106 protein-coding genes (2 of these 106 cut by a window edge) are annotated in these 115,343 nt (G+C 49.6%); 46 read left to right on the plus strand and 60 right to left on the minus strand.

The features are described from left to right. Positions 1 to 425: the 3' portion of a zinc-binding dehydrogenase gene (locus ACSF8W_RS08775; protein ID WP_500846816.1), read on the plus strand. Its footprint begins 562 nt before the window's first position; only the last 425 of its 987 coding nucleotides appear in the window; its start codon lies off the left edge, out of view; it ends in the stop codon at positions 423 to 425. Between the two features lie 67 nt (positions 426 to 492). Here ACSF8W_RS08775 and ACSF8W_RS08780 read toward each other — a convergent pair whose 3' ends face one another. Next, positions 493 to 792: a hypothetical protein gene (locus tag ACSF8W_RS08780; RefSeq protein WP_500846818.1), complete on the minus strand. Its 300-nt coding sequence runs from the start codon at positions 790 to 792 to the stop codon at positions 493 to 495. A gap of 271 nt (positions 793 to 1,063) precedes the next feature. Further along, positions 1,064 to 3,151, minus strand: coding sequence for a DNA helicase IV (helD, locus tag ACSF8W_RS08785; protein ID WP_500846820.1), 2,088 nt, complete (start codon positions 3,149 to 3,151; stop codon positions 1,064 to 1,066). Positions 3,152 to 3,395: 244 nt separating this feature from the next. Here helD and yccS point away from each other — a divergent pair, with 244 nt between their 5' ends. Further along, the gene (gene yccS / locus ACSF8W_RS08790; RefSeq protein ID WP_500846822.1) at positions 3,396 to 5,588 is read left to right on the plus strand and encodes a YccS family putative transporter; all 2,193 of its coding nucleotides are present in this window, start codon (positions 3,396 to 3,398) and stop codon (positions 5,586 to 5,588) included. A 13-nt stretch (positions 5,589 to 5,601) separates the two neighbouring features. On the opposite strand, the gene ACSF8W_RS08795 is transcribed toward yccS, so the two are convergent. Both ACSF8W_RS08795 and ACSF8W_RS08800 read right to left on the minus strand, forming a co-directional pair. Beyond that, the gene (locus ACSF8W_RS08795; RefSeq protein WP_500846824.1) at positions 5,602 to 6,096 is read right to left on the minus strand and encodes a GNAT family N-acetyltransferase; all 495 of its coding nucleotides are present in this window, start codon (positions 6,094 to 6,096) and stop codon (positions 5,602 to 5,604) included. 229 nt (positions 6,097 to 6,325) lie between these two features. Next, positions 6,326 to 6,676 (minus strand): RidA family protein, encoded by a 351-nt coding sequence (locus ACSF8W_RS08800; protein WP_428476805.1) that lies wholly within the window; start codon positions 6,674 to 6,676, stop codon positions 6,326 to 6,328. 219 nt (positions 6,677 to 6,895) lie between these two features. On the opposite strand from ACSF8W_RS08800, the gene ACSF8W_RS08805 reads away from it, so the two are divergent. From ACSF8W_RS08805 to ACSF8W_RS08820, 4 genes are all read left to right on the plus strand, one after another. Next, positions 6,896 to 7,675, plus strand: a complete 780-nt coding sequence (locus tag ACSF8W_RS08805; RefSeq protein WP_500846826.1) for a methyltransferase domain-containing protein — start codon at positions 6,896 to 6,898, stop codon at positions 7,673 to 7,675. A gap of 304 nt (positions 7,676 to 7,979) precedes the next feature. Beyond that, positions 7,980 to 9,029: an HlyD family secretion protein gene (locus tag ACSF8W_RS08810; protein ID WP_500846828.1), complete on the plus strand. Its 1,050-nt coding sequence runs from the start codon at positions 7,980 to 7,982 to the stop codon at positions 9,027 to 9,029. Between the two features lie 12 nt (positions 9,030 to 9,041). Next, positions 9,042 to 10,100 (plus strand): DUF2955 domain-containing protein, encoded by a 1,059-nt coding sequence (locus tag ACSF8W_RS08815; RefSeq protein ID WP_500846830.1) that lies wholly within the window; start codon positions 9,042 to 9,044, stop codon positions 10,098 to 10,100. Then, on the plus strand, positions 10,100 to 10,558 hold the full coding sequence (locus tag ACSF8W_RS08820) for a MarR family winged helix-turn-helix transcriptional regulator (RefSeq protein WP_500846832.1): 459 nt from the start codon (positions 10,100 to 10,102) through the stop codon (positions 10,556 to 10,558). The genes ACSF8W_RS08815 and ACSF8W_RS08820 overlap by 1 nt, the downstream gene beginning before the upstream one ends. Positions 10,559 to 10,645: 87 nt before the next feature. Here ACSF8W_RS08820 and ACSF8W_RS08825 read toward each other — a convergent pair whose 3' ends face one another. Further along, positions 10,646 to 11,707 (minus strand): succinylglutamate desuccinylase/aspartoacylase family protein, encoded by a 1,062-nt coding sequence (locus ACSF8W_RS08825; RefSeq protein WP_500846834.1) that lies wholly within the window; start codon positions 11,705 to 11,707, stop codon positions 10,646 to 10,648. A gap of 277 nt (positions 11,708 to 11,984) precedes the next feature. Between ACSF8W_RS08825 and mltC the strand changes: the two genes are divergently transcribed. Next, complete coding sequence (mltC, locus tag ACSF8W_RS08830; RefSeq protein ID WP_500846836.1) at positions 11,985 to 13,139, plus strand: membrane-bound lytic murein transglycosylase MltC; 1,155 nt, start codon at positions 11,985 to 11,987, stop codon at positions 13,137 to 13,139. Positions 13,140 to 13,231: 92 nt separating this feature from the next. On the opposite strand, the gene ACSF8W_RS08835 is transcribed toward mltC, so the two are convergent. Then, a complete protein-coding gene (locus ACSF8W_RS08835; protein ID WP_500846838.1) occupies positions 13,232 to 13,684 on the minus strand; it encodes a DUF6559 family protein in 453 nt (150 codons plus the stop codon). A 247-nt stretch (positions 13,685 to 13,931) separates the two neighbouring features. Between ACSF8W_RS08835 and ACSF8W_RS08840 the strand changes: the two genes are divergently transcribed. Together ACSF8W_RS08840 and ACSF8W_RS08845 are read left to right on the plus strand one after the other, a co-directional pair. Further along, positions 13,932 to 14,570: a LysE family translocator gene (locus ACSF8W_RS08840; RefSeq protein WP_500846840.1), complete on the plus strand. Its 639-nt coding sequence runs from the start codon at positions 13,932 to 13,934 to the stop codon at positions 14,568 to 14,570. 287 nt (positions 14,571 to 14,857) lie between these two features. Beyond that, complete coding sequence (locus ACSF8W_RS08845) at positions 14,858 to 16,342, plus strand: HNH endonuclease (protein ID WP_500846842.1); 1,485 nt, start codon at positions 14,858 to 14,860, stop codon at positions 16,340 to 16,342. A 128-nt stretch (positions 16,343 to 16,470) separates the two neighbouring features. Here ACSF8W_RS08845 and ACSF8W_RS08850 read toward each other — a convergent pair whose 3' ends face one another. The 3 genes from ACSF8W_RS08850 to speG form a co-directional block, all read right to left on the minus strand. Next, a complete protein-coding gene (locus ACSF8W_RS08850; RefSeq protein WP_500846843.1) occupies positions 16,471 to 17,502 on the minus strand; it encodes an HNH endonuclease in 1,032 nt (343 codons plus the stop codon). Positions 17,503 to 17,733: 231 nt separating this feature from the next. Beyond that, positions 17,734 to 18,480 carry a hypothetical protein gene (locus ACSF8W_RS08855; RefSeq protein WP_500846845.1) on the minus strand — a complete coding sequence of 249 codons (747 nt, stop codon included), beginning with the start codon at positions 18,478 to 18,480 and terminating at the stop codon, positions 17,734 to 17,736. 311 nt (positions 18,481 to 18,791) lie between these two features. After that, positions 18,792 to 19,322, minus strand: a complete 531-nt coding sequence (gene speG / locus ACSF8W_RS08860; RefSeq protein ID WP_500846846.1) for a spermidine N1-acetyltransferase — start codon at positions 19,320 to 19,322, stop codon at positions 18,792 to 18,794. Between the two features lie 553 nt (positions 19,323 to 19,875). Here speG and ACSF8W_RS08865 point away from each other — a divergent pair. Then, positions 19,876 to 21,066, plus strand: a complete 1,191-nt coding sequence (locus ACSF8W_RS08865) for a Card1-like endonuclease domain-containing protein (protein WP_500846848.1) — start codon at positions 19,876 to 19,878, stop codon at positions 21,064 to 21,066. A 107-nt stretch (positions 21,067 to 21,173) separates the two neighbouring features. Here the strand turns inward: ACSF8W_RS08865 and udp are convergent, their stop codons facing one another. After that, entirely contained in the window at positions 21,174 to 21,935 is a 762-nt protein-coding gene (udp, locus tag ACSF8W_RS08870) for a uridine phosphorylase (protein ID WP_428476791.1), read from the minus strand. A gap of 360 nt (positions 21,936 to 22,295) precedes the next feature. Between udp and ACSF8W_RS08875 the strand changes: the two genes are divergently transcribed. Then, positions 22,296 to 22,916: a LysE family translocator gene (locus ACSF8W_RS08875; protein ID WP_500847293.1), complete on the plus strand. Its 621-nt coding sequence runs from the start codon at positions 22,296 to 22,298 to the stop codon at positions 22,914 to 22,916. A 114-nt stretch (positions 22,917 to 23,030) separates the two neighbouring features. On the opposite strand, the gene ACSF8W_RS08880 is transcribed toward ACSF8W_RS08875, so the two are convergent. From ACSF8W_RS08880 to ACSF8W_RS08895, 4 genes are all read right to left on the minus strand, one after another. Further along, positions 23,031 to 23,369 (minus strand): hypothetical protein, encoded by a 339-nt coding sequence (locus ACSF8W_RS08880; protein WP_500846849.1) that lies wholly within the window; start codon positions 23,367 to 23,369, stop codon positions 23,031 to 23,033. A gap of 114 nt (positions 23,370 to 23,483) precedes the next feature. Beyond that, entirely contained in the window at positions 23,484 to 23,810 is a 327-nt protein-coding gene (locus ACSF8W_RS08885) for a heavy metal-binding domain-containing protein (RefSeq protein WP_500846851.1), read from the minus strand. 272 nt (positions 23,811 to 24,082) lie between these two features. Continuing rightward, positions 24,083 to 26,533 (minus strand): zinc/cadmium/mercury/lead-transporting ATPase, encoded by a 2,451-nt coding sequence (locus ACSF8W_RS08890; RefSeq protein WP_500846853.1) that lies wholly within the window; start codon positions 26,531 to 26,533, stop codon positions 24,083 to 24,085. A 195-nt stretch (positions 26,534 to 26,728) separates the two neighbouring features. Continuing rightward, entirely contained in the window at positions 26,729 to 27,544 is an 816-nt protein-coding gene (locus tag ACSF8W_RS08895; RefSeq protein WP_500846855.1) for a hypothetical protein, read from the minus strand. Between the two features lie 303 nt (positions 27,545 to 27,847). Here ACSF8W_RS08895 and ACSF8W_RS08900 point away from each other — a divergent pair, with 303 nt between their 5' ends. Further along, the gene (locus tag ACSF8W_RS08900; RefSeq protein ID WP_428476778.1) at positions 27,848 to 28,129 is read left to right on the plus strand and encodes a hypothetical protein; all 282 of its coding nucleotides are present in this window, start codon (positions 27,848 to 27,850) and stop codon (positions 28,127 to 28,129) included. Between the two features lie 94 nt (positions 28,130 to 28,223). Here the strand turns inward: ACSF8W_RS08900 and ACSF8W_RS08905 are convergent, their stop codons facing one another. The 5 genes from ACSF8W_RS08905 to ACSF8W_RS08925 all read right to left on the minus strand — a co-directional run bounded on the left by ACSF8W_RS08905 (position 28,224) and on the right by ACSF8W_RS08925 (position 33,810). Next, positions 28,224 to 28,697: a response regulator gene (locus tag ACSF8W_RS08905; protein ID WP_500846857.1), complete on the minus strand. Its 474-nt coding sequence runs from the start codon at positions 28,695 to 28,697 to the stop codon at positions 28,224 to 28,226. Between the two features lie 14 nt (positions 28,698 to 28,711). Beyond that, positions 28,712 to 30,040, minus strand: a complete 1,329-nt coding sequence (locus ACSF8W_RS08910) for an ATP-binding protein (protein ID WP_500846859.1) — start codon at positions 30,038 to 30,040, stop codon at positions 28,712 to 28,714. A 10-nt stretch (positions 30,041 to 30,050) separates the two neighbouring features. Continuing rightward, positions 30,051 to 31,466, minus strand: coding sequence for an SLC13 family permease (locus ACSF8W_RS08915; protein ID WP_500846860.1), 1,416 nt, complete (start codon positions 31,464 to 31,466; stop codon positions 30,051 to 30,053). 275 nt (positions 31,467 to 31,741) lie between these two features. Then, positions 31,742 to 33,166 (minus strand): MATE family efflux transporter, encoded by a 1,425-nt coding sequence (locus tag ACSF8W_RS08920; protein WP_500847294.1) that lies wholly within the window; start codon positions 33,164 to 33,166, stop codon positions 31,742 to 31,744. Positions 33,167 to 33,393: 227 nt separating this feature from the next. Beyond that, a complete protein-coding gene (locus ACSF8W_RS08925) occupies positions 33,394 to 33,810 on the minus strand; it encodes a CBS domain-containing protein (protein WP_500846862.1) in 417 nt (138 codons plus the stop codon). A gap of 360 nt (positions 33,811 to 34,170) precedes the next feature. On the opposite strand from ACSF8W_RS08925, the gene ACSF8W_RS08930 reads away from it, so the two are divergent. Then, positions 34,171 to 34,506 carry a YgiW/YdeI family stress tolerance OB fold protein gene (locus ACSF8W_RS08930; protein WP_500846864.1) on the plus strand — a complete coding sequence of 112 codons (336 nt, stop codon included), beginning with the start codon at positions 34,171 to 34,173 and terminating at the stop codon, positions 34,504 to 34,506. A gap of 94 nt (positions 34,507 to 34,600) precedes the next feature. Here the strand turns inward: ACSF8W_RS08930 and ACSF8W_RS08935 are convergent, their stop codons facing one another. After that, on the minus strand, positions 34,601 to 35,902 hold the full coding sequence (locus ACSF8W_RS08935; RefSeq protein ID WP_500846866.1) for a DUF945 family protein: 1,302 nt from the start codon (positions 35,900 to 35,902) through the stop codon (positions 34,601 to 34,603). 219 nt (positions 35,903 to 36,121) lie between these two features. Between ACSF8W_RS08935 and ACSF8W_RS08940 the strand changes: the two genes are divergently transcribed. The 4 genes from ACSF8W_RS08940 to ACSF8W_RS08955 all read left to right on the plus strand — a co-directional run bounded on the left by ACSF8W_RS08940 (position 36,122) and on the right by ACSF8W_RS08955 (position 40,447). After that, positions 36,122 to 38,062: an ATP-binding protein gene (locus ACSF8W_RS08940; protein WP_500846868.1), complete on the plus strand. Its 1,941-nt coding sequence runs from the start codon at positions 36,122 to 36,124 to the stop codon at positions 38,060 to 38,062. A gap of 10 nt (positions 38,063 to 38,072) precedes the next feature. After that, positions 38,073 to 38,573, plus strand: a complete 501-nt coding sequence (locus ACSF8W_RS08945; RefSeq protein ID WP_500846870.1) for a response regulator — start codon at positions 38,073 to 38,075, stop codon at positions 38,571 to 38,573. A gap of 145 nt (positions 38,574 to 38,718) precedes the next feature. After that, positions 38,719 to 39,711, plus strand: a complete 993-nt coding sequence (locus tag ACSF8W_RS08950) for a 2-hydroxyacid dehydrogenase (protein WP_500846872.1) — start codon at positions 38,719 to 38,721, stop codon at positions 39,709 to 39,711. 190 nt (positions 39,712 to 39,901) lie between these two features. Continuing rightward, positions 39,902 to 40,447: a hypothetical protein gene (locus tag ACSF8W_RS08955; RefSeq protein WP_500846874.1), complete on the plus strand. Its 546-nt coding sequence runs from the start codon at positions 39,902 to 39,904 to the stop codon at positions 40,445 to 40,447. A gap of 117 nt (positions 40,448 to 40,564) precedes the next feature. On the opposite strand, the gene dsdC is transcribed toward ACSF8W_RS08955, so the two are convergent. Further along, a complete protein-coding gene (dsdC, locus tag ACSF8W_RS08960) occupies positions 40,565 to 41,467 on the minus strand; it encodes a DNA-binding transcriptional regulator DsdC (RefSeq protein WP_500846876.1) in 903 nt (300 codons plus the stop codon). Between the two features lie 98 nt (positions 41,468 to 41,565). After that, positions 41,566 to 42,153 carry a TfoX/Sxy family DNA transformation protein gene (locus tag ACSF8W_RS08965; protein WP_500846877.1) on the minus strand — a complete coding sequence of 196 codons (588 nt, stop codon included), beginning with the start codon at positions 42,151 to 42,153 and terminating at the stop codon, positions 41,566 to 41,568. Positions 42,154 to 42,445: 292 nt separating this feature from the next. Between ACSF8W_RS08965 and ACSF8W_RS08970 the strand changes: the two genes are divergently transcribed. The 3 genes from ACSF8W_RS08970 (at position 42,446) to ACSF8W_RS08980 (ending at position 45,090) form a co-directional block, all read left to right on the plus strand. After that, the gene (locus ACSF8W_RS08970) at positions 42,446 to 43,021 is read left to right on the plus strand and encodes an LON peptidase substrate-binding domain-containing protein (RefSeq protein WP_500846880.1); all 576 of its coding nucleotides are present in this window, start codon (positions 42,446 to 42,448) and stop codon (positions 43,019 to 43,021) included. Between the two features lie 105 nt (positions 43,022 to 43,126). After that, on the plus strand, positions 43,127 to 44,050 hold the full coding sequence (locus ACSF8W_RS08975) for an HDOD domain-containing protein (RefSeq protein WP_500846882.1): 924 nt from the start codon (positions 43,127 to 43,129) through the stop codon (positions 44,048 to 44,050). A gap of 140 nt (positions 44,051 to 44,190) precedes the next feature. Next, a complete protein-coding gene (locus ACSF8W_RS08980) occupies positions 44,191 to 45,090 on the plus strand; it encodes a LysO family transporter (RefSeq protein WP_500846884.1) in 900 nt (299 codons plus the stop codon). A gap of 85 nt (positions 45,091 to 45,175) precedes the next feature. Here ACSF8W_RS08980 and ACSF8W_RS08985 read toward each other — a convergent pair whose 3' ends face one another. From ACSF8W_RS08985 to yceD, 16 genes are all read right to left on the minus strand, one after another. After that, positions 45,176 to 45,793, minus strand: a complete 618-nt coding sequence (locus ACSF8W_RS08985; RefSeq protein ID WP_500846886.1) for a LysE family translocator — start codon at positions 45,791 to 45,793, stop codon at positions 45,176 to 45,178. Positions 45,794 to 45,979: 186 nt separating this feature from the next. Beyond that, positions 45,980 to 46,669, minus strand: a complete 690-nt coding sequence (locus tag ACSF8W_RS08990; RefSeq protein ID WP_500846888.1) for a pseudouridine synthase — start codon at positions 46,667 to 46,669, stop codon at positions 45,980 to 45,982. A gap of 243 nt (positions 46,670 to 46,912) precedes the next feature. Continuing rightward, complete coding sequence (ptsG, locus tag ACSF8W_RS08995; protein WP_500846889.1) at positions 46,913 to 48,343, minus strand: PTS glucose transporter subunit IIBC; 1,431 nt, start codon at positions 48,341 to 48,343, stop codon at positions 46,913 to 46,915. Positions 48,344 to 48,795: 452 nt separating this feature from the next. After that, complete coding sequence (locus ACSF8W_RS09000; protein WP_500846891.1) at positions 48,796 to 49,575, minus strand: TatD family hydrolase; 780 nt, start codon at positions 49,573 to 49,575, stop codon at positions 48,796 to 48,798. Positions 49,576 to 49,668: 93 nt separating this feature from the next. Then, complete coding sequence (gene holB, locus ACSF8W_RS09005; RefSeq protein ID WP_500846893.1) at positions 49,669 to 50,637, minus strand: DNA polymerase III subunit delta'; 969 nt, start codon at positions 50,635 to 50,637, stop codon at positions 49,669 to 49,671. A gap of 1 nt (position 50,638) precedes the next feature. Continuing rightward, on the minus strand, positions 50,639 to 51,268 hold the full coding sequence (gene tmk / locus ACSF8W_RS09010) for a dTMP kinase (protein ID WP_500846895.1): 630 nt from the start codon (positions 51,266 to 51,268) through the stop codon (positions 50,639 to 50,641). After that, positions 51,268 to 52,281: an endolytic transglycosylase MltG gene (gene mltG, locus ACSF8W_RS09015; protein ID WP_500846897.1), complete on the minus strand. Its 1,014-nt coding sequence runs from the start codon at positions 52,279 to 52,281 to the stop codon at positions 51,268 to 51,270. The genes tmk and mltG overlap by 1 nt, the downstream gene beginning before the upstream one ends. Beyond that, positions 52,275 to 53,114, minus strand: coding sequence for an aminodeoxychorismate lyase (gene pabC, locus ACSF8W_RS09020; RefSeq protein WP_500846898.1), 840 nt, complete (start codon positions 53,112 to 53,114; stop codon positions 52,275 to 52,277). The genes mltG and pabC overlap by 7 nt, the downstream gene beginning before the upstream one ends. 148 nt (positions 53,115 to 53,262) lie before the next feature. Next, complete coding sequence (gene fabF, locus ACSF8W_RS09025; RefSeq protein WP_500846900.1) at positions 53,263 to 54,501, minus strand: beta-ketoacyl-ACP synthase II; 1,239 nt, start codon at positions 54,499 to 54,501, stop codon at positions 53,263 to 53,265. A 96-nt stretch (positions 54,502 to 54,597) separates the two neighbouring features. Then, on the minus strand, positions 54,598 to 54,834 hold the full coding sequence (gene acpP / locus ACSF8W_RS09030) for an acyl carrier protein (protein WP_016961388.1): 237 nt from the start codon (positions 54,832 to 54,834) through the stop codon (positions 54,598 to 54,600). 157 nt (positions 54,835 to 54,991) lie between these two features. Beyond that, positions 54,992 to 55,726: a 3-oxoacyl-ACP reductase FabG gene (fabG, locus tag ACSF8W_RS09035; protein ID WP_500846902.1), complete on the minus strand. Its 735-nt coding sequence runs from the start codon at positions 55,724 to 55,726 to the stop codon at positions 54,992 to 54,994. Between the two features lie 30 nt (positions 55,727 to 55,756). Further along, positions 55,757 to 56,680 carry an ACP S-malonyltransferase gene (fabD, locus tag ACSF8W_RS09040; RefSeq protein ID WP_500846904.1) on the minus strand — a complete coding sequence of 308 codons (924 nt, stop codon included), beginning with the start codon at positions 56,678 to 56,680 and terminating at the stop codon, positions 55,757 to 55,759. A gap of 150 nt (positions 56,681 to 56,830) precedes the next feature. Then, a complete protein-coding gene (locus tag ACSF8W_RS09045) occupies positions 56,831 to 57,787 on the minus strand; it encodes a beta-ketoacyl-ACP synthase III (protein WP_500846906.1) in 957 nt (318 codons plus the stop codon). Positions 57,788 to 57,792: 5 nt separating this feature from the next. Further along, positions 57,793 to 58,818 carry a phosphate acyltransferase PlsX gene (gene plsX, locus ACSF8W_RS09050; RefSeq protein WP_500846908.1) on the minus strand — a complete coding sequence of 342 codons (1,026 nt, stop codon included), beginning with the start codon at positions 58,816 to 58,818 and terminating at the stop codon, positions 57,793 to 57,795. A 9-nt stretch (positions 58,819 to 58,827) separates the two neighbouring features. Next, complete coding sequence (rpmF, locus tag ACSF8W_RS09055; RefSeq protein WP_428476747.1) at positions 58,828 to 58,998, minus strand: 50S ribosomal protein L32; 171 nt, start codon at positions 58,996 to 58,998, stop codon at positions 58,828 to 58,830. Positions 58,999 to 59,022: 24 nt separating this feature from the next. After that, the gene (yceD, locus tag ACSF8W_RS09060; protein WP_500846910.1) at positions 59,023 to 59,535 is read right to left on the minus strand and encodes a 23S rRNA accumulation protein YceD; all 513 of its coding nucleotides are present in this window, start codon (positions 59,533 to 59,535) and stop codon (positions 59,023 to 59,025) included. Positions 59,536 to 59,859: 324 nt separating this feature from the next. Between yceD and ACSF8W_RS09065 the strand changes: the two genes are divergently transcribed. Next, positions 59,860 to 60,441 (plus strand): Maf family protein, encoded by a 582-nt coding sequence (locus ACSF8W_RS09065; RefSeq protein ID WP_500846912.1) that lies wholly within the window; start codon positions 59,860 to 59,862, stop codon positions 60,439 to 60,441. A gap of 137 nt (positions 60,442 to 60,578) precedes the next feature. Here ACSF8W_RS09065 and rluC read toward each other — a convergent pair whose 3' ends face one another. After that, entirely contained in the window at positions 60,579 to 61,523 is a 945-nt protein-coding gene (rluC, locus tag ACSF8W_RS09070) for a 23S rRNA pseudouridine(955/2504/2580) synthase RluC (protein WP_500846913.1), read from the minus strand. Between the two features lie 446 nt (positions 61,524 to 61,969). Here rluC and rne point away from each other — a divergent pair, with 446 nt between their 5' ends. Continuing rightward, entirely contained in the window at positions 61,970 to 65,239 is a 3,270-nt protein-coding gene (gene rne / locus ACSF8W_RS09075; RefSeq protein WP_500847295.1) for a ribonuclease E, read from the plus strand. Between the two features lie 385 nt (positions 65,240 to 65,624). Then, entirely contained in the window at positions 65,625 to 67,181 is a 1,557-nt protein-coding gene (locus ACSF8W_RS09080; RefSeq protein WP_500846914.1) for a SulP family inorganic anion transporter, read from the plus strand. Positions 67,182 to 67,304: 123 nt separating this feature from the next. On the opposite strand, the gene ACSF8W_RS09085 is transcribed toward ACSF8W_RS09080, so the two are convergent. Next, on the minus strand, positions 67,305 to 67,778 hold the full coding sequence (locus ACSF8W_RS09085; protein WP_500846916.1) for a low molecular weight protein-tyrosine-phosphatase: 474 nt from the start codon (positions 67,776 to 67,778) through the stop codon (positions 67,305 to 67,307). Between the two features lie 136 nt (positions 67,779 to 67,914). On the opposite strand from ACSF8W_RS09085, the gene ACSF8W_RS09090 reads away from it, so the two are divergent. Continuing rightward, entirely contained in the window at positions 67,915 to 68,628 is a 714-nt protein-coding gene (locus ACSF8W_RS09090; protein ID WP_500846918.1) for an SDR family NAD(P)-dependent oxidoreductase, read from the plus strand. Between the two features lie 67 nt (positions 68,629 to 68,695). Here ACSF8W_RS09090 and ACSF8W_RS09095 read toward each other — a convergent pair whose 3' ends face one another. Both ACSF8W_RS09095 and ACSF8W_RS09100 read right to left on the minus strand, forming a co-directional pair. Next, positions 68,696 to 69,169 (minus strand): DUF3313 family protein, encoded by a 474-nt coding sequence (locus ACSF8W_RS09095; protein ID WP_500846920.1) that lies wholly within the window; start codon positions 69,167 to 69,169, stop codon positions 68,696 to 68,698. 4 nt (positions 69,170 to 69,173) lie between these two features. Further along, positions 69,174 to 69,404: a hypothetical protein gene (locus tag ACSF8W_RS09100; RefSeq protein WP_500846922.1), complete on the minus strand. Its 231-nt coding sequence runs from the start codon at positions 69,402 to 69,404 to the stop codon at positions 69,174 to 69,176. 209 nt (positions 69,405 to 69,613) lie between these two features. Between ACSF8W_RS09100 and ACSF8W_RS09105 the strand changes: the two genes are divergently transcribed. From ACSF8W_RS09105 to ACSF8W_RS09115, 3 genes are all read left to right on the plus strand, one after another. Further along, positions 69,614 to 70,381: an adenosylcobinamide-GDP ribazoletransferase gene (locus ACSF8W_RS09105; RefSeq protein WP_500846924.1), complete on the plus strand. Its 768-nt coding sequence runs from the start codon at positions 69,614 to 69,616 to the stop codon at positions 70,379 to 70,381. A gap of 32 nt (positions 70,382 to 70,413) precedes the next feature. Next, complete coding sequence (gene cobO / locus ACSF8W_RS09110) at positions 70,414 to 71,079, plus strand: cob(I)yrinic acid a,c-diamide adenosyltransferase (protein WP_500846926.1); 666 nt, start codon at positions 70,414 to 70,416, stop codon at positions 71,077 to 71,079. A gap of 211 nt (positions 71,080 to 71,290) precedes the next feature. Continuing rightward, entirely contained in the window at positions 71,291 to 71,725 is a 435-nt protein-coding gene (locus tag ACSF8W_RS09115; RefSeq protein ID WP_500846927.1) for a phosphate-starvation-inducible protein PsiE, read from the plus strand. A 457-nt stretch (positions 71,726 to 72,182) separates the two neighbouring features. Here ACSF8W_RS09115 and ACSF8W_RS09120 read toward each other — a convergent pair whose 3' ends face one another. Continuing rightward, positions 72,183 to 73,199: a metal-dependent hydrolase gene (locus tag ACSF8W_RS09120; protein ID WP_500846929.1), complete on the minus strand. Its 1,017-nt coding sequence runs from the start codon at positions 73,197 to 73,199 to the stop codon at positions 72,183 to 72,185. Positions 73,200 to 73,455: 256 nt separating this feature from the next. Here ACSF8W_RS09120 and ACSF8W_RS09125 point away from each other — a divergent pair, with 256 nt between their 5' ends. Beyond that, positions 73,456 to 73,911 carry a CBS domain-containing protein gene (locus tag ACSF8W_RS09125; protein ID WP_500846930.1) on the plus strand — a complete coding sequence of 152 codons (456 nt, stop codon included), beginning with the start codon at positions 73,456 to 73,458 and terminating at the stop codon, positions 73,909 to 73,911. A 150-nt stretch (positions 73,912 to 74,061) separates the two neighbouring features. On the opposite strand, the gene ACSF8W_RS09130 is transcribed toward ACSF8W_RS09125, so the two are convergent. The 3 genes from ACSF8W_RS09130 to apbC form a co-directional block, all read right to left on the minus strand. After that, positions 74,062 to 76,209, minus strand: a complete 2,148-nt coding sequence (locus tag ACSF8W_RS09130; protein WP_500846932.1) for an AsmA family protein — start codon at positions 76,207 to 76,209, stop codon at positions 74,062 to 74,064. Between the two features lie 220 nt (positions 76,210 to 76,429). Beyond that, entirely contained in the window at positions 76,430 to 77,074 is a 645-nt protein-coding gene (gene udk / locus ACSF8W_RS09135; protein ID WP_500846934.1) for a uridine kinase, read from the minus strand. A gap of 205 nt (positions 77,075 to 77,279) precedes the next feature. Further along, a complete protein-coding gene (apbC, locus tag ACSF8W_RS09140; RefSeq protein WP_500846936.1) occupies positions 77,280 to 78,371 on the minus strand; it encodes an iron-sulfur cluster carrier protein ApbC in 1,092 nt (363 codons plus the stop codon). Positions 78,372 to 78,538: 167 nt separating this feature from the next. Here apbC and metG point away from each other — a divergent pair, with 167 nt between their 5' ends. Both metG and ACSF8W_RS09150 read left to right on the plus strand, forming a co-directional pair. Further along, positions 78,539 to 80,590: a methionine--tRNA ligase gene (gene metG, locus ACSF8W_RS09145; RefSeq protein ID WP_500846938.1), complete on the plus strand. Its 2,052-nt coding sequence runs from the start codon at positions 78,539 to 78,541 to the stop codon at positions 80,588 to 80,590. 309 nt (positions 80,591 to 80,899) lie between these two features. Beyond that, complete coding sequence (locus tag ACSF8W_RS09150; protein WP_500846940.1) at positions 80,900 to 81,289, plus strand: hypothetical protein; 390 nt, start codon at positions 80,900 to 80,902, stop codon at positions 81,287 to 81,289. Between the two features lie 111 nt (positions 81,290 to 81,400). Here the strand turns inward: ACSF8W_RS09150 and ACSF8W_RS09155 are convergent, their stop codons facing one another. The 6 genes from ACSF8W_RS09155 to lrp form a co-directional block, all read right to left on the minus strand. Continuing rightward, positions 81,401 to 82,774, minus strand: coding sequence for a YjiH family protein (locus ACSF8W_RS09155; protein WP_500846942.1), 1,374 nt, complete (start codon positions 82,772 to 82,774; stop codon positions 81,401 to 81,403). A gap of 397 nt (positions 82,775 to 83,171) precedes the next feature. Then, positions 83,172 to 84,479, minus strand: coding sequence for a serine--tRNA ligase (serS, locus tag ACSF8W_RS09160; protein WP_500846944.1), 1,308 nt, complete (start codon positions 84,477 to 84,479; stop codon positions 83,172 to 83,174). Positions 84,480 to 84,606: 127 nt separating this feature from the next. Beyond that, positions 84,607 to 85,947, minus strand: a complete 1,341-nt coding sequence (locus tag ACSF8W_RS09165) for a replication-associated recombination protein A (RefSeq protein WP_500846945.1) — start codon at positions 85,945 to 85,947, stop codon at positions 84,607 to 84,609. Positions 85,948 to 86,027: 80 nt separating this feature from the next. Beyond that, on the minus strand, positions 86,028 to 86,642 hold the full coding sequence (gene lolA / locus ACSF8W_RS09170; protein ID WP_500847296.1) for an outer membrane lipoprotein periplasmic chaperone LolA: 615 nt from the start codon (positions 86,640 to 86,642) through the stop codon (positions 86,028 to 86,030). A gap of 103 nt (positions 86,643 to 86,745) precedes the next feature. Further along, positions 86,746 to 90,261, minus strand: coding sequence for a DNA translocase FtsK 4TM domain-containing protein (locus tag ACSF8W_RS09175; RefSeq protein WP_500846946.1), 3,516 nt, complete (start codon positions 90,259 to 90,261; stop codon positions 86,746 to 86,748). Between the two features lie 287 nt (positions 90,262 to 90,548). After that, entirely contained in the window at positions 90,549 to 91,043 is a 495-nt protein-coding gene (lrp, locus tag ACSF8W_RS09180; RefSeq protein WP_036832575.1) for a leucine-responsive transcriptional regulator Lrp, read from the minus strand. A gap of 155 nt (positions 91,044 to 91,198) precedes the next feature. Here lrp and ald point away from each other — a divergent pair, with 155 nt between their 5' ends. From ald to cydC, 4 genes are all read left to right on the plus strand, one after another. Beyond that, positions 91,199 to 92,320, plus strand: a complete 1,122-nt coding sequence (ald, locus tag ACSF8W_RS09185; RefSeq protein WP_500846949.1) for an alanine dehydrogenase — start codon at positions 91,199 to 91,201, stop codon at positions 92,318 to 92,320. Between the two features lie 209 nt (positions 92,321 to 92,529). Then, positions 92,530 to 93,492: a thioredoxin-disulfide reductase gene (trxB, locus tag ACSF8W_RS09190; RefSeq protein ID WP_500846951.1), complete on the plus strand. Its 963-nt coding sequence runs from the start codon at positions 92,530 to 92,532 to the stop codon at positions 93,490 to 93,492. An 81-nt stretch (positions 93,493 to 93,573) separates the two neighbouring features. Further along, entirely contained in the window at positions 93,574 to 95,346 is a 1,773-nt protein-coding gene (cydD, locus tag ACSF8W_RS09195) for a heme ABC transporter permease/ATP-binding protein CydD (RefSeq protein WP_500846953.1), read from the plus strand. Then, positions 95,339 to 97,060, plus strand: a complete 1,722-nt coding sequence (cydC, locus tag ACSF8W_RS09200; RefSeq protein WP_500846955.1) for a heme ABC transporter ATP-binding protein/permease CydC — start codon at positions 95,339 to 95,341, stop codon at positions 97,058 to 97,060. The genes cydD and cydC overlap by 8 nt, the downstream gene beginning before the upstream one ends. Positions 97,061 to 97,242: 182 nt before the next feature. Here the strand turns inward: cydC and rimJ are convergent, their stop codons facing one another. Continuing rightward, the gene (gene rimJ, locus ACSF8W_RS09205) at positions 97,243 to 97,827 is read right to left on the minus strand and encodes a ribosomal protein S5-alanine N-acetyltransferase (protein ID WP_428476824.1); all 585 of its coding nucleotides are present in this window, start codon (positions 97,825 to 97,827) and stop codon (positions 97,243 to 97,245) included. A gap of 160 nt (positions 97,828 to 97,987) precedes the next feature. Here rimJ and ACSF8W_RS09210 point away from each other — a divergent pair, with 160 nt between their 5' ends. Beyond that, the gene (locus ACSF8W_RS09210) at positions 97,988 to 98,464 is read left to right on the plus strand and encodes a methylated-DNA--[protein]-cysteine S-methyltransferase (RefSeq protein WP_500846957.1); all 477 of its coding nucleotides are present in this window, start codon (positions 97,988 to 97,990) and stop codon (positions 98,462 to 98,464) included. A 94-nt stretch (positions 98,465 to 98,558) separates the two neighbouring features. Here ACSF8W_RS09210 and tyrR read toward each other — a convergent pair whose 3' ends face one another. From tyrR to pspA, 6 genes are all read right to left on the minus strand, one after another. Beyond that, positions 98,559 to 100,094 carry a transcriptional regulator TyrR gene (tyrR, locus tag ACSF8W_RS09215; RefSeq protein WP_500846959.1) on the minus strand — a complete coding sequence of 512 codons (1,536 nt, stop codon included), beginning with the start codon at positions 100,092 to 100,094 and terminating at the stop codon, positions 98,559 to 98,561. Positions 100,095 to 100,250: 156 nt separating this feature from the next. Next, the gene (locus ACSF8W_RS09220) at positions 100,251 to 101,285 is read right to left on the minus strand and encodes a YcjF family protein (RefSeq protein ID WP_500846961.1); all 1,035 of its coding nucleotides are present in this window, start codon (positions 101,283 to 101,285) and stop codon (positions 100,251 to 100,253) included. Then, positions 101,282 to 102,679 carry a YcjX family GTP-binding protein gene (locus ACSF8W_RS09225; protein WP_500846962.1) on the minus strand — a complete coding sequence of 466 codons (1,398 nt, stop codon included), beginning with the start codon at positions 102,677 to 102,679 and terminating at the stop codon, positions 101,282 to 101,284. Before ACSF8W_RS09225 ends, ACSF8W_RS09220 begins: the two co-directional genes overlap by 4 nt. Before the next feature lie 201 nt (positions 102,680 to 102,880). Continuing rightward, positions 102,881 to 103,267 carry an envelope stress response membrane protein PspC gene (gene pspC, locus ACSF8W_RS09230; protein ID WP_500846964.1) on the minus strand — a complete coding sequence of 129 codons (387 nt, stop codon included), beginning with the start codon at positions 103,265 to 103,267 and terminating at the stop codon, positions 102,881 to 102,883. Further along, complete coding sequence (gene pspB / locus ACSF8W_RS09235) at positions 103,264 to 103,494, minus strand: envelope stress response membrane protein PspB (RefSeq protein ID WP_428476716.1); 231 nt, start codon at positions 103,492 to 103,494, stop codon at positions 103,264 to 103,266. Before pspB ends, pspC begins: the two co-directional genes overlap by 4 nt. A gap of 77 nt (positions 103,495 to 103,571) precedes the next feature. Continuing rightward, on the minus strand, positions 103,572 to 104,237 hold the full coding sequence (gene pspA, locus ACSF8W_RS09240; protein ID WP_500846966.1) for a phage shock protein PspA: 666 nt from the start codon (positions 104,235 to 104,237) through the stop codon (positions 103,572 to 103,574). Positions 104,238 to 104,432: 195 nt separating this feature from the next. On the opposite strand from pspA, the gene pspF reads away from it, so the two are divergent. From pspF to ACSF8W_RS09270, 6 genes are all read left to right on the plus strand, one after another. Then, entirely contained in the window at positions 104,433 to 105,503 is a 1,071-nt protein-coding gene (gene pspF / locus ACSF8W_RS09245) for a phage shock protein operon transcriptional activator (RefSeq protein WP_500846968.1), read from the plus strand. Positions 105,504 to 105,643: 140 nt separating this feature from the next. Beyond that, positions 105,644 to 107,266: an ABC transporter substrate-binding protein SapA gene (gene sapA, locus ACSF8W_RS09250; RefSeq protein ID WP_500846970.1), complete on the plus strand. Its 1,623-nt coding sequence runs from the start codon at positions 105,644 to 105,646 to the stop codon at positions 107,264 to 107,266. Between the two features lies 1 nt (position 107,267). Next, positions 107,268 to 108,230, plus strand: a complete 963-nt coding sequence (locus ACSF8W_RS09255; protein WP_500846972.1) for an ABC transporter permease — start codon at positions 107,268 to 107,270, stop codon at positions 108,228 to 108,230. Further along, complete coding sequence (sapC, locus tag ACSF8W_RS09260) at positions 108,217 to 109,104, plus strand: putrescine export ABC transporter permease SapC (RefSeq protein ID WP_500846974.1); 888 nt, start codon at positions 108,217 to 108,219, stop codon at positions 109,102 to 109,104. Before ACSF8W_RS09255 ends, sapC begins: the two co-directional genes overlap by 14 nt. Continuing rightward, the gene (locus ACSF8W_RS09265; protein ID WP_500846976.1) at positions 109,104 to 110,105 is read left to right on the plus strand and encodes a peptide ABC transporter ATP-binding protein; all 1,002 of its coding nucleotides are present in this window, start codon (positions 109,104 to 109,106) and stop codon (positions 110,103 to 110,105) included. Before sapC ends, ACSF8W_RS09265 begins: the two co-directional genes overlap by 1 nt. Continuing rightward, positions 110,102 to 110,926: a peptide ABC transporter ATP-binding protein gene (locus ACSF8W_RS09270; protein WP_500846978.1), complete on the plus strand. Its 825-nt coding sequence runs from the start codon at positions 110,102 to 110,104 to the stop codon at positions 110,924 to 110,926. Before ACSF8W_RS09265 ends, ACSF8W_RS09270 begins: the two co-directional genes overlap by 4 nt. Positions 110,927 to 111,002: 76 nt before the next feature. Here ACSF8W_RS09270 and ACSF8W_RS09275 read toward each other — a convergent pair whose 3' ends face one another. Further along, on the minus strand, positions 111,003 to 112,292 hold the full coding sequence (locus ACSF8W_RS09275) for an MgtC/SapB family protein (protein ID WP_500846980.1): 1,290 nt from the start codon (positions 112,290 to 112,292) through the stop codon (positions 111,003 to 111,005). Between the two features lie 475 nt (positions 112,293 to 112,767). Between ACSF8W_RS09275 and ACSF8W_RS09280 the strand changes: the two genes are divergently transcribed. From ACSF8W_RS09280 to ACSF8W_RS09300, 5 genes are all read left to right on the plus strand, one after another. After that, entirely contained in the window at positions 112,768 to 113,274 is a 507-nt protein-coding gene (locus tag ACSF8W_RS09280; RefSeq protein WP_500846982.1) for a peptidoglycan recognition protein family protein, read from the plus strand. Further along, a complete protein-coding gene (locus ACSF8W_RS09285; RefSeq protein ID WP_500847297.1) occupies positions 113,211 to 113,405 on the plus strand; it encodes a hypothetical protein in 195 nt (64 codons plus the stop codon). Before ACSF8W_RS09280 ends, ACSF8W_RS09285 begins: the two co-directional genes overlap by 64 nt. Next, a complete protein-coding gene (locus tag ACSF8W_RS09290; protein ID WP_500846984.1) occupies positions 113,402 to 113,782 on the plus strand; it encodes a hypothetical protein in 381 nt (126 codons plus the stop codon). Before ACSF8W_RS09285 ends, ACSF8W_RS09290 begins: the two co-directional genes overlap by 4 nt. Before the next feature lie 206 nt (positions 113,783 to 113,988). Beyond that, on the plus strand, positions 113,989 to 114,909 hold the full coding sequence (locus ACSF8W_RS09295) for a permease (RefSeq protein ID WP_500846986.1): 921 nt from the start codon (positions 113,989 to 113,991) through the stop codon (positions 114,907 to 114,909). 55 nt (positions 114,910 to 114,964) lie between these two features. After that, positions 114,965 to 115,343 carry the 5' portion of an ArsR/SmtB family transcription factor gene (locus ACSF8W_RS09300; RefSeq protein ID WP_428477063.1) on the plus strand. 17 nt of this gene lie beyond the right edge of the window, so the window shows 379 of its 396 coding nt (coding positions 1–379); the start codon lies at positions 114,965 to 114,967; its stop codon lies beyond the right edge, outside the window.

Raw genomic sequence — 115,343 nt, forward strand, 5'->3', positions numbered from 1 at the left:
CGGTGATTGATCCTGAAACAGAAAACATCGCCATGCGGTTAATTGAACTCACCGAGGACCGATTGGTACATGCCGTTGTTGATTGTGTGTCGGCCAAATCCGGCAGCACCATGAGTGCTTTAATTCGGTATAACGGCCATATTGTGATGATTGCTGACCAGTTCAACCAAGTGCCATTACTGGCGACCACCAAAGCCTTGAGCCTGCATGAAGTCGCGCTGCACGGCACCTATGCCCACGGTCACCGTGAGCACATTCACCATTTGGCTGACATGGGCAACGCGTTAGCGAATTTAGTCGGGGAAGGCAAACTCTCTGCCATGGTGGAGACTATCTATCCTTTTGACAAACTCACCGACGGACTGAAACAGCTTCAATCCCAACAGCACAGCGGCAAACTGGTGGTGAGTCTGCGAGAGGGGTGATGGTTGAGGGGCTAGATCGCGATATCATCGCGACGCTTAATGAACATCCCCCTGAATATTATCAAAATCACACATTTTGATTATTTTTTCTCAGAACAATGCGACGGTTTAAGCAACGAAAGCCTTGTGCTACATACCTCGCTTTTATGGTTCTCAAGTCATCCACATGGCTAACCCGATCAAGAACAACACGAAAGTCACTGGTACTAGCAAGCATCACTAACTCTTTTTTATGATCATCTGGACGTTCCCATGTGGGAATATCCATCTGAATTTCTCTTGTTGTCATGCCATCAAAAGCAACATGTGTCGTGATAAAAAATGTACGCGTTTCTTCAGAAATAAAAACCCAAGTTTTATATGTCATTTGATTTCCTCTTGTTGAAAATACCACTATCACATCGGTTATAACCCATTAGTTGCGAATTGTTGCAAGATGCCAAGATAGGCAACTCTTCCCTGTATCTCACCAAGCAAGGATAACCATATGGTACACAATACTGTAAAATGCAGTACGCATAAAGATGACAACAAGATGATTTTCCCCAGATAAAAAAAGACCCGATCACTTTCGTGCTCGGGTCTTCATTTATTTTCAGCGGTATCAGTGAAATGAATACACCGACACAGTCAAATCACTACTTCGCTTTTTGCTTCATCCGCTTAATTTTATTCACCACCGGGTAGCCATCATCAATCAATTCATTGACAAAAGGCGACGTTTTTTCCGGATCCGCACACACCCATACCTGTGCTTTGGCACGCGTTAACGCGACATAAAACAAACGGCGTTCTTCCGCATCGGTAAAGCTTTCGCCGCGCGCTTGCAAACACGCTGCCAGCCCCGTTTCGCGATCCGGAGCAGGGAAAGCTCCTCGGTTCACATCTAACACAAACACGAAATCCGCCTCGCGCCCTTTACTGGCGTGACAGGTCATAAAGCTCAGCCCAAGCTGTGGCCATTTGTCTTGCCATTGCTTGAGTTTTTCGGGCTTCTGGTTGTTGTTACGCCCTAGCAGCAACGTGGTCACCGGCGTTTTTTGCTGTGCCGCCAACTGGGCCAATTCCTGATCAATCAAGTCCTGGCACAACAGGGTCACGGCTTTACGCTTTTGCTTTTTAAAGCTCGTCAGCTCTTTCTTCAACTGGTTCGGATTTTGCTGAATAAAGGCATTGGCCACTTCACCAATCATGCTGTTAAAACGGTAAGTGGTCGCTAACTCCGTAATATGGCAAGCCCCAAAACGCTGCTCAAACCCGGTCGTCAGATTCACATCTGCCCCGGCAAAACGGTAAATCGCCTGCCAGTCATCGCCCACGGCAAACAGGGTCGGCTTGTCTTTTACGTCAGCAGCGTTGCACAAGGCTTCAATCAAGGCCAAACGGTGCGGTGAGATGTCCTGATATTCATCCACCATAATGAAACGCCACGGCGGGATAAACTTCCCGTCAGCCACGTATTCGCTCGCCAATTGGATCATAGTATTGAAGTCAATTTGCTTATTGGTTTTCAGGTGTTGCTCGTAGGCACGAAAACACGGCCACAACAAGCTGAGCTCACTTTTCATGCGCGGGCGGGCTGACTCTTGCCCATGCTGCTCAATGCTTTCCATCAGTTGTGATTTATTGCCGCCACGCTGACCAAGCAACTCAAGATGACGCCACACCCAGTTCGCTAACGGCTCACTACGTGCCTGCTTCTCCATCGAGTTATCACCTTTGAATCCCGGAATACGCCATTGGGTTAAATGCTTTTGCCAACGCTTTGCGGTGCTGGCATTTTCCCATTGGGCAATCAGCATCTCAGCGATCCAATTGGCGCGCGCTTTATCATCGGTCGTTAAGGGCGACACGCTCGGCATACTGCCTTCTACGGCTTTGATGATCTGGGTGCCTAGGCTGTGGAACGTTGCCACTTTGATGTTACTGTTCACTTTGGTGGCTAAGCGTTCACGCATTTCTTCTGCCGCTTTTTTACCAAACGCCAGCATCAGCATTTGCTCTGGCAGGGCTTGTTGGCTGGCCAATAAATAGCCCGCACGCGCCACCAGCACGCTGGTTTTACCGGTGCCGGCACCGGCCAGCACCAAGTTATGATCTTGGTTGATCAACACCGCTTCACGTTGCGACGGATTCAGCGGGGAAGATTCGCATTTATCAAACCACGAGCCCCACTTTTCGGCTTCACGTTGCAGCCAACCGTCATTGGCGGTGTCGACCCACTCTTCATTGCCTTCAATCCATGGCGCGACTTTCTCAAACGCCATCGGGCGGAACGAGGCCGCCAATTCACGGGTTAAGCCGGTCGACGCTAAGGATTCATCCAAAAAGCGCTGCATGTGCTGATGCGACGAATCACGCAAGTAGCCTTCTTGACGAGTGTAGTGGTCGATGCGCGTGATCATTTCTGGCAATAGACTGTCCAGTTTTTCAACGCGCCCTTGCGCCCAATCACGGTACGCGGTTAATAGCCCGTTAGCGAACGCTTTGCATTGCTGCCACGGCAACCCGTGTACGGTCCAACAGTATTCTTGATCTGCTGACGTCAATTCAAAACTGCCCCATAGCACACCACGGTGTATGGCAATTGCGCCATCCCACTCATCAAACGGGATTTCTTCTGTTTCTGTCTGACTATCAAGAATCAGGCAATTTTCGCCTAAGGCGATACTGCAATAGTCCCCTTGGGCAAGCCACTGGGCCAACCAGCCTGCTGTTAAACGCATCCTGTCACCAACATTTCTCTTGTTTCGCAATCGTGTGTCACCCCACACGGGCACTGTATAGGTGCACAGGGAGTGAAAGTGGCCTTAGAGTATCAAGAACTCCTTTTTGACCATAGCTATCCCCCGCCCTTTTGCGTAAAATTTCTGCTAAAAATTGCCTTAACCTTAATTTAATGCGGGTTTTATACCGATTTTTCACATAAGTTTGCTATCTTTAGTCCCCCATCTAATTATTTGAATGAAAATGCAAACTAGCCGCCTTCAATGGACTTTGCGCCGCTATTGGGCAAATGACCGTATCAACTACAGCATTCGAGTATTTATTGCGCTGGTCGGGGTTGCTCTCCCTTGCTGGTATCTGAATGCCAAACCGGAAATTACGCCTTTAGTGTTGGGCATCATTGCCGCTGCACTGGCGGAAACCGATGACAACTTGACGGGGCGTATCAAAGCACTGATCACGACGTTGATCTGCTTTGTGGTTGCCGCGTTTTCCATCGAAATTCTCTTCCCGTATCCACCGTTGTTTGCGATAGGCCTGTTCTGCTCGACATTTGGCTTTATCATGCTGGGTGCAATGGGACCGCGTTATGCCAGCATTGCATTTGCCTCCTTGTTGCTCGCGGTGTACACCATGTTGGGGGCAGAACACAGCCCGAACCTGTGGTATCAGCCGATGCTGTTGCTCGCGGGTGCCTCATGGTACGGCATGCTGTCGCTGTTTTGGCATATTATGTGGCCGAATCAACCCGTACAGCAAAGCTTGGCGGCAGTGTTTTCTGAATTTGCCTATTACCTTGACAGTAAAGTGAAGCTGTTTGAGCCGATTGCCAACTTGGTGCCACAACCGATCCGTTTAGAAGCGGCCAGTAAGAACGCCCGCGTCGTCACAGCGCTCAATAATGCCAAAATGACGCTACTCCGCCGGGCACGTCGTGGCCAGCCTCATACTACCGGCGACCGATTCCTGAAAATCTATTTTTTGGCGCAAGACATTCACGAGCGCGCCAGTTCATCCCATTATCGCTATCAGGATCTCTCCCGTGAATTCCAGCGCAGTGACGTGCTGTTCCGTTTTCAACGCTTGCTGGCCGGTCAAGCCGAGGCCTGCCGTGAAATTGCCCGCGCACTGGCGATGGGCAAACAATATCACCACGGCGCAGACAGCGTGCGCGCGCTGGATGAACTGCAAGAATCGTTGCTGTATCTAAAAAGCCAGAACAACCCAAAGTGGCGAATTTATCTGAGCCAGTTGGATTACCTGTTTAATAACTTGGCCACGGTGGAGCGTCAGCTCTCAAACGTCAGTAACCCGGATGTCGGCCATACCGAAGGTGATACCGAACTGGATGATACCGAAGCGCGCAGCATGAAAGAGCGTTGGCAGCGTATTGCCAGCCAGTTCAACCCAAGCTCGCTGTTGTTCCGTCACGCGTTGCGTCTGGCCATTGCGCTCACCGTTGGCTACGGCTGCATTTTGGCGTTAGATTTAGAGCGTGGATTTTGGATTTTGCTGACCATTTTGTTTGTGTGTCAGCCGAACTACAGCGCCACCCGTCAACGCTTAAAACAGCGCGTAATGGGCACACTGGCCGGTTTGTTGATCGGCATGCCTTTGCTGTACCTGTTCCCGGGGCTGGAAGGCCAGTTGGTGCTCATGGTGTTAACCGGCGTGTTGTTCTTTACCTTCCGCACCGCCAATTACGGCTTGGCGACCATGTTCATCACTCTGCTGGTGTTGTTCTGTTTTAATCAGTTAGGGGAAGGCTTTGCGGTGATTTTGCCGCGCTTGGGCGATACCCTGCTCGGCTGTCTACTGGCGGTATTGGCGGTGAGTTTCATTCTGCCGGACTGGCAAGCCCATCGCTTGCACAAGGTGATGGCGGCGGCGATTCAAACCAATCGGGATTATCTGGGACAGATCATCGGTCAGTACCGAATCGGCAAGCGTGATAGTCTGAGCTACCGTATTGCGCGCCGCAACGCACACAATACCGATGCCCAGCTCAGTACAGCGATCAGTAACATGTTGCTTGAACCGGGACGCTATCGCATGGCCACCGATGAATGCTTCCGCTTCCTGACGTTAAACCATGCCATGCTGAGCTACATTTCGGCGCTGGGTGCCCATCGCACCCAATTGGAAGACGAGAGTACGCACTATTTGGTGGCGCAAGCCCACCGCCAGATCCACGCGCATTTAGAGTTTCTGGCAGAACAGCTAGATGGCAATTTGTGCAGCGCGGCGCCGGAGTCGGATTGCGAATTGGAACAACGCCTTGGCCAATGGCGCGATGAAGATTGCACCTCTGCCCGCATGGTGTTGCAGCAGCTTCACTTGATCCAGCGTATGCTCCCTGAGCTGCACTCGCTGGCGAACAAGTTAGCCGCGCGCACCAGCAAGCCGAGCCAGAAGCCCGCGACGGATAATACGTAACGCGACAACCTCACTACCGCGATGGCGCTAAGGAGAGCGTCATCGTTTGGTTGAATCCCGCCTGACCCGACGGCAAGGTGATGGTTTGCGGCGCCTCGCTAGATTGAAACCCAAACTGCTGATAAAGCCGTATCGCGCCTGTATTGTGTTGATACACAGTAAGCTCAACCTGCTCAATGCCATAGCGCTGGCAATCCACCAGCACCGTATTAAGCAGCTGTTTGGCGATGCCCCGGCGGCGATAATCAGGATGCACCTGCACACCCAATATGCCTTGTTTTCCTTCTCCGGCCTTGGACGAAGGAAACACTTCGGCTGATGCCACCAATGCCCCGTCCTTGAGATAAATAAAACTCGGCGCTGTTTTTTCGTTGTGTAGCGTCAGCACGCGTTTGACTTTTTCCAGCGAGGGCGGCGGCCCAATCACATCATCCCCCTGCTCACTGACTGCTTGCCAAAGGGCATGAAAACCTTCCGCGTAAGCGGGATGTACCCGTTGTATCGTCATACACATCTCCTTGTGATATTACGTCGCTTTATTGCGTAAAACGCGTGTCACCTTAACGGGTGTAGCACAGAAAAGACAGCCGAGGGCGAAAACAGGGATAACGGTGAGAAGCGCAAGCACGAAGAAAAGAAGAAAAGAAGAAAAGAGTAGAAAAGATGAGCAGGCATGGCAGCAATAAACGATGGCCACGCGAAAGTCTCTCGAAGATATCGCGTGCCACCGTTTGCGCTTATTTGGTTGCCGCGACGAACGCGATTTCAACCAAGTAATCAGGATCGGCCAATTCTGCTTTCACGCAAGCACGGCTTGGTGCGCAACCTTCTGGTAGCCACGCTTCCCATGCTTCATTCAATGCGGCAAAGTTAGCAAAATCCGTCACGTAAATGGTCACAGACAACAGGCGAGATTTGTCGCTGCCCGCACGCTCAAGCGTCGCCTCTGCTTGGCTCAGTACCTGCTGAACCTGGCCAGCCATGTCCGCGGTGGTATCGGTGTCAGCCACTTCGACAAAATGCGCGATACCGTTGAAAATTGTCACGTCAGACCAACGCGCACATGGGTTAATACGTTGAATATCCATTATCAATCCTACTGATTTTCGGTTGTTAGCAAGCGCGTATCATACCGTAATTTTCGCGCTACACGTCGTGTTTTTCAGCTAGATTCATCACGATACGTGCAAAACCTCTCATCCTGGATTATTCCTTTCACGCAAGCGGTTCACTCGCCAGTCAATCCCGCTATGATGATCACAGAAAAGACTTTTCATACAAGACGTTGGCGAGACAAGGCATATTCCATGGATGATTATTACTGCGATAAACGCGGTTTGGCCGCTTACTTTGAGGCCATGTGGCTGGATAAAGTGCGCGAACTGGGCATTGACGACACCCTTACCTCGGCATCTAAAACCGTGCCGGACCGTTATATCGTGTCACCGTTTTACCCCGCGGCCAGCGCGTTTATTCTCGACTGCTGTGAAAAAGCCGGATTAACGCCGCACACCTACCTTGAAGTCGGGCCGGCATTGGGACGCATCAGCTATGAACTGTTCACGCAACTGCCGTCAATTGAATCTGCGTGGATTGTCGAACCCTCATTACGCCTTTTAACCTATTATCAGCACTTACTGGTCAAGCCCGAGTACTGCGCCTTCCCCTACATTGAAAGTGTGAAAACACTGGGCCGACTGGCGTTTAACACCGCCCCTTTTGTGGCGGCCTGCGAACACGTGGACTTTCATTGCATTAACCAGCCCTATACTCCAGAAACGCTGCTGCATCCGGTCGATCTGAGTGTGTGCCTGAATGTGTTGGATCAATGCCCTTCGCCGTTGACCATTGCGCAAAGCCTGAAAAAAGACACCCAACAACACGGCGTCGTGGTGCTCTCTAACAGTTACCAGTGGCAGAAAAAGCATTTGCTGGATCCCAATGAAGCGGTCGATGACATCAATGTGTACTTTGAAGAAGCTGCGTGGGAAAAACTCGGAGAGACCGAATTGAACTATCAGTTCCGCTTTAATGAACGCTATTCCAAGCTGTTTTGCATTCACCTTGTCGCCTACAAAAAACGTTAACGACAGATGCAGAAACCATAGAAGCATCAACAATAAAAAATAAGCGATAGATGAATAAGCGAGGGCATGGCTCTCGCTTCCTCCCCCCCTACCGATAACTCTCCATCAATCCGACCTTGCAAAAACCCGCTCTACGTTAATCACCCAACGGATAGCCACGCGATACAACACACATACCGCATACATTCACCACAAAAAATACCCCTGACACATACTGAGCGTCAGCGTATTCTTGATTTTTTGTTGTATAGACAACAAAAATAGTTATAATCACGCCATTGCTTTTTGTTGTATGGGTAACAAAATGAAAGAAAACATCTATAAATACGCCATTTACACCGTGCTCACTCTCACTTTGGGTTTCTCTTTATTTCTGATCACGGCCGATAACCTTTCTCCGTTCACTACGCAGGCAACCATGCACCGCGCCGTGGCAAACATTGCCCCTGAAGTCAGTGGTGTCGTGACCCGCGTGAACGTGAAAAATGGCGAAACCGTACAAGCTGGCGATGCACTCTTTACCCTTGACCCAAGCAGCTACCAACTGGCTGTACGCCAAGCACAAGCGGAATTGCAGCAAGCCAAAGAGGCCTTTTCGGCGAAACGCGAAGAACTCAATGCTGCCAAGCAAAGCTATGCACAGCGCCAACTGGAAGCCGATAACGCCACCCAAAAACTGACCCGTTACACCGCACTGCGCCGTAAAGGGCTGAGCACACAGCAAGAGTTAGATGACAGTAAACTCAACGCCGGCGTGACCCAACGAGGCGTACAAGCGGCGCAAGCAGAGATGCAACGTTTGCAAGCGGAGTTAGCCGACGAACACAGCAATGCCGCCATTGCGTTGGCCACCGCGAAACTCGACAGCGCCAAGCTGAACCTCGCCCATACCCGCGTGGTAGCGCAAACCGATGGCACCGTCAGCAACCTGCAACTGCAGACCGGCAGCTACCTTAATCAAGGCAGCGTGGTGATGTTTTTGGTGAGTGAAAAAGACAGCTGGCTGAGTGCGGATTTCAATGAAAAAGGGATCGCGTATCTGCAACCGGGTCACGCAGTGCAAATCAGCTTTGATGCCCTGCCAGGACACGTGTTTGACGGCACCATCATTAATCAGGATCGCGCCATTTTTGATGCGGCGAACCCGATCAATCAGCTCTCTACCGTGAGCAATGACAGCCGTTGGATCCGCGAACAGCAAAAAATTCGCACCCGTATTCATGTCGATAATGTGGATCCGGCGCTAATCTCCGGTGCGCGCGCCAGCGTGATCGTCGATAACGGTAACGCCCTGATCGACATGATGGGCCACGCCTGGATCCAGCTCGTTGCGCTTTTCCGTTATATTTATTAATGAGGCTGCCTGATGACCCCAGAACAATCACGCCGCAATGAGATGCTCCGCGTTACCCTTACGGTGACGCTCTGCATGCTGATCGGCAAACTGTTTGATTTCGGTTCACCGGTATACTTTGCCCTTTACCCGACCATTATTATGACCAAAGGGAAGGATTACTCATGGACAGGCCTCGCCCGCACGTTTTTCCCGACCTTATTGGCGGCGTCCTGCGCGGTCGTGGTGTCGGAAGTGTTTGCCGATCACCCGTTTGTGATCTGGACGATCAGCCTGATCTTTTTTGATCAACTACGCCGACGCGCAAATACGCCGCCCAAACAAGGCGCAATGTTGATGCCGACGTTCAACTGGATTTTGATCATTGTGTTCTCGCAGCACACCAGTATGGACATGCCAGTGCGTATTCATGAGATTTTCCTCGCGATGCTGATCACGGCGGTCGTGGCCAAAACCATGGTGACGCTATTCCCCACCCTTAAAACAGGCAAGCCGCCTGTGTTCACGCCGCACACGGTCAGTTATCAGAACCGTTTGGTGTCTTTGGGGTTAATTGGATCAGGGCTGGCCTTTTTGATGATCGTTGATATGATTTCAGCCACCTTTTGCATGGTGCCGGTCGTTGCGGCGGCCACCCAGCAAACACGGGCCCATTTTAGAGTGGTCGTGAAACGCCGCTTACTCACTCAGGTGGGCGGGTGTGCCATCGCGGTGATTTTCACGCTCTGCATGGCGGGTCATCAGCAGGTCATTGGCTTTTACGCACTCGGCTTGGGCGGGTTGATTGCCCTGTTAGCCGGTTGGATGGCCAATGCACAAGGTCCAGAAAAAGACATTCATGCCGATGCCTTACTCGCGACCTTGTTACCGATCCAACTGTACATGACCAGCACTGATATGGGGTTAGAAAGCACCTTTTTGCGGGCGTGGGAACTGACCGTCACCTTGGCAATTTTATTGATATTGTTTGCTTTAACGCAGCCACGCGGCACAATGACCCCGCAAACTGTCAAGACACAACCGACAACCGGAGTGGCGTGCAACCGCACACCCTCTGAGGGGAACGCCTAATGCCATCCATCACCAACATTCCGGAGCTAGACAATAGCCCCTCTTTCATCATGGGATTAGCCTATAAGCAATTTCGTACCCTCGCCAGCCAAGCCCTGCTGAACGAGTTTGATATTTCATTGGAAATGCTCGGTGCAATGCGCACATTGCTTCATTTGGGCGAAGTGCCACAGCAAACCTTGGCCGAAGCCCTGCGCCGTGAACGTTCTGTGACCAAGCGCTTGGTCGATAACTGCATTAAACGTGGCCTGCTGGAAGCGAAGAAGGGCGACAACAACAAAAAAGCCCGCTATTTGGTGATTACTGACAAAGGCCGTCAGGTCAAAGCCGAGGCTGATGCCCGCTTACAACTGATCATCGCGGATTTTTTTGCCCCGCTAACACCGGAAGAATTACGCGTTCTGCACAGCCTTTGTGCCAAGTTGATCCAAAAAGACATGCTGCTGGGTGGGGATTGATTAGAGGTGCTAGGTGCTAGGTGCTAATAGAATAAACAAAACAGGCGACCGAGGTCGCCTGTTTTCGTGATGCTCTCTTAAACGCGATTATGCGCTGGCCATGCCCCATTTCAGATCATCGTCCAGCACTTCCATCGCATCATCCAGGTACGATTCCACCTGCTCTTCTACCAAGCTGTCCGGCTCTTCAAAGAACGCGATATGGAAGATGGCATCACCTTCGTTCACCAATGGCAACGTCTGCTGACCAATCACGATTCCACCTTGTGGCGCCATCACGGTTTCTTCTTTGCTGCCAGAAGGATCACTGATGGTCGCAATCACTTGGTGCTTATCCACTTTGGCACCCAATGCCACGTGGGAACGCAACAGACCGTCAAAATCGGCACGTACCCAACGGGTCGCACGTGGTACCACAGGATCCGGCAATTTCTTACTGTGGCCAGTACGCAACATCTTCAAATGACGCATTACACGTAACACGCCCTTCACACCCGCGCCCACGGCGTGTGGGTCTAAACGCAAGGCTTCGCCCGCTTCCATGGTGATCACTGGAATATCAAATTCTTCGGCGGCGGCGCGCAATGAGCCATCACGCAACGTGGCATCCACCACCACGGGCGAACCAAAGGCCATCGCCATCGCTTTCGCATCTTCATTCGCCAAGTTCGCACGAATTTGCGGCAAGTTAGTGCGGTAAATCGCCGCCGTGTGCAGGTCAACAACGTGGGTACAGCGGCGCACCACCTGATTGAAATAGTGATACGCCATACGGCCGGCAATCGACCCTCGCTCTGAACCCGGGAAGCAGCGGTTCAAGTCTCGACGATCAGGCAGATAGCGGGACTTATGAATAAAGCCGAACACGTTCACCACTGGCACTGCTACCACCGTACCGTGCAGCTTATTCAGGTCGATACGATCAATCACCTGACGGGTAATTTCAACCCCGTTCAATTCATCACCATGAATCGCGGCATTCACCAATAAAACAGGACCCGGAAATTTCCCGTGCAAAATCTCGACCGACACCGATAACGGTGAATGGGTATAAAGACGTGCAATTTCCAGCTCACAGTTACCACGTTGCCCCGGTTGAACGGTCACGCCCCCAAATTCAAACGGAGCTTGTGCTGTTTTCTTGACCATTATCATTAATCCTTTATTTCATTCTGCATTCGGAAATACAGCGGCTTAAATTGTCGACATTCATGGTAACATCGCCGCCAATAATATTGCACAACGCGCCTATTTCCATTAATACGTGTGTTAAGACAATATACCTTGATTGTAAAAATATATGGCACGTTTTACGTGATAAATAATTTTATCGTGTTGATTGAAATTATTTATTTTAGCCTGTTTATGCCATCACTTATGATGCCTTTTCCTGTCAGTCTTCTTGGCAATTCACCTTTCCGGCGCTATGAAAAAATTAACCCTATTATTGTCCACCTTACTGTTATCCGCGTGTGTTCAACAACCCTCGCAACCTACCGCGCCACCGTGTGTTTGTGCAGAACCCCCGGTGTATGAAAAGCCCTATGAACCTACCGTGCCGCCTGAACCCGAGACCAGTAAACCGTCTGTGGATCAACAAGCCATGGAAAAACTGTTCGCCTATTTGGCGCTGCAGGTGAAAAAGCAATGGGGGGATGATGAATACCTCGAAGCCGGTAAACACCGTTATGTGAAATACATTGATGGCTACCGCACTCGCGCGCACATCGATTTTGAAGCAGGGAAAATTTACGTTTCCACCATTTCCCAGCAACAGCCGATGGAAAAACTACAAAAAGCGATTGTTCAAACGTTGCTCATGCCGGCGGATCCGAAACACGCGGAATTGTTTACCGATAAAGACGTCACTTTAACCGGCAAACCGTTCTTGCTTGGGCAGGTGGTCGACCAAGATGGCAAGCCGATTGAATGGCAATGGCGCGCCAGCCGTTTTTCTGACTATTTGCTGGAAAATAAATTGCAGCAAAAAACCATTAAACACGGTAAAGCCTATTACGTTGAAATTGACATGGTGGACGACCACCTCAGTCAGCGTGAATACCAATATGCGCACTTCATTCGTGATGCGGCCAAGCGTTACGGCCTGACGGAAGATCTGATCTATTCCGTGATCAAAACCGAAAGTAGCTTTAACCCGTACGCCGTGAGCCACGCTGGCGCGTATGGCTTGATGCAGGTGATCCCGAAAACCGCGGGCGCTGACGTGTTTAATTTGGTGAAGAAGAAACCGGGCATTCCGACCAAGGAATACCTGTTTGATCCGGCCAATAATATTGATACCGGTGCGGCGTATTTCTATATCCTGAAAACCCGCTATTTGCGTGATGTGAAGAACCCGACCTCTCGCCATTTCAGTATGATTTCGGCGTACAACGGCGGTACCGGTGGCGTACTGGCAACCTTCCACAAAGACCGTAAGGTAGCGATGAACAAGCTCAACAGTTTGCAGCCTAAGCAGGTGTATGACGCGCTCACCACGCAGCACCCGAAAGGCGAAGCCCGCCGCTACGTGCAGAAAGTGTTGTATTTCCAGAAAGACTTCAACGAAGGCAAGCTGTAAACACACCGCTTATCATCGCTAAAAACACAACGCCCCAGCCAATTTGGCTGGGGCGTTTTTCTCTATGTCAGTCAGGATGTAGGCATACGGGATTAATCGCCACCGCCTCCTCCACCCCCGCCATCAGAACCGCCGCCGTCACTGTCACTTCCACCCCAAAAACTCTCACTGCGTCCAAGGGACGACGAGGAAGACGACGATGACGACGGCGAAGCATAATTCGTTAACGTGGCGGTAGTAAAATCTTGCTGACCATCAAGCACACACTCAGCAATATCGACCCGCATGCGATCATAGTTGCAGGCATCACACGTACCCTTGGCATGAATACGATCAAACTCGTTGGGCGAGCAGAACATCACATAAGCGTAGTGATCCCACACCATTGGCGATGCATCGGCTTTCACGAGACGCGTTTTCTTTAACGCCGCATCCACCTGTGCTTGGGTGTAGTATTGGCGATAACCCACGGTATTTCTTAACTCGACTGACAGCAGTTTGGCATAACGACGAAGTTTCCGTTTTTTCAGATACGCACTCAGCATAGAGTCTCCTTTTCGATTCGCCTTGCTGCTGCTCACGTTAGCCTAAGCCCCTCCCTATTGGCGCTATGCCCTTGCACGGCTTTCGAGCCACTTCACACAAACAACACACCGCCACAGATAAGATACATTCACTTAGGTTTATTTACATTACAGGTATATATACCAGCCAAAACCACAAAACAGTTTAATTCAGCCACATCAGCCGCTAGAATCCAGCACCTTATTCATCCACCAGCCAAGTTTTAGCATGATCGATCTCTCCATTTTACCTGTTTACCTGACGGCCGTTTTTGCCCTGTTGTTAATTCCTGGGCCAGATATGTTGCTTATCGCCAGCTCAAGCTTGAGCTACGGCAAAAAAGTGGGCGTGTTTGCCAGCTTGGGCAACGCCACATCAGGCTTGATCTTAACGCTATTGGCAGCAATGGGTGTCTCTGCCCTGATCGCGATGAACCCGATTGCGCTGCAAGTATTGCGCGTACTGGGTGGCGCATACCTGCTAAAAATGGGCTGGGACTGCATGCGCACCAACCCGTCTGACGCGCCAGAACTTGAGCAAAGCAACAGCCTTGCCACGACCTTGTACCGTCGCGCGGTGATCAGCAACTTGCTGAACCCGAAAGCGCTGATTTTCTTCGTGCTGTTCTTGCCACAGTTTGTGTCTACCCAAGTGCCTGCCACTTCTGGCGAGCAAATGCTGGTACTTGGCTTGCTACTGAACGTGCTGGGCCTGCTATTTAACCTGTTCTTGGTCACCATGATCGGCAGCTTGGGCCAACCCCTGCTGAAAAACGAAAAATTCCGTACCAATCAGCACAAGTTCATGGGTTTGATTTTCTTTGTACTGGCGATTTGGCTGTTGGCATCACAAGTGCCAAGCGTCTAATGGCTTAATGCGGAATTTGCGATACGCAGATGAAAGAATACTGATGAAAAAAAGCGCGCCCTGAAGTGATTATCAGGACGCGCTTTTTTGTGTCTGTGATTTGGCAATAGGTTGAGTCACTGAGTAGAACACAGGAAAATTCATGCTCCTCCTCTCCTTTTCGCATTGTACGAATTTCAACCAACCTTCACGAAGTTCAAAATCAATTCGTAAGCTTATGATTTTAAACGTTCATTTCAACACTGATAAAATAGAAAAATAACTTTCTATAATCTATTAAGCAGCGCATGAACTGGCTATTATCTGCAAATTCCAATATGTACAATCATATTGCAGCATTTAAATCACGAGAAACAATCGACTGGAAACAGAAAACGACAAAATTTGAGGTTGGGGACATCGTCTATATTTACGCCTCGAAGCCATTACAAAAAATTACACATCGATGTGTTGTTGAAAAGATAAATATCGAACCAGAGCAAGCTATCAATGATGAACCATTCTGGACGAATAAAGAGTCATATCACGAATCAATGTCAGGAACGTTTGCAAGATTGCGCCTTCTAGATGAGCTAGATATCGACTCTCTCAGCTTGTTGCATTTACAACAACATGGATTAAATGGCAATCCACAAGGCCGACGTAAAATTACCTCAACACTTCTTACCTATATCGAAAGTCAAATCAGTGTACCATCACTAATTCATGAAACATTCAATAACGATGTTCAACGCGCATCAAAACTATCTCAATCAGAAAGAAAAATCTTACTAGCCGAATACACAAAGAAGCCTAAACGAAAGCAGGTAGCTTCGTATGTATATGAACGTAACCCTTACGTTATTGCTGAATGTTTAATACAGGCAGGAGGCATCTGCCAAAAATGTGGTAAATCGGCGCCATTCAAGCGCTTGTCGGATTCAAGCCCTTACCTCGAAGTTCACCACATTATCCCTCTCAGTCACGGTGGTGAAGACACATTAGAGAATGTTGCTGCAATCTGCCCTAACTGTCATAGAGAACTGCATTTTGGCATAACTAAACCTCCAAAGGAAATCAATATGCAACAGCCAAACCGCAACTCAGACACCCGTGCACCACAAACTAACCACACAAAAACGTCAATTATTGAAGAAATTCATCAAGCTTTGCGGATAGAACATAAATTCATGGGAGGATGGCCAAATGATTACGAAACATCGAATCCCTTGCTAAAGCATCTTGAAGGGAATCGTCATCTCAATCACTGCCATGAATTAATTGAAAAATTAGCCAAATTACTCTCTGAACAGTCAGCAAGAAATTGGACAATGATAGGAACGCTATACATGGCATCATATAACGGGGATGGCGACATTTTACTTGTGTTAGCTGCACTGTTTGTTGACTACCTTGAAAGCAACGAACCGTTTCTCATAGAGCGCTATTTAGAGCATGGCTATGAATACAGCCAACTACTATTTTGCTTTGCACACTCTCCGAATAAAGATGATTCCTATAAAGAGTACTTACGTTTTGTCCCTCAAGAAAATAGAATCGCATTGCAATATCAAGAAATTACTTGGCCAAGTCCTTGTACGCCTTCAGGTGATTTAATCACCATAAAATCTTTCCCTCATAATTCATCCTGGCTAGACATAGAGAAAACTGTAAACAAAATTTTCAATACAAAACGATATTTTGGTTACTGTAAAAGTTGTAATTCAAGAAATAACAAAGGGCACATGCACGATGATGATACTTGCCAGTCATGCTCAGGCGTCACATATTGATGTAAAACATAAATAAAACAAACAATCACATATAATAACATTTGTTCTTTGAGTCATTCATAACTCTATATTTATAACAGCACATTTCTATTGTGCTGTTATAACCACATCCAAACTCACTGATAAATTTAATTTTTTCTCACGGTGTTATTATTTAACACTGCTTTTAGCTCATCTACTGATAATGGTGGATTTTTTGTATGTAGCATTGCATGACAATTCGGGCAAACAGGAACAAGATCTTTTGCAGGATTTAATTCATAGTTTTTTGCTATGCCAGCTAATGGCTTAATGTGGTGAACATGAATAAATTTTCTACCAATATCACCATACATTTCTGTAAATGAAAAATCACAGACCTTACACTTATAACCATGTTTTTTGAGACATTCTAATCGTGCTTTAGGATTACGTTCATAGCGGTTAACTGTTACCACTTGCTTGGCGCCTTCACTGAAGGTTTCAGTATTAGAAATCTCACCAAAAAAGTTATCACTAGGAAGCACATCTTTACGCCATGCATAATCTGGAACTGAGGATAATCTATTTTTTGCGATTTCAAACTCTTCCTCAGAAAATAACCCCTGATATTCCGGTTTCAATACTGCATATTCCATCGATAAATCAGGTCGCCCCACATCAATCAATGTTTGAAAACCCTCTTGAGTAGCACCTCCTTTTGACAATGCCTTTTTTGCATAATTTACCGCGCCATGTTCTTTTACTGCTCGAAGATAATAATTTGCCCAATATCCCGTTGACTTACCAACAAGAGAGTACAAAGACTCAAGTTCATTTTGGAAACGAGATTCTTTATATGACAAATTTTCCGATTTACCCCAACTCACCATTCGTAATAATTCAGAAATATCTTTCGTTTTCCATGTGTTCGATTTCTTTTTATTACCTGTTGGTGACGATGGTTCACCGAAAACATATTCAAATTGTTCTACAAAACATTCCTTGATTACCAAGGAATACTTTAATCCTTGTTTAAGTGAGCTGAATGATATGGAAATAATGACTTCACTATCAACCCAAAAGGAAACAAATGGCTTTGCTTCAAAGTATTCCTGGCGAACATCTTTAATTGCAACGCCATGAACAGCACAAAAATCACGCGACTCAGCTATGAACTGCTTTAATATAAGCTCTTTCATTCTTAATTTTACTTATAAATAATGGAAGTCTTTAACGTTTTAGCCTCACAAACAGCATAAACTGTCAACGAGGTTCGTTGAGAACATTTTAATCATCCACACTATACAGAAAGATTAAGTTTGATCGGATTTCATAACCTTACGAAATCCGATGGAAATAGAAGCCCCCATCTTTACACTCTCCTGAATGACAATCAGGAAAACGTAAAATCATGGGTGCCGTCACAGTACTTAAATCGCATTTCCGTTAATGGTGGCAGACACAAGTTCTTCCGATAAAGTAATGGCTTCTCCGGTACTCAATGTGCTCACCACGGTTTCTTTGATGATAAGCGAGTTACCCACGCCAAAGTGTTGTGTGAAAACAGCCTCGGCGGTCGTACCGTCGGCATTAACGACATCCATCGTCAGCGAAAACAGGCACGTGTCAAAGGTACCGGCAGGCACCGTAACGGTTTCATTCTTCAAATAAGTCATCGACGCCTCGATTGTGCCGACATCCACCCCATCTTCTAGCACCGTCACGGGTGAGTACTCACGCGTTTCACCCATATCAAGGTTGTACTCTAGCAATAGCCCACTCGGTTTATATTTGATATCAACGCCTTCAGCGGTCAATGCACCCAGCGTGCGAATTGATTTCGCCGCATCATCAACGACAACAAAGGCACTCCCGCTGCCATCAAGGCTATCGCTGTTTTCGATTTCTAGCACATTGTTATAACCTTCATAACTCAATGTTCTCGCAACAACTTCGCGTGAGGCATACGTCCCGATATCAATACCATTGGTCATCAATGCATATTCTTCGACCACTTCCGTGCCGATTTGGTACACATCCGAATTAAAACACACTGATGAGTTTTCGGCCGTGGTCGGGGTCGTCGTCCCCATTCCATTCGTGCTGCTGTCGCTATCTCCGCCGCCGCATCCGAATAAAAATAACGTCGACACTAATCCTATTGAATAAGCTTTCATTTGTTCTCTTTCATCCTTGTGATTATTTCATCGCGATTGAATTCACTGTTCTCTTTTTTATCAATCCAACCTGGCACCCATGCCATCAAGGAGACTACACAACTCACCGCTCACTATCGAAAACGAAGAATGCAAACATGAATCCGCTCGCAGTTTCAGCCTATAAAATGTGCCACAAGATACAGACTTGCCCTGAACACGGCGTATTTGGCCTCTCGCATGACAAGAATAAAAAAGCGCGCCCTGAGGATAGCCTCAGGGCGCGCTTTTTTGTGTCTGTGCGTTAGCTTAACGAATGGGAACCGTTAATCTCACTGTGCTTTCTTGCGAGACGCTAGATAGTCTTCTTGCAGAATGTACATGCGTTTGATGTCGCAATATTCGCCGTTAACGAAGATCTCTTTCACCAAGTGGCCTTCTTCAATAAAGCCACAGTCTTCATACAGGTGAACGGCTTTTTCATTACTGACCGTCACGTGCAAGTATACCTTGTGCAGGTTCAAGATAGTAAAGGCGTAGTTCAACGCTTTATTGATCAACACGCGCGCATAACCGCAGCCTTGATAGTCAGGGGCGATGATGATTTGGAACTCGGCATTACGGTGGATAGTATTGATTTCCACCAATTCCACCAAACCAATCGGCTGATTATCGAGGTTTTCCGCGATAAAGCGGCGCTCATTGCTGTCGTGAATGTGCTTGCGGAACAACTCTTCCAGTTCATAGAAAGATTCATACGGCTCTTCAAACCAGTAGGCCATGATTGAACGGTTGTTGTTCAGTTGGTGAATAAAACGAAGGTCAGTTTGCTCAAGCGCACGTAGTCGGATTGCATTATCCATGTTACTTTCCATTAACAAATAAAAATAATGTAAACAGCATAAAATTCAGCCCCTTATGCTGTGAGAAAGAAGATATCACCATTGCGCGCAGTGAGAAACATTTATTTTACGTGAACGTCACAAAGATTAGCCATGGTTCGTAAGATTGGTTTCAGACGGGATAACTTGCCACTGAATGCTATCTTGTAGGGTCTAACACTCCGCCCACTTTTTCACCATTCTGACCCACTTCTGCCGCCTATCTGGCTCTCAACGGTGATTTCCACCAAGAAAATTGAACTAAATCACAGTTTGGGTTACTCATTGATATACGGTGCATTTTGTATTGTTCGGTTTGTGTGCAATCAACCTGCAAGCCTGACATCTGGCAGACATTACGCGGATAAAAATCAATTACATTGATGACGTGCTTGAAAACTGGACATGCAATCCATATATATTAATGAAGATGAATAATAGCGAACATTGCCGCCCTACGTGCACGCGCCCCCAACTTTATATACCATCCTATTGAGAGCCGGCACGCGTTGCAATTGAACGCTAAAGGATAATTATGATTACTCACGTTGGCATTATCGATCAGGATCCTGTAAGACTGATCACCCCGCTTCTTGACCATGGCATTCCTGCCGACAAGATGATTTTCATTGGTACCGAATCGCAGCGCGATCAGTATGAGCGCCTCGCGTCTATTCTAACGCCACGTAACATTGCGGCAGAATTTTGCATTATTCCTGATTCCATCAATATTACCGGCATTCGTGCCTGTATTGTTGAACTGGCCGAACAACTGAAACAAGAAGGTGGCGACGTATGGTTTAACGCCAGTTGTGGCCTGCGTCACCGTCTGCTTTCTGCCTATGAAGTATTCCGCACCTACCACTGGCCTATTTATGTAATTGAACCTTTCAGTGATGAGATGTGCTGGTTATACCCTGCCGGTCGCCCACAACAGCAAGTGGAAGATCGCATTCAACTGACAGACTATCTGACCATTTTTGGCGCCCGTAGCGAGCTTCCTGAAAACATGGTGCCAGAAGCCCTCAATGATCAACTGTGGGAACTGGGCCAGCGTTGGGCGGGTTCCGCCTTAGAGCTAGGCCCTGGCCTTGCCACCTTGAACTATCTGGCAACCACCTGCCGTAAAGAGCAACGTTTGGATGTCGAGCTGAGTGAAAAGCAGCAAGGCTATAAAGAGCTGAATACTCTGCTGACGGATTTAGAAGAAACCGGTCTGGCGACCTACCACGATGGCATATTGACCTTTAAGCACGAAGAAGCGCGCCGTTTTGCCAACGGGGAATGGTTAGAGAACTTGGTACATAGCACGGTTCGCGCCATTCAGAACGATTTGCCAACTATTCAGGACCACTCTTTGGGCGTACAGGTTTACCGTAAAATTGGTGAACGTGAAGTGCGTAACGAGCTGGATGTCGCCACCGTAGCCAATAACAAACTGCACATCATTGAATGTAAGACCAAAGGCATGCGTGATGACGGTGATGATACGCTGTACAAGCTGGAATCACTGCGCGATCTATTGGGTGGCCTGCAAGCCCGTGCGATGCTGGTGAGCTTCCGCCCATTGCGTCACCACGATTTGGTACGCGCACAAGATTTGGGCTTAGCGATCATCGGTCCTGAGCAGTTGGGCGATCTGCAAAGCCATCTGTATGACTGGTTTAAAGCTGCTGGCGGCCAAGCACATAAAATCATGGGTGACTGCACCGTGGGCGACTGCTAATACCGCCACCATTAGCAATCATTAGCACCTCAAACACAAAAGCCAGCGCATTTTGCACTGGCTTTTTTATTGTTCACTCACATCACTCGAATGTGCTAAGTGTTCATTTATACGAGGCGACGTGCCGCTTCTACCACAATCTTGATTGAGCGGGTTTCTGCTTGCTTCAATGTCTCGTGGTCAGGCGTTTCTTTTTGCGTACGGTTGATGATCACCCCCGCCACACAACCTGCACGCAGGCCAGAGCTTGCACACATGGTCAGCAATGTCGCAGATTCCATTTCAAAGTTCAGTACGCCCATGTCCTGCCACTCTTTCATCGAGCCTTGGAAGCGGCGAACCACACGGCCAGAGAATGTGTCGTAACGCTCTTGACCTGGGTAGAAGGTGTCGCTTGATGCCGTCACACCCGTATGTACGGTCGCGCCTTCTGCATCACACGCCGCTTTCATTGCGGTCGCTACCGTAAAGTCAGCGACGGCTGGGAATTCCATTGGGGCAAAGTGCAGGCTAGCACCGTCAAGGCGCACAGAACCCGTGGTCACGATCATTTCGCCCACGTTAATGTTTGGCTGAATCGCGCCTGTGGTACCCACACGCAAGAACGTGTGTACACCCAACTGCGCCAATTCTTCTACCGCAATAGACGTTGATGGACCACCGATACCGGTTGAACACACAACCACAGATTTCCCATCCAGCTTGGCACGATAAACCGTGTACTCACGAGAGCTCGAAAGGAACTCAGGGTTATCCATCAGGTTCGCAATTTTTTCTACGCGAGCAGGATCGCCCGGAATAATCGCTAATTCAGCACCATTCAGATCAGCTTTATTTACGCCAAGGTGGAAAACTGCGTTGTCAGACATACTGGTATCCTTTTTCTTATTATTGCCGTCAATAGGGTGAATGAGGTTAACGGCTTCACAAAATCTCCCGATAACGATAGCCCATCACGCGCCCCCTTTGAGTGATTATGATCACAGTTAGTGAAAATCATTGATTTTCATTTTTCACAATTGAGTGATTTAGATCACAGTAAATCGATTGCACTTGCCGTTTATCACAGATTTTCCGCCACTTTGATGTTTTTTTAGTCAGCACCAGGTCGCGTTAAAATGTGCGTTTTTATGCGCCACAATTGTCACATTTTGCTTGACTCCAACGCTATTCTCGCCAATTCTTCCGGCTCTTTTCTTCCTCTTCTTTTGGAGTGTGTACCCAACATGTTGGATTTTGCCTTACTGGCCGTTTTTATTCCGACCTTCTTCTTCGTTTCCGTCACACCAGGGATGTGTATGACCTTGGCGATGACCCTCGGCATGACCATTGGGGTACGACGTAGCTTACCAATGATGTGGGGTGAGTTGATTGGGGTGGGCTTGGTGGCCGTTTCTGCGGTGATCGGTGTCGCGGCTATCATGCTGAACTACCCAGCGATCTTCTTTTTCCTGAAATATGCAGGTGGCGCATACTTGTTCTGGCTGGGCATTCAAATGTGGCGCTCGCGCGGCAAACTGGCGATTCCCGATGACTTGGATGCCGAAGTCGACACCGCGCCAAGTGCGTTAGCACTGCAAGGCTTTGTCACCGCGATTGCCAACCCGAAAGGTTGGGCATTTATGATCTCGCTGCTGCCGCCTTTCATTAATACCCAAAAAGACATGGCGCCTCAGTTAGCCGTCTTGGTATCGATCATTCTGGTGACCGAGTTCCTTTGTCTGATCCTGTACGCTAGCGGCGGTCGCACCCTACGTAAGTTCTTGCAACAACGCGGAAATGTGCAGCTACTGAACCGCATTGCCGGCTCGATGATGATGGGTGTAGGGGTGTGGTTGGCAGCTGGCTAATCACAACCGCTAAGTAACCCTTTCAAGCGCCGAGAGAGCGATCTCTCGGCGCTCTCTTTTATCCCCTACTTTATTGCCAATGCTCTGGATAAAGACGGAACCTGACCCGCTCCGTTATAGTGCCGTTCCACATTTTTTATTAATGATTTGTCTCGCGATGTATGTGATTCCCTCTGGAACCGCTGAGCCGTATTGTCGGTAATACGATTTTACTTCATCACAGTGATCGCCAATCACCAACGCTAGCCTCAAAAAGGCCAGTGAATCACTGGGATCCATCTCCAACTGTTGAAGCGCGGCGGCACGTGCGACTGCATTATCGTCGGTGACATAAGCCTGCTCGAACATCGTCGTCAGCGCATGGTAGTCTTTTGCCGAATCAGCCCAAGACCACGTAGGTAGACCGATTAAACACAGCATGCTGCTGTGCAAAATGAGGGACTTAATACTCATGGGTATGGCTCGCCACCGTAATAAAAACAAAACGTATTAAAAACAAAAAAAGAGGAAAAGTTCAGGCACTCTCGTCCCCTCACTTATTCCTCTCATTTCAACGATAACGATGAATTATCGTTTTTTGAAGCGTACCGCAGTACCACTCACGCTGACCATCATCATGCTGCCACCTTGACCGACGACTTCATAATCGATATCAATGCCAACGATACCCTCTGCACCTAATGCAATCGCATTAGACTCCATCTCAGCGAGCGCGATAGTACGTGCATTGCCCATTTCTTCTTCATAAGCACCAGAACGGCCACCGATGACATCTCGAATTGAGCCCAAAATATCTTTAAAGATATTCGCACCTAAAATCGCTTCACCCACCACGATATCCAGGTACGCTTCAATTTCTCTTCCATCAACCGTTGACGTCGTTGTCTTTAACATAAAATCTCCATGTAGTCTGTTACTCGGAATAAATCATTGTTTACAAAAAATTCGCCCGAGTGATGACCAATACAGATTCGCGATTAACGACCCGAATTTCGCCTTCTGTTGATGCGCTTCATCCTACTAAAGCCACCAATATGCAACAACGGGAAGCTTAATGACGTATACGCATGTTGCGACGCGGTTCACTTCCTCTTGCTTGAGTGTACTTAAATACAACACGCGCCCCCTAAGGTACGCGTGTTGTGACCGATGTTGACCTCAACCCATCACTCTTTGTAGTTGAACTTGAGTAACCGCAAGGCATTCAGGGTGACTAACGCGGTCGCGCCGCTGTCAGCCAACACCGCTACCCACAAACCGGTCATCCCCAGTAAGGTTGTCACCAAAAACAAACCTTTCAAGCCCAGCGCTAACGCCACGTTTTGGCGAATATTGGCCAAGGTTGCTTTCGACAGCGCGATCATCATCGGCAGTTCAGACACACGGTTATGCGTTAACGCGGCATCGGCGGTTTCCAATGCAACATCGGTGCCTCCGCCCATCGCAATACCGATCGAGGCCGTCTTCATGGCTGGCGCATCATTAATGCCATCACCAACCATGGCCACATTGCGGGTCCGGTTGGCCAATTCCACCTGCTGCACTTTGTCTTCCGGTAGCAAACCCGCTTTAAAATCAATACCGATTTCACGAGCAATGGCCGCCGCTGCGCGCGGGTTGTCACCGGTCAGCATCACCGTATGAATCCCCATCGCCTGCAAAGCTTTGATCGCGTTAGCACTGTCTGGGCGCAAATTATCACGCCATGCAATCAAGCCGACTGGCTGCGCATTACGCAGCGCTACGACAAGGGTTTTGCCTTCTCCTTCTAAATCGAACGCTTGCGCCGATTGCGCATCGGTCAATTCAATCCCTTGTGGCAGACGATCAGCAGCCACCAGCATCACAGTGTCACCGTCAATCACCCCTTGGATCCCACGGCCGGCTAAGGCTTGGCGATCCATGGCTTCAGTCACATTCAAGCCACGTTGTTGCGCCGCATTGATCACGGCTTGCGCCAAAGGATGCGCAGAGCCCATTTCTACCGCTGCCGCTTGTTGCAGCAAGCGATCATCATCTCCATCCCAACTCACCAAGTCGGTCATCACGGGTTTGCCTTCGGTCAGGGTGCCGGTTTTATCAAAGGCCACGGTTTGGATATGGCCTAATTGCTCGAGTGCCGCCCCACCTTTAATCAATGCCCCACGACGGGTTGCCGCCGCCAAGCCAGAAGTAATAGCCGCCGGAATGGAAATCACCAACGCACACGGACAGGCAATCAACAACAGGGTTAAGCCTTTGTACAACCACTCATCCCAGGATTGGCCTAATAACAGTGGCGGGATCACCACCACCAGCGCCGCCAGCACAATCATTGCGGGGGTATACCAACGACTGAAGCGATCGACAAAACGTTCTAACGGTGCTTTGCGCGATTCCGCATCTTCAATCAAATGCAAGATACGGTCGATGGCATTCTCCCCTTGCTCAGAGATAATGCGCAGGCGTACCACTTTATCGGCCACCAAGGCCCCAGCCATCACCTGTTCGCCTTTCAGACGCTCTACCGGCACAGACTCACCAGTGAGGGCACTTTCATCAAAGCTTGCGCTACCCTCTAACAGCTCAACATCGGCTGGCAAACGACCACCCGGCGCCACTTCAATCACATCACCCGGTTGCAAGGTATTCGCCGCGACCTGCTTGTAAGTACCGTCCGGCAATACCACCTTGGCTTCTTCCGGCACCAAGGCCATGAGGGCTTTTACTCCGCTGCGGGCTTTGGCTGACGCATAACCTTCCAGCTGCTCACCAATCAAAAACAGCAGCAACACCATCGCCGCTTCTGCGGTTTCCCCGAGATACAAGGCACCGATCGCCGCCACACTCATTAAAGTTTCAATGGAAAATGGCGAGCCGTTTTTTGCCGATGCAATGGCTTTGCGCACAATCGGGAATAATCCAAACAAGGTGGTGGCAGTAAAGGCTATCAGCCCCCACTCAGGGGAATAGCGGTTTAACACCGACGCGATCGCCATCATGGCGGCAATGACAATCACAGGCAGGTTCGCCTGCCAGAATGACGGCGTTGCATCATCGCTATTTTGTTCAGTGGTGATTAAACGAAATCCCGTTTGCTGGGTTTTATCAATAATGGCGTCCGATTGTGTCGCTGACTGACAATGGACAATCAGTTTTTCCGTGGCAAACATCACTTTCGCCGACACAACACCGTCTAGGGTCATGATGGCTTTTTCCAGTTTTCGCGCACAACTTGGGCAATCCATCCCAGCGACTTTCCAGCTTAATGTGGCGTTGTAACTACTGGGCGAGAGCGCTTCTGTGGGGGCATCCGTTGGCGCATCAGTGACTGTCTCATGTGTATGACAGTCACTCGACGGTGAACAGCATGACGAAGAAGAAGGTACATCGGCGGAAGTGATTTTATTAACGTGAAAACCGTGTACCGCAGAGGAAGCCGGATCGTCATCGCCCGTGAGTTCACCGTCTGAGGACCCATTGTGATCGGTCACTGACGCGGTGGCCGTTTGGCAACGGCCAGACGCGCAGCAAGGTTCGGTATTGGCATTGTTTTCAACCACGACTGACGGCGACGCCGCCGTATTGGCCGTGGCCGCATGAACATGAAATTTCTTATTATTGCATTGTGCACACATGGGCACGCTCCTTGTAATGAATGATCGCCAACCTATTGGCGACTCTTCAAACTATAAACCTTGGAGCTATGTCCAAGGTCAAGGAGATTTCGTATTTTAATCCTGAAAATTAAAAAGAGGACCAGTAATACAAAACACAATCAGCCGCACAAGGCGGCTGATGAGAGCAAATAAATAATGGCACGAGAGAAAAACTTAGAACACATCAACCTCATGTTGACGAGGGCTCGATGAGCGAATTAACAACTCACGGGGCGTGTTCTCCGGTGACGTCAACGCATTCGTACTCGTCACATACATCAGCATGCTGCAAGCGGTATAGGTTTGCTGTAACGCATCGATTGACACCCCATAATCATCCACCAATGAAATTTCAAACGGTGAATGGGCCGGATTAATATTTGCTGATGTCAAAGCATCAATATACGTCACCGTACCATCCGCTTTATCACACGCAAGGCTGTACAAATCTACATCAAAGGTGTGATTCATCTCTTCAACCCACTCGACCACCACCGTGTCGGATCCATCATGTTGTCCTGCCGATGCAATAAATACCGGTGTCGCCAAGTGTTCAATCGCCTTGCTTGCAATTAAATCACCGCCACGGTACCACTCTATGTCATACACCGGCGCGCCATAAGGCACGTCCGGAAATACCGTCACGTCTTGGGTCGCATTGAGGATGTCTGCTTCATAGTCTTGCCCGTCAGCTCGAATAATCAGCTTTTCATCATTGCTGGGATATAACGCGCCTGCCACCGAGGCAAATAATGCGCGTGGTTGCAGTTTATAATCCGGTGAAACAGTGAGGTGTACATTCACCGTTATCTCATCGGTTCCATAGGCACAGGTCATTGTCGAGCTGCCTGTACACGTTGCGCCTACACCACCGGTATTGCCACCACCTGTGTTACCGTCAGCAGAATCACCGCCCCCTCCGCCGCCACAAGCAGACAGTAATAGTGCTATAGAGGCCGCTCCCGTCAATTTCAATCCTTGCTTCATCATGGTCATCCTTCTTATTGTTTTTGTTGGTCGTATTTACGCTAAGTGAATTCCATGCTACACAAGTTACAGCTTTGTTAATAACACTCGACCATGACATGCCTCGCAAAAATGGCGCGCAAGTTACTGTTTAATTTATAATTAAATTGCATATCTAAGCCTATTTATAAAAACAAATACGCACTCACCGCGCCGAATATCTCTACCACGAAAAAGCCCGCGCATTACCCATGTATCTCTCGCCGCCTTGCCGTTATAATCGTCGACCCTTTCCACCCAATGCAGATGAATAGTCTGAGACAAGCCATGAGCCGTAAACCTGATCGATCCACAGCGATGATACAAATCATCGAACAAGTGAAAGACGAACTGCCGCTGTATGATGAAGAGACGTTTAAATGCGGACCGGACAATAGCTGTATCGGTTGTCCGAAAAAATTGATGGAGTTGGTTGAAACGGAAGTCTCATATTGGGAGCATGCGATTCATCGCGGTGATGTGCCGACGTTTGATGAAATCAATCGCTTCGGTAAGCTGTGCAAAAACATCCGACGCGGCTTGGTGCGCAACAATATTATTGCGGCCTAACCCTCACGGCGACGTATATGATGCATAAAGAAAAAGCAGGCCATCGCCTGCTTTTTTTATGTGCGGTGTCGGTTACGGCACCAAAGTAAACCAATTAGCTTAGACGGCGTAACACCACGCTATTATCTAGGATGTCCATCCACGGTTGGTAATCCAACCCCATGTCGAACACGTACTCGGTGATCAGGCTACGAGCGGTCATCAACAACGTATCCGCTTTCCAGGGCTTTTCAAAATAGCTTTCAATGCGAGCACGGTTGATGGCTGCAATCGTATCTTGGTGGGTTGCCTGTCCGGTCAGCAGCACCTTTTTGGTGTTCGCAAAACGGGTATCTTGTGAGATCTCAGTCAGCAATTCCACGCCTGTCTTGCCCGGCATCACATGATCAGATATCACCAATGCCACGAATTCACCTTCGGCATCCAGTTCATCCATCAATTCCAACGCTTCGTCTGCGGATTCGCAGTCTTCAACATGGAAAAAATCATTCAGCGGCGACAGATCTTTCAATACGGCGCTCAGTACTTCCCTCTGGTCATCTACACAGATGATATTTAATTTGTCCATCACTTAACCATCCCTTACGCGATTGGCAATTTAATACGAAATTTGGTTTTCTCTGGGTCGCTCTTCAGTGCAATCGTACCGCCATAACTGTGGACGATGCGCTGCACGATAGACAATCCCAAGCCTAAGCCGAACGATAGCCCCCCTTTCTTGGTGGTAAAGTTCGGTTGAAACACTTTGCGGCGCGTGGTCTCATCAATCATGGGCCCGTTATTGCTGATCGTGATCAACAAGCGATTCTTTGAATAACGGGTGATGATTTCAATCTGCGGCTGCTCGGTTTCTTCCATTGCATCGCACGCATTTTTGATGATGTTGACCCACACCTGCACCAACTCGGTCGTACTGGCCGTGATCGGCGGTAACACCGCCGGACGCAATACCACGTTCACCCGGCGCAAATTACTTTGCAGCAGCGACAGTGACTTATGGATAGTGTCGTTCACATCGACATCCGGTTGACGGGCGGTATCCGTGCCCCCCAACTGCTTCACTGAGCGCACGATGCTGGTCGCATGTTTTGCCGCTAAGCGCATGTCGTGCAGATCCCGCCCCATGTCCCAGTATTGCAGGGCATCGTCCACGTTCTCTAGCCAGTAATCCGGCACCTCGCCTTCCGGCAACGCCCGCGCTAACTGCCGCGCCTGATCACGACCCAGACCGAGATCTTGCTGTAACTGTTTGGCACGCTGTCGCACTTCAGCCGACGTGGTGGATTGACCGGCGCAGATCCCGAGATCCAAAAACGGACTCACATGCGGTTTGCTCTCGTCTAAAATTCGACAGATCCCATTTTGCAGCCCTTCGGTTTTACTGCTGATCACCCCGACGGCGTTGTTCAGCTCATGGGCAATGCCCGCCGCTAACTGCCCTAAGGTGGTCATTTGCTCGGCGGCATACAGCTGTTGCAGGGCTTTTTCTTTTTCAATCGCCTGCAAACCTGTCAGCATTTGGCGGCGAGCTAACTCATGCACCATCACGGGCATGAACTGCTCACTGAGCGAACCGTAGTTTTCCGGTTCAACCGCTTGGGTATCCAGATCAATCCATGCCAGCTCACTGTCTTTCTCTGCAATCACGGTGGTGGAAGCCATCAGTGTTTGCGCGAAGAAACTGTGGACACCAAAGAACATTCCCTGCTCAACCCGAAACACTTTGGCGGTCATGTCACTGTCGTCTTCGGTATTAAGATAACCGGACAGCTCACCTTTTTTTACCCAATACAGCTTATCGTTATAGCCGTCTTGCGTAAGAACATGTGTGCCGGCCTTCACCGCCGTGGTGCGGACAGGATCGCGGAAATAAACATCCACAATGCGCTGCATGGCTTTTGGTTGATGCATGCTGGTTCTCTTAGATATGGTCAATCAAGTGAAGTAGCCAGATCATGGCAAAACTCAATGCCACACCAACCACACCCACAATCACACCCACACGGGCCATTTGATTACTTTCCACGTGACCCGTCGCATGTGCAAGGGCATTCGGTGGCGTACTGATCGGCAACGACATACCCAGTGATGCCGCAAACGTCACCACCAAAATCAAGGTGATTTCGCCGCCCAATGGCACTAGCGAGGTCATCGACATGCCCAAAGCAGCCATAATAGGCATCAGCAAGTTCGCGGTTGCGGTGTGTGACATGAAGTTTGCCATCACCAAACACAACAACGCAGCGCCACCCAGCACGACATACGGAGAGAAATCATCAAACGGAATGCTGTGTACCATCAGTTTGGCCAAGCCGGTTTTGTCCAGCGCCAGACCCAACGCAATACCGCCTGACACCAACCACAACACATCCCAAGAAATCTTCTTCAAATCTTCTTTGTTGATGATCCCTGTCAGCGAGAATACCGCGACCGGAATCAGCGCCACCGTGTAGGAGTTCATGCCGTGTGTCGAGCCCATCAACCACAAAATAACGGTCAGGGCGAACGTGACATACACGGTAATGGCCTTCGGTGTTTTCAGGAACTTACCTTTGATTGTGAGTTCGATTTTCTCTTGTTTTGCGGGGTACATGGCATTGATCAAGAACCATGCAAACACCAACATGACCGCCACAAACGGCACACCAAAGAACATCCACTCACCAAAGGTGATCATATTCTCTGCACTCAGGTATTTCAGGGCAATGGCATTGGGCGGGGTACCAATCGGGGTACCGATCCCCCCAATGTTCGCGGCCACAGGAATACACAAGGCAAACGCAATTTTACCGGGATCTTTCTGTCCAAAAAGGGCAATTACAGGGGCAAGAATAGACAGCATCATCGCCGTGGTAGCGGTGTTTGACATGAACATCGAGAAAATCGCGGTGATCAGCATCAAACCAAACATCACGTATTTCGGTTGGTTACCAAACGGGCGTAATAAAACACGCGCTAAGTTGACGTCCAAACGGTATTTGGTCGCCGCCATCGCCAGGAAGAACCCGCCGAGAAACAGCATAATGATCGGACTGGCAAAGGTCGCCATGATGTCGTTATACGCTAAGAGCTCACCAAAGTGAGGTTGACCTTCTTCACTGCGGAATAAGTACAAGCCCTTGTTGGAAAGCAATAACAATTCCAACACAATGATCACCACAGAGGTGGCATAGATCGGAATCGGTTCCATGACCCAACACAGAGCCGCTAGAAGAAAGATGGCGATTACCCGTTGCTGTACGACTGTCAGGCCTTCAACAGGAAACGCGGAAGCCGGTAACAGTAAAACAATGAGTGGAATGAGGATTGGTACGATGTACCGCAGATATTGGCGCATGGTGGCATTATTCCCTTAAAACACAAAAAAAGGTGCCTGACGCTGACTTCGTCCTTTGGTATGCCATCAATAGGGGGAAAAATCAGGGCGGCAAGACGTTCTGCCGTCACCGTTCCAAGGTATCAGCAGAGCAAAATTAGATTGCCATTCTGCGCCGCTTACCGGTGAATTTCTCCGAGTTAGATCAATAAATTAGTAATCTTGCCAAGTTACCGCCAGATGCGAGTATTCATGAGAATGCAGTGCTTTCTCATCCCATGATAATGGGATAAAAATCACGATGCCGATTTATTCGGCGCCACAAAAGGCTCGTCCACCGCGTCTTCCTGCCCCATATACGTGCGCGATGAACAGAACGGCGTCAGCGGTACGCTCGGTGTCAGAATATCTTGCTGCTCACGCTGTTCATGCGCCCGTGCCATGCACAACACTTGGCGACGCACGAGCCAGACGGCTAGGCAACCAAACACCATGCCGCCGACAGCTTGCCCAATCAATACCCCGCTAGCGCCACCCCACAGGCCACCTAGCCATACAAATGGAATGGTACCCAGCGTGGCTTTGCCCATGTTCAAGGCCGTTGACCATGTCGGACGGTTCAAGTTGTTAAACGCGGCATTGGCGACAAACAAGGCACCATTGAAAATGAAGGTGATCGCCACATAACTACAGAACACGGACAGCAACGTCGCGGCATCTCCCTGCAAACTGAAGATCGCAATCAAACTGTCTTGTGCCAACCACAAAAGCCCCGATACCAATACGCAATACAGCGAGACGAAAATCAGCGCATCCGTTAGCGAGCGGACGATCCTATCCCAACGTGCCGCGCCGAAGTTCTGCCCGATGATCGGGCCTATCGCGCCAGACAACGAGAACACCAGCGCAAAGGTGACGGGCATGATGCGACCAATCACCGCATAACCGGCGACAAAGCTTTCCCCAAACTGGGCAATTTGACTGGTCACGATAGCGTTGCCGATAGGTGTGGCGGTATTGGTCAGAATAGCTGGAAAAGCAATGGCTGAAATAGGCGGCAATGCGCGAATAAACGCCCCAAACTGGGGCCGCGCCACCAACCGGTGATGCACGATCACCGCATGCAGGGAATACACCATGACGGCTAAACGGGCAAACACCGAGGCAATCGCCGCCCCTTCCATCCCCATCGACAAGCCGAAGATAAATAACGGATCCAGCACCGCATTGACGCCTCCGCCGATCAGGGTAGCAATCATCGAACGGCGGGCGTCACCAATACCACGCAGCGCCGCACCGGCAGACATGGAAATGGCAATAAACGGCGCACTGGGCAGCAAAATCACCAAATAATCCGTCGCGGCGGCCGCCACGTTGCCGGTCGCACCGATCATGGCGAGCAACTGCGGTAATTGCCACAACATAAGGCTGACCATCACGGTACAAATGATCACGGCAAAGATCATGACGTTGACCGTCAATTGGCGGGCTTTTTCTGCCTCGTTCGCGCCAAGCGCACGCGACACTAAGGCGCCCATCGCAATCGAGGTACCTATCGAAACCGAGGTCGAAAAAAAGATCAGCGTTCCGGCAAAACCGATGGCCGCCGCTAACTCAATTTCCCCCAATAAACTGATGAAGAACATGTCGAGTAAGTCGACCAAGAACAATGCCATCAACCCCACCGCACCCGTGCCGGACATCACCATGATGTGCTTCATGGGTGAACCGGTCACAAACTTCGCCTGATCAGGCGTTGCTGGGGAGGACGATGTCGCTTGTGGCGCATCTGGATGCGATGGCGAATTGGATGATGGCGTTTTCGGTGTGGTCACTCAGCGTCCCTCTTCAGTCTGGTCGCGCACATGCAATAGGTGGAAAAAGACAAACAGAAAAGGCGCTTAACGCGCCTTTTCTCTCGTCATACCACATAGCATAACAGGTGAGGTTACACAGGGTGTTTGAAACACTCCCCAATTTGATTACTGATCGCCGTCAGTACATCGCGGCGTGTGATCACCCCCACCAAACGCTCATTTTCGACCACCGGATAAATTTTCGGCTTCTGACCCGCCATGGTATCAGCCAGTTCAATGATGGAGTCATCCGGTGACACCGTCAGTACATCGACGCGCATGCACTCGCCCACGTTGTGGGTATCCTGACAGTGATAGCCCACTTTCAATAGCTTGTGGATCATATCCTGCTCAGAAATAAAGCCCACGACCCGATGCAAATCATCAATCACAGGGCCACCAATTTGTTTTGATGACAATAGCTTATCCAGTGCTTGCGACAACGACATAGCCGATTCAAATGTCACTGGGCGCACATTCATGTAATCTTTAACCTTCAACGATTCCATGCATCCCCCTCATTCACTCTGCGGCCCGGCAAGTCAAACGCTGTGTGATTCACACTTCAGGCGGGCAACCGTATTGACACGTGGCCACCTTGGTTCTGCGGCCTCCTTTTGATTAAGTGTCGCCTATTTCCTTGAAATTACTAAATTGAATTTGGCAATTTCATCAATAGACAATGACTATCATGTGCCATTTTGTCGGCACCTCTACCGCCGATCTCACTGTTCATGCCCCTTGGGCGGTAACAACGGAGATCTCAAAAAAAAGCAACACATGGCAATTTTTTCACGATCCCTTCACGCGCCATCACACATAATCATCGCCAGACACGTTACTTCAACATAACTAAAAAGAAAAAAATCATGAAAAAAACGCTCATCACACTTCTTCTTGCAACATCTTTCTCTGCCAATGCCGCATTTAATGGCCCGGGCGTTTCCGCCATTCACACCGTGCGCGATGCTCTCGTGGCAAACGATGACAGCGTGGTGGAATTAACCGGCCACATCAGCCAATCACTCGGTGATGAGTTGTACTTGTTCAAAGACAGTACCGGTGATATTCAGATCGAGATCGATCATGAAGATTGGGGCGGACTCATCGTTGAACCGCAACATACCGTGATTATTCGTGGCGAAGTGGACAGCGAATGGGGATCGACGCAGATTGATGTCGACAGCATTCGCATGCCACACTGATCGAAGCGAGATAAATAAAAACGGCGCGCTTTGCCTTTGGCTAAAGCGCGCCGTTGTTTGTTTTCAGCAACCGAAACGCTGACAGAATCAGCCGTTACATGAATAGCATCAGTAACATCGCCATAGGCAGTTGATCACCGTTAGACAGGATCAGCTTATCGCCTTCAATCGCCATTTTCGCCACGTAATGGGTCGCCGTACGTTCGATGATGCCGTTCTCTTCCAGCGAGACTGCGCGCTCACTCAATGCAGGATCCGCATCCACCAGCGTCACCGGCAAGCTCAGGAATAAATCCCCATCAATGCTTTCTGCGATCGTCGCCAAGTTTTGCGAGGCATTGGTTAACCCCGGCTTCACTTGCAGCGTCAAACTGCTTTTCACATCGCCTTGCGGCGTCACCACACTTAAATCGCTAATGGCAAATTTCAGTCCTTTCGCCACCAATTGATCCAGCGCGTTAGACATGGCTTCCACTTGCGCATCCGTCATGGTGGTGTCCATGACCTCCGAAAATTCACCAAGCTGATGAATCGATGGGTAATCCAAATCCGAGAACGCCATTTGGAAGTTGAAGTTGCTAAACTCCTCCCCTTCTAACGAACGCAGCTTGCCCACTTTGATCTGGTTGCTGTTGGTCAACAATGGCGTGGCATTTTTTCCGTCTGGCGTCGACAGTACATTGTTCATGCTCACCGCCAGTTTTTCCATGCTCACATGCTGATCGCTGGATAAATCATTAAAGCTGACGCTTTCTAGCGACAAATGCTGATCCCCAATCCAGAACTGGCCATCCAAGCGACCTTTACCGCCACCGGTCAGGCTTGTCAGGCGCATTTCTTCATTGGCTTCCGTGATCAGGCTGGCTGACGGCCACAGGTACTGAAACTCACCCGCGCCCTTGGCATCGACCCAACCGGTCATATCAAATGCGGAAAATTCTGCACGGGTGCTGGGCGCTTCACCCGCTTTAAGCGGATTCACCTTCAAGGTAAAATCTGTTGTGCGCGTCAGCGCGGTGTCTGTTTCTAACGTGAAAGGTGGCACGCCTTGGCCCCATAATTTTTCAATCGTCGGCTTCAGCGCCGGATCCACCACCAATTCACTGGTGGTGCTCACGCCGAACACACCATGTGTCACATGGTGATGAATACGCCAAACCGTGGGTAGCCCTTCATCTTCAAAAACGGTTTTCAATTCCCCTTTGAATGTCACCTGCGATACCGCATCCGCACTCAAATACCCACGGTCATAGCTGTCATTAGACACCGTCAGGTATGGGTTGGCATATTGACCGATTGTATCTAAGTAGATCCGCTCACCGATCTGCCCCGTGGCAAACGGCCAACAAAGTACCAAGGCAACTGCACCGCCAACCGCACCAATTTTTTTCAACATTGTCCATAAATCCCAGTTTTGAAGATGAACATTCAGTCTATCACAGCTAAGAGAACATGCTATTTATCAATGACTCATCACATCAGTCTCAAAATGACTTTGCTATCTGCCTCTCAGTCTGCATAAACGCTTTCTTATACACTGACAATAATCAGGATGCGACCAGCGAGAACCCTGCATGTCTGTGATAGTACGCTGGCACCACATAAGGATGGATTGGTGAATAATTTTGCAATTGTCTGCTTGGATGATGACCCGGACATCGTCGAGCAACTCAATGATGCCCTTGCCCCGTTTGCTGGGCTGTTTGATATTTGCAATGCTTACAGTATTGACCAAGCCAATGCCGTATTAACCCGCATCGCCCAACAAGGCCAACGGGTGGCAATGGTGATTTGCGACAATGATTTGGGCCGTGACAATGGCGTCGATTTTCTGATCTCGCTGGATCAATACCCTGCCAGTCAGCAAGCGCGATCTATCTTGATCAATGACACCCCACAACTGGACGCCATCATGCAAGCGGTGAATGAAGGCCGCCTGCATTACTGCCTGACCAAACCGTGGGATCAAGACGCACTACAACCGGTACTGGTCAAAGAGCTGACCAGCTTTATCCTGAAACACACGGATGAAGATTGGCTGCGCTACAGCCAAGTGTTGGATCACCGCCGCATTCTCAATGCCCACATCGACTACCAGATGTCGCGGTTTCGATCCGGCTTTATTCAAGACACCCACACCCTTGATGACGCCACACTGGCCAAGCAAGTGACGGATGCGCTGTATGAGTTTTTTGCTGGCAACGATGAAAACCGCGCTTGTCGTAACTACCGCGCCAACCACATTCTGACCCACGAAGGGACGTCGAATAACATTCTGTGGTTCATCACACAGGGCGAAGTGGCGCTGTATAAGAAAGATGAATATGGCCGACGCCATGAAGTGGTACGTGCAGGCCCAGGACATTTGGTGGGCGGCATGTCGTTTATTTCTGGCGAGCCTTCGTTTTCCACCGGTGTCACCCTGTGCAACACCGATGTGATCAAGCTGGACAGAAAACTGTTCAACAAAGTGATGAACTCCCGCACCGAACTGCTCCCGTTGTTCACCAACTTGCTGCTGCGCAACTTCAACCGCCGTTTAAAAGGCAGCATTAAAACCGAGCTGTGTTTACAGCAAACCCTGAAATCGTTGGATGATGCTCACCACCAGTTGGTGGAAAAAGAGAAGATGGCCATGTTAGGCCAATTGGTTGCTGGGGTTGCCCATGAACTGAATAATCCGGTTTCTGCCATTTTACGCGGCAGTGATACGTTAAAACACACCATCGGTAATATCACAGAAACCACGCTCGATCCTGAGAATCAATCTCGCGGTCACACTATCATGCAGCAAGCCATGCAATCGCGACCGCTCTCCACCGCCGAAACACGCCAACGGGCAAAACAGCTCACCAGCGTGATCGGCGATCGGCATTTGGCGAGAAAAATCGTGCAGATGGGGATTGATGATCCCGACCTGTTGCACAACTGGTTACTACCGCAAAAAAACCAGCTACCGACCCTGCTGGCCGAGTGGGAACACTATTACCAAATGGGGAACTTCCTGCGTTCCATTAATGTGTGTGCTCAGCGCATTGCCGATTTGGTCAAAAGCCTGAAAAGCTATGCCCGCCAAGACGATGAAACCACCCATTGCGTCGACCTGCACGAAGGGCTGGAAGATACCTTGGTGATCTTCGAAAACAAACTCAAGCGTCACCGCGTGATCAAAGACTATCACCCGCTTCCGCCACTGCAATGCCAACCTATTGCGCTGCAACAGGTGTGGACCAATTTAATCTCTAATGCGTTGGATGCCGTGGATGAGCCCGGTGAAATTCGCGTGACCACCCGCCTGACCGAACCGGATCCCCATGGCAAACAAGCCATTCAAGTGATAGTGGCTGACAACGGCAAAGGGATCCCCCCGGCTCAGCAGGCTAAAATCTTTGAACTGAATTTTACCACCAAGCGTGAAGGCAACTTCGGGCTTGGGATTGGATTATCTGTCTGTCAGCAGATCATCCACCAACACAATGGTACCATCACGGTAGACTCCGAGCCCGGCCAATTTACCCAGATGATTGTGACGTTACCCTTGGATGATGCCCAATAAAGGAGGCCCCATGAAGAAGTTTCTTATTCTGTGCGTTGATGATGAACGCGAAGTGCTCGACAGTGTAATCAATGATTTGCGTGATCTTGAAAGCCATTTCGTGATTGAAGCGGCAGAGTCCGTGAGTGAGGCCAGAGACGTAGTCGCCGAGGCCATTGCCGATGACACGCCACTAGCGTTGATTTTGTGTGATCACATCATGCCTGGCGAAACGGGCATTGAGTATTTAATCGAGCTGAAACAACACACGGAGACTCAGGCAACCCGCAGAGTCCTCCTGACCGGCCAGGCGGGACTGGAAGAAACGGTGCAAGCCGTCAACAATGCCAGCTTGGATTACTACATTGCCAAACCGTGGAATGGCGATCAACTCAAGCAAATCGTGATTGAACAACTGACCACCTACATGATCGACAACACGTCGGAATTGATGCCGTGGATCCAAGTACTGGATGCTACCCGTATCATGGAAGCACTGAGCGACCGCCGTCTAAGCCTGTCGGATATTTAATCTATCAGCATCAGCAGCATTAATTTGTCATACAAACCTTTTCGGGACGCGACAATAGTGTTATCTTGATCACATAATTAATACCCGATCAATGACACTCATCCACAGCAAGACGCTACGGATAGTCAACCCGAAAAGGTGAACGATGAAAGTTGCAGTTTTCAGTACTAAAAAATACGACCAACACTCTTTTACTGCCGTGAATGCGCAGTATCAGCATCAGCTTGATTTCTTTGATTTTCGACTCACGGAGCAAACCGCAAAAATGGCCCATGGCTATGATGCCGTCTGCGCGTTTGTGAACGATGATCTTAGCCGTCCGGTGCTTGAGTCTTTAGCTGAAAGCGGCGTCAAACTGATCGCCATGCGCTGTGCAGGGTTTGATAAAGTCGATCTTGATGCCGCCAAAGATCTAAATATGCAAGTGGTGCGCGTACCGGCCTACTCCCCTGAAGCGATTGCGGAACACACCCTTGGTCTGATGCTCAGCCTGAACCGCCGTATCCACCGCGCTTACCAACGTACCCGCGATGCCAACTTCTCGCTAGAAGGCCTGACAGGCTTTAACTTCCACGGTAAAACCGTTGGCGTGATCGGCACCGGTAAAATCGGCATTGCGACCATTCGCATTCTGAAAGGCTTAGGCATGAATGTGCTGGCCTATGACCCGTTCGAGAACCCACTGGCGATTGAGCTGGGTGTGCGTTACACCACGCTGGATGAGATTTACGAAAAATCGAACGTGATCACCCTACACTGCCCAATGACAGAAGAAAATTACCACATGCTGAACGCTGACGCGTTTGCCAAAATGCGTGATGGCGTGATGATCATCAACACCAGCCGTGGGGAATTGCTCAACTCTAAAGACGCCATCGAAGCGCTGAAAAACAGTAAGATCGGCTCATTGGGGATTGATGTGTACGAAAATGAAAAAGATTTGTTCTTTGAAGATAAATCTAACGATGTGATCACCGATGATGTGTTCCGCCGTCTCTCTGCGTGTCACAACGTGTTGTTCACCGGTCACCAAGCCTTCTTAACCGATGAAGCCTTGGCCAATATCGCGGACACCACACTCAATAATGCCGCGCTTTTTGAGCAAAATACGCGCTCTGGCAATGAATTAATCGGATAGCCGCCATTTATCCAGCGTTAGTTATCGATAAGATTAATATCTGAAGCAAAGATCACAAATTTTTATGATCTTTGCTTTTTATCCCAGCACAAACGGGATAAAAGACAACAAAGTCCGGTAAAAATCTATGATTCAGCCATTTTGTCCATTAAAATGAGCGCATATTTTTAAGCCTTCCGGACACATTGTCATGCGTAAAACACTTCTTGCTATGGGCTTGATCCTGGCATCAATTCCTGCTGCATATGCTGATCAATCCACCATGAGCAACTTCAGCTACGACTACGCTGAAGCGCGTATCGGTATCAGCCCACTGACCTACGGTGCAGGCTTCAGCAAATCAATTCACCCTAACGCACACATCATCGGTAGCATCGATACTGAATTTGATAGCGATTGGGATGCGTCGATCGGTGTCGGTTTCCACGCACCCGTGAACAACTGGGCCGATATTACCGGTGAACTGAAAGCCCGTAACGTGAAAGACCGTGGCTGCTTTGACAGCTCAGCGGGTAAATTGGGCATGGAAGTGAACCTGGGTATCCGTCAGTGGTTAGGTCCACAATTTGAAGTGGGCGGCCAGATCGGTCACCTGAATATTGACGATCATGAAAAAACCATCGGTAACGTCTACGGCCGTTTCCACGCGACAGAGTTGTTCTCTATCGGTGTTGCGGGTCGCTTCAATGATATCTATGGCGATCAAATGATGATCACCACGCGTTTCAAGTTCTAACATTGCGTTCAAGGCCAAACATGATGGCCTTGCTCTCAGGTTAGTGACTCACGCTAGCGCGATAATGCCCTCACTTGATTGAGGGCATTTTTTTGTCTCGATATTCGGCCATTTTGCTTACTGATTTTCCACCAGCCAATCAATAAAGGCTTTAATGCGTGGCGACGCGGCCATGTCTTTACGGCACACCAAATAATAATGTTGCGGTGACGGTACAGAGAGCGGAAACGGTGTCACCAGCCTCCCTGAGGCAATTTGCTCAGCAATGAACGACGCGCGGCCAATCGCCACACCGATCCCACGCTCTGCGGCTTGCAAGGCCAAATCTGCGCGATCAAACGTACAGCCAGCCTCGGGTAATATCACGCCATTTTGTTGCGCCCAATATTGCCATTCGTCATTACGCCCTGCCCGTGCCCACGGCGCGGCATCATGCAGCAACATACACGACACTAACTTATGGGGGTTCCCGTAGAGATCATGCGCCAAGGCATATTCGTGACTGCACACTGGTACCATGCTTTCGTTCATCAACCTGACCACATGCAGCCCGTTGTATTTGCCGTCCCCAAAGTAAATGGCGCAGTCAAACGATTCGGTCTGAAAATCCACCAGCTCATTACGGGTACGCAAATGAAAACGCAGTGCCGGGTATTTATCAATGAACCCCTTCAACCGTGGCATTAACCACCGTTGGGCAAACGTCGGGGGCACCGAGACATTCAATTCACCGCTCAACTCCAGCGTTTTCAAATCACGCAGTTCATTGGCAATATCGCCAAAATTATGCGCGACCACCTCTTTTAAACGCTTACCTTCATCGGTCAATACCAACTTACGGGGCTGGCGAATGAACAACTTGACCCCTAATGCCGCCTCAAGATTTTTGATCTTATGGCTGACAGCACTTTGGGTTAAGCACAACATCTCAGCGGCGCGGGTAAAACTCATTTGATCGGCTGCAATCAAAAAGCAATGAAGTCCAGACAAAACGGAACCGGTTAAGCGTGGTAGTCGCATACGTCGCACAATGTGGTAAATGATAGGATTATCATACAATAAAAAAGCCACCGCGTAGAGGCGGTGGCTTTTTTGCAGCTAAAAATATGTACTACATTTTAGTCGATAGCTTGTAACAACTGCTGCTTTTGGTCATCTTTCAGCAGTGTCCAGTGACAACCATCAATCGCACCGGCAAACATCCATAGCAATTTAACGTCAAGATCTTTACCCTGACTCTGACGCACCTTACGGTACACTTCAACGGCGCCCAGTGTGACAAAACTGGTCACATCTGGAATGCCTGCTTTCTTGACCATGCGCTCTAGTGTCAGGCGCATGTTCGGTAAGTCGCGGATCCTTTTGCTCTTGTCTGATGATTTATACGCTTTTTCTGTAATCGACAATGCAATAGATTCTTTCACTAATAATGAGCACTGCTCAAGATTATTGTGGTAGATATCTGTGATATCGTAGTAGTTAACCACGGCGGTTGTGCTGCGCTTGATGTGTCTAAATTTCTCACACCCTAGCGTAACCAGTTGCTCGTCCAATACATCCCCACCGCGTAGGTAAAGGGCTTTGTCAGTAATAATGGCGTACATCGCAGAATTAATGAAAATCCCTGTACCGCCAAACATTGAACGTTTTTCAAAACCACCGAAGTCTTGAAGATAATTTAAAAGTTCTTCCTTGAAGTTTCGCACAACATCTCTCCCGTTAAACGTTAATGGTTGTTTTTCTCCAGTAACGCCAAACAAATAAGCGTCAACAAATTGACAATGACACAGCCCTCGTCGAATTTCCACATATGAAACAGTGAACACTTCAAAGTGAGAATCCAGACATATTATGATTCAAAAAATAAGCACTATGTGACAAAAGCGACCTTATTTGGTCAGGGCCAATTTGGGGAGAATCTCCCAAAAAATGCCTCAAGCCACTATCTTTATTCTTATCAATAATCGTTTTTTCCACGTGAGGGAGGCTGACAATAAGATGACAGAGATCGCACTCTTTCCTACCACCTCACACTTATTGCCTGACGGTAATGTCGAGTTACTTATTTGTGAGGAGCGACATCTCAGAATGCTGAAGCAATCCCTTAGTGGAGACAGGGGCTTTGCCGTCTGTATGCTCAATGAAGATGAAGTCAATAGCGAGCTCAAAAAAATTCCCGCAATTGCGACTCAATGCGAAGTGGTGAATTTTGATGCTTTAGAAGGCGGACTCCTCTCCATCAAGGTAAAAGGCCGTCAAAAAGTCCGATTACTGAGTATTTCTGTCGAACACGACGACCTCTTGTGTGCCCAGTTTACGCCTTATACCAATTGGTCCCCTTGCCCGTTAAAAGCCAACGACAAAGAATTGGCGGACAAACTTGTGCTTTATTTTCAGTCCATGCCTGAAATTGGGGCCTTGTACTCACACCACGAACTGGACGATCTCACGTGGGTCTGCCAACGTTGGATTGAACTACTCCCTTTGGAGGTCCACTATAAACAACTACTGATCACCCAAACGGGGCCGAAACTGACCGCACGTTTTCTGCACAAGCTTTTTCTGGCTGATTAAAGAGTGTGCAATCAATAGTCTCGCCTGCGTTTTCGTCCTTTCTTGCTATCGCAGAAGAACAACTCTCGATAAAATATGCCTCTCACATGTAGGTAGTAAGAATCCATGGCTCACGTATCCTTTTTCTGGCTCAAACCTGAAAATGACAAAATCATTAAAGGGTTAGAATCTGAGTTTTACTCACGCGTCAAAACCGCCATTCAAAAAAATCGGTTAGCACTTCCCCCTATTCCGGCAGTGCTGGTCAAGCTACAAGCACTTTGCAATAGCGACAGTACCACCATCAATGATGTGGCTGAGTTGCTTCTGGACGATCCTGGCCTCACAGCGCATATCGTGTCGATCTCGAACACCATGTTGTTCAACCGCCGAAATATTATCTGCCACGATGTGTTTACGGCCGTAAGCCGCTTAGGGATCTATCGGGTACGCGATATTGTGACCGCCAAAGCCATTGAGGATTTGAAGAAGCGCCACCTATTCAGCCAAGAGTGTAATCAGTTATTGACGCACAGCGCCATGCGATCACGTCAGTTGGCGGCAACCATGGCGTTGGTTGCTCACGGTCTGGCAACCCATGAAGAGTTTCCGAAGAAAATCGAGTCTGACAAAGCCCTATTGGCGGGGTTGTTTGCTGACATCGGTTTATTCAGTTTGATCCATGAATACCAAGCCTATTTAGACAGCGGTAACTATTTGGACCTCGACATCGCTAAACACATCTTCGAGCACTGCTGTCAGGAAGTCAGCCTGCTGATCCTCAAACATTGGGGGTTTGATACCGATTATCTGGAAGTGGCCTCTAACAGTCGCTCTCCGTTCCGGAAAGACGCTACGCCGTCTTACTATTTAGACGTGGCACGCATGGCGAACCATTTACTGCTGTTTAAAACCAATGATGATGCCATTGACGAACACCATGTCGAGATGGATTTAGCCGATGCCGAAGTGATGTACGAGTTAACCAACTTGTCGAATGCCGAGTTTGCATTGCGCCTTAAAACCGTCATGAAAAATAGTGGGATGTAACCACGCTACCTCCACTTCCCTACCTGTGAACAACATTGTCTCTCGCCCGCTGAGAAAGGAGATTGACCCTTTCTCAGCCTTGCTGATAAGCTGCCGTTTTCTTACCCACACAGACACAGAGCGACACACTAAGGATTAACATGTTTTCAGGGATGCTGTTTATTTTCCTGCCTTTGGTTATTGGCTACCTCATTCCGGTACACCGAGCCTCGGTACTGACGTTCATTAATACCCAAACCAGTCGTATGGTGCTGGTGATTCTTACCTTAATGGGTTTGAGCTTGGCTGGGCTGGATAACCTCAGTCAGAACCTCAATCAGATCCTCACCTATACCGTGGTCTTTTTCGTGCTGATCAGCGGCTCGAATATGCTGGTGTTACCCCTTATTGACCGTTTGTTTCCTATTCCAACCGAACATGAACACCAACGCGTGCCCTTTCGTGAAATGATGATGGAGTCGGTCAAACTGATTTTTGCTGTGGCGGGCGGCCTGATCGTCGGTTTGGCGGCGGGAATAGACTTGAGCTGGGTGGATCAAGCCAGTGAAATCATTTTGCTGATCCTGTTATTTTTAATTGGCATTCAGCTGCGCAACAGCGGCATGACACTCAAGCAAATCATATTGAACAAAAAAGGCGTGTTGATCGCACTGGCGATTATCTGCACGTCGTTACCGGCAGGGTTACTTGGCGCGTGGATTTTAGATTTGCCGCTAAACCAAGGACTGGCAATGGCGTCTGGCTTCGGCTGGTATTCATTGGCAGGGATCTTAATTGGCGATCACCTCGGCCCCGTCATGGGCGGCGTGGCATTTTTGAATGAACTGTTACGCGAACTGGTAGCACTGACGCTGATCCCACTCATTATTCAGCGCTATCCCAATACCGCCGTAGGCTATGCGGGCGCAACCGCCATGGACTTTACCCTGCCGGTCATCCAAACCTGTGGGGGGATCCGCTGTGTGCCCATCGCGATTGTAAGCGGGTTCATTTTAAGTTTATTGGTACCGGTACTGATTCTATTTTTCTTATCACTGTAAGCCTCGGGGCGCGCGCTCTGTGCCCCTCTCCAGCTTTCGTTTCACGCTCTAGAAACAAGCTACCGCCCTCACGGATGATGGGCGGTTACGACGAGCGGCTGAGCAATAAATTCCCGCCTGACAACGCAAGAAAAAGCGCACACGCTTTATTGAAACGCTTGGCCATGCGTGGCTGTGAAAACCACTGTCTCAGGTACAAGCCGAATGCCGCGTAGAGTGAAATCGCCCCCACCTCTAACACTAAGAACGTACTGCCCAGCAGAAAAAATTGTTCCGCAACATTGCCCTCGACATTCACAAACTGCGGTAAAAATGCGGTGAAAATCAAAATGGCCTTCGGGTTACCTGCCGCCAGCACGCATTCCTGCCTTGCCAATTGAAAACGCGTTTTGCTCGGTTTCACCGCCGATACCGGACTGGCCGCGGAATGCCACAAGGTGTAGGCAATCCAAAGTAGATACCCCGCGCCGACCACTTTTATGATCATGAAAAGGATCTCTGACGTGTATAACACGACGGCTAATCCCGAGGCCGCCAGCGCTATCATCCCCACAAAGGCGAGAATGCGCCCCATCCCCGCGATCAATGCTGTGATAAACCCGTAGCAACGGGCATTATTCATGGCCAACAAGTTATTGGGGCCGGGTGTCATATTTAATGCAAAACAAGCCGGTATAAATAGCAGCCAGGCGAAAAGTGTCATGTTCTTTCCCTTTATTCATTACGATCCATGTTGTGGCCATCCTATCAAACATCTATGCAGCATCATACAGACCGCAACTGGCGTGATGAGGCGGTTCGCATGTAAGACAAACACAGCAAGATAAAAAGACGCCAAAGGGAAATAGGTTGATTACCTGAATAATGCGGCGGTATGGATGTATGGTCGTTAACGCGTGAATGACTGTATTTCATCATGGGTTAAGTAACGCCACTGCCCTACCTCGACATCGAGGCGAATATCGCCAATTTGTTCACGATGAAGCGCAACAACCCGGTTGCCTACCGCCGCAAACATGCGCTTTACCTGATGAAACTTTCCCTCCGTGATCGTTAACAGCACCTCTCTGGCACTGATCACTTCCAAGGTCGCGGGTAAGGTTAGTTGCTGCTCGCCTTGCAGTTGTACGCCTTGTTCAAATTGCGCCGCGACATGATCCGCGATGTCATGGGATAACATGACACGGTACACTTTACCGCAGGCCTTCGTTGGCACTGTAATATTGAATGACCACCGGCCATCATCCGTGATCAATACGAGCCCCGTTGTATCGGCATCCAAACGCCCGGCAATGTGCAACTCTGCGATGTTATCGACATCAAGATAATTGAACAACGAGGGGTACACTTCATCAATGTTTGAGCAAATCGTACCGGCCGGTTTATGCATGAGCATATAGCGAAAGGCACGGGCTTTCAGCCGAGTACCACACAACAGAATAGTATTATTTTCATGCACCTGTACCGCTTCGTTTATCACAACGTCACCATTGACGCTTACCGCGCCTGCATGAATTTTTTCGACCGCTTCACTTTTTGTCAGCTCAGTACTTTTACAAACAAATTTATCAAGGCGCATAGTGGCTACATTCAGAAGAGAACAGAGCCGCACATTATCCCTGCTGACCGAGAATGATCAACGGCTCATAAAGAATAAACGGCACCAGCAAGCAAGAGCGAACCCGATAGAAGAGATAGTTGATAATAGATAGTCGAGAAGAGAGAAGAAAAAGGAAACAGAAACAGAAAGAGAAAGAGAAAACGAAAAGAAAAAGGGAAGCCGAAGCTTCCCTTTTAGATGGATAGAGTGAGGGGGAGGTAATTAGTTATTACGGATCCACTCATCCATGTCAGATTTCAGGTTGTCAGATTTAGTACCGAAGATAGCCTGTACACCACCACCTGCGATAACCACACCAGCAGCGCCTAGTTTCTTCAGTTTATCTTGGTCAACGTTGTCAACGCTTGCAACAGCGACACGTAGACGCGTGATACATGCATCAAGACCAGTAATGTTGTCTTTACCACCAAAGGCTGCAACCAGTTCACCCGCAAGCTCAGAACCCGTTACTGCAGCGCCTTTGCTGTCTTCGTCGTCTTCACGGCCCGGTGTTTTCAGGTCAAACTTCGTGATCATGAAGCGGAATACGGTGTAGTAAATCACTGCGTATACTAGACCCACAGCAATCATCAGACCCATCTTCTGCGCATGGCCAGATAGGACTAGGAAGTCAATCAAACCGTGAGAGAAAGACGTACCGTGTACGAAACCAAGCATGTTAGCAACTACGTACGCAGAGCCCGCTAGTAGCGCGTGGATACCGTACAGAATTGGAGCAACGAACATGAATGAGAATTCGATTGGTTCGGTGATACCTGTTAGGAAAGAAGTCAGTGCAGCTGACGCCATGATACCCATTACTTTCGCACGGTTTTCAGGCTTCGCACAGTGAGCGATAGCAATCGCTGCTGCTGGTAGACCGAACATCTTGAACATGTAACCGCCCGCTAGCTGACCGAAGCCATTACCCGCTGCGCGAGACACTTCGTCTGCCACTAGGTAACAAGTCAGTACGCCGTTTTGCGTTACGCCGTTTGCGTCAACACACGTACCGGCTTCAAAGAAGAAAGGTACGTTCCAAACGTGGTGTAGACCAAATGGGATTAGAGAACGCTCAATAACACCGTAGATACCAAATGCTAGGGTTGGGTTCTGGTGTGCTGCCCAATCAGAGAACGCACCGATAGCCGCACCGATTGGTGGCCATACCACAGACAGGACGATACCCAGTGCAATCGCAGAGAAACCTGTGATGATTGGCACTGCGCGCTTACCCGCGAAGAAACCCAAATATTCAGGAAGCTGAATACGGAAGAAACGGTTGAATGCCCATGCCGCCACACCACCGATAAGGATACCACCTAGTACACCTGTATCGATTTTTTCAACGCCCATTACGGTAGCCATTACGCCAAGCGTCGCCGTCATGATGCCGTAACCAACGATTGCCGCAAGACCTGCAACACCGTCGTTATTGGTAAAGCCAAGTGCAACACCCACTGCGAACAGTAGTGCCATCTGACCAAACACCGAGCCACCTGCTTGTTCCATCAAGTTAGACACGATCTCTGGAAGGAAGCTTAAATTGGCAGCACCGACACCCAGTAGGATACCAGCAACCGGTAACACAGATACTGGAAGCATCAGTGCCTTACCGACTTTTTGCAGGTTTGCAAAAAGGTTCTTAAACATAATCTGCTCCTGAATAGAGTTTTTAATTAGATTTCAATTCCGTATCAGCGACCTACCCCCGTAGCCCTCTTGCTGATACTGTTCTTTATATACAGCATAAGTATAAGATGCGGCGGTAAATATAACTTGATGACTATCAAAATTACTAACCCAGAGTGAAATTTTATTTCAAAACTCAAGCTTGATCACAATAGAAAAACCGTTAACAATCAAAACCAAACAACCTAAACAATTGATTTTAAATCAAAAAACCAGATAAAAATGCACTTCCACCGACATGTTCTTTTCTTTCAATACTGTAAGCAACGTTACTTAACGTTACAAAAATAGAATTAAGTAACATTAGGAAATAAGCGGGCATTTCTGTGGGGCATAACGCGTGGGATGTAAGTAAAATGTTTACAACGTTAACAGCAGGCATAAAAAAAGGAGCTTTCGCTCCTTTTTTCGGCTTATCTTCGCTCGGCTCGCGAAAAAAGTGTGAAGAAGTTTTCCGTCGTTACCGCTTCGACTTCTTCTACTGAAACACCCTTCAATAAGGCAATATGTTCAGCAACTTCGCGCACATACGCGGGCTGATTTTGTTTACCACGATGCGGGATCGGTGCCAGATACGGTGAATCGGTTTCAACCAGCAATCGCTCTAACGGCAACTGGCTCACCACATGTTTCAGTTCGCTGGCTTTATTGAAGGTAACAATACCTGAAATAGAGATATAGAAACCCAGTTCAATCGCCGCTAATGCCATCTCAAGGCTTTCGGTGAAGCAATGCAGTACACCACCACATTTTTCCGCCCCTTCTTCGCGTAAGATCTGAAGGGTATCTTCACGCGCCATACGGGTATGGATGATCAGCGGCTTATTCAACTCAACCGCTAAACGCACGTGCTGACGGAAAATGTCTTTTTGCGCATCGGCCAATTCAGGTTGATAGTGATAGTCTAAGCCCGTTTCACCGATGGCAATCACACGTTCGTGAGAGGCATATTCTTTAAGCTTGTCAAAATCAAAACCGGCTTCAATGTCCAGTGGATGCACCCCACAAGACGCAAACACGTGCTCATGCGGTTCAATCAGCGCCATCATGTTAGGGAAACTGTCTAACGTCACCCCAACAGACAGAAAGTACTCGACCCCGCGGGCTTTGGCTTTCGCCAACACATCATCAATCCCTGTATGAAGCTGCTCGTAATCCAATTTATCCAGGTGACAATGCGAATCAACTAGCACAATGTATTCCTCTTATTACGTTGTTTGTTTCTCAGCCCCATCATAACAAACGCCACTGCGTTGCGCTGATGAGGTGAAATGCGTTGGGCCAACCTAAATCGGTTGAGCCATAAACCCGGTCAGCCAATCGACCATCAACAATTCGGTATTCAGACCCGAATGCTGATCCAATTGCTGGTAAAGCGCATTGGCTTGTTTAATCTGACTGATCAATAGCATCGGACTGATCGTCGCAGCGGCTTGTTGCACCAATGGCAACGATTCACAATGGATCAGGTGTTGCGTCACGCCTTGCTGCACTTTCATGCAATCCACCATGAAATAGCTTAACCATTTCAAACTGTGATGGCCTTCTGCTGCACACTGCGCGGCCACATCGTACAAACCGATAAAGGGCGGCTGTAAGAAAGCGGCAAAAGCCGTCAGCAAGTGACCATAACGAATATCCTGCCCTTGCTCGATAAACTGTAACGTGGCCAATGGCGCACGCCCATTTAATCGCACCGTTTCTCGCTTAATGCTTTGCATTAACTTGTTTTCCACCCATTTCTGGGTCGTCACTTCGTCTGGCATCGGCAAGCGCCATTTATTACAACGGCTATTGATGGTCGGTAACAAGTTATCCAATGATGCTGCCAAGAGAATGAACTGACAACCCGATGGCGGTTCTTCCAGAGTTTTCAGCAAGGCATTTGCCGCCGCTTCGCCCATGGCATCCGCATAATCGATCAAAATGATACGATTACCACCGAGCTGTGAGGTTTCAACGGCCCAACGGTTACATTGGCGCACTGCATCGACCCCAATCGACTTGCCTTCCTGCAAAGGGGCAAGCGCATGAAAATCGGGGTGCGTACCGGCAGCAAACAATCGACAGCTATGGCACATACCACACGGCTCAGTCACACCATTTTGACACAGTACAGTTTGTGCCAGCTGTTTCGCCAGCACATCGCGTCCGCTGCCCAGTGGTGCCACCAGCAAAATAGCATGGTGCAAACGCCCTTGCTCTAGCAGTTGCTGCCAGTTCTGCCATACCCCTTCTTGCCACGGATATAACATGTTACTGCTGCTCCAACCATTGTGTTAACGCGGCAACAATGTCTTGCGTGACCTTTTCCAGCGTCTGGCTGGCATCAATGATCACCACACGCGGATCGTTTTCCGAAAGTTCAAGAAAACGCGCGCGGGCACGGTGGAAGAAATCAACATTCATTTGTTCAATGCGATCCAGTTCGCCACGGCCGCGAGCACGCGCTAACCCCAACACCGGATCGATATCCATGTAAATCGTGAAATCTGGGCGGAAATCCCCCAGCACAGTATCACGCAAGCGCTCCATCACGTCACGGTCAAACCCTCGCCCACCGCCTTGGTAAGCCTGAGAAGACATATCATGGCGATCACCCACCACCCAGTCGCCTTTTGCCAGCGCCGGTTTAATTACGTTTTCAACCAACTGTGAACGCGCCGCATACAGCAGCAAGAGTTCTGCCATATCAGTCAAAGGCTCATCGGGGTGGCCTTCTTTTACCAATGTGCGCATTTGTTCGGCCAATGGCGTACCACCCGGCTCACGGGTTGAGGTAATGTGTTCAACACCGTGATTAGACAGTGCCTGCATCACTTGCTGAATGGCTGTGCTTTTACCCGCGCCTTCCAGCCCTTCGATTACAATAAATTTACCCATCATTATTTATTTCTTAGTGCTCTTAAATATGCGCGTACAGCACGGTTATGTTCTGACAGTGTCTTGGAGAATTTGTGGCCACCTTTACCGTCGGCAACAAAATAATAATAACCGCTTTCATCAGGCTTCATGGCCGCGAGTACAGAGGCTTTACTTGGCATCGCAATCGGCGTCGGCGGTAAACCAAAAATGGTATACGTGTTATACGCGGTTGGCGTGCGAAGATCGCGCTTGCGAATGTTACCGTCGTATTTATCCCCCATCCCGTAAATCACCGTCGGATCGGTCTGCAGGCGCATACCTTTATGCAAACGGTTCATGAACACAGAAGAGACAACACCACGTTCTCCATCGACGGCGGTTTCTTTCTCAATGATCGACGCCATGATCAAGGCTTCGTACGGCGTTTTCAGCGGAATAGTGGCATCACGTGTTTCCCACGCACCGCTCAGTAACGAATTCATGTCACGGTAAGCACGACGTAGCAGATCCAAATCAGACGTGCCCGCGGTGTAGTGGTACGTTTCCGGCAATAAATAGCCTTCCAACTTCGTGACCTTGGCGCCTAATGCTTTGGCGATATCCGCTTCACTCATGCCCTCTGTGGCATGCACGATGTGAGGCGCGGCTTTCAGTTGCGCGAGCCAATCGACAAAGCGATCCCCTTCCACCAACGTAATGGCAAACTGGTGCTCACGGCCAGACGTGATCAAAGCCAGCACGTCGCGCAGGCTGCCACCCGGTGTCACTAAATAGCTACCGGTTTTCACGTTCGCCCATTGCGGCTCTAAACGGGGAATAAAGCGTGTCCACGGCGATGCCGCAATCACGTTCTCTCGCACCAATTGATTTAACAGACCACGGTACGACGTTCCCGCCTTCACTGTGACCAATACGTCCTCTTGATTCAGTACAGATTGATCAAGCGATGATTTAACCTGCTGATAAGACCAACCTAATCCGCCAGCAGCGATCAGGCCGAGCAGGCATACTACTATCACCAACTTCTTTAGCACGTATACAACCTCTTATTCAGTTCACTGACGGTTTGACGTTCAGTAAACATAACTCCATGAATTTCATTAATCGGTACTAACGCCATCAGGGCATTTGTTATAAATACTTCATCGGCTGCCAATACACTGTCAATTGGCTCTTTAACCAACCGCGTATGATACCCCATTGCCCTCAGCAATTCGATAACATGGCGGCGCATTACCCCGGCAACGCCTGACAGTTCAAGATCAGGGGTGTAAACCTGCTCACCCCGACGCCAAAAAAGGTTAGACGCCACGGTTTCCACCACATTGCCGTCAATGTCCAAGGCGATCGCATCGACATCCCCTTGTTGTTCCACCTCTCGCTTCAACATGACTTGCTCAAGTCGGTTCAGGTGTTTCAATCCGGCAAGCATCGGCGCGTGTGCCAACCGCTGCTGACAAATGCCCAACGTAATACCGTCTTGCTGCCACTGGGCGTAATGCGCGGGCCAACCAAACGTTGATATCACCACTTGCGTATCACTGCACCCCGTTGGGTTGTAACCGCGCCCTCCGCTCCCACGGCTAATCAATATTTTAATGCCGGCTTTGTCGGCAGGGGCTGACGCCACGGTTTCCTGCGTACATAACGTGGGAGCAAGAGCATGCACCGTGTCCGTCACGGCTTGCCAATCCGGCGGGGTGATCGCCAGCACGTCTACCGTCTGCTGCAACCGCGCCAAATGGTAAGGCCATAACCGGATCTGCCCACCGTCCACCAACATCGTAGTGAAACACCCGTCACCGTATTGCATTGCCCTGTCCGTCACCGCGACCGATGACGTATTCACACCATTGATTAGGATCATCCACCACCCAATACTGAAATGCCCCGTGACCTTAACCCTAACGTCACGAGTAAATATAGACCGATAAAAAAACGGCCCAACGCAATGCGCTGGGCCGTTCTATCATAACAGGTCACATAATAGATTTATTATGACAACCGGTTATCCATTAGATTTTCTTGAACAGTAGTGAACCGTTCGTGCCGCCGAAACCAAACGAGTTACACAGAGCGTACTCGATGTTTACCTGGCGCGCTTCGCCTGGAACGTAGTCCAAGTCACAGCCTTCATCAGGGTTATCCAAATTGATTGTTGGCGGAACTGCCTGATCAACAAGGGACATGACACTGATGATAGATTCTACAGAACCTGCCGCACCCAATAGGTGGCCAGTCATAGATTTGGTTGAAGAAACCATCACTTTACTTGCTGCTGCACCCATAGCACGCTTAATGCCAAGGGTTTCAGCTACGTCACCCGCAGGGGTCGACGTACCGTGGGCGTTGATGTAACCGATTTGATCGGTGCTGATACCCGCATCACGGATCGCAGCTTCCATCGCCAATGCACCGCCTGAACCGTCAGCAGATGGTGAAGTCATGTGATAAGCATCACCGCTCATACCAAAACCAACAAGCTCTGCGTAGATTTTCGCACCACGTGCTTTCGCGTGTTCGTATTCTTCCAGCATCATCATACCGGCACCGTCACCTAGAACGAAACCGTCACGATCTTTGTCCCATGGACGTGATGCTGCTTGTGGATCATCGTTACGTGTAGACAGGGCTTTCGCTGCTGCAAAGCCACCCATGCCTAGTGGTGTTGATGCTTTTTCAGCACCACCCGCTAGCATAGCGTCTGCATCGCCGTATGCGATCATGCGTGCGGCATGGCCAATGTTATGAAGGCCAGTTGTACACGCGGTAGAGATAGCGATGTTTGGACCACGTAGACCGTGCATGATAGACAGGTGACCGGCAATCATGTTCACGATAGTAGAAGGCACGAAGAATGGACTAATTTTACGCGGACCTTTTGCCAGTAGGGCTTCGTGGTTCGTTTCGATAAGGCCAAGGCCACCGATACCAGAACCAATAGCAACACCTACGCGGCTCGCGTTTTCTTCGGTAATGTCAATGCCAGAGTCTTTTAATGCTTGCACGCCTGCTGCGATACCGTACTGGATAAACAAATCCATTTTACGTGCATCTTTCTTAGACATGTAATCTTCGCAGTTGAAGTCATTGATCAAACCTGCGAAACGGGTAGCAAAAGCGCTAGCATCAAAATGTTCAATAGTGCGGATACCGCTTGTCCCGGCTAAAAGGGCTTTCCAAGATGATTCAACAGAATTACCTACCGGTGATAGCATACCCATGCCAGTAACAACTACGCGACGCTTAGACACGATTAATTTCTCCGGGAATTGAGGAATAAAACAAAAACAAGGGGTGTAAAATAAAATCAGGCGGTCATGGTGACCGCCTGGGGGGAGTTCTTTTAATTACTCAGATGCGCCAACAACGTAGTCGATCGCAGCTTGAACTGTAGTAATTTTTTCAGCTTCTTCGTCAGGAATCTCAGTGTCGAATTCTTCTTCAAGAGCCATTACTAGTTCAACAGTATCTAGAGAGTCAGCGCCTAGATCGTCAACAAAAGAAGCTTCGTTTTTAACTTCAGCTTCGTCTACGCCTAGTTGCTCAATAATGATTTTTTTTACGCGTTCTTCGATGTTGCTCATTAATCTATTTCCTTAAAACAAGAATTCGCTAATGCGATTTGCTGTAGTTTATTCAATACTGCAAAAGTTGCAATACTCAACACGCTGGTCAAACCACGATTTTCAGTGAAAACAAGTTGAGTTTGACTTGCATCATCAAGTTATGCAACATTTTTGATTAAATCATGTACATGCCGCCGTTGACGTGCAATGTTTCACCGGTCACATAACCAGCATCGTCAGAGGCTAAAAATGCAACAGCTGCTGCAATTTCACGCGGATCGCCAAGACGACCAGCAGGGACATTTGCTAATGTCGCTGCGCGCTGATCGTCATTCAGTGCTTTGGTCATGTCCGTTTCAATGAAACCTGGGGCAACCGCATTCACCGTAATACCACGCGATGCCACTTCACGTGCCATCGATTTGGTAAAGCCTAATAGGCCCGCTTTCGCTGCCGCATAGTTCGTTTGACCGGCATTACCCATGGTACCTACCACAGAGCCAATGCTGATAATACGGCCGTGACGTTTCTTCATCATTGCACGCAATACGGCTTTAGACAGACGGAAAATAGACGTCAGGTTCGTGTCCATGATGTCCTGCCACTCTTCGTCTTTCATGCGCATCAATAGATTGTCACGCGTGATACCCGCATTGTTCACTAGGATATCAACGTCACCGAATTCATCTTTGATCTGCTTCAATACGGTTTCAATCGATTCAGGTGATGTCACGTTCAGTGCAAAACCTTTACCCTTGTCGCCCAAATATGCGCTGATCGCCTCTGCGCCGCTTTCAGACGTTGCCGTACCGATAACCGTTGCACCACGCTCAACCAAAATCTCAGCAATTGCACGGCCGATACCACGGCTCGCACCCGTTACTAGGGCAATTTTACCTTCCAGGCTCATTGTTATTCCTCGTTGAATATATATTCAGGCTTACTTCGCCGCTTCAAAGCTAGCGATGTCGTTCACTGCAGAACCACCCAGAGAACGCTCGATACGCTTGGTCAGACCCGTCAGGACTTTACCTGGGCCAAACTCAAGAAGTGATTCAATGCCTTCACTCGCCATACGCTCTACGGACTCCGTCCAACGTACTGGGCTGTATAGTTGCTTAACCAATGCCGCTTTAATTGCCGCAGGATCGGTTTCGGTTGCGACGTCTGCGTTGTTGATCACAGGGATCGCTGGTGCTGCAAACTCAAGTGCGTCCAATGCAACCGCTAGCTTATCCGCAGCCGGCTTCATCAATGCACAGTGTGACGGCACAGAGACAGGTAATGGCAAGGCACGCTTCGCACCCGCTTCTTTACACAATACGTTTGCACGCTCAACCGCTTCTTTATTACCCGCGATCACAACCTGACCTGGCGAGTTAAAGTTTACCGGTGAACACACTTGATCTTCTGCCGCATCCGCACACGCTTTCGCGATCGCGTCATTGTCAAGACCAATAATGGCAGACATTGCACCTACGCCCGCAGGCACGGCTTCTTGCATCAACTGACCACGTAGCTCAACCAATTTCACGGCCGCTTTAAAGTCAATCACACCGGCACATACCAATGCAGAGTACTCGCCCAAGCTGTGGCCCGCTAGCAACGTTGGCTGTGCGCCGCCCTGCTCTTGCCATACACGCCAAATAGCCACAGAAGATGTCAATAGCGCAGGCTGTGTACGGTGTGTCTGGTTAAGATCTTCCACTGGGCCGTTTTGTACCAACGCCCATAGATCGTAACCAAGCGCATCAGACGCTTCAGCGAACGTTTGCTTAACCACATCAAACTGCTCAGCCAATTGAGCCAACATACCAACAGTTTGAGAACCCTGACCTGGGAATACAATCGCGAACTTAGACATTCGAGAATCCTTATTATTGTGACTACGCATGTTACGCAGTGTCATAAAGGCACTGCCCTTACGCTGTGGTCACTGTGTTGACACAATGACGCACAACGTAACCGGGTCAGGCCATAGTAAATTCAATTAAATACGATGATTAACACAGCATTAGAACTTAACGAGTGCAGAGCCCCATGTGAAGCCCCCACCAAATGCTTCTAGCAACAACGTTTGACCACGCTGGATACGGCCATCACGCACGGCTTCATCCAATGCTGTCGGCACGGTTGCTGCTGACGTATTACCGTGGCGATCTAACGTCACGACAACTTGGTCCATCGACATCGACAATTTTTTCGCCGTGGCTTTAATAATGCGCATATTCGCTTGGTGCGGAACCAGCCAGTCAAGTTCTGACTTGTCCATGCTATTGGCACTTAACGTGTCTTTCACCAAGTTAGACAGCTGTGTTACTGCCACTTTGAATACTTCATTACCTGCCATGTACAGCCACTTGTCGGCCTCGAACGCTTTACCGTGCTCTGGCACAGCCAAGCTCAACAAGCCGCCGAAATGGCCATCAGCATGCAAATGCGTTGAAATGATACCCGGCTCTTCGCTGGCACCAATCACAACCGCACCGGCTGCATCACCGAACAGAATGATCGTAGAGCGATCTTCAGGATCACATTTATGCGATAACGCATCGGCACCAATCACCAACACGTTTTTCGCCATGCCGGTTTTAATGTGCTGATCTGCTACGCTAAGTGCGTAAACAAACCCTGAACACGCTGCCGCCAAATCAAATGCCGGGCAACCTTTAATATCCAGCATGCCTTGCACCTGACAGGCCGCCGACGGGAAGCCGTGGCTTGCACTGGTGGTCGCGACGATGATCAGGTCGATGTCTTCTTTTTGAATACCCGCCATGTCGATGGCGTTTAACGCGGCCTGATAGCCCATTACCGCTACCGTTTCATCGGCAGAAGCAATACGACGTTCACGAATACCAGTACGAGCGACAATCCACTCGTCATTGGTTTCAACCATTTGTTCTAAGTCGGCATTAGAACGAACTTGTTCCGGCAGGTAGCTGCCGGTACCTAAAATTTTGCTATACATGAAGACTAATAATGCCTCTCGAGTAAGACTTCTTCCAAACGGTCACTGATTTTGGTCGGTATCTGCCGTTTGACCTCGTGTACCGCCTCACCAATCGCATTGGCAAAGGCAGTCGTATCAGCACTTCCATGGCTTTTCACCACAATACCGCGCAATCCTAACAGACTCGCGCCATTATACTGGTCGGGGTTCAGCTGCTTTAGGCTATCGAATAGGTCACGAAACAGCCATTTAGCCATCAATCGTTTCAATGGGTTCTCAGAAATCGCTTTCTTGATGTTCCCAATGAATAAATTGGCTACACCTTCACTGGTTTTCAAACTGACATTACCGACAAAACCATCACACACAATCACATCCGCTTTACCACTGTATAGCTGATCCCCTTCCAGGTAGCCGATGTAGTGGATGTCTGGTGAGGCCGTCAACATTTCTGCACAGCGCTTAACCAGATCATTGCCTTTAATTTCTTCTTCGCCGATATTCAGCAAGGCCACGCGAGGTGGTGTGTCTGCGGCTTGTTCCGCCAACACCGAGCCCATCACGGCAAATTGAAATAAGGTGTCTGCATCACACGACACGTTCGCGCCAAGATCAAGCAACCAGGTTTTTTTATTGGTTTGCGTAGGCACAGCCGAGACAAGCGCAGGCCTATCTACACCAGGCAATTGCTTAATAATATAGCGGGATAATGCCATTAACGCGCCAGTATTCCCCGCACTGACACAAGCGTCGGCTTGGCCTTGGGCAACGGCTTCGATTGCGGCACGCATTGAGGACCCTTGACTACGACGTAACGCCTGAGAAGGACGGGTATCGTTTGCAATAACATGATCACAATGGACAATGCGGATACGGGAGTGATGCGATTGATTCAGGAGAGATAATTGAGCAGTGATCGCACTTTGATCACCGAAATATATGATTTTGAGCTCAGGGAATTGCAACAGTGCCTGCACGGAGGCAGGCACTGTTACTTGGGGACCGAAATCCCCGCCCATTGCATCAAGTGCAACGGTTAGACCAATCAAGGCTCAACCTTACTTGTTGATAACCTTGCGGCCACGGTAGAAACCGTCAGCTGTCACGTTGTGACGTAGGTGAGTTTCACCACTTGTAGCATCTACAGATACAGCTGCAGTTGTTAGTGCATCGTGTGAACGACGCATACCACGTGCTGAACGTGATTTTTTGCTCTTTTGTACGGCCATTAACCCTACTCCTGTTAAAATTACTTACTTTAGATTTTTCAATACAGCAAACGGGTTCGGACGCTCATCAGCAACGGGGATCTCACCAAAAGTCATGTTTCCGCTGGCTGTACAGTCAGCTTCATCATGCATAGCGACTTGAGGTAGTTCCAAAATCAATTCGTCTTCGACAATTTGAATCAGATTAATCTCACCGTTTTCATCGACTTCAGCCGGCTCATAAGCTTCCGGGAAATCATCCGCTTCCTCAGGTTTGAGGAGAGGACTATAACAAAAATCAACACGGTATTCGTGCTGATAATCTTCCCGGCATCGCTGACAGGTCATAGTCACTTCGACATCAGCGTGTCCACGCATAAATGCGAGGTGACGTTGGTCAAAGTCAAATGATAAAGTGACGTTTGCATCACGTGTTACGCTCTGCGTTGATTCGGCTAAGCGCTCTAAAAGTTCGGCCTTGATGATGCCATCATAATCGAGTCTTTTTTGAGCTGCGCGAACCGGATCAACCGTACGCGGCAATTTTACCTTTTGCATAGGGCGCGAATATTAGCCTTCTAATCTGCTTGAGTCAAAGGAAATGTGCGTGAATTAATACCATTCAATCAATTCACAAACACCGTGTTGGCGACAACGCACGCAACTCGGCCACTTCCACCTTTTTGTCTGTTATCTGCCTGTCTCGTAACAGAATCGAACGTTATAAAACAATGCTCAAATAACACACAAAAGATGATGAAAACCTCGCCGCACAGATGCAGAATGTCGCAATTTATACGCAACCACTCTACTCATTATAACGTAGCGATCTTCTCACCGGGCGCGTAGACTACCATAACCTTGTTCAACCCGGTATATTTCATGACTCAATCGCTTCTCCTTGCATCCACCTCCCCCTTTCGCCAGTCATTACTCGAAAAACTGCAACTGCCTTTTTCTACCGCGAAACCGGAGACTGATGAAACCCCGTTACCCGGCGAGCAAGCCGAACAACTCGTCATGCGATTGGCTGAAAGCAAAGCGCGCGCCTGCGCCAGTGCGTATCCCGAGCATCTGATTATTGGCTCCGATCAAGTCTGTGTGATTAACGGCAATATCGTCGGTAAACCCCATACTGTCGACAACGCCTGTCGACAACTGGAAGCGGCCAGCGGCCAAGTAGTGACCTTTTACACGGGGTTATGCCTCTACAATGCCAAGACTGACACTGCCGATGTCATTTGTGAACCCTTTCATGTTCACTTTCGTACACTCACACCTGAAGCCATCCGCAATTACGTGGAACGTGAGCAACCGCTGGGTTGTGCTGGCAGCTTTATGTGCGAAGGATTGGGTATTGCACTCTTTGACCGCCTTGAAGGCCGCGATCCAAATACGCTGATCGGCCTGCCGCTCATTGCGCTACGAGAAATGCTCGAAAAACAGGGCTGTCACGTTTTGTAACAGATTAAAGCAAAATAAAAACCACTACTTTTTACGCATACAAAAACGGCAGGAATACCAGGGTGACTCGTGCACCCTCGCGTTCCTGCCGTTTTCATCGTTAATGCCTGCTTTTACATGACAAATAGCATCGGCACTTAGCCCTTGCGTAGTTTCGTCACTGCGTTTTGCAGTTTTGACTCCATTGGCGCGCTAATATCCATCGCTTCTTCCGTGCCTGGGTGGGTGAACTTAATGTTCGCCGCATGCAAGAAAAGACGATCAAGGCCGACTTTCTTGGTAAAGGCATCAAAACGTGGATCGCCGTAGCGATCATCCCAAGCGATAGGATGGCCTACGTACTGACAATGAACACGGATCTGGTGCGTACGACCGGTTACCGGGCTCGCTTGAATCAACGTTGCTTGATCTAAACGCTCAAGTACCTTGAAACGGGTATCGGACGGTTTACCGTTCGGGTTCACACGCACAATGCTGTTCACTTCGTTTTTCAACAACGGCGCGGTCACTTGCTTACAGCTCGCTTTCCACTCGCCCATGACCAATGCAAAATAATATTTTTGCACGGTTTTGTTACGGAACTGCTCTTGCAATTTACGCAATGCTGAACGCTTCTTCGCGATCAATAGGATACCAGAGGTATCACGGTCAATGCGGTGCACCAACTCAAGGAAGCGGGCATCAGGACGTAATGCACGCAGCGCTTCAATCGCGCCAAATTTCAGCCCACTGCCACCATGTACCGCCGTACCCGAGGGCTTGTTCAGAATCAGCATGTGATCGTCTTCATAAATAATGCAAGACTCTAATGCCGCCACTTTATCAAGCTTGGTACTGATCGGTGCCTGTTCTTCTTTTTCCGGTACTGTTACCGGAGGAACCCGAACAAGATCACCGTCCTGTAATTTGTATTCTGGTTTAATTCGTTTCTTATTTACACGCACTTCGCCTTTACGCAAAATACGGTAAATCATGCTTTTTGGTACGTTTTTTAGCCTATTGCGAAGAAAGTTATCAATTCGCTGGCCTGCAACGTCATCATTAATTTCGATGAATTGCACTTTTGGTTTATCATCTTTCATGGGTTTCATTCTAACATGCATGCAAAGCAGATTGCCGCAAAAAAGTCACCCTGCTATGATTGGCATGCAAAGGTAGGAAAAAACGCCTACTTTGCTATCAGGGTGAACAGAATAACACCCATTTGACTACTTAATATACCGCTCTGACGAATAACGCAGCATGTGGCGTAAGACGTTAAATTCTTCGGAGTGTTTTTTTAGTGCATTTTAGTGACATTTTTTATTGGTGTGACAGATACCGCCGCGTGAATCGGTGAACCAGCTGTACAGTTTCAGATCTAATCATCTTGGTACAGTTGGATGATACGTGTTGCCATAAGCACCCCTGAATTCCAGCCGTGAGGTTGCATTGACAGATCAGACTTGGGGTCCGGCACCATCAATAACAAACTCGTCTCTTAGTGCACTAGCACATGAAAAAAAACGAGTACAATATAATGAAAAGAATGTTGATTAACGCAACTCAAAAGGAAGAGTTGCGCGTCGCATTAGTTGATGGGCAGAAGCTCTTCGATCTTGATATCGAAAGCCCTGGCCACGAATCTAAAAAATCAAATATCTACAAAGGTCGCATCACCCGTATCGAACCAAGTCTGGAAGCAGCGTTCGTTGACTATGGTGCTGAACGTCACGGTTTCCTTCCTCTTAAAGAAATCGCCCGCGATTATTTCCCAAATGATTATTCTTACCAAGGTCGTCCTAATATCAAGGAAGTCCTAAAAGAAGGTCAGGAAGTGATTGTTCAGGTCGATAAAGAAGAGCGAGGCAACAAAGGCGCCGCCCTAACGACGTTCATTTCTCTTGCTGGTAGCTACCTAGTTCTGATGCCAAATAACCCTCGTGCTGGCGGTATTTCTCGTCGCATCGAAGGTGAAGAACGCACACAACTTAAAGCAGCGCTAAGCACACTTGAACTGCCACAGGGTATGGGCCTTATCGTCCGTACAGCAGGTGTTGGCAAGTCTGGCGAAGATTTAGAATACGATCTTAACTACCTATTGAACCATTGGGAACGCGTTAAAGGTGCGGCTGATTCTGCGTCTGCTCCGTTCTTGATCCACCAAGAAAGTAACGTTATTGCTCGTGCCATCCGTGACTATCTACGTCGTGATATCGGCGAAATCGTTATCGATAGCAAGAAAATCTTTGACCGCGCACGTGATCATATTCAGCAAGTTCGCCCTGATTTCCTCAGCCGCGTAAAACTGTATGAAAACAGCGACACACCGTTGTTCAACCACTACCAGATCGAAAACCAAATTGAATCCGCCTTCCAGCGTGAAGTTCGTTTGCCTTCTGGTGGTTCAATCGTTATTGATCCAACCGAAGCACTAACGTCAATCGATATAAACTCTGCCCGTGCAACAAAGGGTGGCGATATCGAAGAAACCGCATTGCAAACCAACCTTGAAGCGGCCGATGAAATTGCACGTCAATTACGTCTACGTGACTTGGGCGGCTTGGTTGTTATCGACTTTATCGATATGACCCCTGTGCGTCACCAGCGTGAAGTAGAAAACCGTCTACGTGAAGCCGTTCGTATGGACCGTGCCCGCGTACAGATCGGCCGTATTTCTCGCTTTGGTCTGTTGGAAATGTCACGTCAGCGTTTGAGCCCGTCTTTGGCGGAAGCAAGCCACCACGTGTGTCCTCGTTGTACCGGTACCGGTGTGATTCGTGACAGTGAGTCTTTATCGCTTTCTATCCTACGTCTGATCGAAGAAGAAGCCCTTAAAGACAACACATCACAAGTATTGGCTATTGTGCCTGTGGCCATTGCCTCTTACTTGTTGAACGAAAAGCGTCGCTCTGTTCAGTACATTGAAAAATCACACGATGTTCGCGTGATCATCGTACCGAATGCCGATATGGAAACGCCTCACTTTGAAGTGATCCGTGTCCGTTCAGGTGATGAGCACGATGCGCTATCTTACAACTTGCCTCGCACTATCGAAGCCCTGCGTGATGCAGAAGCGTCTGATTCTGCGCCGCAAGAGCGTGTAACGAAGAAACGCGAAGAGCCTGTACTTCAAGGCTTCACTGCACCGCCAGCACAACAGCCAGCGGCAGCAAAAGCAAGCGCGCCTGCGCCGAAGCAACAGCCAGCAGCAAAAGCCGCTGAAGCGAAGCCAGGTTTCTTTAGCCGTATCTTTGCTGCGATTAGTAGCTTCTTTGCCGGTTCTAACAACGAACCACAAAAAGAAGAAAAGAAAGACAACGCAAACCGCAACAACCGTCGCGATCGTAAAGACACGCGCCGCAATCAAGACAATCGTCGTGGCGAACGCCAAGAAGGTCGTCAAGATGGCCGCCGTGGTGATCGTCAACAAGACAACCGTCGCGGTAACAAAGAAACACGTCGTGGCCGTCCTGAACGCCAAGAGCGTCAAGATCGCCAAGAGTCTGACAACAAGCAACAGCAAGTCGCAGAGCAACGTGAACAACGTCAGTCTCGTCGTCGCAATGAAAAAGCGAAAGACAAGCCTGAAGTACAAGCTGACAAAGCCGCTCAACCTCGTAAAGAGAAAGAGCAAAAGCCGCGTCAACCACGTCGTGATGATGCACAAGCGCAGAAGCAACGTCGTCAAGCCACTGAAGAGCAGCAATCAGCGAAAGTTGAAATGCCTGTTGCTGAAGCAGTACCGGCACAAGGTCAAGAGCAAGAGAAAGTAGCGAAAGTGAAACAACGCCGTCAGCGTCGTGAACTGCGCAAAACAATTCGTCTTACTGACACTCTTGAGCAAGCCCCTGTTGCCGCAATCGTAGAGCCTGAAGCTGAATCAGTGCAAAACACTGAACTACAGATGATGGGCACCGCTATGGCGAAAGAAGCGAAAGCGACTGAGCAAGGTGAAACTAACGAGCAGAAAGCAGAGAAAGGCAACGAGCAGGAAAATGGTCAGCGTCGTAACCGTCGTTCACCACGTCACTTGCGCGCAAGTGGCCAGCGCCGTCGCCGCATCCGTGATACACGTGAAAATGACGATGCAGATCACGCGGTAACAGACGCTCACGCGCTAGATAACCAAAACGATGTACTAAACGACATTGAAAATGCGGTAACTATCGTTGAGAAGCCAAAAGCCGCTCGTCCACAAACCGGTGTTGCCTCGCCAGAAATGGCCATGGGCAAAGTCTGGCCTCGTGCGACGAAGCCGTCTGTTGAAGCACTAGAAGCACCAGCGGTTGAAGCTGAAGCGCCTGTTGCTGCTCCAGCTGCGCAGCTAAGCGGTGTTGCAATGCCAGAAGTGGCGATGGGTAAAGTGTTCCCACAACAGCACGCTGAAGCGACTGTCGTGGAAACTGCCGAGGTTGAAGACGAAGTGAGCGCAGAAGACGTGATCATCGTTGACAACGCAGTAGAAGAAGCAGCCGTTGTTGCTGAGCCTACTGCACCGGTTGAGGCTATCGTTGCTGAACCTGTTGTTGAAACAGTGGCAGAGCCCACAACAGAAGCACAACCGGTAGCAGAAGAAGCGGTTGTTGTTGCGGCACCTGTTGTTGCAGCGGTAAACGCGAAGCAAGTGACAGCAACGTCACCGCGCGGCTTCCATGCTGTCGCACCAATGGCAAAAGCACCGGCTCCTGCGAGCGCTGCAGATGCTGTTGTTGTCGCGATTGCCCCACTGCGTGAATCTCGCTTGAGTGCACGTCAGGCTGGTAGCCAAACAGCAACCAGCACAGCAACAGCACCAATGAGCAAACCTGTCATGTAAGGTGTTGCCTTGTTAATCAAAAAGCCATGCGAAAGCATGGCTTTTTTGTTTCCGCTCGTTACTTGCCAGCTCACTATCCTGCTGCTTTCCTCTTTCAATCTCTCTATCTCTCAATCTCTCTATCTCTCAATCTCTCTATCTCTCAATCTCTCTATCTCTCAATCTCTCTATCGCTCTCTCAATCTCTCGCTATAGCCTACTTTTTATCCCATTTGAAACTGCGTTATTTTTTCAACTTTTATGCAATTAACATCAAACTTTCTTACACTCGTTAACGAATAGTGATAAAAATACCGCTTAAACATTGAAGTAAATCACATATTTCTGTACGATCTGCCACCTTATAAGCGTTATAACCCTTTCAAAATCGGAACAAAACTAATCAATGTTTGAATTCCCCCAATTTTCGCGCCAATCCGTCAAAAATGACGTCCTATCAGGGCTCACCGTAGCTCTTGCCCTTGTCCCTGAAGCGGTCGCCTTTGCCTTTGTTGCTGGGGTTGATCCGATGGTGGGCTTGTACGCCGCGTTCATCGTTGGCTTCGTTACCGCTGTTTTGGGCGGTCGCCCAGGCATGATTTCCGGTGCAACCGGTGCCATGGCTGTTGTCATGGTCAGTCTTGTGGCTGAACACGGTATTCAATACTTGTTTGCCGCTGTCATGCTCGCAGGGGTACTACAGATCCTTGCGGGGGTCTTCAAACTCGGCAAATTCATCCGCATTGTGCCTCACCCGGTGATGATCGGTTTCGTGAATGGCTTGGCCATCGTGATATTTTTGGCACAGCTGGGCCAGTTCAAAGTACCGGGTACTGACGGTGCGCTAGAATGGATGCAAGGTCCGCAGCTTTACATCATGCTTGGGTTAGTGGCGTTGACCATGTTCATCATCCATTTTTTGCCAAAACTCACCAAAGCCGTTCCGTCTTCACTGGTTGCCATCATTACCGTTACCGCATTGGTACATGGTCTGGGCCTCGACACACGCACGGTCATCGATTTTGTGCGTACGATGAGTGGCGACGTTAACGCAACCTTAGCGGGCTCTCTGCCTACCTTTGCGCTGCCAGACGTGGGTTTCAACATCGAAACCTTAAAAATTATCCTGCCTTATTCTGTGATCCTTGCTGCCGTAGGCTTGATTGAATCATTGCTTACGTTGACCGTGATCGATGAAATGACCGGCACCCGTGGTCAAGGTAACCGCGAGTGTATGGGTCAAGGCCTTGCGAACGTCACTTGTTCTGTGTTTGGTGCGATGGGTGGTTGTGCCATGATCGGCCAGTCTATGATCAATATTAATTCCGGTGGCCGCGGTCGCTTGTCAGGTATTACCGGTGCGGTCGGTCTGTTGCTGTTTATTCTTTTTGGCTCAGCGCTAATTGAGATGATCCCACTGGCTGCACTTGTCGGTGTGATGTTCATGGTGGTGATCGGTACCTTTGAATGGGCCAGCTTCAAAATGGCACGTAAAGTACCAAAACATGACTTCTTTGCCATCATCTTGGTTACTGCGGTAACCGTTGCGTTTGACCTTGCGCTGGCGGTTATTGTCGGTGTGATTTACTCCGCCTTGGTGTTTGCATGGAACCACGCAAAGCATATTTACGCCTCAAGCTACTTGGATGAGAAAGGCTCTAAAGTCTACAAAGTGAATGGCCCATTGTTCTTTGGTTCAGTGTCGCACTTCCTTGAGCTGTTTGACGCAAAGAACGATCCTGCTGATGTGATCATTGATTTTGCTCAGTCTCGCGTTGCAGACCACTCTGCAGTCGAAGCGATTGATACCATTGCTGAGCGTTACTCGAATCAAGGGAAAACCCTGCATATTCGTCACCTCAGCCCAGAGTGTCGTTCACTACTGAAAAAAGCCGGTAATCTGGTTGAAGTGAACATGATGGAAGATCCAACGTACAAAGTGGTTACCGATACGCTAGGTTAATCCCCCCTCGTATTCTGAGTCCGTTACAACGTAAAACGCCCACGCAATGCAGTGGGCGTTTTTGTTTGTGTCTTTAGTCATGATTGCTCAGCGCTTTCACACCATGCTGCATCAGGATAGCCGTTAGTTATCATACTTGCGTGAAAGGTGTATCAGCAGGCCATCAGCGGCTTGCTCTACCAAATCGAGGACATGGTCAAAACCACGTTGACCGCCATAATACGGATCGGGGATTTCTTCGGCCGGGTTTTCGCCATATTGCAAAAACAACCCCAGTTTGTGTTGGTGTTCAGCCGGACACAGCGCCGTTAACACACGTAAGTTGTCGCGATCCGCGGCTAAAATCAGGTCAAAATGAATAAAATCGTCATCTGTTACCTTTCTCGCCTTCACTCCCTTAAAGCGGTAACCTCTCGCTTCACCCGCCGCCCGTGAGCGTGGATCGGGCCGTTCACCACGGTGATACCCTTGTGTCCCCGCCGAATCAACGATAACCGGAATATTTTGTTCTTTGGCTTTTGTGCGTAGTACCACTTCAGCTGTGGGTGAACGGCAAATGTTGCCCATGCACACCACCAGCACTTTCTTTTCAACCATAACGCTCTATTCCCTTCGCTTGTGCCCACACCCTGTGCACTATTTTCATGATTCCGCCGTATGAAACCGTACGTACCCAGCATTCACATCACCACGACGGCAATAGCGTCGTGTCCAACATGGAGTACACCACACGGTGAATATACTGATCATTGGTGGCTCTGGCGGTATTGGCTTCGCGCTGATCCAACACTTTCGTCAGACATACCCTGAGGCAATGATATATGCAACGTATCACACCACAACGCCACTGAATACTGACATCTCGCAAGGTGTGCACTGGTTTCAGGTAGACATCACGCAAGAAGCCGAGATCGCGCAGCTGGCACAAGCTGTGCCCACCCTGACAATATTGGTCAACGCGGTAGGGCTGTTACACCAGCCGGAACAGTTGCCAGAGAAATCCATTGCAACTTTTGACCCAACATTCTTTGCTGACAATATACAAATCAATGTGCTGTCGACCCTCTTGCTAGCCAAACACTTTTCCCCCCATCTAAAAGCCAGCCCCAACAGCCACTTTGTGGCGCTGTCAGCGCGTATAGGCAGTATTGAAGATAATCGGGCTGGTGGGTGGATCAGCTATCGCTGCGCTAAAGCAGCGCTCAATATGGCACTGAAAACCATCAGTATAGAGTGGCATTACAAACTGCCTCACTGCTGTGTCTTCGCGTTTCATCCAGGAACGACCGATACTAAGCTCTCTCAACCCTTCCAGAAAAACGTACCGGAAGGCAAACTGTTCACGCCAGATTACGTGGCGCAGTGTTTAGCTCAACGGATCGCTGCAACGGGCCCCGATGATTCTGGTCAATTTTTTAGCTATGACGGCAAGGTGATTACGTGGTGATCCCCGTTCAGTGAGACTCACCACGTTACATGCACAACAAGATGGCACGCATGATGAAACATGCGTGTTAGCTCTGTTCGGCTTCGTACACCGTAATCCGAAGAAAATCGACAATATCTTGAGTAAACGTATCAACCGCCGCTTTTATTTGTTCATAACGCAAGGTTTCACGGTCATTCTCTAGAATGTCTTCCGCCAACAACACACTGACCCGTTCAGCCAGTACCTCACCAGAAACACTGTCTACCAATTGGGACTCAACCAATATCCGCACATTCCGATCACGGGTGCCCAGCAAAGCTTTCGCTCCGCCAATTAATGCCCCGTAAGGCAAGACTTCGGTAATCTGCAGCTCTTCCATCTCGGTGCTGGCACGAGTGATATCAATTTTTAGGGTGGCGGTATGGGGGTTAGCCACATCGACAATCGGCACACCCACCGATAGTTGCTGGCTCACACGCTGCGTCAGCCGTTGCGACACTTTTTCAAGTACCGATGTCGGTATTTGGTCTACATTTTGCGCCAAGGGGTGCAGGGCCACGGGTTCAACGATCAACGATCAACGCGGTATATTGGGCCACATCCAGTGATGGAGACACCCATTGCAGGCCGGTTGTTTCCTCAATATAGCGTACTTCGGTTAAGGGTTGATTCGCTTTAAGGGTCACCGCGGCTTGCTCTTCCGACGTCGGTAAGCGGCTGGTACACCCTACCGTACCGGCCCCTGCCGCTATCACCACAACGATCATTCCCCACGCTTTAAAACGACGACGCATACGCTTTCCCCTTTTTTACTTGGCTATTATTCACTCAATACCACGTCATTATACAGAATGATAGACCGTTTAAAACCAGCAGAAGAAAAGCCAGAAAAGAACAGCCCTTCCCACTGTCAACTCACCTTTCGCTGGTATCTCCTACTGGTTTACAGTAACGTATCTGTCTCTTTTATCGCTCTTTTCCTCAACACAGACGACCGTTCATCATGAAGCAGCAATGGCACATTTTTCTGATCGCACTCGCTTTTTTTACCCGTATTCCCATTCCTGCTGATACGCCCTATTCCACGGAGCGCCTCAACCAAGCTAACCGCTATTTTGCTGCCATCGGGATCATCGTGGGATTGATCAGTGCAGGTGCTTTCTGGCTGGCGTATTACCTGTTTCCGAGTACTATTGCGGTATTGATCGCCATGATCGCCAGCTTATTGGTCACTGGGGCTTTCCATGAAGATGGCCTTGCCGATGTGTTTGATGGATTTGGCGGTGGCTGGGAGCCCGAACAAAAACTCAACATCATGAAAGACTCCCGCTTGGGCACCTATGGCGCGGCCGCCTTATTCAGCGCACTCGCATTGAAATGGGCTACCCTGACTGCACTGGCTGATGTTTCCGCCTTGTATGTCGTTATTGCACTGATCAGTATGCACGGGTTGAGCCGGGCTATTTCTGCTAGCCTGATTTTCAGCTATCCCTATGTGCAGCTGGATACACAAAGCAAAGTGAAACCGCTCGCCAATCAACAAAGTCCGCAAGATTTGTGGGTTTTAATTTTCACCAGTTTGATTATATTACTGTTTTTACCGCTTTCTCTGGCTGTTGCCTTGACCCTTGTACTGCTACTGGTGCGTACCTTATGCGGACAATGGTTCCAACGCCAGTTAGGCGGGTACACCGGTGATTGTTTGGGCGCCGCCCAACAGTTAGCTGAAATCAGTGGCTACCTTGTGTTACTTGCCATGGTGGCGGGGTAACCGGCCCCTTCTTCAATAGGATAAGGATAAGAATGACGATGACGACTTCCTCACACCCTGACGCCTCTGACAATGCGCAACATGACCCGTCACAAACAGGCCATGCCGATAAAGACGCGCGCTACAAAGCCCGTCAGCAAAAAGTCAAAGCAGAGATCGATGCCCGTGTGGATGCTGCACAAGAAGAAAAAGGCCTGTTTCTGATCATTACCGGTAACGGTAAAGGCAAATCCACCTCAGGATTTGGCACCATTGCCCGTGCCGTGGGTCACGGACAAACGTGTGGTGTGGGCCAATTCATTAAAGGCACCTGGGATTGCGGCGAACGCGCCTTACTGGAACAGCATGGTGTGAACTTTGCTGTGATGGCAACGGGCTTCACCTGGGACACCCAAAACAAAGACGCCGATACCCAAGCTGCCCAAGAAACATGGGCGGAATGCAAAAAGATGCTAGCCGATGCACGCTACGATGTAGTGCTGCTGGATGAACTGACGTATATGGTCACGTATGGCTATGTAGAACTGGATGAAGTCGTTGCGGCCATCACACAACGTCCCGCCTCACAGTCCGTGATTGTGACTGGCCGTGGTGCACACCGCACCTTGATTGAACTGGCAGATACCGTTTCGGAAGTGCGCAATGTGAAACATGCGTTTGAAAGCGGTGTAAAAGCCCGCAAAGGCGTCGACTGGTAATCCCTCTTTCTCGAGGATGATCACCGGTCATGACATCACGTCGCACTAATGTACTACAGGTATGCATTGGACGTACGGTGGGGATTTCCCCATTGTACGTCTCGCACACTGGCCGTTTTTTCATCACCCATGCGCTTTACGGCAAGTTCCGTTAACATCCCGCTCCTTCATCTCATATACTAAGGCAAAATAATTCTTATAAGGATTTGTCATGCCTTCTCATTTACCAAAAAGCTTTAGTCGTCCCTTTCTGAAGCTATTTCACGTGCTTGAAGCGATTTTGCTTGTTGCGATCACCTTGGCGACCGTCACCGCCATGCTCAATGAATTTGTCCATGTTTATGTCAACCGACAAATTTTGCTGACCGATATACTGTTGATGTTTATCTATTTGGAAGTGCTGGCCATGGTTCAGCAGTTTGTGACCAACGGTAAAATTCCGGTCCGCTATCCAATCTACATTGCCATTATGGCCATTGCCCGTTACATCACGCTGGGGATGAAAGAATTAGATGGGATTTATGTCGTGTGGCTGGCAACGGCCGCGTTTATTCTGGCAGCCGCGACATTGATCATTCGCCTCGGTCACCATTATTGGCCGTATGAAGAAGTGTCTGACCCAACCAAACGTCAATCTGATGATTAATATAAGATGATGGGAGCAAAAGGATTGGCGAAAAGCCGCCAAGACTGACGTATCAGAAATAAAAAAAGGAGCGTGATAAACGCTCCTTTTACACTGAGTTTGCGACTCTTTTACTGAGTACAACTTATCACAAGATCATTAACTCAAGCGTCAATCTTGGTTAAACGTGCTTTTTGATGTTTTTTCTTGTAATAAGCAACGGCTTTGTTCACCGCTTTTTCATGCATCCTTGCCCTAAGCGTATCCAAATCAAGCTTTTTCATCGCTCACCTCTGTTACTGACACTTAAAGGACTTATGACTAATCATACAGCGTTTGTGACTTTTGTGCATAATTTTATACGTCGAAAGAATAACACTATGATTGCACAAACAAACTGAATGAAAAGCAGTCACAATTTGCCAAGAAATTGTCGCCATGATCGTACTGCGTATTTTCCTCACTCTTCTTTCAGCAGTCACGCACACTCTGATGCATGACAAAGGTTGGCATCAATATCCTGATTCCCCAACAATCTTAACCACAGCGCTGGCAAATGCTTGGGTTTTACCGCAGGACTGTCTAACTGTACCGGTGCAATAGGCTGCCATGCCTCTCCTTGCCTGCGGGCTAAAGCAAACTGAAACGGCATATAATCCACCAACCCCAAGCGCAAATCAGTCACCACCAATTGATCATCACGCTGTTCATATTTCACAAAACCGCCGGAAAATGCTTCGAGATCGGTCAAATGGGATGACACCAACTGCGCCGGTTTCTGACCGCGATCTTTACGGATAAACACCACATGACTCTCATTATCAAGCAATGACGTTAACCCTTCCCAATACGTATCCTCATCGTTAATCACCACCCGCCATAACACGGTATTGAGCGGTGTAGGCGCAAAGAAGCGCGGCTTATCCGCCAACGGCGTGCCGGCTAACTGGGCATCAACACGATTTTCCACCATATTCAACGCCAGCCACGACCAGCCTAAATACAGTGATGAAATGACTAACCCAATCCCACACAATTTGGCCATTTTTTCCCGCCACAGCAGACTGGCCAGCAAGGTGATCAATAAGGGGACGGTATAGAAGGGATCAATAATAAAAATACTGGAAACCGCATACGGCGTGGTGATCGGCCACAACAGCTGCGTGCCGTAAGTGGTAAAAGCATCCAGTAATGGGTGGGTGATCAAACTCGCCGCAACCAATAACCACAAACGCGCAAAAGAGAAACGGGTGGGTCGCACACGTTGCCACAGCATCGCCAGTAACCACGAGAACGGCAACAGCACAAACAGCGAATGGCTGAATCCACGGTGCTTAACCATATCGGAGATCGGATCGCCGTAGCTGATCAAGACATCAAGATCCGGTAACGTCCCTAATGCCGCACCGGCTAAGAGTACTTTGGGCGAACACTGACGACCGGCAACCACACCGGCCACCGCCGCCCCAAGCGCAATTTGTGTTACTGAATCCACAAGGACTCCTTCGTTATCTTATTGGTGTTCAACGATATTTATAGTTTTATCACCCCACACACTACCAGAAAGCACGGGGCACTGAATACGAAAATCCTCACTTTTCGCCCCCAATTTACAGCCATTAGTGCAACATAACGAACTAAAAGACCCACAAGCGATCAGGAAAACTCAGGGATAGGTCGCAAAACCGTGGCGTAAAATTCGCTAGGGTAAATCAGGCAACGTCCATTCACTCTGACAAAGGGAATATGCAATGCCAACAAAAGTGTCTGAATACATGACGCAGAAAGTCATCACCATTGAGCCGGATGCAGGGATCAGAGAAGCGTTTTTCTTAATGAAAGATGAAGCCATTCGCCATTTGCCGGTCGTCGATCCTAAGGGCGAATTAGTAGGGATCGTCAGTGACCGAGAACTGCGCCGCCCGGGCTGGGTCGATGAATCCCCCGATATTGGCCACGACTACCATTTAACCGATGATCTCCATATTCAAGACGTGATGTGCAAAGACATCATCCATGTCAGAACCTACGATACCCTCACCAAAGCCATTGGCACCATTCTGGACCACCATGTTGGCGCCGCGCCTGTACTCAACAAAGCCGGTGATTTGGTCGGGATGCTCTCTGCCGTTGATTTACTCAAAGCCTTTCAGAACAGCTTAGAAAGTCAGAAATCAATGAAGAAAAACCGCACTGCCCGCGCGTAACCGCGAGGCCATCCATCGCTAACACCAAACACCTTTCAGGACGAGACACACACATAAAAAAAAGGCTTACCGCAGTAAGCCCTTTTTTCTTATCATCAACACGTTGTCACAAACATATTGTTACAGACACGCTGTCAGTGTAAATCGCCATCAGTTAAACAGCCCTTTCAGCAACTTGTCAGCCGCATTTTTAAGGTCTTCATCTTTGGCTTTATCACCGAAGAGTTTCTCTAAACCGCGTTCCACTTCTTTTTTGGCCTTCTTCTCAAGCTCATTGTTCTGCTTGAGCAGTTGCGCCACATTCAACGAGAAGCGCGGCTGAGTCCAGTCGCCTTTCACATCAATCGGCACGGTCAAATCGGCTACGTGATCAATGTCTTTACCGCCTTGGCCTTTACTGGTCGCGACCACCGAGGTGTTAATGGTGAAATCAATCGCTTCGGACACCAAGTTCGTTTCCCCTTCACCAGCAATACGCAGTAAGGGAGACTCCACCGCCATATCACGGGTGCTCGCGATACCATTACCTAACGTGAAGGTCGCTTTCATTGCAGAGAAGTCTGTTTTCTTCTCTTCTTTCACATATTCGGCCTTCTTGCCTTTCAAGGTGGCACGCGCTTCACGGATCATCTCCGGAATGTTCACGCCATAAATCGCCCCGTCAGCAAAATGAATGGCAATCGTACCAGCAATGTTGCTGCGCAATCGCGCTTCCGACAAGCCTTTACCATGCACATTCACGGTGATGTCACCTTCGCCGGCCAGCACATCGTTATTCGCAACATCCATCAACAGCGGTTGGACTTGCACGCCTTTGATGTTTTTCGTCACTTGATACGTTGGCAAGGTTGGATTCGCATCAATCTTGGCTGTGGCGTGAATAGACCCTTGGTACAATTTCGCATCCAATGCTTTCAGGCGTAATACCCCACGCTTGATATGCACATCCATCGCCACATCACTGAGTTTGGCATTGTTCACTTTAAACTGGCCAATCTTCACTTTACCGGCCAGATCGACCGTTTTCAGCGCAGACAGATCCGGCTCTTTGTTTTTATCTGACGCCTTTTCAGGTGTCGATGCTGACTCTGACGCGTTCGACGCCGCCGAGGCTTTCGCGGCTTTGTCTTGCTTGAGACCTAAGAAGGCATCCAGATCAATCTTGTCTGATGACAAATCAAAACGGATCACGGGAATATCCGCCGCCTTGAAAGACGCATTGCCTTTCACCGCCAGTTCATCCAACGTGACGGCCACCTGAGACAACACGGCTTGTTGCTTATCCATCACATACTGCGCGTCAGCATCCACATTCAGTGTCATCTTCGGGCGCGGTAGCGTACTACCTTCCAGGGCGGTATTCAAAGACAGCCCTTCAACCGCCAGCGTATTCATCGCGCCATCCAGATTCAGACGCGTTTTACCCTTGGCATCAAACGCTAAATCCGGCACTTGCCCTTTCGCCGTAAAATCAATGGTCGCCCACTCGCCTAACTGGAAGTGATCCACGTTCAGTGTGACCGACTCAATCTTGTTCTTCGCATCTTGTGCCGAAGCGTTCAGTGCCAGTGCTTTCACCTGTGCGCTGTCCAACCCTTTGGCGATCAACAGCTCGGTTTCACCGTTTGCACTAAAGCTCAGGCCATTGTTTTTACCGGTTACGTCAAAAGTGGCAGACGTCCACTCACCCGGCGCAAAACGGCTTAACGAGAAATTCAACGCACTGATAGTGGTTTGAGTATTTTTTTGATCGTCACGCACTGTTGCGCTGGCATCCACAATCTCAATGCCTTGCAGTGTCAGTGTCCACGGTTTTTTGTCACCAGACGGTTGTGGTTCAGACGTGGAGGCCGGCTCGGTAGCGGCCTTGGGTTCAGTTGCCTTGGGTTCAGCGGCAGTATCTGCTTGCTTGCCGATACCGTCGAGGTTGCTGATGCCATTTGGTAACGTTTGAATAAACACGTGTCCGCCTTGCAGGCTCACGTTACCGATTTCCAACTGCTGAGAGAGCAGCGGCATCACAGACACAGATAATGCGGCACTGTCGAATTGAACGAGGTTGGGCTCCGCAAACCCTTCTGGGTTTCGGAAGGCAGTTTGGCCGATATCAAAGCCAATGCTCGGGAAAAATCGCCAATGAATATCGCCCTCAATCACCAGTTCACGCCCGGTGTTCTTTTTCACTTGCTCAGCAATCATCGGCTTAAACTGGTTCGGATCCACCAGCGCCAATAACGCAGCAATACCGATCACAATGACCACAAGGATGGCCAGCAACGCAAAGACTATCTTTTTCATTCTATCCCCACTTGTTTCATGCGCCTATGCACCGAGCCAGCATTGCACACCTTCGTGCAACCTTGGTCGGTACCAGGCAACTTTTTGTTCATCTACCCTGATAAGTCACTTGGGTATAACAATATTGTCTACCATTACTTACAAAAAAAATAGGCAGCCTTTCGGCTGCCTGACAAATTTGTGATACAAAAAAGGCTGACACTGTCAGCCTTTTTTAATCTTAACTGCGTAGCAGTTTGGCAATGTGCGCTTTTAGCACATCAATCGCGATACGGTTTTTACCGCCGCGAGGCACGATAATGTCCGCGTACTGCTTAGACGGTTCAATGAACTGCATGAACATTGGACGCACGGTTTTCTGGTACTGTTTCAGTACAGATTCCATGGTACGGCCACGTTCAGCCACATCACGCTGTAGACGACGCAGTAGACAGATGTCTAGCGGCGTATCCATGAACACGCTTGCGTGCATCAAATCACGTAGACGTGGATCCGTTAGCAATAGGATACCTTCCAAAATGATCACTTTTTTCGGTGTCATTGTGGTGGTTTCTGTCATGCGCGTGTGTTCGCTGTAGCTGTACTGCGGTACTTCAACCGCTTTACCCTGCACGAGCATCTCTAGATGGTCACACAACAGATCATGATCCAATGCATTTGGGTGATCGTAGTTGGTCTTTACCCGGTCTTCCATGCTCAGGTGACTTTGATCATTGTAGTAACAATCTTCTGTGATAACACCGATCTGATGATCGCCAACTTTCTCTTTTAATTCTTTATATACAGTACTGGCAATCAAACTTTTACCGGAAGCAGAAGCACCTGCAATACCGATAATTACGCATTGGTGTGAGTTTTCAGACATATCAGAAAGCACCTGTAAAACAACGTGGCTTGGTGGAAATACCGATTAAACCGGTTAACTGTCAGGATGAAGCATCGCGGACAATTATACGAATGGGTATAAATAAACCGCATGATTATAGGCAGATGTATCGGCAGATGCCAGCAAAAATGAGACATCTGCCACGTTTGGTCATAAACTCATCAGTAAGCCCCTAGGCAAAGGTTTACATTGTACGAATTGTGATCTGCTCGGTTATTGGCACGCCCTGCCAGTACAGTCGGCTGGCGACCGATCCCGCTAATTGAATGTAACTTTGCGCCTGTTCCGACTCTGGGGAAGCAGCCACGGTCGGCTTACCGTTATCAATATCTTCGCGGATCTTAATGTGCAGCGGCAACTGCGCGAGCAATGGCACCGCGTACTCTTGTGCCATACGCTCGGCCCCACCGGTACCGAAAATCGGCTCATGGTGGCCACACTGGCTACAGATGTGATAGCTCATGTTCTCCACCACCCCCAACACCGGCACATCCACTTTATTGAACATGCTGACCCCTTTAATGGCATCCGCCAACGCCAAGTCTTGTGGTGTCGTCACCACAACGGCACCCGTGACCGGGATCTGCTGCGCCAAGGTCAATTGAATGTCTCCGGTACCCGGTGGCATGTCGATCACTAAATAATCCAGATCCGGCCACCAGGTTTCGGTAATAATTTGCGATAGCGCTTTCGAGGCCATCGGACCACGCCAAATGGTGGCACTGTCCGCCGGCACTAAGTAGCCCACCGAATTGGTGTACAGCCCGCATGACTCAATCGGCATCATCATTTTGCCGTCTGCCGACAGCGGTTTTTCATCCACGGTACCCAGCATCATCGGCACCGATGGCCCGTAAATGTCGGCATCCAGCAAGCCAACTTTGGCCCCTTGTGCTTGCAAGCCCAACGCCAAATTCACCGACGTGGTCGATTTACCGACGCCGCCTTTGGCCGAGCTCACCACCACAATATTCTTTACCCCACGCAACGGGGATTTATCGCCGGTCGCCAAAGGCGCGACACGGCTGCTGATCACAAGATTCAGATCGCTCGATACATAATGCTGCTGTTTTTGCGCGATCACCCACTGCTCAAGCAGTTCGATCACCGTGCTGGCGGCAAATGGGAAAACGACCGACACGGTACCATCGGCATACACCGACACCACGTTGGGCGTATCGGCCCACTCACTGTGCAGCCAAGGATGCTCAAATTGATTGAGCCAACGAGTAATATCGGCCACGCATTCAAAGCGGGGCATTGAGTCACTACGCATGGTTTTAGCGCTCCATTTTTGTACTTTCTTTTCATCCTATCACCAATGCCACATTATCGCTTTCTAATTGCCATGATTATCCACAGATCCTCCTAGGCAATACGCTGTCCATCAGGTAGTATCTAACGCTACGTTTTTATTACCCATCATGAGCGAAATAAGACATTATGGCTGCAAATCCAAGAAAAATTCTGGTGACCTGCGCCCTACCGTACGCTAACGGTTCTATCCACTTGGGCCACATGCTTGAGCATGTACAAGCGGATATTTGGGTGCGCTACCAGCGCCTTCGTGGTAACGAAGTTCATTTCATCTGTGCAGATGACGCACACGGCACTCCAATCATGCTTAAGGCCCAGCAGATGGGTATGGATCCTGAGCAAATGATTGCGGAAGTGAGCAAAGAGCACCAAGCTGACTTTGCTGGCTTCGACATCAGCTTTGACAACTACCACAGCACGCATTCCGATGAGAACCGTGAGTTGGCTTCGTTTGTCTATACACAGCTAAAAAACAACGGTTACATTACTAACCGTACCATTTCTCAGCTGTTTGACCCTGAAAAAGAAATGTTCCTACCGGACCGTTTCGTAAAAGGTACCTGTCCGAAGTGTAAAGCAGAAGACCAGTACGGCGACAACTGTGATAACTGTGGCGAAACCTATAGCCCAACAGAGCTGATCAACCCAAAATCTGCCGTTTCTGGTGCGACACCAGTAATGAAAGATTCTGAGCACTTCTTCTTCGACCTGCCTCAATTTGAAGAGATGCTAAAAGCATGGACCAAATCTGGCGCGCTGCAAGACGAAACCGCGAACAAGATGCAAGAGTGGTTCGAGTCAGGCCTGCAACAGTGGGATATTTCCCGTGATGCGCCTTACTTCGGCTTTGAAATTCCAGGTGAAACCAACAAATTCTTCTACGTATGGTTGGATGCACCGATCGGCTACATGGGCTCATTCAAGAACCTGTGTGACAAGCGCGATGACCTGAACTTTGACGAGTTCTGGAACAAAGACAGCAGCACTGAGCTTTACCACTTCATCGGTAAAGACATTGTGTACTTCCACAGCCTATTCTGGCCAGCCATGCTGGAAGGTTCTGGCTTCCGTAAGCCAAGCAACGTTTTCGTTCACGGCTACGTGACCGTAAACGGTGCGAAGATGTCAAAATCGAAAGGCACCTTCGTGAAAGCCGGTACGTACCTGCAGCACTTGGATCCTGAGTGCCTGCGTTACTACTACGCTGCAAAGCTAAACAGCCGCATTGACGACCTTGACCTGAACCTTGAAGACTTCACGCAGCGCGTGAACAGCGACATCGTGAACAAGATCGTTAACCTAGCATCGCGTAACGCGGGCTTCATCGCTAAGCGTTTTGATGGCAAGCTGTCTGCACAGTGCGCTGAACCTGAGCTATACGCAGAGTTCGTAGCAGCGGCAGACCGTATCGGTGCACTTTACGAAGCGCGTGAATTTGGTCGTGCAATCCGTGAAATCACCGCACTGGCTGACAAAGCTAACCAGTACGTTGATGAGAAAGCCCCTTGGGTTGTGGCAAAAGAAGAAGGTAAAGACCAAGAGCTGCAAGAAATCTGCTCAATGGGTATTAACCTATTCCGCGTCCTAATGGCTTACCTGAAACCGGTTATGCCTAACCTGACTGAGCGTACAGAAGCGTTCTTGAACGAAACACTAACATGGGAAAGCATTGCACAGCCTTTGACTGACCATAACGTGACCACGTTCAAAGCCCTGTTTAACCGTATTGATCCTAAGCACGTTGAAGCGATGGTAGAAGCGTCTAAAGAAGATGCTGCTGCCGAAGTGGCTGCTAAAGAGCAAGCAGAAGCGGCGAAAAACGTAACTGAGCTAAGCAAAGAGCCAATCGAAGCAGAAATCGAGTTCGACGATTTTGCTAAGGTTGACATGCGTATCGCGAAAATCGTGTCTTGCGAAGCCGTACCAAAAGCTGACAAGCTACTGAAATTCCAGTTGGATATCGGTGGTGAGATGCGTCAGGTATTCTCTGGCATCAAGTCAGCCTACACCCCTGAAGAACTTGTCGGTAAGCACACGGTAATGGTTGCAAACCTGAAGCCGCGTAAGATGAAATTCGGCATGTCTGAAGGCATGATCCTAGCTGCTGGCCCGGGTGGCAAAGAGCTTTGGATCCTTGAACCGCACGAAGGCGCACAGCCTGGTATGCGCGTGATGTAATACCGCTTACGTTGACCCTTTATGGGCGAACATACGCTGACAAAAGGACTCTTCGGAGTCCTTTTTTGTATCGGTGATTTAACGCTGTAATATATCGCTTGTGATTGTGACGAACAGCCAAAGCAGACTCAATCCCATTCCAGCCCCACTCTGTCATTACACCACTGTCCCTCCTTAACCATGTTCGAGAAGCCTGTCGCATCGCCCGCCACAGTCCAATGACATGACCTCATCACCGATAAACAATGCAGGCTCCTTCGTTTACGTTTCTCACCGTGAGCGATCCTCTGTCAACACGAGAACACGACTATGCTCAAATGGATTGGATGCCTCTTTCTTGGTTTACTGCTGGGTTTTATCGCTTTATGTATCACCACTTTTTATGTGTTAGAGCCTGAAATATCGAAGGGCAGCGATCATCCAAGGCCGTCTTCGATACCGACAACAGCGGTGTGGTCTGGCGGTATCGATGGTGGGGTTTATGTAGACATCAACTCCTATGATCCCAAAACTGGCGCACTCACCGCCGATATCTATTATGATTTTACCGGCGATCTCGCATACAGCGGTACCTTGTCCTACAAAGGAAACACACTGCCACTACATATTAATCATGACAACATCGCTGGTTGGGATGGCGATGCATTGTTTGTCATTCATGGCGGTTACTTTGCAACACCCTCATCTGAAATACGCTAACACCAACATAAAGCCAATAAAAAAGGCCACCCTTACGGGTGGCCAGCAGAAAGCCAAATGACATTGTTGTTATTAGAATCGGTATATCAGTGCTGCTATCAGCCAACGGCATCAGAAGATAATATGCGCGACCATCACGATGATTGGCAAAGTGATCAACGTACGTAGTAAGAAAATCGCTACCAGTTCAAAGAAGTTCACCGGTACTTTACTGCTCAAAATCACTGAGCCGGTTTCTGACATGAAAATCAGCTGTGTCACAGACAGTGCTGCCACCACAAATTTTGTCATCTCGGTATCAATGGTCGACGCTGCAATGATAGAAGGCACATACATGTCAGTGAAACCGACCAGAATGGTCTGCGCCGCCGCTTGTGCTTCTGCCACGTGTAGCAACTCAAGCAGTGGAACGAACGGGGCACCGAGCAGTGAGAATAACGGTGTGGTTTCAGCGACCACCAAACCCAGCGTACCAATCGCCATAACTACTGGCAGTACACCCAACACCATATCCAATGAGTTATGGAAGCCTTCTTTCGCCACTGCGCTCAGGCTGTTAACGCCACTCGCACGCTTTAGGGCTAAGTGCATACCAAACTGCATCGCAGTCTGCCCCTCTGGTACCAACTCTTCATCACGGTTTGGCGCGGTACCGTCAATATAGAGATCTTTCTTGTAGCTCAGTGGTGGCAAGTACTGAATAATCACGGCTGCCGCCACACCAGACAGACAAATCGATAAATAGAAAGGCACAAAGTAATTCGCCAAGCCCACCTGCGTCAGTACTACCAGTGAAAACGAGATCCCGACTGGCGAAAACATGGTCGCCACAACGGCCGCTTCACGGGCGGTGTATTTCTTTTGTTCGTACTGTTTGCTGGTCAGGATTACCCCTACCGTACCATCCCCTAGCCATGATGAAATACAGTCAATGGCGGCACGGCCTGGTAGACGAAATACCGGACGCATGAACTTACTCATCAAGGTACCTAAAAGTTCCAGCAAGCCAAAATTAAGCAATAGAGGGAGAAGCAGGCCAGCAAAGAAAAAGGTCACAAACAGCGATGGCAGCAAATCATTCAGAACCAAGCCACCCGTGTTACCGTTCCAGATCACTTCCGGACCGACCTGATAGAGTGCAAGTACTGTAAAGACAGCACCCAAGCCACGAATCACCAACCATGTTGGCGTCAGTACAAACAAACGGGTCAGCAGCGATGAGTCCATCACAAAACGCGGCTTAACGACGCTTGCGGCCAATGACAAAACCGCAGAAAGACAAATCACAGCGGCGACAGTGGGTAGCAAGGCTTCCCCCATCAGGCTTTTGAAGCTTTTCGCCATGAGAGCCAGCGGAAAGGTAAAGTCACCGTTCACGCTCAGCGGGGCAAGGAAAAAGAACAGACCCAGCATCGATGGAATCGCGAACATCAGCATGTTCCGGCTGGTCTTATGGGTTTCTTGGGCAAGTACAGTATCCGTCATCCTACTTCTCTCTGAATGATTAAACCTAGCGTGACTAAAACTTCGGAAAAAGTGCATAATTCCTTATTGAGCTCATTATATCGACAATCCTATCGTGCGCAATACATAACGAAAAAATAATCACAAAAAACGAATATCAATTCACAAAAGATCGAACCAAGCATCACTATTCAATAAGATATGGTAAAAGCATGCCATAACAACCCATTTATTCTGATGCGAAATCACCCATACATTTACTCAGAGAGAGGCAAGTAACACAACCTGACATGAACAACGTGCCATAACCATTCAATACGCACTCCGCATATATCTCTTCATAAACACAGCATGAACAAGAATTGCAGGCATAAAAAAACCCAGCCAAAAGGCTGGGTTTTCAGTGTTAATGCAGCGATTAACCGATGTGTGTCGCGTTACCCATGTACTGACGCAGTACTTCAGGGATACGGATACGGCCATCTGCTTCTTGGTTGTTCTCAAGGATAGCAACCATGGTACGGCCTACAGCCAAACCAGAACCGTTTAGTGTGTGCACCAACTCTGGCTTCTTCTCACCTTTACGGCGGAAACGTGCTTGCATACGGCGCGCCTGGAAGTCCCACATGTTTGAACATGAAGAGATTTCACGGTAAGTCTCTTGTGCAGGAACCCACACTTCAAGGTCGTATGTCTTCGCAGAGCCGAAGCCCATATCGCCAGTACATAGCACAACCTTACGGTATGGCAGTTCTAGCAACTGAAGCACTTTCTCAGCGTGACCAGTTAGCTCTTCTAGCGCAGCCATTGAGTCTTCAGGACGTGTGATCTGAACCAATTCCACTTTGTCGAACTGGTGCATACGGATCAAACCGCGTGTATCACGGCCGTAAGAGCCCGCTTCAGAACGGAAACACGGTGTGTGTGCCGTCATCTTGATTGGCAACTCAGCTTCTTCAGAAATTGTGTCACGCAGCAGGTTTGTCACTGGCACTTCTGCTGTTGGGATAAGAGACAACGTACGTGGCTCTTCATCGTTCACTTTTTCAGTCAGTGGCTGGGTGTGGAACAGATCACCACCAAACTTAGGTAGCTGACCCGTACCGAACAGGCTGTCTGAGTTCACAAGGTACGGTACATACATTTCTGTGTAGCCGTGCTCGTCAGTGTGTAGATCAAGCATGAACTGCGCAATTGCACGGTGTAGACGCGCAAACTGACCTTTCATCACGATGAAACGTGCACCGGTGATTTTTACTGCACTTGCAAAGTCCAGACCGCCAGACAGCTCACCCAGATCAACGTGATCTTTCACGTCAAAGTCGTAGGTTTTTGGCTCGCCCCAACGTACAACTTCTACGTTGTCGTTTTCATCTTTACCCATTGGCACAGAATCATCTGGCAGGTTAGGCACGGTTTGCGTGATGGCATCAAGCTCAGCCTGCAGGGCAGCCAGTGCTTTTTTCGCATCATCAAGTTCAGTACCTAGGTTACCCACCTCAGCAAGGATACGCTCAGCTTCTTCGTGATCGCCCTTCGCTTTTGCTTGACCGATGGACTTCGATCGCGAGTTACGCAGTGCCTGAAGGTCTTCAGTTTTTACTTGAAGGCCCTTACGCTTTTCTTCTAGGGAACGTAGTGACTCTACATCAAGAGTGAAACCACGGCGCGCTAATTTTTCGGCTGTTGCGTCCAGCTCAGTACGAAGTAATTTAGAATCTAGCATGCTAATCCTGTGCTCAAAATGTTCTAAAATGCACACTATTTAACCAAACCGATGGCTAAATAATTTTTAATTCAGAAGGCGTTAGGTAACCCAACGCTTATGGGTCAACAATACCCAAAAAGCCCTATTATTGATAGCGCTTTAAAGCGCTTTTTGCATCTAAAGAAGCAAGATAATCTAACTTTTCGGTAATTTTAGTTTCCAATCCACGGTTTGTCGGCTGGTAGTACCGTGTCCCGGCCAATTCCGGTGGGAAGTAACACTCTCCCGCGGCATACGCCCCCGGCTCGTCATGGGCATAACGGTACCCTTGCCCGTAGCCTAACTCCTTCATCAGTTTAGTCGGCGCATTGCGCAGATGGTGTGGCACCTCATAATCGGGATGATTAGCCGCATCCATTTTTGCCTGACTGAACGCGGTATACACCGCATTACTCTTAGGTGCACTGGCCAAATACACAATGGCCTGAGCAATCGCACGTTCACCTTCATACGCGCCCACACGGGTAAAACAATCCCATGCTGACACGGCCACCTGCATCGCGCGTGGATCCGCATTACCGATGTCTTCAGACGCAATGGCAAGCAAACGGCGTGCGATGTACAAGGGATCACACCCGGCTTGCAGCATACGGGCAAACCAATACAGGGCTCCATCAGGACTGGAACCACGGATCGACTTATGAACGGCAGAAATCATGTCGTACCATAAATCCCCTTTGTTATCGAAACGGCCAATCTTCTCGCCAGCCACTTCCGCCAACAAGGCCAACGTGATCAACTTATTGCCTTGTGCGTCCTCTTCGGCCATGTCGATCAACTGCTCAAGGTAGTTCAGCGACATACGCGCATCACCGTTGACCAGTTCAGCCAACCGGTTTTTTACCTCATCGACGAACAGCAGGTTATGTTCTGTCACGCCACGCACCGGATCCGCCAGAGCTTGGTCGATCACGGCCAACACTTCCTCGTTGTCTAAAGACTTGAGCTTGTACACCCGCGCGCGGGATAACAGTGCGTTATTGAGTTCAAATGACGGGTTCTCCGTCGTTGCGCCAATGAAGGTTACCGTGCCGTCTTCGATGTGCGGCAAAAAGGCATCCTGCTGACTTTTATTGAAGCGATGCACCTCATCCACGAACAAGATAGTACGGCGGCCGGCCATTTTATTATCACGGGCTTTATCAATCGCAGCACGAATGTCTTTCACCCCTGAGGTGACAGCGGATACCCGCTCGACCTCGGCGTTCGCATAATGCGCTGCCACTTCCGCCAGTGTGGTTTTGCCGGTGCCCGGCGGCCCCCACAGAATCATGGAATGTAAGTGACCGGCCTCTAGCGCGCGGCGTAGCGGTTTGCCTTCGGCCAAAATGTGTTGCTGGCCGATGTATTCTTCAATGGTTCGCGGGCGCATACGGGCTGCCAACGGACGAAAATCCGATGAAAAATCGAGGCTGAAGTTATTCAAAATAACCACTCCTTAAACGAAAATAGGTGGCATCATAAGAGGCCACCTAGTAATTCAGGTAAGAGACAAGCAGAGCGCCGTTACTGGCGCTGATCGTCCAATTCCACCCCTTTAGGCGGGACAAAAGAAAACTGGCTGGCGGCCGGGATCTGCTTGGTAAATTTAGTAAACATAAAATTGCTGCGTTGGCCGTCTTGCTCAACCACGCTGAAACCACGCACATCACCACTCTTCGCGACGGTCACGACAAATTTACCCATTGAAGACGCACCGCTTTTTGGCGTTAGGGTAAACGTATCGGCTGTTTGCGCGACATTGTATTGTTGCCAGTCAGTAGCACTGTTGCGGGTCAGCAAAACAAACGGAGTTTGTTCCGTGGCATCTTTCAGCCACATGGCCGTCACTTGCTCAATGAACGGGCTGTAATACCACAAGGTTTTGCCGTCTGAGATCAGCACGTTTTCATCCGGTGTTTCAGTGTTCCAGCGAAACAGATTCGGGCGCTTGATCGACACATCGCCGTCCCCTTCCACCAGTACATCACCGTCAGGGCTGATCACTGTTTGTTTGAAGTCGGCACTGAATGCATTCACTTTGCCTAAACGGGTGCTGAGTTCTTGCTGCGGATTGGCCCACGCTTGGCTCGCCAACAACATTGGCGCTGCCACTAATACGCTCATTACCACTTTTTTCATCATTGCTATAAACCTTCTGATTGAAGGCCAGTGCCTACTCTGCACTGGCGCGTTCCTCTCTTGTCAGCCACATAGTGACCGTTCTCACCCACTTACAGTGCGCTTAATCACGCCCTGCTGGGGGTGGTGCCAATACTTCACGGTTACCGTTATGGCCCGGAGAGCTGACAATGCCATGCGCTTCTAATTGCTCAACAATGCGCGCGGCACGGTTGTAACCAATCTTAAATTTACGCTGCACCCCTGACACAGACCCTCGGCGGGTTTCTGCGACAAAAGCCGCAACTTCATCAAACAGTTGATCGAGGTCATCATCACTCGCCACCGGCGTTTCACCCGGTAACAGGCCGTCTGAACCCTGATCTTCTTCCAAAATGCCTTCAATATATTGTGGCTTACCACGCGCTTTCCAATCGTTAACAACGTTATGCACATCATCATCCGAGGCAAATGCGCCGTGAACACGGATTGGATGGTTCTGACCCGCAGGCAAGTACAACATGTCACCCATGCCTAGCAAGGATTCCGCGCCACCTTGGTCCAAAATGGTGCGTGAGTCGGTCTTGGTTGAGACGGTAAACGCCATACGGCTTGGAATGTTCGCCTTGATCAAACCGGTGATCACATCCACCGATGGACGCTGTGTTGCCAGCACCAAATGAATACCTGCTGCACGGGCTTTCTGTGCCAAACGGGCGATCAATTCTTCAACCTTCTTACCCACCACCATCATCATGTCGGCAAATTCATCGACGATGACCACAATGCTTGGCATTTTTTCCAGCAATGGCGCAAATTCATCCATGCTGTCACCCGGACGCCACAATGGATCGTGGATTGGATACCCCGCAGCGGCCGCTTCTTCCAGCTTGGCGTTAAAGCCCGCCAGATTACGTACCCCCACAGCAGCCATCAGTTTGTAACGGCGTTCCATTTCACCGACACACCAACGCAAGGCATTGCTGGCGTCTTTCATGTCGGTCACAACTTCGGTCAACAGGTGCGGAATGCCTTCATAAATAGACAATTCCAACATTTTCGGGTCAATCATGATGAAGCGACAATCTTCCGGCTTACATTTGTACAGTAAGCTTAGGATCATCACGTTCACCCCCACCGATTTACCCGAACCGGTTGTACCCGCTACCAGCAAGTGTGGCATTTTACTCAAATCGGCCACCACGGCCTCACCGGCAATGTCGTAGCCCAACACAATCGGCAATGCACTGTTTTTGTGCTGGAAGTTATCGCTCGCCACCACCTGAGACATGTAAACCGTCTCACGGTTAACGTTAGGCAATTCCAGACCAATGAACGGCTTGCCCGGGATCACTTCAACGACACGAACAGCAGAAGCCGACAAGGCACGCGCCAAGTCTTTCGCCAACCCAGAAATGCGGCTGACCTTCACCCCTGGTGCCAAATCCAATTCGTAGCGAGTGATCACCGGCCCTGGGTACACACCAACGACTTTGGCTTTAATCTTGTAATCCGCCAGTTTCGACTCCACCAGCATCGCGGTACGCTTTAGCTCTTCCTCACTGGTCGGCTCAACGTTCTGCTTTGCTGGAGCCAACAAATCAATGGTCGGCATTGGGCTAGTCGGCACCGGTAAATCTTCATCTTTACGCATTAAGAACGGGTTATCTAACCCCGCTGCATGCGCTTGTGCTTTCTGCGCATCCCGGATTTTCTTCAGGAACGCTTCTTCATCACTGAGTTCGCTGTCATCACTTGGCAGGCCATACTCCGCACGTTCCAATTCTGACATGCCGTCTTGTACACCAATTTCTATCGCGTGTTCTATTGTATGAGGTTCGCTGTCAGGCGCATTCATCGCGCTGTAAGTCGCGTCATCATCCCCATACGCAGTGTATGGTGTGGTCTGTGCGACTTGTGCGGCTGCAACGTCAGTAAAGGCTGTTGTAACAGGCGCGGTATGAACAGAAGATGAATCTTCATCGTCAGCGTCAAAGACCGGCGCCACCTCTTCCCAATCATCATACTGGGCTGTATTTGGCGCTTGATAAGCCGTAGTGCCTGTTTCTACCGCTACGGTTTCTGCGGGCTCTGTCATTACGGACTCTGTAACTGGCATTTCTGCCACGGCTTCGACGGCTGCACGCTCTGTGCTGCTTTCTACACCATAGTCTGTCGAAGCAGAGACTGTTGTATCAGAGGCTACAACGGGTTGTGCTGCCGCATACGCAGCCGCTTCCTCGTCACGCATCGCATCAACGGTGAAATCTTCATCCAGCTCTAACGCACGCTCTAGCTCTTCAATCGACATGCCCTGCGCTTGACGAGGCAAGGTATCGACCACCATGCGGTTCGCGTCGGCAGTCATCGCGGTGTCAGCAACGTTGGTTACGTCAGTATCCATTGCAACCGAGGCGGCTGCTGAGACTGGCGCGGCCTGTGCTGGTACCGACACTGCCGCAGCCAATGCGGCCGTCGCGGCAACATCATGTGCTGACGGTGTCATTGATGCCGCGGGTTGAACCGGTTGTGACACCGGCGCAACGTGAGGCTGCGGTGCCGACACTGGCGCGGTGGTCTGAGGCGTCGGTTGTGTTTGTACTGGCGTTGCTGTTTGTACTGGTGCGGTGGCTGGTACAGGCTGCGCTATCGGCGCTTGTGGCTGTACCGGTACGTGAGCTTGCACTTGAGGCTGAACGGGCTGTGCCGCCACTTCTGCTTGGCGCTGGCGCTCAGCACGCACAATGATCGGTTCAGCATGGGTTTCGGCTACGGGTTTAGCGACAGCAACTGGCGCCGCTGCAGATACGGACGCTGCTGCGGTTTGGAATTGCGGCTCTTGGCGCGCAAACGCATCACGGCTTTGTGCTGGACGCACGATTTCAATGCGACTGCTGGACGCCAACAACACATCGTCGGCATCAGGCTCCGCTGCCATTTGTTGCTGAACCAATTGCTTACCGAAAGCGGTTTGTTCTTCATCTGGGATATCGGCCGCAAAAGGCGTCAAGGTTTCTGACTTATCAGAACGCACTTTATTCAGTAGCCATGCCGAGCCGCCCAAAAATGACTCGCCCAAAGAATCAACAATGGTCAACCATGAAATACCGGTGAACAAGGTAAACCCGACGGCCCACACAAACATCAGCACCAAGGTGGCACCGAGTAAATTAAACAACGGCAAGGCCATGTTAGCGACCACATCGCCAATCACCCCACCCGATGAGAAATACCAAATATCATCAAAGTTCAGATCGGCCAAGCCACAACTGGTGACGAACAATACCAGCAAGCCTAACAAGCGGGTGCCGTAGATCATGTAATCCAGTTTCAGCGGTTGCGCGCGGCGACGGAATAACACCCACGTTGTCACGACCATCACCATGGGTAACAAGTAGGCCAGTGAACCCAGGGTAAAGAATAATGTATCGGCGACTAAGGCACCCAATGACCCTGCTTTATTTTGTACTGGCCCTTCCCATGCCGTTTGTGACCAAGACGGGTCGGCAGGATCAAAGCTCAACAATGCAACCATGATAAAAATCGCGGCCAGCACACCGAAAATCAAAAAGCTTTCCAGTAAACGCTGCCCGCCAGAAAGGCGTGATTTGGGCTGCTTCTTGCCCTTAACTGTCCTCAAAAAACACTCCGATGTAACTAATAGATGAACGTCTAACGGCGTTTTAGCGCAGCATGATTGTTCGTGATAAAAACCATCAACATTGCCCGTATGCCAGTACGAATAGATAAACTGAACCGATGCCTTATCTTATACTAAATACAGTCAATTTTTGCCATGATGCGGCGACAGGAAGGTAAAGAGTTGGTGAAATTTTAAGAGATTGAGGTGATTTTCTAAGCAGTAAAAACAAATCAAGCGGCTTACTGCTGGCCGCTTGATTTATCGCGTCATGTTGTGATGATGCATTAACGGGTCTTGATAACCAGATTATTCGTCTGTTTCACTTCTTCCATGACAACATACGTACGCGTATCATTCACGCCCGGCAAACGCAGTAAGGTCTCCCCCAATAGCTTACGGTAAGCGGACATATCAGATACACGGGTTTTCAATAGGTAGTCGAAATCACCAGAAACAAGGTGACACTCTTGAATGTCTTCAAGCTCTTGTACCGACTTATTGAATTGTTCAAACACATCTGGCGCGCCACGGTTCAAGGTAATTTCAACAAAAACCAGTAGCGATGCATCCAGATATTGTGGGTTCAATAGCGCGGTATAGCCGCTGATGTAACCCTGACGCTCGAGTCGACGAACACGCTCTAGACACGGTGTTGGCGATAGGCCAACGCGTTTAGACAGCTCAACGTTTGAAATTCGACCATCTTTTTGGAGTTCATTCAGTATGTTGCGGTCAATACGATCCAATTCCTTGGAGGGTTTTTTCTTGGTATCTACCATTTTTTATTCCACCTTCTTACTTCCTTGCAAAAAAATATACTACAACTTTTTAATTTTTAGAATCAAATACTCTTGTAGTCAAACTATACTGCCAGTAGATCTGCATTTACATCCTTGTCAATAGACAATCGTACTCGGTGCCAAGGGGGAGCAGGATGATCATTGGTGTACCCAAAGAAATCAAAGCTCACGAAGACCGAGTCGGATTAACCCCTCACAGTGTCCGCGAGCTCACGCTGCTCGGCCATCAGGTATTGATTGAAACCCAAGCGGGTGAAGCCATTGGGTTAGCTAATGCTGACTATGAAAACGCTGGCGCGGTAATTATTTCTAACGCTAAAGAAGTTTTTACCAGATCAGAGATGATTGTCAAAGTAAAAGAGCCCCAAGCAGAAGAAAGAATTATGCTGACTAACGGGCAGATATTATTCAGCTATCTTCATCTTGCGCCGGATTTTACACAGACGAAAGCCCTCATCGACAGCAAAGCTATCTGTATTGCCTACGAGACCATCACTGATTCCCTAGGCAAATTCCCTCTTTTAGCCCCCATGTCAGTGGTCGCAGGCAGAATGTCTATCCAAGCAGGGGCACAAAGCTTAGAGAATTCTCATGGCGGACGTGGCTTATTAGTTTGCGGTACCCCCGGCGTTGAAGCCGCACAGATTGTGATCTTAGGGGGCGGAGTCGTGGGCGCAAATGCCGCTCGAATGGCCTTGGGATGGCATGCAAATGTGACGCTTTTAGACACTAATATGCAGACTTTACAAGCGCTGGATCAAGAGTTTCAAGGCCGTGTCACACTCCTCTACTCAACCCATGAAACCATTGACAAACTGGTCGCTAGCGCCGATATCATCATCGGTGCCGCGCGGGTCCCCGGCGCTAAACCCCCATGCCTGATCACTGCCGAGCACGTTAAAACCATGAAAACGGGTTCGGTGCTCGTCGATGTGGCTATCGACCAAGGCGGTTGCTTTGAAACCTCCCACCCAACGACCCTGTCGCATCCCACCTACTTGGTGGATGATGTGGTGCATTACTGTGTCACCAACATGCCCAGCGCCGTCGCGCGTACCGCCACCTTTGCTCTGAACAACGCCACCTTGCCTTACGTAAAATCACTTGCCAATAAAGGATATAAACACGCTCTGCATGATGACGAAGGATTCCTAGAGGGCATGAACATTATTCACGGAAAAATCACCAACAAGGCGATTGCGACAACATTTGGCTTGCATTATACCAATCCAACCGTGGCACTTAGCATGTACTAACTGTCGCTCAATATATAACCAAAAATCATTACTTATAATAAATAAAGATAAATAAAGTAAGGATTTATTGTTTTGGATCGCCCTATTCGCCCACCGTATTGGGTCACGTCAGACACAGACACCAGGATCAAATCTCCTTTCAATAGTGACCCAATTTTCCTACAATCACCCCCTACATGATAACAATCTCATTTCAGCCTGGAGAAGTAATGAGTAACGTAAGACACTGTAAACTGCTCATCCTTGGTTCTGGTCCTGCTGGTTACACAGCAGCAGTGTATGCGGCACGCGCTAACCTTCAACCGGTGATGATCACTGGCATGCAGCAAGGCGGCCAGCTGACAACAACAACCGAAGTGGAAAACTGGCCAGGCGACGCCGAAGGCTTGACCGGCCCAGGCTTGATGGAGCGCATGAAAGAACATGCCGAGCGCTTTGAAACTGAAATCATTTTTGATCACATCAGCGAAACTGACTTCACGCAGCGTCCTTTCCGTCTAAAAGGCGACAGCGGCGAGTACACCTGTGATGCATTGATCCTCGCCACCGGCGCATCAGCCAAGTATTTGGGCCTTGAGTCAGAAGAACTGTTTAAAGGCCGTGGCGTTTCTGCCTGTGCGACCTGTGACGGCTTCTTCTACCGTAATCAAAAAGTCGCGGTCGTTGGCGGCGGTAACACCGCCGTTGAAGAAGCGCTGTACCTGTCAAACATCGCCACTGAAGTTCACGTGATTCACCGTCGTGAGACCTTCCGTTCAGAGAAAATTCTGATCAAACGTCTGATGGACAAAGTGGAAAACGGCAACATCATTTTGCACACCAACCGTACCTTGGATGAAGTGCTGGGTGATGACATGGGCGTGACCGCGGTACGCATTAAAGACACGCAATCTGACGCGACCGAAACGTTAGACGTGATGGGCGCATTCATTGCCATTGGCCACCAGCCAAACACGGCAATCTTTGAAGGCCAACTTGAGATGCACAACGGCTACATCAAAGTACAATCTGGCACCAACGGTAATGCCACCCAAACCAGCATCGAAGGTATCTTCGCGGCTGGTGACGTGATGGACCATACTTACCGTCAAGCGATCACCTCTGCCGGTACTGGCTGTATGGCCGCCTTGGATGCAGAACGTTACCTTGATGCGCTTGCAGAACAACAATAATCACCGATAGGCCACTCATTGAGTGGCCATTTTGTCGCCTTCATTCTCCCGCTTTAAGCAACATGCAGCGCAAGTTTTAATATGGATAAACAACAACAACGTGATTTAACCCGTTGGTTAAAATCACAGAGCAACCTCGCGAAACGCTGGTTAATGCTCAGTGTCGGACTGGGTTTCCTCTCAGGGGTGCTGCTCGTCGGGCAAGCGGCGTTGCTTGCTCACATTTTGCATCAGCTGATCATTGAACAGACCGACAAATACCAGCTCGTCAGCAGCTTTGTCGGCTTGTTCGTCATCGTAGGCTTACGCGCCTTGTGCAGTTGGGGACGCGAAATCTTTGGCTATCGCTGCGGCGAACAGATCCGTCTGCACATTCGCCAACTCATTCTGCAACGCTTGCAACAGCTAGGCCCGGCCTACATCAAAGGCAAACCCGCTGGTGTATGGGGCAGCTTGGTGCTGGAACAAGTCGAAGAAATGCAAGATTTCTTCGCCCGTTACCTCCCTCAAATGTCGATTGCCGTGTTAGTCCCGGTGGTCATTCTCGTCGCCGTCTTCCCGCTCAACTGGGCCGCAGGCCTGATTTTCCTGATTACCGCCCCCTTGGTGCCAGTTTTCATGGCTTTGGTCGGTTTGGGAGCAGCAGACGCCAACCGTCGTAACTTCAAAGCGCTACAACGCTTATCCGGTCATTTTTATGATCGCCTGCAAGGCCTGAGCACATTGCGCTTGTTCAACCGCGCAGAGGCCGAAGCCGAGAACCTGCATGCCGCCTCTGAAGTGTTGCGAAAACGCACCATGGAAGTGCTGCGTATGGCCTTCTTGTCGTCTGCCGTATTGGAGTTTTTCTCGTCTATTTCCGTGGCGATCGTCGCTGTTTACTTCGGTTTCGCGTTCATTGGCGAATTGAACTTCGGCCACTATGGCGTCCCTATCAGCCTGTTTACCGGCTTGTTTGTCTTGGTACTGGCTCCCGAGTTTTACCAACCGCTCCGTGATCTTGGCACCTTCTACCACGCCAAGGCACAAGCCATTGGTGCCGCAGAATCCATTGTCGAATTCCTCAATACCGAAGCGGACACCATGGATCAAGGCGATAAAAATCTGGACTCGCCAGAAACTATCGCGATTGATGTCGAACAACTGGAAGTGCTCAGTCCGGAAGGCCATGTGCTCGCCGGTCCACTGACCTTCTCGATTGCCGCCCATGAACAAGTGGCCCTGATTGGCCCAAGCGGCGCCGGTAAAACCAGTTTGCTCAATGCGCTGCTCGGTTTCTTACCGTACCGTGGCAGCCTGAAAATTAACGGGGTTGAATTGCGCGAACTGGATCATAGCCAGTGGCGCCAAGCCATCAGTTGGGTGGGACAAAACCCGCTGCTGCTACACGGTACCGTGCGTGACAACATCACACTGGGTAACCCACTCGCAACCGATGAGCATGTTCAGCAAGTCGCCAAACAAGCGTATGCCGACGAGTTTATTCAGCGTTTAGATGACGGCTATCTACACCGCGTGGGCGATCGTGCCAGCGGCCTGTCTGTCGGCCAAGCCCAGCGTATTGCCGTGGCCCGTGCCATGTTGCAAAACGGCGCATTCTGGCTACTGGATGAACCCACCGCCAGCTTGGATGCCGCCAGTGAGCACTTGGTGCTCGACAGCCTGAAACATGCTGTTGATGGCCAAACGACCCTAATGGTGAGCCACCGTCTGGATCAATTAGCCAACATGGACCGCGTGTTAGTCCTTGAACACGGTCAGTTAGTGCAAAACGGCCATTTTGAACACATTCGCCACCACGGCCTGCTGGCCGATATGCTGGCTCATACTGATAAGAGGGATCTCGATGCGTGATTTAATCCCTTACCTCAAACTGTACCGAAAGCACTGGTTTGGTTTAACACTGGGCATGCTTTTGGGACTGGCGACCTTGCTGGCCGCCATGAGCTTGCTGACGCTGTCAGGCTGGTTCATTGCCGCTTCTGCCGTTGCTGGCTTAACCATTGCCCGCGAAACCTTCAACTACATGTTGCCAGGTGCCGGCGTGCGTGGCTTCTCGATGGCCCGTACCGCAGGGCGTTGGGGCGAGCGCGTGGTCAGCCACAATGCGACCTTCAAATTACTGGCCGATTTGCGTTTATTCTTCTTCCGCAAGCTGACGCCGTTAATCCCAGGTCGACAAGCCAACTTGCGCGATGCTGATCTACTGAACCGTTTAGTGGCCGATGTGGATGCGATGGATCATGTCTATCTGCGTCTTGTCAGCCCACTGATCATCGGTGTGATTGGCCTTATCGCCATCACGGCATTTTTGGCCTACTTCGATCTCACCATTGGCTTAACGCTGGGTGCGGTTCTACTGGCCTTAATGCTCAGCTTGCCGGTTATTTTCTACCACCTCGGCAAGCGCCACGGTGCGGCACTGACCATGGCAAAAGCCAACTACCGCATCAAGCTATTGGACTGGATCCAAGGCCATGCGGAACTGCTGTTGTTCAATGCTGAAGATCGCTACTACCAAGATGCATTAAGCGAGCAAGAAAGCCTGCTGGTGGCCCAACGTAACATGGCCAATCTGACCGGTTTAGCTAACGCCATCCTGATGGCCGCAACAGGTTGGACATTGGTATTGATCACCTGGATCGCGGCAGATGGCCTAAACGGTCAGGCGCCCGACCCGTTCGTGGCAATGGTTGCGTTTGCCACCATGGCGAGCTTTGAATTGATGATGCCCGTTGCAGGTGCTTTCCAGTACTTGGGACAAACCCTGACCTCGGCCCGTCGTTTAAATGAGATCATTGAAGCCACGCCCGATACCCCGTTTGATCCGGAAGGTCATCATCAAACGGCTGTCGGCAACCTGACTATCGAGAACCTGCACTACACCTATTACGGCAGTGATAAACCGGTGCTGAGCGATGTCTCGCTGTCAATTAAAGCCGGTGAAAAAGTCGCCCTGTTAGGACGTACCGGTTGCGGTAAGTCCACCCTGCTTCAACTGCTGACCCGCAACTGGGATCCCCAGCAAGGGCATATCCAGTTAGACGGTATAGCACTGCCTCAATGGCAGGAGTCGGCACTGCGCGCCGCCATTACCGTGGTCAGTCAGCGCGTTGATATGTTCAATGGTTCATTGCGTGAAAACCTCGTGCTGGCGAAGCCACATGGCACCGACGACGAATTTACCGCCGTGCTGGAAAAAGTGGGGCTAACCACCCTACTTGAAGGCCAAGGATTGGATACGTGGCTCGGTGAAGGGGGGCGTCAAATCTCTGGGGGGGAACGCCGCCGTATCGGGATTGCCCGTGCCTTGTTGCATGATGCGCCCATCTTGCTGATGGATGAGCCTACTGAAGGGTTGGATCGCCGTACTGAACAGCAAATCATGAGCTTGCTGTTGGATCACGCGAAAGACAAGACGGTGCTGTTTATCACCCACCGCTTGGTTGGCTTGGAACACATGGATCAGATTTGCCTGATGGATGAAGGCAAAATCATTGAGCATGGCCAACACGCCAGTCTGCTGGCACAAGGTGGCCGTTACGCGGAGCTGTGGCAGCGTATCTAGCGAGTTAGCGAGTTAGCGAGTTAGCGAGTTAGCGAGTTAGCGAGTTAGCGAGTTAGCGAGTTAGCGAGTTAGCGAGTTAGCGAGTTAGCGAAGCCTGTCGGATCCCGACATTGCAACAAACAAAAACGAGCGCCGAGGCGCTCGTTTTTTTCATCATGAGAATCTGCTTGGCAACATGCGGACTAATCCAACGGCGGTTGCCATGACGCATTCAAACGCGCGGTCAGGATATGATCTTCCCAGCGACCGTTAATCAACAAATAGTCTTTGGCGGTGCCTTCTACCTCAAAGCCGCATTTACGCAGCACGGCCGCACTCTTTTCATTACGCGGCATGTACGCCGCAATAATTCGGTGAAAAGACTGATCTTCAAACATCCAACGGTTACCAGCGTCTAATGCCCGCCCCATGATCCCTAACCCTTGATAATGTTCGTCAATCGAGTAGCCCACATGGCAGGCATGGAACGGGTGACGGACCAAATTACTGTAATTCACCACCCCACAGATATCGTCACTGCCTTTTGGTTGGATAACGAAGTAATAGGCCAGCTTATGCTTGTGCAGCTTCATCAGCTGATCCAAGCGTTGCTGCCAGCCAAACTCAGTGAAAAAGCCTTCATCACGCAAGGGCTCCCACGGCTGCAAATAATCGCGATTACGTTGGTAATAGGCCGTAATGGCCGCCACATCTTTTTCCGTGATCAAACGCAGATGGCAATCTCCGATGTCGATCGTGGTGGCACGGCGAATAATGGAATGAAACAGCACGTTGTGTTCCTATGGCTATCCTTGATAAAAAGACGTTAGCACAGCTCCCCCCTATTGACTATAAACATATGGCTGGTCAATATTTACGCATAGAGATCCACGATGATTGGTATACTCTAGCTACCACCCCGTCTCCCTTTAAACGACAGTGATAACTATGCACTATGACTCTCTTGATTCTGTCTTAGGTAAAATTTACCTGCTTGCCGATGCGCAAGGATTACGCCAACTGCTGATTGCCAGCCCCGGGTTCGCCCCCGATAGCCAATGGCAGCATGATCCCCAATTTATGTCGCCCTATATCACCCAACTGGCTGAATACCTTGCAGGGAAACGCAAAATCTTCACCGTCCCCCTCGCCCCCAACGGCACCGACTTTCAACGCCAAGTGTGGCACGCACTGACCGAAATCCCTTACAACAGCCATCGCTCTTACCAACAAATCGCAGAACACATTACCCACCCTTGTGCGGTACGCGCCGTCAGCATGGCGAAAAACGTCAACCCTATCCCACTGTTCATTCCTTGCCACCGCGTGGCGTCCGAATCGGAAGCACAATCCAGTTGCCGCTATGGTCACGCCGTGATCAAACAATTGCATGCGTTAGAGAACAACGAGATCACCCTTCGCTGATGTAAACGCGAGGCATAAAAAAAGGAAGGCCCATTCAGCCTTCCTTTTTGTCATTCTGGTTCACATTACCACGTGATATCGCGAGCTCACGCACTCAGTGCTTGTTGATCCCGTATTCACGCAATTTGTTTGCCACAGCGGTGTGGGACACACCCAATCGCTTAGCCAACTTACGGGTCGACGGATAACTGCGATACAGGTTGCTCAAAATGCCGGACTCATAGCGCTTCATGATATCGTCAAGCGAACCGTCCAGAATCTCTTCGGCAATCACCGTGGAGGACTCATTTTCAGGCAACTGCACATCATCCACACGGATCTCCGCCCCTTCCAGCTGTGTCATCGCACGGAACAACACATTGCGTAACTGGCGAATATTCCCCGGCCACGCATACTGGCTCAGGTATTGTGCTACCTCTGGCGTCAGTTGTGGCTTAGGCTGTTGCAGCTCTTGGGCAAACTGGGACAAGAACAGATCGGCCAACGGCACGATATCTGCGGTACGCTCACGCAATGGCGGTACCACCAGCGATAACACGTTCAAGCGGTAGTACAAGTCTTCTCGGAACTGGTTAGACGCCACGAGATCAGGCAGTTTTTTCTGTGTCGAGCAAATCACCCGCACATTCACCTTCATTTCGCGCTCTTCCCCCACACGGCGGAACGTACCGTCTTGCAAGAAACGCAACAATTTGATCTGCAAGTGTTCCGACATTTCGCCGACTTCATACAAGAAGACGGTGCCTTCATCGGCCTGCTCAAAAATGCCTTTCTTACCCGGCTCAGTCGCCGTCGCCGCCATACCGAACAACTCGGTTTCCGCCGCATTGTCGGGCATCGACATACAGTTCACCAGCAGGAACGGCTTCTCACGGCGCAACGAACGCTGATGACACGCGCGTGCCAACATTTCTTTACCGGTGCCGGTTTCACCTTGAACCAGCAACGGCGCATCCAGCATCGACAGTTTTTTCGCTTGCGAGACTAACTGCTTAAAGCGAGAAGACTGCCCGACGAGATGTTCAAACCCGTTATCACCGCTCAGCTTGCGCATGGCGATCGGCATTTTCGCTTCCGACAGCGATTTAAGCAGGATCACGGCGCTCGCTAACACCTGCTCTTCGCTTTCATCGGTCACATACACGGGCATGACTTCCATCATGTAGTCCAAGCCCGACAGCACCACCAACTCACTGCGGGTGGTGGCTTTGTCTTTTTCTAACCACTGATGGGTGTTAAAGCCCACCAAGGTCTGAATATTTTCACCCAGAATGTCGCTACGTAGTTTCCCTAACAAGGTTTCGGCGGCGTCATTGGCTAAATCCACTTTACCTTGCAAGTTGATAGAGAAAAACGGATCGGGTAAGGCCTCTAACAAGGCTTTGAGTTCTTTATGTTCACGCTCACTCGGCATGAATTGGATCTTGCGTACATCGGTCACGCCATCCAATTGGCGGATCTGTGACATCAACTGACTGAATGATTCAAATTCCACTTCAGGACAATTGAGATAAATGATCCCCACTCGGTCTATTTCAATCCCGCGTAGATCAATTTCACGGCTAGCCAAAATATCTAGCAGTTCGCGGGCGATACCCAGTCGGTCTTCACAGAAGACTTGTAGTCTCATAAGCTTCTCTTCCAAGGTGTCAGGAATTGTTGACAGTGGAAGTGTGCGCTTTCCCCGAAAAGGAGTCAAGTCAGCACCATGGTGAGCGAGAGATTGAGCACTATCAAGCACTCGCAGTGAAAATAGCACAACGCCTCCATGAAGGAGGCGCTGTCATTATTGCGAAGATTTCGTGGTAAGCTGGCTTAACAGATCCCGGCGAATTTCACTCAGCTTCGGCTGTTGCTCTGGCTGCCAAGGCAACGGACGCATCAGGCTGATCGCTTTCAAACCTAACCGGCCGGTCAGCAAACCCACTCCGACACCTTGCGCTACACGGGTCGACATGCGCCCCGCCAAATCCATCGACAGCATATCCATGCCACTGTCCGCAATCAGTTCACTCGCACCGGCTACGGCCATGTTAGCCAGCACCAATTTCACCAAACGGATACGCGACCAGTAACCCAATTCAACGCCGTATACCGCCGAAATTTGCTCAATCAAGCGGAAGTTACGCCACGCTACCAGCAGCATATCAGCGACCGCTAACGGACTAACCGCCACCATAATGGCTGCTTCACTGGCGTATTTGGCCACCAGCTTACGGGCCTGTTTATCCTGATGCCCCAGCACCATTTGATCATACAGTTGGATCACTTCGCGATCGTTATGGGTCGCAGCCAACGCATGCTGCCAGCGATCGTACCCCACATTTTCTTCCGGTACTCTCCCCTGACGGGCTAAGCGGGTACAAAACGCACGAGCAGCACCGATACCGTCAGCATCGAGCAAGGCTTGCGCTTGTTCACGTTCACTCTGGCGATGCTTCAACCGACGCAAACTCATCCATTCACGCCCCAGCGCCGAGATCCCCGCCGTGGCCAAACCCGCCACAATCACGCTCCAGCCCATCGCGAGCCAGTCACCGCCCTGATACGCGGTCACCACATAATCCACCGTCTGCCAACCGGCCATTAGCGTACCGCCCACCAGCAAACCTTTTAACCAGCCTGCGCCACGTTTCGGTTTCGCCACCAGCGTATCCGTTAGGGCATCTTCTACCTCGGTGTCACCGTGGGTTTCCGGTAAGAACGTCGCTTTTTCCGCAAACTGCTGCTGCGCGGTTAATTCCGGTTGTGCATCGGTTGACGCCCCGTCACTATGCTGGGGATCATCAAATTCAATTTTGCTTTTGTACTGTTCATTCATCGTAATTTATCTCCCAGCAAGTATTCCAACGCTTTATCCATACGGATATGCGGCAGCGGCTCATCACTTTGTAGCCCCAATGGGCGGAAATTCACAAAATCAAAGCCCGATTGCTGCCAAAACGCCTCACTCGGTAAACGCTTAGGCACATCACCGGGGAACAAGGTTTTGGCCTCGCCCGACATGTTATGGCCACGCAATGCCGGCACTTGTTTACCGTGATAATCAACAAAGCCCGGCTCAGTGGCCTGAATCGACGACAGGCTGACACAGTCCATCGTGATCCCTTCAAATGAAGCCGTTTGCCACGCCTCATTCACCAATTGCTGTAACAAGTTAACCAAGTTCGGGTGCTGTTCTGGCGTCACATGGTCCGCCTTGGTCGCGGCAAACAACACCTTATCAATGCGCGGTGAAAACAAACGGCGCAACAACGAGCTACGGCCATAACGGAAACTTTGCATCAATTGATCCAGCGCTTGGCGCATGTCATTGAACGACTCCGGCCCCGCATTCAGTGGCTGTAAACAGTCCACTAAAATAATTTGGCGATCAAACGTCGAAAAATGCTCTTTGTAGAAGGCTTTCACCACGTGTTGTTGATAGTAACGGTAACGGCTTTTCAGCATGCCAAGGTTGGTGTCTTCGCCCGCATCCGCCCATTGCTGCTCTGTTATTCCGTCCATCCAGACCACAGGGAAGAACTGCAATACCGGCGCTCCAGCCAATTCACCCGGCAACACAAAGCGCCCCGGCTGTACCCAATGTAAACCGCCCTCGGCTTTACACTTGTACAAATATTCGGTGAAGTAACCCGCGATTTTTTCAATCAAGGCTTCATCGGCCGGGGCAAACGGGTCAAAGGTTTCCCCCATCGCCAGCCAGTCGGCCGCCAAGGCTTCACGCGTGCCTTTCAATACGTGAGCTTGTTGTTTGGACCACGTGTAGAAATCCAAATCCAACAACGGCAAATCCAACAGCCACTCCCCCGGGTAATCGACAATATCGAGGTACAAGGTCGCCGTGTCTTGTAGCAATTTCAGCGGCCCACGCTGGGGTTTATAACGCAATGCTAAGCGGGTTTGACTCACATCACGGGTCGGTGCGGGCCAGGTTGGCGGGCTGGACAGTAACGACTGCATCCCTTCTTCATAACCGAATCGCGGTACATGCATATCAAGTTGCGGGACGCGCTTGGCCCCCAGCAAATGGCCGTCTCGCACTGCTGTAAACAGCGGCAAACGCGGGTTGGTGCTGACATGCATCAATTGATTGACCAGTGACGTAATAAACGCCGTTTTACCGGCACGAGATAAACCGGTCACGGCCAAGCGCACATGGCGATCTAAACTCCGGTTCACTAGCTTATTCAACTCATTACCAATTCGGTTCATAGCCTTTCCTGAATCATTCTCGCACGCGGGTCATTAGGCCCGGTGTCCGTTGTTAGCGAAGAATATAAGGGGTGGAAGATTAACCTATGATGAACCGCTTATTCAGCATTGGCCACCCTCTTTCATCATAAGTCCTTGTTCATCCAAGGTACAAAAAAGAAAAGCAGGCACTGGCCTGCTTTTCTAGGTGATACGGCAACGTTACAGATTGCGGAATTCACGGTTCACTTTATACGCGGACGATGTGACATACGCTTCCATCTTTCGCAGGTCGTGCTCAATGTGTTCAAACTCACGCTCAACATTTTGCAAAATGTCTTTTGCGGGTTTGCCCGCCTGCCACGGCTTTTGCTTCACATGGTGCTCACGAAACAGCGATTGCTGCTGCATGCGCGCTTCCGGCATCTTATCGAGGATCAACCACGCCGCGATGTACGCTAAAGTGGCAAAGAACCCCACCCCCAGCAAAAACGCTGACACCGCCAAGATGCGCACCAGCCAGATTTCCATGCCGAAATACTCAGCAATACCGGCACACACACCGCCTAACTTACCGTTTTTCGGATCACGATAGAGGGTCTTATTCATGACTTATTCCTCCATTGTGGTGCTTCCGCATCCAAAATACGTTCAAGTGTCACAATCCGCTCTTGCATTTGCTCTGCGCGTGCCACCAGAGCTTGCAATTTGTCATGATCGTCCCCTGACAATCCTTCACTACTGTGTTTCTTAGAACGGTAGTGAAGCAGCAGCCACAATGGGGCAACGAAAATCATAAAAACAATCAGCGGCCCAACAATAAACCCCATAGACATTACATTCTCCTTAATACGCGCAGATTCATTAATTTATCACCTTGGTCCTTATCGCTATCGCGATCTGTTCCCTTTGATCACTCTTTGCCTTTGATGTCGGCTTTCATGCGCTCAAGCTCTTTCTCGATAGCGTCTTGTGCTTGCAAGTCAGCAAATTCATCTTGCAGGTTTTTACCACGGCCAAGGCTGTAGCTGTCTGCTTCCGCTTCCATCTCGTCAATGCGACGCTCGTACTGCTCGAACTTATTCAGTGCTTCGTCGACTTTTCCGGTATCAAGCTGACGGCGAACATCACGACGTGTCCCCGCGGCTTTATGGCGCATGACCAACGCTTGCTGACGGGCACGGGTTTCTTGCAGCTTACGCTCAAGCTCTGCCACTTCGCCAGCCAATTTTTCGATGGTTTCTTCCACCAGCTTAAATTCTTCGTTTAGCGTTAACGCCACGTCATTGAGTTTTTGTTTTTCAATCAGTGCGGCACGCGCCAAATCTTCACGGCCTTTTTGTAGCGCAAGGCTCGCTTTTTGCTGCCAGTCATCCCCTTGAGATTCGATGGCGTGAATACGACGTTGCAATTCTTTTTTATCTGCCAACGCACGGGCCGATGAAGTACGCACTTCCACCAAGGTGTCTTCCATTTCTTGAATGATCAGGCGGATCATTTTTTGTGGATCCTCGGCTTTATCAAGCAGCGCGTTCACATTAGCATTAACGATGTCAGCAAAGCGTGAAAAGATACCCATAATTACATCTCCAATATTACGTTCTTGATTAATCGGTCTGTGTACTGTTGTAGCTAGCACGACGACAACTATTACTAGTATTACAACAACCGTGCCAACTTTTTAGACTGTTAAATATCAACAACTTGGCTTTACACCGTACCCGCACACCTGTTACGGTATGACCAAATACGCCAACAGTTAGCGAGATTAACCATGCGCAAGCCTGATAATTTAATCGGTGAGTCTGAAGCCTTTCTTACCGTGCTCGATCATACGTCCCGCCTTGCCGCGCTCAACCGGCCAATCCTTATTCTGGGAGAACGCGGGACAGGTAAAGAATTAATCGCTCAACGTATGCATTATTTGTCACGTCGCTGGGATCAACCGCTCATTTCCCTCAATTGTGCGGCACTCAGTGATGGCGTGATTGACTCCGAACTGTTTGGCCATGAAGCCGGGGCGTTTACTGGGGCAAAAGGCCGTCACCAAGGCCGCTTTGAACGCGCCGAGAACGGCACCCTCTTTTTGGATGAGTTAGGCACCGCCCCCCTTGGCGTACAAGAAAAATTACTGCGGGTGATCGAATACGGGGAATATGAACGGGTCGGAGGCAGTAAAACCTGCCGCGCCAATGTGCGTTTGATTTGTGCCACCAACGAGAATTTGCCCCAACTCGCGGCTGACGGAAAATTTCGCGCCGATCTGCTTGACCGCCTCGCCTTTGACATCATTCACTTGCCACCGTTGCGCGAGCGCCAAGAAGATATTCTGCCGCTGGCTGACTACTACGCGGTGAAAATGTGCCGTGAACTGGGCTTCAGTTATTTCTCCGGCTTTACCCCAGAAGCCACCGAGCAGCTGCTGACCTATCGCTGGCCGGGCAATGTGCGTGAGCTGAAAAATGTCATCGAACGATCCATTTTCCGCCACGGATTGGAAGATGAGCCGGTCGATGACATCATCCTCGACCCATTCCGCGCCCCGTGGCACGACAAAAACAGCCTGAGTGCCCTTACGCCCAGCCATACCCACCATCCATCCATCAGTGCATCCTCCTCAGACGCCGTCCCTGTCGCATCATCGCCCCACAGCGCTGCACGGCCCGTGACCTTTCCGATGGATTTTCGTCAGTGGCAACACGATCAAGAAGTGGACATCATCCAACAAGCCCTTGAAGAGACACAGTTTAATCAGCGTAAAGCGGCAGAGCTGCTATGCTTGAGCTATCACCAATTGCGTGGCCTGCTTCGTAAATACCAATTAGTTGGCGGTCAGGAAATCTGACCGCTCACCGCTTCATACCTAAAAGGTATGATTACCTGACAGAAAATAGGGGCAAAAAGCAGGTATTTTAAGGAGATGACTTGGTCACTCAGTAGGATAATGGTAAATTCGTCATCTTGTTTTCAATAAAATCTTATCTTATGAGCGCCTATACTCGTCTTCTGCTTGCGTGTGTGAGCCTTGCTAGCCTTTGGGGCTGCAGCGAGCCACAGCAGGATAGCAATATTCGCAGCCGTGGCTTCGTCTATTGTGGGCAAGATACGCCTGCCACCTTTAATCCGCAGTTAACCGATGGCGGACTCACGGCGGATACACTGGCAGCGCAAATCTTTGACCGCCTTCTCTTGCTCGACCCCGTGACACATCGCCCTTTGCCTTCTCTCGCCAGCAGCTGGACTATCAGTGATGATGGCCTGACTTATACGTTCTCTCTGCGTAAAGGCATCGAATTTCAGTCAACGGACTGGTTTAAACCTACACGTCAATTCAACGCACAAGATGTGGTGTTTAGTTTTAAACGAGTCATTGACCCAACGCACCCTTTCCATGCGGTGTCTGGTGGGCGCTACCCGTGGTTTGAAAGCCAAGGCTTTGCCAATTTGGTGGAAGACGTCACCATCGTGGATCCCTACACGGTGCAATTTAGCTTAACGCGTCCAGACAACGCGTTTTTGGCGAACCTTGCCACTACGTATTCGGTGATCCACTCGCAAGAATATGCCAACAGCGTACTGCGTGCTGGTAAGCCGGATCAATTGGATAACCTGCCTATCGGGACAGGGCCGTTCTTTTTAGACCAATATTTACCCAATGACTTGGTGCGCCTAAATCGTCACCCGGGTTATTGGCAAGGGGCGGCTAAAATGGAACAAGTGGTGTTTGATATCGCCTCGCGCGGTACCGGCAGTTTGGCTAAATTGCTCAGCAAAGAGTGTGATGTGTTGTCATCCCCCGTTGCCAGCCAGTTGCCGATCATCAACGACAAAGACGACTTTTCACTCAGTGCGCAAACCGGAATGAACGTGGCCTACCTGGCCATTGATACCAGTAAACCGGCGTTGAAAGATGTGCGCGTGCGTGAAGCCATCAACCATGCGATTAACCGCGATAACCTGCTCAGCTCCGTGTATTACGGGACCGGGACAGAAGCACACAGCATTTTGCCGCCGATGTCGTGGGCCTATAGCCACAGCAACAACGCGTTGAGTTACGATCCAGAAAAAGCCCTGACCTTACTCAAAGCCGCCGGTTTCGATAAAAACCTGCGCCTGAGTTTATGGGTACCTATCGAACCGCGCCCTTACAACCCAAGCCCGCGTAAAACCGCCGAGTTGATCCAAGCGGACTTGAACGCGGTGGGCGTGCAGGTCGACATCATCATGCAGGACTCCATCAATCGCTTTAGCAACATTGATAAGTTCAACAGTGATTTGATCTTAACCGGCTGGATTGCTGACAATGGCGACCCGGATAACTTCCTGCGTCCGCTGTTATCATGTGATGCCAAAACTGCCGGCCTGAATGACGCCAACTGGTGTAATTTGGATTTTGATAACTTGCTGGAATTAGCGTCTCGCACCAGCCAGTTGAATCAGCGTTTGAATTATTACCAACGCGCCCAAGCCATTATCGACCAACAAGTGCCGATTGTGCCGTTAGCGCACGGGGTGCATTTCCAAATTCACCACAACTCACTAAAAGGCTTACAAATGAGCCCGTTTGGTACCCGTTCGTTCTCTACGGTGTACCGGAGCGAAAACTAATATGTTTATCTATACCATGCGACGGCTCAATCTGTTCGTGATCACTTTGCTGATCCTGACCATGATTGGCTACAGTATTCTTCGCCTTGATCCTGAATCCTTGTGGACCAGCCAGCCGTTCTGGGCCGGTTGGGTCGCTTACCTGCAAACCTTGTTCACCGGTCACCTTGGCCTGAACCAACAAGGTATGCCGATTTGGCACGAAGTCGCGGCGGCGTTCCCGGCGACCTTGGAACTGTGTTTCTTTGCTTTTGCGTTGTCGCTGCTGATCGGGATCCCGCTCGGTACCTTGGCCGGCATCAAACGCGGTCAGTTCATTGATACCGCCATTTCATCCGTCACACTGGTGGGCTATTCGATCCCGCTGTTTTGGTTAGCGATACTGCTGATCATGGTGTTTTCGCTGGAATTAGGCTGGTTGCCCGTCTCGGGCCGTTACAGCTTGCTGTATGAAATCGACCAACAAACTGGCGTGGCGCTGATCGATGTCATGTTGTCTGACAAGCCGTACCGTGCCGAAGCCCTGATGGACGTGATCCGCCATTTGGCGTTGCCAACCTTTGTGCTGGCGATGGCACCGACCACAGAAGTGATCCGCCTGACGCGTTCGTCCGTGTCGGACGTGATGAACCAAAACTTCATCAAAGTGGCGCAAACCAAAGGCTTGTCGATGTTTGAAATCATTTCGCGTCACATTCTGCGTAATGCCATTCCCCCGATCATTCCTAAGCTGGGGATGCAGTTTTCGACCATGATGACCTTTGCCATGCTGACCGAGTCCATCTTTAACTGGCCGGGCATTGGCCGCTGGCTGCTAGACGCCATTTCGGCACAAAACTATGTCGCCATTCAGGCGGGTGTGATCACCGTCGGCAGCTTCATTCTGATCGCGAACATCTTGTCCGATCTGACCGGTGCCTTTGTTAATCCGCTTGTGCGCAAGGAATGGTATGCTATCAAATAACATCTACCAAGAGACCAAGATCCCGACCCAATGGGAACGGGCCTGGCAGAATTTCCGCGCTAACTCGCTCGCGATTTTTGGCTTCTGGTGCCTCTTACTCCTGATCTGCCTCACGCTGGTCGCCCCGTGGCTCGCGCCGTATAACGCGGTCAGCCAAGTGGGTGAACTGTTGATGCCACCGTCGTGGGATCCCGCTGGGCACGTGGAATTTTTCTTTGGTACTGACGATCTTGGCCGTGACATTCTCAGCCGCTTATTAATGGGCACACGCCTGACCTTTGGCTATGCCATTTTGATTGCACTGTGCTCTGGCGTGATCGGGATTGTTATCGGCGTACTGGCGGGCATGACCCGTGGTTTGAAATCGAGCTTCCTTAATCACGTGCTCGATACCGTGTTGTCTATTCCGTCCTTGCTGCTGGCGATCATTGTGGTCGCTTACATGGGGCCGGGCGAATACAGTATTTTACTGGCGATTTGGCTGGCGTTGATCCCACGTTTCATCCGTGCGATTTACACCGCCGTACACAATGAAGTCGAAAAAGACTACATCATCGCCGCGCGTCTGGATGGCGCGAACGATTTCTACCTGCTGTACAACTCGATTCTGCCGAATATTTTGACCGTACTGACCAACGAATTCACCCGCGCAATTTCCATCGCGATTTTGGACATTGCAGCGCTGGGTTTCCTTGGCTTAGGGGCACAAGCACCGTTGCCTGAATGGGGTGCCATGGTCGGTGACTCCATTGAACTGGTATACCTTGCCCCTTGGACCGTCACACTGCCCGGTCTTGCCATTACTTTTAGCGTATTGGTTGTAAACTTAGTAGGAGAAGGCCTCCGCCAAGCAATCAATGCGGGGATTGACTGATGCCACTGTTAGATATTCGCAACCTCACCATTGAAATTGATACCCCTCAAGGGATGGTGAAAGCCGTTGATCGCATGAGTTTGACGATCAACGAAGGGGAAATTCGCGGTTTAGTGGGTGAATCGGGCTCGGGTAAGAGCTTGGTTGCCAAAGCCATCGCGGGGGTCACCAAAGACAACTGGCGCGTCAGCGCAGACCGTTTACGCCTTGGCGATGTGGATTTGCTGGCACTGTCACCGCGTGAACGCCGCAAGATTGTCGGCCGTGAAGTGGCGATGATTTTCCAGGAGCCGTCATCGTGTTTGGACCCGTCCGAACGCGTGGGTGAACAGTTGGAAGAAGCGATCCCGTCCAGCTCATTCAGTGGCCGTATTTGGCAACGTTTTCATTGGCGCCAGAAACAAGCCATTGCCTTGCTGCATAAAGTCGGCATCAAAGATCACAAGCGCGTGATGCGCAGTTATCCGTATGAGCTGACCGACGGGGAATGCCAAAAGGTAATGATTGCGATGGCAATTGCGAACCGCCCTCGCCTGCTGATTGCCGATGAGCCGACCAACGACTTGGATCCGATCACGCAGGCGCAAATTTTCCGTCTGCTGAGCCGCATGAACCAGTTGGGTAATACCACCATTTTGTTGGTCAGCCACGACCTGACGACGGTAACCCAATGGGCAGACCGCATTACCGTGATGTACTGCGGCCAGTCGGTAGAATCGGCCAGCCGTCAGCAATTGTTGGAATCCCCACACCATCCGTACACCGTGGCCTTACTGCGTGCGATGCCAGATTTCAATATGGATGAACTGCCACACAAAAGTAAATTGGCGACCTTGCCGGGCTCGATACCGCCCTTGCAGCATTTGCCGATTGGTTGCCGTTTAGGCCCCCGTTGCCCGCATGCGCAACGTAAATGTGTAGAAGTCCCAGAGCGCCAGAAAATCAAGACACATAAATTCAGCTGCCATTTCCCGCTGAATATGGAGGAGAACGCGAAGTGAGTGCGTTACTTGAAGTCGAAAACCTGAAAAAAGACTATCACTACCGTTCTGGGCTTTTTCGCCGCCGCACCATCGAAGCGGTAAAGCCTGTATCATTCAGCCTTGAAGCCGGTGAAACCATCGCGTTCATGGGCGAAAATGGATCGGGCAAATCGACCCTTGCCCGTATGCTGGCAGGCGTAGTTGAGCCGACAGAAGGGATCATCCGTGTGAACGGTGAACCGCTGGCGTACCAAGATTACCAAACCCGCTGTAAGCTGATCCGTATGATCTTCCAAGATCCGAACACTTCGCTGAATCCACGCATTCAGATCGGTAAGATCTTAGAAGGCCCGCTCAAGCGAAACACGGACATGACGCCACAAGCCCGTGAACGCCGCATCATGGAAACCTTGAAGCGCGTTGGTTTGCTGCCTGAACACGCATATTTCTATCCACAGATGCTGGCGACCGGTCAGAAACAGCGTGTCTCGTTGGCCCGTGCACTGATTTTGCAGCCATGTATCATCGTTGCCGATGAAGCGTTAAATGGCTTAGACATGTCAATGCGCTCGCAGATCATCAACCTATTGCTAGAGCTGCAAGAAGAAATGGGCTTGTCCTATATCTACGTGTCGCAGCACATGGGCGTGATCAAGCACTTCACCGATAAAGTGATGGTAATGCAAGACGGCGAAGTGGTTGAACAAGGCCGTACTGCGGACGTGTTTGCTAACCCACAACATGCCTTAACGCAAAAGTTGCTGGACAGTCACTTCTCGGCACCTTCGCATGATCGTACTAACCGCATCAGCAGTGCCACACCCAAAATCGAGTGCTGATCGCAAGCATCGCATAAACAGTGAGGATTCACTGACGGTTAAACACAACAAAAACGGGCATATTTCGCCCGTTTTTTTATGCGAACAAAACCAGCCCGCCCAGCACCACCGCCAGCATAATCGGCACAATCACGAACTTGCGCATGCTGCTGTCACCAATCACGCAAGCCATGCCCATTTTGACCATGCTGTTGACGGCGGCGGCAATGAAGATCCCCATCGCCGCTAACGCGACACCCACATTAGCTGTACCTTCCATGCCATTCACACTAACTGCGCTTTGCCGCCCTAATGCCAGAGTGATGGCATCCACATCCGTAATACCGGAAAGCGCCGCCAGCATCAGAGTACCGGTATTGCCGAACCACTGCTGTAACGCACTGGCCAATACGATGATCACCATCAGAATCACCCCAAACACCAGCGCAGACGTGAGTGCTAACGGATTTTGCTTCATTTCCGGTGAGGTTTGGCTGTCTGATTGATGTTGTCGCCATATCCACCCAGCGGGCAAGTAGAAACCCAGCATCATCACCAACATGGGGAGCCACAAGCGCTCTAACAGAGCCCAATTCACCACTGAGCAGACAAACAAAATACGCGGGAACATGGTGCCGCAACTGAGTAAGATACCGCTCGCTAACAACCCACTGAGCGGCGGTTGTTGCTTAGAAAGGTGTGAGAATTGCAAGGTCAATGCGGTCGAGGAACTCAGCCCCGCAAACAAACACGTAAGCAAAATGCCCTTTTCCGTGCCGCCGATTTTCATCGCGAAATAGCCGACAAACGAGATACTGGCGATCAACACCACCATCCACCACACTTCATACGGATTAATCGCGTCCCACGGCCCCATCGCTTTATTAGGCAGCAGTGGCAACATCACCACCGAGATCAACAACAAGCGCAGTGCAGCATCCAGTTCGTACTCTTGCAGTTTGCGCAGCGCGCCGTGCAGTTCTTGTTTGTTATCGAGGATAATGGCCGTGATCACCGCACTGGAGGCGGCTAATACCGGATCCCCCACCACCGCCAACGCACCGAGAAGAAAGGTCAGCAAGGTGCCAACTAAGCCTGTGATACTCAGGTTATTGTACAAGCGTAAACGGCTGACGTAGGCCACCGTGACAATCACGGTTAAAGCGATAAACGCCAAGCCCAGGAAGAGTTCGGAAAAATGATCCGCCAGTAGGCCACATAAACCACCGAGTAACCCGACCAAAGAATAGGTGCGGATCCCCGCGATGCGACTGCCAGCCGCTTCGTTGCGATCCACCCAGCCACGCTGAATACCAATAATGGCACCGAGCAGCAACGCAATGGCTAACCGTATATAGGGCGAGGAAAAATCGAGTCCCGTGTCCATGGCAACCTCCACTGGCGAGTGATAGATCCAGTGTAGGAGGTGTGGCGGGCAAGGTATGTTGGGTGGGTCACGGATTCAGAGTTTGCGAGTTTCGAGGGACTAGGTTCGAGGAAGAGCGGGGGGCAGAAAGGCCACCGGCGTGACCTTTCTAAATGGAGCGACAAATTCGGTACGTGAAGTGCCCATTATGGTAAATTCGTGAGTTAACCTGAAAATACGACCACTTCGCAGTACATGAAGTCCATCAATGCTGTTTATAACCGCTTAACAGCCCCATTCTGCTTCATATTAAGCGGTAAGTTTGTGACAGACTCAGAGCTATTCATTAGGGAAATGGCTCTAAATAAGTCTGTAAAAATTGCACGTTACACTAGGTAAACTTGATGCACATCTATATTTATGAAAAGTTTTATTGCTCTTGTATAGAATCCACAAAAAATCAAGTCACTTATTTTCAACATAGAAATCAACTTAAATGCCTACAATTGAAAGTGGTATCATTAATGATAAAAAAGTTGAGACGAAAATCTTCCTTTCTCTCGAAAAAGGGAAAATGCAGCACGTTAACTCGATCGTACTCCATAGAACAGCCTCTTCCTCTGCGACGAGTGTGCTAAATGGTTATTCAAATGGACAACAGGTCGGCGCACATTTTTTGATCGACAAAGAGGGACATATTTATCAGACAGCTAAAGTATCTCATCGGTGCTGGCATGTCGGTATTTTGTTCTCTCGATGTAGGAAAGAAAAGGTTTGCTCTCCCGATGCATTAAAAAGTATTAAATCTATTCTTTTTGAAAAAGATAAAAATTACTCTAAGCGAGTAAGGAATTTGTCAAACCACGAAAAAAGAAAGGCTATCCTGCACGATATCCAACCAACAATGACTCAATTGGTATTGAAGTCGTTGGTAGCTTTATTGGGCCTAAAAAAAGATTCGAGACACCAACTCAAAAACAACTTCAAGCAACGAAATGGCTAGTTTCTTTATTAGTTAAAGAATTTAACATTAATTTAAGAAATGACGTATACGCACATGGGATAATTGCACACAAGGAGCCATCTGAAGGTGTGCAATTACTCAAACATGTGATGTCTGGATCATCAGCATGAATAGAACACTCATCATACTAATAGCTTTCACATTATCTGCCTGCCAAAATGTGCACAATGAGATTGAAATTAACGCCATCGAAAAAAGTGTCGACAAAACAAATTATACCTATGAGATCTGTGAATCATTCACGATGAGTGAAAGTGATGTGATTCAATTCTTCAATGTTGCAACAGAAGTGGATAACGTTACGTTTCATGCTGAAGAAATTGTGGCTCCCTGTGCGTTCCAAGGGCGGTTAACAATAGGGGAAGAAAACTACTATTGGAACATCAACGCAACAGGATCTGGACTCATGAGTAGCGATGAAGATATATCAAAAACCTACTTCTGCTTAGAGCAATGTATGTCAGATATGGGGGACATCTTTCCCTAACACAGAACAGAGATCGCCAGATAATATACATATATCTGGCGAGCCACTTTTCGTTGACCACTCCCCCTCCCCTCAATAACCACACTCTCCAGCCCTTCCTCATTACTCGCTAACTCGCCCCTCGCCTTTCTCTCAAACCAACACTTGCACAATTACACATACGTGTATATGATCCGGCATCTTTTCCATAGTCAGAGATTAAAATTTTGGATGCTACATTAACGATTGCATTGAATGAGTTCTTTTATGTCGCCAAAGGCTTGGTGGTTATCATTGCCATTGTGTCGGTGTTAACCGGCTTGATGCGTGAATATATCCCCCAGGACAAACTGCAAGCGACGTTAACCAAACACGATAAGTGGGGAACATTACTCGGTGCATTATTTGGGATGCTCACGCCGTTCTGCAGTGCGGCGGTGGTGCCTGTCACGATGGCGATGGCTTCAATGGGCGCGTCACTCGGGACAGTAATGAGCTTCATCATTTCAGCGCCGTTGTGTAACTTTATTGTCTTAGCCATGATTTATGCGGCGTTCGGTTTGAAAATCACCGTTGTGTACTTCTTGATCACCTTCACAGCGGCGGTACTGGGCGGTTTCTTGATTGCAAAATCACCATGGCGCAATGAAATAAAACGTGGTGATGAATTAGAAGACACGAAAACAACCGGTTGCAGCAGCAATACTGTGAAAACATGTGGCGGCACGCCAACTTCACGCTCAAGAATGCGCAATGCGATGGCTGGCGCATGGTCGCTGTTCAAACGCATCATCCCGTACGTATTGCTTGGTGCAGCGATCAGTGGATTCTCAGCGGCCTACCTGCCTGCGGACTTGGTTGAGAAATATGTCGGCGGTGACGGTATGCAATCGATCGTGGTGGCGTCACTGATTGGTATCCCACTTTACCTGCGCATTGAAATGGCCATTCCGTTACTTAATGTATTGATTGCAAAAGGAATGGGGTTAGGTGCAGCACTGGCACTGATTATTGGTGGTACGGGTGCCAGTTTGCCTGAAATTGCGCTAGTATCAGCCGTGTTGAAAAGAAAGGCCGTTATTGCCTTTGTAGGCATCGTGCTAACAACCGCGATTATTGGCGGGGCTATCTTCCAATACGTGATATAAATGCGTCGCGCCACCACAATACGTGGCGCGATAATTCAATGAGAAGGTCATAACCATGATGGATGAAAAGTATATTGATGCACTTAAAGCGCTGTCTGAACCGAACAGATTGCGTTTATTTTGGTTATTCCTTCACGTTGATGAGTGCATCGCGGTAGCCGAAGCGATGGATATTATCGGTGATACGCAATACAACACCTCCCGAAACCTCAAAATGCTTTATAAAGCGGGATTGCTGAACCACCAAAAGAAAGGCAAGTGGGTGTTTTACACCTTGAAAGAACAGGCAGCTCCGCACTGTCGCGCATTGGTGGACTCGGTACGATTTTTACCCGAAGACGATTTTCAAGAAGTGACCAAGCGGTGCATGCTGCGCCTTTCACTCCGCGTGAACGGTGAATGTGTGGTTGGTGCGGATACCGAAATATGGCAAG

The sequence above is a fragment of the Photobacterium sp. 270122K genome, from assembly GCF_059941365.1.

Excerpts from the sequence above, each read along its gene's own strand:
- ACSF8W_RS08780 (WP_500846818.1), bottom strand. The coding sequence starts at position 792 with ATGACATATAAAACTTGGGTTTTTATTTCTGAAGAAACGCGTACATTT.
- helD (WP_500846820.1), bottom strand. The coding sequence starts at position 3,151 with ATGCGTTTAACAGCAGGCTGGTTGGCCCAGTGGCTTGCCCAAGGGGAC.
- yccS (WP_500846822.1), top strand. The coding sequence starts at position 3,396 with ATGCAAACTAGCCGCCTTCAATGGACTTTGCGCCGCTATTGGGCAAAT.
- ACSF8W_RS08795 (WP_500846824.1), bottom strand. The coding sequence starts at position 6,096 with ATGACGATACAACGGGTACATCCCGCTTACGCGGAAGGTTTTCATGCC.
- ACSF8W_RS08800 (WP_428476805.1), bottom strand. The coding sequence starts at position 6,676 with ATGGATATTCAACGTATTAACCCATGTGCGCGTTGGTCTGACGTGACA.
- ACSF8W_RS08805 (WP_500846826.1), top strand. The coding sequence starts at position 6,896 with ATGGATGATTATTACTGCGATAAACGCGGTTTGGCCGCTTACTTTGAG.
- ACSF8W_RS08810 (WP_500846828.1), top strand. The coding sequence starts at position 7,980 with ATGAAAGAAAACATCTATAAATACGCCATTTACACCGTGCTCACTCTC.
- ACSF8W_RS08815 (WP_500846830.1), top strand. The coding sequence starts at position 9,042 with ATGACCCCAGAACAATCACGCCGCAATGAGATGCTCCGCGTTACCCTT.
- ACSF8W_RS08820 (WP_500846832.1), top strand. The coding sequence starts at position 10,100 with ATGCCATCCATCACCAACATTCCGGAGCTAGACAATAGCCCCTCTTTC.
- ACSF8W_RS08825 (WP_500846834.1), bottom strand. The coding sequence starts at position 11,707 with ATGGTCAAGAAAACAGCACAAGCTCCGTTTGAATTTGGGGGCGTGACC.
- mltC (WP_500846836.1), top strand. The coding sequence starts at position 11,985 with ATGAAAAAATTAACCCTATTATTGTCCACCTTACTGTTATCCGCGTGT.
- ACSF8W_RS08835 (WP_500846838.1), bottom strand. The coding sequence starts at position 13,684 with ATGCTGAGTGCGTATCTGAAAAAACGGAAACTTCGTCGTTATGCCAAA.
- ACSF8W_RS08840 (WP_500846840.1), top strand. The coding sequence starts at position 13,932 with ATGATCGATCTCTCCATTTTACCTGTTTACCTGACGGCCGTTTTTGCC.
- ACSF8W_RS08845 (WP_500846842.1), top strand. The coding sequence starts at position 14,858 with ATGAACTGGCTATTATCTGCAAATTCCAATATGTACAATCATATTGCA.
- ACSF8W_RS08850 (WP_500846843.1), bottom strand. The coding sequence starts at position 17,502 with ATGAAAGAGCTTATATTAAAGCAGTTCATAGCTGAGTCGCGTGATTTT.
- ACSF8W_RS08855 (WP_500846845.1), bottom strand. The coding sequence starts at position 18,480 with ATGAAAGCTTATTCAATAGGATTAGTGTCGACGTTATTTTTATTCGGA.
- speG (WP_500846846.1), bottom strand. The coding sequence starts at position 19,322 with ATGGATAATGCAATCCGACTACGTGCGCTTGAGCAAACTGACCTTCGT.
- ACSF8W_RS08865 (WP_500846848.1), top strand. The coding sequence starts at position 19,876 with ATGATTACTCACGTTGGCATTATCGATCAGGATCCTGTAAGACTGATC.
- udp (WP_428476791.1), bottom strand. The coding sequence starts at position 21,935 with ATGTCTGACAACGCAGTTTTCCACCTTGGCGTAAATAAAGCTGATCTG.
- ACSF8W_RS08880 (WP_500846849.1), bottom strand. The coding sequence starts at position 23,369 with ATGAGTATTAAGTCCCTCATTTTGCACAGCAGCATGCTGTGTTTAATC.
- ACSF8W_RS08885 (WP_500846851.1), bottom strand. The coding sequence starts at position 23,810 with ATGTTAAAGACAACGACGTCAACGGTTGATGGAAGAGAAATTGAAGCG.
- ACSF8W_RS08890 (WP_500846853.1), bottom strand. The coding sequence starts at position 26,533 with ATGTGTGCACAATGCAATAATAAGAAATTTCATGTTCATGCGGCCACG.
- ACSF8W_RS08895 (WP_500846855.1), bottom strand. The coding sequence starts at position 27,544 with ATGATGAAGCAAGGATTGAAATTGACGGGAGCGGCCTCTATAGCACTA.
- ACSF8W_RS08900 (WP_428476778.1), top strand. The coding sequence starts at position 27,848 with ATGAGCCGTAAACCTGATCGATCCACAGCGATGATACAAATCATCGAA.
- ACSF8W_RS08905 (WP_500846857.1), bottom strand. The coding sequence starts at position 28,697 with ATGGACAAATTAAATATCATCTGTGTAGATGACCAGAGGGAAGTACTG.
- ACSF8W_RS08910 (WP_500846859.1), bottom strand. The coding sequence starts at position 30,040 with ATGCATCAACCAAAAGCCATGCAGCGCATTGTGGATGTTTATTTCCGC.
- ACSF8W_RS08915 (WP_500846860.1), bottom strand. The coding sequence starts at position 31,466 with ATGCGCCAATATCTGCGGTACATCGTACCAATCCTCATTCCACTCATT.
- ACSF8W_RS08920 (WP_500847294.1), bottom strand. The coding sequence starts at position 33,166 with ATGAAGCACATCATGGTGATGTCCGGCACGGGTGCGGTGGGGTTGATG.
- ACSF8W_RS08925 (WP_500846862.1), bottom strand. The coding sequence starts at position 33,810 with ATGGAATCGTTGAAGGTTAAAGATTACATGAATGTGCGCCCAGTGACA.
- ACSF8W_RS08930 (WP_500846864.1), top strand. The coding sequence starts at position 34,171 with ATGAAAAAAACGCTCATCACACTTCTTCTTGCAACATCTTTCTCTGCC.
- ACSF8W_RS08935 (WP_500846866.1), bottom strand. The coding sequence starts at position 35,902 with ATGTTGAAAAAAATTGGTGCGGTTGGCGGTGCAGTTGCCTTGGTACTT.
- ACSF8W_RS08945 (WP_500846870.1), top strand. The coding sequence starts at position 38,073 with ATGAAGAAGTTTCTTATTCTGTGCGTTGATGATGAACGCGAAGTGCTC.
- ACSF8W_RS08950 (WP_500846872.1), top strand. The coding sequence starts at position 38,719 with ATGAAAGTTGCAGTTTTCAGTACTAAAAAATACGACCAACACTCTTTT.
- ACSF8W_RS08955 (WP_500846874.1), top strand. The coding sequence starts at position 39,902 with ATGCGTAAAACACTTCTTGCTATGGGCTTGATCCTGGCATCAATTCCT.
- dsdC (WP_500846876.1), bottom strand. The coding sequence starts at position 41,467 with ATGCGACTACCACGCTTAACCGGTTCCGTTTTGTCTGGACTTCATTGC.
- ACSF8W_RS08970 (WP_500846880.1), top strand. The coding sequence starts at position 42,446 with ATGACAGAGATCGCACTCTTTCCTACCACCTCACACTTATTGCCTGAC.
- ACSF8W_RS08975 (WP_500846882.1), top strand. The coding sequence starts at position 43,127 with ATGGCTCACGTATCCTTTTTCTGGCTCAAACCTGAAAATGACAAAATC.
- ACSF8W_RS08980 (WP_500846884.1), top strand. The coding sequence starts at position 44,191 with ATGTTTTCAGGGATGCTGTTTATTTTCCTGCCTTTGGTTATTGGCTAC.
- ACSF8W_RS08985 (WP_500846886.1), bottom strand. The coding sequence starts at position 45,793 with ATGACACTTTTCGCCTGGCTGCTATTTATACCGGCTTGTTTTGCATTA.
- ACSF8W_RS08990 (WP_500846888.1), bottom strand. The coding sequence starts at position 46,669 with ATGCGCCTTGATAAATTTGTTTGTAAAAGTACTGAGCTGACAAAAAGT.
- ptsG (WP_500846889.1), bottom strand. The coding sequence starts at position 48,343 with ATGTTTAAGAACCTTTTTGCAAACCTGCAAAAAGTCGGTAAGGCACTG.
- holB (WP_500846893.1), bottom strand. The coding sequence starts at position 50,637 with ATGTTATATCCGTGGCAAGAAGGGGTATGGCAGAACTGGCAGCAACTG.
- tmk (WP_500846895.1), bottom strand. The coding sequence starts at position 51,268 with ATGATGGGTAAATTTATTGTAATCGAAGGGCTGGAAGGCGCGGGTAAA.
- pabC (WP_500846898.1), bottom strand. The coding sequence starts at position 53,114 with ATGATCCTAATCAATGGTGTGAATACGTCATCGGTCGCGGTGACGGAC.
- acpP (WP_016961388.1), bottom strand. The coding sequence starts at position 54,834 with ATGAGCAACATCGAAGAACGCGTAAAAAAAATCATTATTGAGCAACTA.
- fabG (WP_500846902.1), bottom strand. The coding sequence starts at position 55,726 with ATGAGCCTGGAAGGTAAAATTGCCCTAGTAACGGGTGCGAGCCGTGGT.
- fabD (WP_500846904.1), bottom strand. The coding sequence starts at position 56,680 with ATGTCTAAGTTCGCGATTGTATTCCCAGGTCAGGGTTCTCAAACTGTT.
- ACSF8W_RS09045 (WP_500846906.1), bottom strand. The coding sequence starts at position 57,787 with ATGTATAGCAAAATTTTAGGTACCGGCAGCTACCTGCCGGAACAAGTT.
- rpmF (WP_428476747.1), bottom strand. The coding sequence starts at position 58,998 with ATGGCCGTACAAAAGAGCAAAAAATCACGTTCAGCACGTGGTATGCGT.
- yceD (WP_500846910.1), bottom strand. The coding sequence starts at position 59,535 with ATGCAAAAGGTAAAATTGCCGCGTACGGTTGATCCGGTTCGCGCAGCT.
- ACSF8W_RS09065 (WP_500846912.1), top strand. The coding sequence starts at position 59,860 with ATGACTCAATCGCTTCTCCTTGCATCCACCTCCCCCTTTCGCCAGTCA.
- rluC (WP_500846913.1), bottom strand. The coding sequence starts at position 61,523 with ATGAAAGATGATAAACCAAAAGTGCAATTCATCGAAATTAATGATGAC.
- rne (WP_500847295.1), top strand. The coding sequence starts at position 61,970 with ATGTTGATTAACGCAACTCAAAAGGAAGAGTTGCGCGTCGCATTAGTT.
- ACSF8W_RS09080 (WP_500846914.1), top strand. The coding sequence starts at position 65,625 with ATGTTTGAATTCCCCCAATTTTCGCGCCAATCCGTCAAAAATGACGTC.
- ACSF8W_RS09085 (WP_500846916.1), bottom strand. The coding sequence starts at position 67,778 with ATGGTTGAAAAGAAAGTGCTGGTGGTGTGCATGGGCAACATTTGCCGT.
- ACSF8W_RS09100 (WP_500846922.1), bottom strand. The coding sequence starts at position 69,404 with ATGCGTCGTCGTTTTAAAGCGTGGGGAATGATCGTTGTGGTGATAGCG.
- ACSF8W_RS09105 (WP_500846924.1), top strand. The coding sequence starts at position 69,614 with ATGAAGCAGCAATGGCACATTTTTCTGATCGCACTCGCTTTTTTTACC.
- cobO (WP_500846926.1), top strand. The coding sequence starts at position 70,414 with ATGACGATGACGACTTCCTCACACCCTGACGCCTCTGACAATGCGCAA.
- ACSF8W_RS09115 (WP_500846927.1), top strand. The coding sequence starts at position 71,291 with ATGCCTTCTCATTTACCAAAAAGCTTTAGTCGTCCCTTTCTGAAGCTA.
- ACSF8W_RS09125 (WP_500846930.1), top strand. The coding sequence starts at position 73,456 with ATGCCAACAAAAGTGTCTGAATACATGACGCAGAAAGTCATCACCATT.
- ACSF8W_RS09130 (WP_500846932.1), bottom strand. The coding sequence starts at position 76,209 with ATGAAAAAGATAGTCTTTGCGTTGCTGGCCATCCTTGTGGTCATTGTG.
- udk (WP_500846934.1), bottom strand. The coding sequence starts at position 77,074 with ATGTCTGAAAACTCACACCAATGCGTAATTATCGGTATTGCAGGTGCT.
- apbC (WP_500846936.1), bottom strand. The coding sequence starts at position 78,371 with ATGCGTAGTGACTCAATGCCCCGCTTTGAATGCGTGGCCGATATTACT.
- metG (WP_500846938.1), top strand. The coding sequence starts at position 78,539 with ATGGCTGCAAATCCAAGAAAAATTCTGGTGACCTGCGCCCTACCGTAC.
- ACSF8W_RS09150 (WP_500846940.1), top strand. The coding sequence starts at position 80,900 with ATGCTCAAATGGATTGGATGCCTCTTTCTTGGTTTACTGCTGGGTTTT.
- ACSF8W_RS09155 (WP_500846942.1), bottom strand. The coding sequence starts at position 82,774 with ATGACGGATACTGTACTTGCCCAAGAAACCCATAAGACCAGCCGGAAC.
- serS (WP_500846944.1), bottom strand. The coding sequence starts at position 84,479 with ATGCTAGATTCTAAATTACTTCGTACTGAGCTGGACGCAACAGCCGAA.
- lolA (WP_500847296.1), bottom strand. The coding sequence starts at position 86,642 with ATGAAAAAAGTGGTAATGAGCGTATTAGTGGCAGCGCCAATGTTGTTG.
- lrp (WP_036832575.1), bottom strand. The coding sequence starts at position 91,043 with ATGGTAGATACCAAGAAAAAACCCTCCAAGGAATTGGATCGTATTGAC.
- ald (WP_500846949.1), top strand. The coding sequence starts at position 91,199 with ATGATCATTGGTGTACCCAAAGAAATCAAAGCTCACGAAGACCGAGTC.
- trxB (WP_500846951.1), top strand. The coding sequence starts at position 92,530 with ATGAGTAACGTAAGACACTGTAAACTGCTCATCCTTGGTTCTGGTCCT.
- cydD (WP_500846953.1), top strand. The coding sequence starts at position 93,574 with ATGGATAAACAACAACAACGTGATTTAACCCGTTGGTTAAAATCACAG.
- cydC (WP_500846955.1), top strand. The coding sequence starts at position 95,339 with ATGCGTGATTTAATCCCTTACCTCAAACTGTACCGAAAGCACTGGTTT.
- ACSF8W_RS09210 (WP_500846957.1), top strand. The coding sequence starts at position 97,988 with ATGCACTATGACTCTCTTGATTCTGTCTTAGGTAAAATTTACCTGCTT.
- tyrR (WP_500846959.1), bottom strand. The coding sequence starts at position 100,094 with ATGAGACTACAAGTCTTCTGTGAAGACCGACTGGGTATCGCCCGCGAA.
- ACSF8W_RS09220 (WP_500846961.1), bottom strand. The coding sequence starts at position 101,285 with ATGAATGAACAGTACAAAAGCAAAATTGAATTTGATGATCCCCAGCAT.
- ACSF8W_RS09225 (WP_500846962.1), bottom strand. The coding sequence starts at position 102,679 with ATGAACCGAATTGGTAATGAGTTGAATAAGCTAGTGAACCGGAGTTTA.
- pspC (WP_500846964.1), bottom strand. The coding sequence starts at position 103,267 with ATGAATAAGACCCTCTATCGTGATCCGAAAAACGGTAAGTTAGGCGGT.
- pspB (WP_428476716.1), bottom strand. The coding sequence starts at position 103,494 with ATGTCTATGGGGTTTATTGTTGGGCCGCTGATTGTTTTTATGATTTTC.
- pspA (WP_500846966.1), bottom strand. The coding sequence starts at position 104,237 with ATGGGTATCTTTTCACGCTTTGCTGACATCGTTAATGCTAATGTGAAC.
- pspF (WP_500846968.1), top strand. The coding sequence starts at position 104,433 with ATGCGCAAGCCTGATAATTTAATCGGTGAGTCTGAAGCCTTTCTTACC.
- sapA (WP_500846970.1), top strand. The coding sequence starts at position 105,644 with ATGAGCGCCTATACTCGTCTTCTGCTTGCGTGTGTGAGCCTTGCTAGC.
- ACSF8W_RS09255 (WP_500846972.1), top strand. The coding sequence starts at position 107,268 with ATGTTTATCTATACCATGCGACGGCTCAATCTGTTCGTGATCACTTTG.
- sapC (WP_500846974.1), top strand. The coding sequence starts at position 108,217 with ATGCTATCAAATAACATCTACCAAGAGACCAAGATCCCGACCCAATGG.
- ACSF8W_RS09265 (WP_500846976.1), top strand. The coding sequence starts at position 109,104 with ATGCCACTGTTAGATATTCGCAACCTCACCATTGAAATTGATACCCCT.
- ACSF8W_RS09275 (WP_500846980.1), bottom strand. The coding sequence starts at position 112,292 with ATGGACACGGGACTCGATTTTTCCTCGCCCTATATACGGTTAGCCATT.
- ACSF8W_RS09280 (WP_500846982.1), top strand. The coding sequence starts at position 112,768 with ATGCCTACAATTGAAAGTGGTATCATTAATGATAAAAAAGTTGAGACG.
- ACSF8W_RS09290 (WP_500846984.1), top strand. The coding sequence starts at position 113,402 with ATGAATAGAACACTCATCATACTAATAGCTTTCACATTATCTGCCTGC.